The 115,343-nt window shown below is 68.6% G+C and carries 93 protein-coding genes and 3 pseudogenes; 31 read left to right on the top strand and 65 right to left on the bottom strand.

Annotated features, from left to right (window positions below; translation table 11 throughout):
• Positions 1-143 precede the first annotated feature (143 nt).
• A complete protein-coding gene (locus tag ACTWQO_RS22365) occupies positions 144-1,532 on the bottom strand; it encodes a M16 family metallopeptidase (protein ID WP_443239106.1) in 1,389 nt (462 codons plus the stop codon).
• Positions 1,529-2,914 carry a M16 family metallopeptidase gene (locus ACTWQO_RS22360; protein ID WP_443239134.1) on the bottom strand — a complete coding sequence of 462 codons (1,386 nt, stop codon included), beginning with the start codon at positions 2,912-2,914 and terminating at the stop codon, positions 1,529-1,531. The genes ACTWQO_RS22365 and ACTWQO_RS22360 overlap by 4 nt, the downstream gene beginning before the upstream one ends.
• Before the next feature lie 321 nt (positions 2,915-3,235).
• Here ACTWQO_RS22360 and ACTWQO_RS22355 point away from each other — a divergent pair, with 321 nt between their 5' ends.
• Positions 3,236-5,692: a DNA gyrase/topoisomerase IV subunit A gene (locus ACTWQO_RS22355; RefSeq protein WP_443239105.1), complete on the top strand. Its 2,457-nt coding sequence runs from the start codon at positions 3,236-3,238 to the stop codon at positions 5,690-5,692.
• Here the strand turns inward: ACTWQO_RS22355 and ACTWQO_RS22350 are convergent.
• Positions 5,689-6,753 carry a CobW family GTP-binding protein gene (locus tag ACTWQO_RS22350; RefSeq protein ID WP_443239104.1) on the bottom strand — a complete coding sequence of 355 codons (1,065 nt, stop codon included), beginning with the start codon at positions 6,751-6,753 and terminating at the stop codon, positions 5,689-5,691. The two genes, ACTWQO_RS22355 and ACTWQO_RS22350, sit on opposite strands and share 4 nt — an antisense overlap.
• 318 nt (positions 6,754-7,071) lie before the next feature.
• On the opposite strand from ACTWQO_RS22350, the gene ACTWQO_RS22345 reads away from it, so the two are divergent.
• Positions 7,072-7,635, top strand: coding sequence for a DUF6082 family protein (locus ACTWQO_RS22345; protein WP_443239103.1), 564 nt, complete (start codon positions 7,072-7,074; stop codon positions 7,633-7,635).
• Between the two features lie 68 nt (positions 7,636-7,703).
• Here ACTWQO_RS22345 and ACTWQO_RS22340 read toward each other — a convergent pair whose 3' ends face one another.
• A complete protein-coding gene (locus tag ACTWQO_RS22340; RefSeq protein WP_443239133.1) occupies positions 7,704-7,982 on the bottom strand; it encodes a hypothetical protein in 279 nt (92 codons plus the stop codon).
• A gap of 275 nt (positions 7,983-8,257) precedes the next feature.
• Positions 8,258-9,421 (bottom strand): citrate synthase/methylcitrate synthase, encoded by a 1,164-nt coding sequence (locus ACTWQO_RS22335; RefSeq protein ID WP_443239102.1) that lies wholly within the window; start codon positions 9,419-9,421, stop codon positions 8,258-8,260.
• Between the two features lie 110 nt (positions 9,422-9,531).
• Between ACTWQO_RS22335 and ACTWQO_RS22330 the strand changes: the two genes are divergently transcribed.
• From ACTWQO_RS22330 to ACTWQO_RS22315, 4 genes are all read left to right on the top strand, one after another.
• Positions 9,532-10,788: a citrate synthase family protein gene (locus tag ACTWQO_RS22330; RefSeq protein WP_443239101.1), complete on the top strand. Its 1,257-nt coding sequence runs from the start codon at positions 9,532-9,534 to the stop codon at positions 10,786-10,788.
• 53 nt (positions 10,789-10,841) lie between these two features.
• Positions 10,842-11,783 carry a sucrase ferredoxin gene (locus ACTWQO_RS22325; protein WP_443239100.1) on the top strand — a complete coding sequence of 314 codons (942 nt, stop codon included), beginning with the start codon at positions 10,842-10,844 and terminating at the stop codon, positions 11,781-11,783.
• A 127-nt stretch (positions 11,784-11,910) separates the two neighbouring features.
• Positions 11,911-13,587, top strand: coding sequence for a sensor histidine kinase (locus ACTWQO_RS22320; protein WP_443239099.1), 1,677 nt, complete (start codon positions 11,911-11,913; stop codon positions 13,585-13,587).
• Positions 13,584-14,264, top strand: coding sequence for a response regulator (locus tag ACTWQO_RS22315; RefSeq protein ID WP_443239098.1), 681 nt, complete (start codon positions 13,584-13,586; stop codon positions 14,262-14,264). The genes ACTWQO_RS22320 and ACTWQO_RS22315 overlap by 4 nt, the downstream gene beginning before the upstream one ends.
• A gap of 85 nt (positions 14,265-14,349) precedes the next feature.
• On the opposite strand, the gene ACTWQO_RS22310 is transcribed toward ACTWQO_RS22315, so the two are convergent.
• The 5 genes from ACTWQO_RS22310 to ACTWQO_RS22290 form a co-directional block, all read right to left on the bottom strand.
• On the bottom strand, positions 14,350-15,942 hold the full coding sequence (locus ACTWQO_RS22310; RefSeq protein WP_443239097.1) for a solute symporter family protein: 1,593 nt from the start codon (positions 15,940-15,942) through the stop codon (positions 14,350-14,352).
• Complete coding sequence (locus ACTWQO_RS22305) at positions 15,939-16,493, bottom strand: DUF485 domain-containing protein (RefSeq protein WP_443239096.1); 555 nt, start codon at positions 16,491-16,493, stop codon at positions 15,939-15,941. Before ACTWQO_RS22305 ends, ACTWQO_RS22310 begins: the two co-directional genes overlap by 4 nt.
• A 68-nt stretch (positions 16,494-16,561) precedes the next feature.
• The gene (locus tag ACTWQO_RS22300; RefSeq protein ID WP_443239095.1) at positions 16,562-17,125 is read right to left on the bottom strand and encodes a response regulator; all 564 of its coding nucleotides are present in this window, start codon (positions 17,123-17,125) and stop codon (positions 16,562-16,564) included.
• Entirely contained in the window at positions 17,118-17,642 is a 525-nt protein-coding gene (locus ACTWQO_RS22295; RefSeq protein ID WP_443239094.1) for a DUF1453 domain-containing protein, read from the bottom strand. The genes ACTWQO_RS22300 and ACTWQO_RS22295 overlap by 8 nt, the downstream gene beginning before the upstream one ends.
• A 476-nt stretch (positions 17,643-18,118) precedes the next feature.
• Entirely contained in the window at positions 18,119-20,242 is a 2,124-nt protein-coding gene (locus ACTWQO_RS22290) for a DNA gyrase/topoisomerase IV subunit B (RefSeq protein WP_443239093.1), read from the bottom strand.
• Between the two features lie 441 nt (positions 20,243-20,683).
• Between ACTWQO_RS22290 and ACTWQO_RS22285 the strand changes: the two genes are divergently transcribed.
• Positions 20,684-20,917: a DUF7455 domain-containing protein gene (locus ACTWQO_RS22285; RefSeq protein ID WP_443239092.1), complete on the top strand. Its 234-nt coding sequence runs from the start codon at positions 20,684-20,686 to the stop codon at positions 20,915-20,917.
• A 100-nt stretch (positions 20,918-21,017) separates the two neighbouring features.
• On the opposite strand, the gene ACTWQO_RS22280 is transcribed toward ACTWQO_RS22285, so the two are convergent.
• Together ACTWQO_RS22280 and ACTWQO_RS22275 are read right to left on the bottom strand one after the other, a co-directional pair.
• Positions 21,018-21,887: a S1 family serine peptidase gene (locus tag ACTWQO_RS22280; protein WP_443239091.1), complete on the bottom strand. Its 870-nt coding sequence runs from the start codon at positions 21,885-21,887 to the stop codon at positions 21,018-21,020.
• A gap of 286 nt (positions 21,888-22,173) precedes the next feature.
• Positions 22,174-22,506 carry a hypothetical protein gene (locus ACTWQO_RS22275; protein ID WP_443239090.1) on the bottom strand — a complete coding sequence of 111 codons (333 nt, stop codon included), beginning with the start codon at positions 22,504-22,506 and terminating at the stop codon, positions 22,174-22,176.
• 136 nt (positions 22,507-22,642) lie between these two features.
• Between ACTWQO_RS22275 and ACTWQO_RS22270 the strand changes: the two are divergent.
• Positions 22,643-23,164: pseudogene (locus ACTWQO_RS22270) on the top strand (citrate/2-methylcitrate synthase); the annotation flags it as partial.
• Between the two features lie 376 nt (positions 23,165-23,540).
• Positions 23,541-23,687, top strand: coding sequence for a hypothetical protein (locus ACTWQO_RS22265; protein ID WP_443239089.1), 147 nt, complete (start codon positions 23,541-23,543; stop codon positions 23,685-23,687).
• A 26-nt stretch (positions 23,688-23,713) separates the two neighbouring features.
• Here ACTWQO_RS22265 and ACTWQO_RS22260 read toward each other — a convergent pair whose 3' ends face one another.
• The 5 genes from ACTWQO_RS22260 to ACTWQO_RS22240 form a co-directional block, all read right to left on the bottom strand.
• Positions 23,714-23,866, bottom strand: a complete 153-nt coding sequence (locus ACTWQO_RS22260) for a hypothetical protein (RefSeq protein ID WP_443239088.1) — start codon at positions 23,864-23,866, stop codon at positions 23,714-23,716.
• Positions 23,867-23,996: 130 nt separating this feature from the next.
• Positions 23,997-24,254 (bottom strand): methyltransferase, encoded by a 258-nt coding sequence (locus ACTWQO_RS22255; RefSeq protein ID WP_443239087.1) that lies wholly within the window; start codon positions 24,252-24,254, stop codon positions 23,997-23,999.
• Positions 24,212-25,555, bottom strand: coding sequence for an N-6 DNA methylase (locus tag ACTWQO_RS22250; protein ID WP_443239086.1), 1,344 nt, complete (start codon positions 25,553-25,555; stop codon positions 24,212-24,214). Before ACTWQO_RS22250 ends, ACTWQO_RS22255 begins: the two co-directional genes overlap by 43 nt.
• The gene (locus ACTWQO_RS22245) at positions 25,552-27,063 is read right to left on the bottom strand and encodes a restriction endonuclease subunit S (protein WP_443239085.1); all 1,512 of its coding nucleotides are present in this window, start codon (positions 27,061-27,063) and stop codon (positions 25,552-25,554) included. Before ACTWQO_RS22245 ends, ACTWQO_RS22250 begins: the two co-directional genes overlap by 4 nt.
• Complete coding sequence (locus tag ACTWQO_RS22240; RefSeq protein ID WP_443239084.1) at positions 27,060-30,650, bottom strand: DEAD/DEAH box helicase family protein; 3,591 nt, start codon at positions 30,648-30,650, stop codon at positions 27,060-27,062. Before ACTWQO_RS22240 ends, ACTWQO_RS22245 begins: the two co-directional genes overlap by 4 nt.
• Before the next feature lie 893 nt (positions 30,651-31,543).
• Between ACTWQO_RS22240 and ACTWQO_RS22235 the strand changes: the two genes are divergently transcribed.
• From ACTWQO_RS22235 to ACTWQO_RS22225, 3 genes are all read left to right on the top strand, one after another.
• Positions 31,544-32,065, top strand: a complete 522-nt coding sequence (locus ACTWQO_RS22235) for a toll/interleukin-1 receptor domain-containing protein (protein WP_443239083.1) — start codon at positions 31,544-31,546, stop codon at positions 32,063-32,065.
• A 123-nt stretch (positions 32,066-32,188) separates the two neighbouring features.
• A complete protein-coding gene (locus ACTWQO_RS22230; RefSeq protein ID WP_443239082.1) occupies positions 32,189-33,154 on the top strand; it encodes a DUF4231 domain-containing protein in 966 nt (321 codons plus the stop codon).
• A gap of 61 nt (positions 33,155-33,215) precedes the next feature.
• Positions 33,216-33,731 carry a pyridoxamine 5'-phosphate oxidase family protein gene (locus tag ACTWQO_RS22225; RefSeq protein WP_443239081.1) on the top strand — a complete coding sequence of 172 codons (516 nt, stop codon included), beginning with the start codon at positions 33,216-33,218 and terminating at the stop codon, positions 33,729-33,731.
• Here ACTWQO_RS22225 and ACTWQO_RS22220 read toward each other — a convergent pair.
• Complete coding sequence (locus ACTWQO_RS22220; protein ID WP_443239080.1) at positions 33,724-33,933, bottom strand: hypothetical protein; 210 nt, start codon at positions 33,931-33,933, stop codon at positions 33,724-33,726. The two genes, ACTWQO_RS22225 and ACTWQO_RS22220, sit on opposite strands and share 8 nt — an antisense overlap.
• A gap of 108 nt (positions 33,934-34,041) precedes the next feature.
• Here ACTWQO_RS22220 and ACTWQO_RS22215 point away from each other — a divergent pair, with 108 nt between their 5' ends.
• The 5 genes from ACTWQO_RS22215 to ACTWQO_RS22195 all read left to right on the top strand — a co-directional run bounded on the left by ACTWQO_RS22215 (position 34,042) and on the right by ACTWQO_RS22195 (position 40,026).
• Complete coding sequence (locus ACTWQO_RS22215; protein ID WP_443239079.1) at positions 34,042-34,887, top strand: 2-amino-3,7-dideoxy-D-threo-hept-6-ulosonate synthase; 846 nt, start codon at positions 34,042-34,044, stop codon at positions 34,885-34,887.
• Positions 34,884-35,792 carry a DMT family transporter gene (locus tag ACTWQO_RS22210; protein ID WP_443239078.1) on the top strand — a complete coding sequence of 303 codons (909 nt, stop codon included), beginning with the start codon at positions 34,884-34,886 and terminating at the stop codon, positions 35,790-35,792. Before ACTWQO_RS22215 ends, ACTWQO_RS22210 begins: the two co-directional genes overlap by 4 nt.
• A 68-nt stretch (positions 35,793-35,860) precedes the next feature.
• Positions 35,861-36,610 carry an SDR family NAD(P)-dependent oxidoreductase gene (locus ACTWQO_RS22205; RefSeq protein WP_443239077.1) on the top strand — a complete coding sequence of 250 codons (750 nt, stop codon included), beginning with the start codon at positions 35,861-35,863 and terminating at the stop codon, positions 36,608-36,610.
• Between the two features lie 28 nt (positions 36,611-36,638).
• Positions 36,639-39,746: an SUMF1/EgtB/PvdO family nonheme iron enzyme gene (locus tag ACTWQO_RS22200; protein ID WP_443239076.1), complete on the top strand. Its 3,108-nt coding sequence runs from the start codon at positions 36,639-36,641 to the stop codon at positions 39,744-39,746.
• A gap of 22 nt (positions 39,747-39,768) precedes the next feature.
• Entirely contained in the window at positions 39,769-40,026 is a 258-nt protein-coding gene (locus tag ACTWQO_RS22195) for a hypothetical protein (RefSeq protein WP_443239075.1), read from the top strand.
• 91 nt (positions 40,027-40,117) lie between these two features.
• Here ACTWQO_RS22195 and ACTWQO_RS22190 read toward each other — a convergent pair whose 3' ends face one another.
• The 9 genes from ACTWQO_RS22190 to ACTWQO_RS22150 form a co-directional block, all read right to left on the bottom strand.
• A complete protein-coding gene (locus ACTWQO_RS22190) occupies positions 40,118-40,837 on the bottom strand; it encodes a hypothetical protein (RefSeq protein WP_443239074.1) in 720 nt (239 codons plus the stop codon).
• Positions 40,838-40,999: 162 nt separating this feature from the next.
• Positions 41,000-41,287: a DUF1932 domain-containing protein gene (locus ACTWQO_RS22185; protein ID WP_443239132.1), complete on the bottom strand. Its 288-nt coding sequence runs from the start codon at positions 41,285-41,287 to the stop codon at positions 41,000-41,002.
• 221 nt (positions 41,288-41,508) lie between these two features.
• The gene (locus tag ACTWQO_RS22180; protein ID WP_443239073.1) at positions 41,509-41,751 is read right to left on the bottom strand and encodes a hypothetical protein; all 243 of its coding nucleotides are present in this window, start codon (positions 41,749-41,751) and stop codon (positions 41,509-41,511) included.
• Between the two features lie 39 nt (positions 41,752-41,790).
• Positions 41,791-42,144 (bottom strand): hypothetical protein, encoded by a 354-nt coding sequence (locus tag ACTWQO_RS22175; protein ID WP_443239072.1) that lies wholly within the window; start codon positions 42,142-42,144, stop codon positions 41,791-41,793.
• Between the two features lie 557 nt (positions 42,145-42,701).
• Positions 42,702-42,881: a hypothetical protein gene (locus tag ACTWQO_RS22170; protein ID WP_443239071.1), complete on the bottom strand. Its 180-nt coding sequence runs from the start codon at positions 42,879-42,881 to the stop codon at positions 42,702-42,704.
• Positions 42,882-42,932: 51 nt separating this feature from the next.
• Complete coding sequence (locus ACTWQO_RS22165; RefSeq protein ID WP_443239070.1) at positions 42,933-43,466, bottom strand: hypothetical protein; 534 nt, start codon at positions 43,464-43,466, stop codon at positions 42,933-42,935.
• A gap of 159 nt (positions 43,467-43,625) precedes the next feature.
• The gene (locus ACTWQO_RS22160) at positions 43,626-44,492 is read right to left on the bottom strand and encodes a hypothetical protein (RefSeq protein ID WP_443239069.1); all 867 of its coding nucleotides are present in this window, start codon (positions 44,490-44,492) and stop codon (positions 43,626-43,628) included.
• Positions 44,493-44,500: 8 nt separating this feature from the next.
• Positions 44,501-45,256 (bottom strand): protein phosphatase 2C domain-containing protein, encoded by a 756-nt coding sequence (locus ACTWQO_RS22155; RefSeq protein ID WP_443239068.1) that lies wholly within the window; start codon positions 45,254-45,256, stop codon positions 44,501-44,503.
• A 186-nt stretch (positions 45,257-45,442) separates the two neighbouring features.
• Entirely contained in the window at positions 45,443-46,162 is a 720-nt protein-coding gene (locus tag ACTWQO_RS22150) for a vWA domain-containing protein (RefSeq protein WP_443239067.1), read from the bottom strand.
• 208 nt (positions 46,163-46,370) lie between these two features.
• Here ACTWQO_RS22150 and ACTWQO_RS22145 point away from each other — a divergent pair, with 208 nt between their 5' ends.
• The gene (locus tag ACTWQO_RS22145; RefSeq protein ID WP_443239066.1) at positions 46,371-49,577 is read left to right on the top strand and encodes an AAA family ATPase; all 3,207 of its coding nucleotides are present in this window, start codon (positions 46,371-46,373) and stop codon (positions 49,575-49,577) included.
• Between the two features lie 753 nt (positions 49,578-50,330).
• On the opposite strand, the gene ACTWQO_RS22140 is transcribed toward ACTWQO_RS22145, so the two are convergent.
• Entirely contained in the window at positions 50,331-50,969 is a 639-nt protein-coding gene (locus tag ACTWQO_RS22140) for a PASTA domain-containing protein (protein ID WP_443239065.1), read from the bottom strand.
• Between the two features lie 390 nt (positions 50,970-51,359).
• Here ACTWQO_RS22140 and ACTWQO_RS22135 point away from each other — a divergent pair.
• Positions 51,360-51,536 (top strand): annotated as a pseudogene (locus ACTWQO_RS22135) (hypothetical protein); the annotation flags it as partial.
• A gap of 711 nt (positions 51,537-52,247) precedes the next feature.
• Here the strand turns inward: ACTWQO_RS22135 and ACTWQO_RS22130 are convergent.
• The 13 genes and pseudogenes from ACTWQO_RS22130 to ACTWQO_RS22070 all read right to left on the bottom strand — a co-directional run bounded on the left by ACTWQO_RS22130 (position 52,248) and on the right by ACTWQO_RS22070 (position 70,332).
• Positions 52,248-52,940 carry a hypothetical protein gene (locus ACTWQO_RS22130; RefSeq protein ID WP_443239064.1) on the bottom strand — a complete coding sequence of 231 codons (693 nt, stop codon included), beginning with the start codon at positions 52,938-52,940 and terminating at the stop codon, positions 52,248-52,250.
• A 977-nt stretch (positions 52,941-53,917) separates the two neighbouring features.
• Positions 53,918-54,219 (bottom strand): annotated as a pseudogene (locus tag ACTWQO_RS22125) (hypothetical protein); the annotation flags it as partial.
• 836 nt (positions 54,220-55,055) lie between these two features.
• Positions 55,056-55,253 carry a hypothetical protein gene (locus ACTWQO_RS22120; RefSeq protein WP_443239063.1) on the bottom strand — a complete coding sequence of 66 codons (198 nt, stop codon included), beginning with the start codon at positions 55,251-55,253 and terminating at the stop codon, positions 55,056-55,058.
• Between the two features lie 114 nt (positions 55,254-55,367).
• Positions 55,368-56,744 (bottom strand): AAA family ATPase, encoded by a 1,377-nt coding sequence (locus ACTWQO_RS22115; RefSeq protein ID WP_443239062.1) that lies wholly within the window; start codon positions 56,742-56,744, stop codon positions 55,368-55,370.
• A gap of 824 nt (positions 56,745-57,568) precedes the next feature.
• On the bottom strand, positions 57,569-58,489 hold the full coding sequence (locus tag ACTWQO_RS22110; RefSeq protein WP_443239061.1) for a hypothetical protein: 921 nt from the start codon (positions 58,487-58,489) through the stop codon (positions 57,569-57,571).
• A complete protein-coding gene (locus tag ACTWQO_RS22105) occupies positions 58,479-58,814 on the bottom strand; it encodes a hypothetical protein (RefSeq protein ID WP_443239060.1) in 336 nt (111 codons plus the stop codon). Before ACTWQO_RS22105 ends, ACTWQO_RS22110 begins: the two co-directional genes overlap by 11 nt.
• Before the next feature lie 209 nt (positions 58,815-59,023).
• Entirely contained in the window at positions 59,024-59,917 is an 894-nt protein-coding gene (locus ACTWQO_RS22100; RefSeq protein WP_443239059.1) for a tyrosine-type recombinase/integrase, read from the bottom strand.
• Positions 59,918-60,033: 116 nt separating this feature from the next.
• Positions 60,034-61,569, bottom strand: a complete 1,536-nt coding sequence (locus ACTWQO_RS22095) for an RNA polymerase sigma factor (RefSeq protein WP_443239058.1) — start codon at positions 61,567-61,569, stop codon at positions 60,034-60,036.
• 426 nt (positions 61,570-61,995) lie between these two features.
• Complete coding sequence (locus ACTWQO_RS22090) at positions 61,996-62,883, bottom strand: FadR/GntR family transcriptional regulator (RefSeq protein WP_443239057.1); 888 nt, start codon at positions 62,881-62,883, stop codon at positions 61,996-61,998.
• 163 nt (positions 62,884-63,046) lie between these two features.
• The gene (locus tag ACTWQO_RS22085) at positions 63,047-65,215 is read right to left on the bottom strand and encodes an ATP-binding cassette domain-containing protein (protein WP_443239056.1); all 2,169 of its coding nucleotides are present in this window, start codon (positions 65,213-65,215) and stop codon (positions 63,047-63,049) included.
• A 112-nt stretch (positions 65,216-65,327) separates the two neighbouring features.
• Positions 65,328-66,086: an NUDIX hydrolase gene (locus ACTWQO_RS22080; protein ID WP_443239055.1), complete on the bottom strand. Its 759-nt coding sequence runs from the start codon at positions 66,084-66,086 to the stop codon at positions 65,328-65,330.
• A 131-nt stretch (positions 66,087-66,217) separates the two neighbouring features.
• The gene (locus ACTWQO_RS22075) at positions 66,218-68,392 is read right to left on the bottom strand and encodes a glycogen debranching N-terminal domain-containing protein (protein WP_443239054.1); all 2,175 of its coding nucleotides are present in this window, start codon (positions 68,390-68,392) and stop codon (positions 66,218-66,220) included.
• 269 nt (positions 68,393-68,661) lie between these two features.
• Positions 68,662-70,332 carry a DUF4192 domain-containing protein gene (locus tag ACTWQO_RS22070; protein WP_443239053.1) on the bottom strand — a complete coding sequence of 557 codons (1,671 nt, stop codon included), beginning with the start codon at positions 70,330-70,332 and terminating at the stop codon, positions 68,662-68,664.
• Between the two features lie 140 nt (positions 70,333-70,472).
• Here ACTWQO_RS22070 and ACTWQO_RS22065 point away from each other — a divergent pair, with 140 nt between their 5' ends.
• Together ACTWQO_RS22065 and ACTWQO_RS22060 are read left to right on the top strand one after the other, a co-directional pair.
• Entirely contained in the window at positions 70,473-72,638 is a 2,166-nt protein-coding gene (locus ACTWQO_RS22065; protein ID WP_443239052.1) for a RecQ family ATP-dependent DNA helicase, read from the top strand.
• A gap of 356 nt (positions 72,639-72,994) precedes the next feature.
• On the top strand, positions 72,995-73,624 hold the full coding sequence (locus ACTWQO_RS22060) for a hypothetical protein (RefSeq protein WP_443239051.1): 630 nt from the start codon (positions 72,995-72,997) through the stop codon (positions 73,622-73,624).
• Positions 73,625-74,071: 447 nt separating this feature from the next.
• Here the strand turns inward: ACTWQO_RS22060 and ACTWQO_RS22055 are convergent, their stop codons facing one another.
• From ACTWQO_RS22055 to ACTWQO_RS22045, 3 genes are all read right to left on the bottom strand, one after another.
• Complete coding sequence (locus tag ACTWQO_RS22055) at positions 74,072-74,707, bottom strand: hypothetical protein (RefSeq protein WP_443239050.1); 636 nt, start codon at positions 74,705-74,707, stop codon at positions 74,072-74,074.
• A gap of 68 nt (positions 74,708-74,775) precedes the next feature.
• Complete coding sequence (locus tag ACTWQO_RS22050) at positions 74,776-75,477, bottom strand: ribonuclease HII (protein WP_443239049.1); 702 nt, start codon at positions 75,475-75,477, stop codon at positions 74,776-74,778.
• Between the two features lie 82 nt (positions 75,478-75,559).
• Positions 75,560-76,183: a TetR/AcrR family transcriptional regulator gene (locus tag ACTWQO_RS22045; protein WP_443239048.1), complete on the bottom strand. Its 624-nt coding sequence runs from the start codon at positions 76,181-76,183 to the stop codon at positions 75,560-75,562.
• A 187-nt stretch (positions 76,184-76,370) separates the two neighbouring features.
• Between ACTWQO_RS22045 and ACTWQO_RS22040 the strand changes: the two genes are divergently transcribed.
• Positions 76,371-77,918: an MFS transporter gene (locus ACTWQO_RS22040; RefSeq protein WP_443239047.1), complete on the top strand. Its 1,548-nt coding sequence runs from the start codon at positions 76,371-76,373 to the stop codon at positions 77,916-77,918.
• A 263-nt stretch (positions 77,919-78,181) separates the two neighbouring features.
• On the opposite strand, the gene ACTWQO_RS22035 is transcribed toward ACTWQO_RS22040, so the two are convergent.
• From ACTWQO_RS22035 to ACTWQO_RS22025, 3 genes are all read right to left on the bottom strand, one after another.
• The gene (locus ACTWQO_RS22035) at positions 78,182-79,087 is read right to left on the bottom strand and encodes an ADP-ribosylglycohydrolase family protein (protein ID WP_443239046.1); all 906 of its coding nucleotides are present in this window, start codon (positions 79,085-79,087) and stop codon (positions 78,182-78,184) included.
• A 12-nt stretch (positions 79,088-79,099) separates the two neighbouring features.
• Positions 79,100-79,759 (bottom strand): histidine phosphatase family protein, encoded by a 660-nt coding sequence (locus ACTWQO_RS22030; protein WP_301984771.1) that lies wholly within the window; start codon positions 79,757-79,759, stop codon positions 79,100-79,102.
• A gap of 118 nt (positions 79,760-79,877) precedes the next feature.
• The gene (locus ACTWQO_RS22025; RefSeq protein ID WP_443239131.1) at positions 79,878-80,483 is read right to left on the bottom strand and encodes a YdbC family protein; all 606 of its coding nucleotides are present in this window, start codon (positions 80,481-80,483) and stop codon (positions 79,878-79,880) included.
• A 148-nt stretch (positions 80,484-80,631) separates the two neighbouring features.
• Between ACTWQO_RS22025 and ACTWQO_RS22020 the strand changes: the two genes are divergently transcribed.
• Positions 80,632-81,165, top strand: a complete 534-nt coding sequence (locus tag ACTWQO_RS22020; protein ID WP_443239045.1) for a TerD family protein — start codon at positions 80,632-80,634, stop codon at positions 81,163-81,165.
• Between the two features lie 67 nt (positions 81,166-81,232).
• Here the strand turns inward: ACTWQO_RS22020 and ACTWQO_RS22015 are convergent, their stop codons facing one another.
• Together ACTWQO_RS22015 and nrdR are read right to left on the bottom strand one after the other, a co-directional pair.
• A complete protein-coding gene (locus tag ACTWQO_RS22015) occupies positions 81,233-84,127 on the bottom strand; it encodes a vitamin B12-dependent ribonucleotide reductase (protein WP_443239044.1) in 2,895 nt (964 codons plus the stop codon).
• Positions 84,128-84,291: 164 nt separating this feature from the next.
• Positions 84,292-84,846, bottom strand: a complete 555-nt coding sequence (gene nrdR / locus ACTWQO_RS22010) for a transcriptional regulator NrdR (RefSeq protein ID WP_210576854.1) — start codon at positions 84,844-84,846, stop codon at positions 84,292-84,294.
• Between the two features lie 565 nt (positions 84,847-85,411).
• Between nrdR and lexA the strand changes: the two genes are divergently transcribed.
• Positions 85,412-86,191: a transcriptional repressor LexA gene (lexA, locus tag ACTWQO_RS22005; RefSeq protein WP_443239043.1), complete on the top strand. Its 780-nt coding sequence runs from the start codon at positions 85,412-85,414 to the stop codon at positions 86,189-86,191.
• A 112-nt stretch (positions 86,192-86,303) separates the two neighbouring features.
• On the opposite strand, the gene ACTWQO_RS22000 is transcribed toward lexA, so the two are convergent.
• The 4 genes from ACTWQO_RS22000 to ACTWQO_RS21985 all read right to left on the bottom strand — a co-directional run bounded on the left by ACTWQO_RS22000 (position 86,304) and on the right by ACTWQO_RS21985 (position 93,816).
• Positions 86,304-88,289 (bottom strand): ATP-dependent DNA helicase, encoded by a 1,986-nt coding sequence (locus ACTWQO_RS22000; protein ID WP_443239042.1) that lies wholly within the window; start codon positions 88,287-88,289, stop codon positions 86,304-86,306.
• 488 nt (positions 88,290-88,777) lie between these two features.
• Entirely contained in the window at positions 88,778-89,878 is a 1,101-nt protein-coding gene (locus tag ACTWQO_RS21995; protein ID WP_443239041.1) for a GNAT family N-acetyltransferase, read from the bottom strand.
• A 65-nt stretch (positions 89,879-89,943) separates the two neighbouring features.
• Positions 89,944-92,124, bottom strand: coding sequence for an IucA/IucC family protein (locus tag ACTWQO_RS21990; protein ID WP_443239040.1), 2,181 nt, complete (start codon positions 92,122-92,124; stop codon positions 89,944-89,946).
• A 174-nt stretch (positions 92,125-92,298) separates the two neighbouring features.
• Positions 92,299-93,816, bottom strand: a complete 1,518-nt coding sequence (locus ACTWQO_RS21985; RefSeq protein ID WP_443239039.1) for a diaminobutyrate--2-oxoglutarate transaminase family protein — start codon at positions 93,814-93,816, stop codon at positions 92,299-92,301.
• 353 nt (positions 93,817-94,169) lie between these two features.
• Between ACTWQO_RS21985 and ACTWQO_RS21980 the strand changes: the two genes are divergently transcribed.
• The gene (locus ACTWQO_RS21980) at positions 94,170-95,384 is read left to right on the top strand and encodes a trypsin-like serine peptidase (RefSeq protein WP_443239038.1); all 1,215 of its coding nucleotides are present in this window, start codon (positions 94,170-94,172) and stop codon (positions 95,382-95,384) included.
• A 143-nt stretch (positions 95,385-95,527) separates the two neighbouring features.
• Here the strand turns inward: ACTWQO_RS21980 and hflX are convergent, their stop codons facing one another.
• The 6 genes from hflX to miaA form a co-directional block, all read right to left on the bottom strand.
• Complete coding sequence (gene hflX, locus ACTWQO_RS21975; RefSeq protein ID WP_443239037.1) at positions 95,528-97,021, bottom strand: GTPase HflX; 1,494 nt, start codon at positions 97,019-97,021, stop codon at positions 95,528-95,530.
• Between the two features lie 162 nt (positions 97,022-97,183).
• Entirely contained in the window at positions 97,184-98,647 is a 1,464-nt protein-coding gene (locus tag ACTWQO_RS21970; protein ID WP_443239036.1) for a M1 family metallopeptidase, read from the bottom strand.
• A 120-nt stretch (positions 98,648-98,767) separates the two neighbouring features.
• On the bottom strand, positions 98,768-100,882 hold the full coding sequence (locus tag ACTWQO_RS21965) for a RelA/SpoT family protein (RefSeq protein ID WP_443239035.1): 2,115 nt from the start codon (positions 100,880-100,882) through the stop codon (positions 98,768-98,770).
• Between the two features lie 278 nt (positions 100,883-101,160).
• A complete protein-coding gene (dapF, locus tag ACTWQO_RS21960; RefSeq protein ID WP_443239034.1) occupies positions 101,161-102,030 on the bottom strand; it encodes a diaminopimelate epimerase in 870 nt (289 codons plus the stop codon).
• A 34-nt stretch (positions 102,031-102,064) separates the two neighbouring features.
• Complete coding sequence (locus ACTWQO_RS21955) at positions 102,065-102,562, bottom strand: hypothetical protein (protein ID WP_443239130.1); 498 nt, start codon at positions 102,560-102,562, stop codon at positions 102,065-102,067.
• 107 nt (positions 102,563-102,669) lie between these two features.
• Positions 102,670-103,608: a tRNA (adenosine(37)-N6)-dimethylallyltransferase MiaA gene (miaA, locus tag ACTWQO_RS21950; protein WP_443239033.1), complete on the bottom strand. Its 939-nt coding sequence runs from the start codon at positions 103,606-103,608 to the stop codon at positions 102,670-102,672.
• A 182-nt stretch (positions 103,609-103,790) separates the two neighbouring features.
• Between miaA and ACTWQO_RS21945 the strand changes: the two genes are divergently transcribed.
• Together ACTWQO_RS21945 and ACTWQO_RS21940 are read left to right on the top strand one after the other, a co-directional pair.
• A complete protein-coding gene (locus tag ACTWQO_RS21945; RefSeq protein WP_443239032.1) occupies positions 103,791-104,069 on the top strand; it encodes a hypothetical protein in 279 nt (92 codons plus the stop codon).
• A 25-nt stretch (positions 104,070-104,094) separates the two neighbouring features.
• Entirely contained in the window at positions 104,095-104,367 is a 273-nt protein-coding gene (locus tag ACTWQO_RS21940; protein WP_443239031.1) for an antitoxin, read from the top strand.
• Positions 104,368-104,465: 98 nt separating this feature from the next.
• Here the strand turns inward: ACTWQO_RS21940 and ACTWQO_RS21935 are convergent, their stop codons facing one another.
• Both ACTWQO_RS21935 and miaB read right to left on the bottom strand, forming a co-directional pair.
• Complete coding sequence (locus ACTWQO_RS21935; RefSeq protein WP_443239030.1) at positions 104,466-105,197, bottom strand: class III extradiol dioxygenase subunit B-like domain-containing protein; 732 nt, start codon at positions 105,195-105,197, stop codon at positions 104,466-104,468.
• 86 nt (positions 105,198-105,283) lie between these two features.
• Complete coding sequence (miaB, locus tag ACTWQO_RS21930) at positions 105,284-106,804, bottom strand: tRNA (N6-isopentenyl adenosine(37)-C2)-methylthiotransferase MiaB (RefSeq protein WP_443239029.1); 1,521 nt, start codon at positions 106,802-106,804, stop codon at positions 105,284-105,286.
• 119 nt (positions 106,805-106,923) lie between these two features.
• Between miaB and ACTWQO_RS21925 the strand changes: the two genes are divergently transcribed.
• Complete coding sequence (locus ACTWQO_RS21925; RefSeq protein ID WP_443239028.1) at positions 106,924-108,519, top strand: carboxylesterase/lipase family protein; 1,596 nt, start codon at positions 106,924-106,926, stop codon at positions 108,517-108,519.
• Here the strand turns inward: ACTWQO_RS21925 and ACTWQO_RS21920 are convergent.
• The 3 genes from ACTWQO_RS21920 to ACTWQO_RS21910 are packed head-to-tail and all read right to left on the bottom strand — an operon-like array spanning position 108,458 to position 112,101.
• Positions 108,458-110,329 (bottom strand): glycoside hydrolase family 5 protein, encoded by a 1,872-nt coding sequence (locus ACTWQO_RS21920; protein WP_443239027.1) that lies wholly within the window; start codon positions 110,327-110,329, stop codon positions 108,458-108,460. The genes ACTWQO_RS21925 and ACTWQO_RS21920 overlap by 62 nt on opposite strands.
• A gap of 48 nt (positions 110,330-110,377) precedes the next feature.
• Positions 110,378-111,061 (bottom strand): response regulator, encoded by a 684-nt coding sequence (locus ACTWQO_RS21915; RefSeq protein WP_443239026.1) that lies wholly within the window; start codon positions 111,059-111,061, stop codon positions 110,378-110,380.
• A complete protein-coding gene (locus tag ACTWQO_RS21910; RefSeq protein ID WP_443239025.1) occupies positions 111,061-112,101 on the bottom strand; it encodes a sensor histidine kinase in 1,041 nt (346 codons plus the stop codon). Before ACTWQO_RS21910 ends, ACTWQO_RS21915 begins: the two co-directional genes overlap by 1 nt.
• Before the next feature lie 109 nt (positions 112,102-112,210).
• Between ACTWQO_RS21910 and ACTWQO_RS21905 the strand changes: the two genes are divergently transcribed.
• Both ACTWQO_RS21905 and ACTWQO_RS21900 read left to right on the top strand, forming a co-directional pair.
• Complete coding sequence (locus ACTWQO_RS21905; RefSeq protein ID WP_443239024.1) at positions 112,211-112,696, top strand: cation:proton antiporter regulatory subunit; 486 nt, start codon at positions 112,211-112,213, stop codon at positions 112,694-112,696.
• Between the two features lie 3 nt (positions 112,697-112,699).
• Positions 112,700-113,953, top strand: coding sequence for a cation:proton antiporter (locus ACTWQO_RS21900; protein WP_443239023.1), 1,254 nt, complete (start codon positions 112,700-112,702; stop codon positions 113,951-113,953).
• A gap of 161 nt (positions 113,954-114,114) precedes the next feature.
• Here the strand turns inward: ACTWQO_RS21900 and ACTWQO_RS21895 are convergent, their stop codons facing one another.
• The gene (locus ACTWQO_RS21895; protein WP_443239022.1) at positions 114,115-114,519 is read right to left on the bottom strand and encodes a MazG nucleotide pyrophosphohydrolase domain-containing protein; all 405 of its coding nucleotides are present in this window, start codon (positions 114,517-114,519) and stop codon (positions 114,115-114,117) included.
• Positions 114,520-114,628: 109 nt separating this feature from the next.
• Between ACTWQO_RS21895 and ACTWQO_RS21890 the strand changes: the two genes are divergently transcribed.
• The coding region (locus ACTWQO_RS21890) for a TAXI family TRAP transporter solute-binding subunit (RefSeq protein WP_443239021.1) at positions 114,629-115,343 on the top strand (715 nt) is incomplete at its 3' end.

Raw genomic sequence — 115,343 nt, 5'->3', positions numbered from 1 at the left:
CAAACGGATCACGGCTTTTGTAGCGCATGCCACAGGCCAGACAGGCAACCTCTCCCGTAATTCGGACATAAGGGAGCCCCGGTGACGCTTCCGTCACCGGGGCTCCACGCGCGCGTAGGCCGAGTGTTCGCCTCTGGGCGGCTCTACTCGGCGGACACGACGGTGACTTGGCCGATGCCGAGGGCCTCCACCGGCTCCTTGATCTGCGCCGCGTCGCCCACGAGCACCGTCACCAGACGGTCCACCGGGAAGGCGCGTACGGCAGCCGCGGTGGCCTCGACGGTGCCGGTCGCGGCGAGTTCCCGGTACAGCGTGGCCTGGTAGTCGTCCGGCAGGTACTGCTCCACCTGGTCGGCCAGTGTGCTGGCGACGGCCGCGGCGGTCTCGTACTTCAGCGGCGCCACACCGACCAGGTTCTGTACGGCGACATCGCGCTCGGCGTCGGTGAGCCCGTCGGCGGCGAGCGTCCGCAGCACCGTCCACAGGTCCTGGAGGGCGGGGCCGGTGTTCGGGGTGTCGACGGAGCCGCTGATGGCGAGCATCCCGGCGCCCGAGCCGTCCGGGGCGGACCTGAGGACCTGCCCGAACGCCCGCACTCCGTAGGTGTAGCCCTTCTCCTCGCGCAGGACACGGTCCAGCCGGGAGGTGAGGGTGCCGCCGAGGCAGTAGGTGCCGAGCACCTGGGCGGGCCACACGCGGTCGTGGCGGTCGACACCGACACGGCCGATGAGCAGCTGCGTCTGGACGGCGCCGGGGCGGTCCACGATGACGACGCGACCGGTGTCGTCGGCGGTCACCGGCGGCACCGGGCGCGGCTGCGCGGGTGAGCCGGTCCAGGCGCCGATCGTCTCGCCGAGCAGCGCGTCCAGGTCGATGCCGGTGAGGTCGCCGACGACCACGGCGGTGGCCGTGGCGGGACGCACATGCTTCTCGTAGAAGGTGCGTACGGCCGCGGAGTCGATGTTCTCGACCGTGTCCTCGGTGCCCTGGCGCGGACGCGACATGCGTGAGCCGGCCGGGAAGAGCTCCTTGGACAGCTCCTTGGCGGCCCGGCGGGAGGGGTTGGCCAGCTCGTGCGGGATCTCGTCGAGGCGGTTGCGGACGAGCCGTTCGACCTCGCTGTCGGCGAAGGCGGGCGCCCTGAGGGCGTCGGCGAGCAGGCCGAGCGCCTTGGACAGCCGTGAGACCGGGACCTCCAGGCTGAGCCGGACGCCGGGGTGGTCGGCGTGCGAGTCGAGGGTGGCTCCGCAGCGCTCCAGCTCGGCGGCGAACTCCTCGGCGGAGTACTTGTCGGTGCCCTCGGAGAAGGCCCGCGCCATGATCGTGGCGACACCGTCGAGTCCGGCCGGTTCGGCCTCCAGCGGCGCGTCGAGGAGCACCTCCACGGCGACGACCTGCTGGCCGGGGCGGTGGCAGCGCAGGACCGTGACGCCGTTGTCGAGGGTCCCGCGCGTGGGGGCCGGGAACGCCCACGGCCTGGCCTCGCCGGCCCGGGGCTCGGGGTGGAATTCCATAGCGGCGAGCTCGGTCACTTGGCCGCCTCCTCGTTCTCGTCGGTGGCTTCCACGGTCGCCGCGGACTCCAGGTCTTCGGTGGGTTCCTCGACGGTCTCCGTGGGGACGGTCGGCTCGTAGACGAGCACCGCGCGGTTGTCGGGCCGCAGGCGGGCCTTGGCGACCTCCTGGACCTCCTCGGCGGTCACCTCGAGCACCCGCCCGACGGCGGTGAGGGCGAGCTGCGGGTCGCCGAACAGGACGGCGTACCGGCACAGTTCGTCGGCGCGGCCCGCGACCGTGCCGAGCCGGTCCAGCCACTCGCGCTCCAACTGGGCCTGGGCGCGCTCCATTTCCTCGGCCGTGGGGCCCTCCGCGGCGAACCGGGCGAGCTCCTCGTCGATGGCGGCCTCGATGACCGGCACCTCGACGTCACCGGACGTCTTCACGTCCAGCCACCCCAGGGAGGGCGCGCCGGCCAGCCGCAGCAGGCCGAATCCGGCGGCGACGGCCGTACGGTCGCGTCGTACGAGCCGGTTGTACAGGCGGGAGGACTCACCGCCGCCGAGGACGGTGAGCGCCAGGTCGGCCGCGTCGCACGCGCGCGTGCCGTCATGCGGCAGCCGGTAGGCGGCCATCAACGCGCGCGCGGGGACCTCTTCCTCGACGATCTCCCGCAGTTGCTCGCCGATGATCTCGGGCAGTTGGCCGTCGCGCGGGGCGGGCTTGCCGTCGTGCGCGGGGATGGAGCCGAAGTACTTCTCGATCCAGGCGAGCGTCTGCTCGGGGTCGATGTCGCCGACCACGGAGAGCACCGCGTTGTTGGGCGCGTAGTACGTCCGGAAGAACGCGCGGGCGTCCTCCAGGGTCGCCGCGTCCAGGTCGGCCATCGAGCCGATGGGGGTGTGGTGGTAGGGGTGGCCCTCCGGGTAGGCGAGAGCCGTCAGCTTCTCAAAAGCCGTGCCATAGGGGACGTTGTCGTAGCGCTGCCGGCGCTCGTTCTTCACGACGTCGCGCTGGTTCTCCATGGACTCGTCGTCGAGGGCGGCGAGCAGGGAGCCCATGCGGTCGGCCTCCAGCCAGAGGGCGAGCTCCAGCTGGTGGGTGGGCATGGTCTCGAAGTAGTTGGTGCGCTCGAAGCTGGTGGTGCCGTTCAGCGAGCCGCCGGCGCCCTGCACCTTCTCGAAGTGGCCGTTGCCCTTCACCTGGCCCGAGCCCTGGAACATCAGATGCTCGAAAAGGTGAGCCAGGCCGGTACGGCCCTTGACTTCGTGGCGCGAGCCGACGTCGTACCAGAGGCACACCGCCGCAACCGGGGTCAGGTGGTCCTCGGAGAGCACCACGCGCAGGCCGTTGGCCAGGCGGTGCTCGGTCGCTGTCAGGCCCCCGGTGCCTGCCTGGTCTGTGGCCGTGTGACCCATGGGCATGTACGTCCCTTCGATCGCGGAAACACTCGTCGTAACTGCGGAAATCCCGCCGGTCCTGCCACTGTATGCAAGCGTGCGAAGGGTCGGCGAAGTTCCCGCCCGACGTACGCCCAGAGCGAGATCGCGTAGCCTGCGGGCGTGCTGTCCCGCCTGAGGCGGGCGGCACCTGTGAACGCCGGGCGGGACGGCCGACGCCGGGTCCTGGTCCGCGTTGTCAGTGCCGCGGTCCACAATGGTCCGCGTCAGATTCATTCAACGCTTCAGCAAGAGCGCGCCCGTGGGCGAGCGACCAGTAGACAGAGGAGCCAGGCAGCGATGGCCCGCCGCAGCACGAAGACCCCGCCGCCCGACGACTCGTACGAGGAGCGGATCCTCGACATCGACGTCGTGGACGAAATGCAGGGCTCCTTCCTCGAGTACGCGTACTCGGTCATCTACTCCCGAGCCCTGCCGGACGCCCGCGACGGCCTCAAGCCGGTGCACCGCCGCATCGTCTACCAGATGAACGAGATGGGCGTGCGCCCCGACCGCGGCTATGTGAAGTGCGCCCGCGTCGTCGGCGAGGTCATGGGTAAGTTGCACCCGCACGGCGACGCGTCGATCTACGACGCCCTGGTGCGCATGGCCCAGCCCTTCTCGATGCGAGTCCCCCTGGTCGACGGGCACGGCAACTTCGGCTCGCTGGGCAATGACGACCCGCCCGCCGCCATGCGGTACACCGAGTGCCGGATGGCCGAGGCCACGGGTCTGATGACGGAGTCGATCGACGAGGACACCGTCGACTTCACCCCGAACTACGACGGCCAGGAGCAGGAGCCGGTGGCCCTGCCCGCCGCCTTCCCGAACCTCCTGGTCAACGGCGCCTCGGGCATCGCGGTCGGCATGGCCACGAACATGCCGCCGCACAATCTGCGCGAGGTGATCGCGGCCGCCCGCCATCTGATCCGGCACCCGGGCGCCGATCTCGACGCCCTGATGAAGCACGTCCCCGGCCCCGACCTGCCCACCGGCGGCCGGATCGTCGGCCTGTCCGGCATCCGGGACGCCTACGAGACGGGCCGCGGCACCTTCAAGATCCGCGCGACGGTCTCCGTGGAGACCGTGACCGCGCGTCGCAAGGGCATCGTCATCACCGAGCTGCCCTTCACGGTCGGCCCGGAAAAGGTGATCGCCAAGATCAAGGATCTGGTCGGCTCGAAGAAGCTGCAAGGCATCGCCGACGTCAAGGACCTCACCGACCGTGCGCACGGCCTGCGCCTGGTCATCGAGATCAAGAACGGCTTCGTGCCGGAAGCCGTCCTGGAGCAGCTCTACAAGCTGACGCCGATGGAGGAGTCCTTCGGCATCAACAACGTGGCGCTGGTCGACGGCCAGCCGCTCACGCTGGGCCTCAAGGAGCTGCTGGAGGTCTATCTCGACCACCGCTTCAACGTCGTGCGGCGCCGCAGCGAGTTCCGCCGGGGCAAGCGCCGCGACCGGCTGCACCTGGTCGAGGGCCTGCTCACCGCCCTGGTGGACATCGACGAGGTCATCCGCCTCATCCGCTCCAGCGACAACTCCGCGCAGGCCAAGCAGCGCCTGATGGAGCGCTTCTCGCTGAGCGAGATCCAGACGCAGTACATCCTGGACACGCCGCTGCGCCGCCTCACCAAGTACGACCGGATCGAGCTGGAGTCCGAGAAGGACCGCCTGAAGGCGGAGATCGAGGAGCTGACCCGGATCCTGGAGTCGGACGCGGAGCTGCGCAAGCTGGTCTCCGCCGAACTGGCCGCGGTGTCCAAGAAGTTCGGCACCGACCGGCGTACGGTCCTGATGGAGTCGGCGGGCGCCCAGGTCGCCGCCGTTCCGCTCCAGGTGGCGGACGACCCGTGCCGGGTGCTGCTGTCCTCGACGGGGCTGCTGGCCCGTACGGCCAATGGCGACCCGTTCGCGGAGGACGCCGACGCGCGCCGGACGAAGCACGACGTGATCGTCTCGGCGGTACCGGCCACGGCCCGCGGTGAGATCGGCGCGGTCACCTCGTCCGGCCGTCTGCTCCGGATCAACGTCGTCGACCTGCCACAGCTCCCGGACACGGCGGCGACGCCGAACCTCGCGGGCGGCGCCCCGCTGGCCGAGTTCGTGTCCCTGGAGGACGGCGAGACGGTGATCTGCCTGGCCACGCTCGACGAGTCGTCCCCGGGTCTGGCGCTCGGCACCGCGCAGGGCGTGGTCAAGCGTGTGGTCCCCGACTACCCGTCCAACAAGGAGGAGTTGGAGGTCATCACGCTCAAGGAGGGTGACCGGATCGTCGGCGCGGTCGAGCTGCGCACCGGCGAGGAGGACCTGGTCTTCATCACGGACGACGCCCAACTGCTGCGCTACCAGGCCTCGCAGGTCCGCCCGCAGGGCCGTGCCGCGGGCGGTATGGCGGGCATCAAGCTGACCGAGGGCGCCAAGGTCATCTCGTTCACGGCGGTCGACCCGGCGGTCGACGCGGTGGTCTTCACCGTCGCCGGCTCGCGCGGCACGCTGGACGACTCCGTGCAGACGACGGCCAAGCTGACTCCGTTCGACCAGTACCCGCGCAAGGGCCGCGCCACCGGCGGGGTGCGCTGCCAGCGCTTCCTCAAGGGCGAGGACTGTCTCTCCCTGGCCTGGGCGGGCCCGGTCCCGGCGCGGGCCGCGCAGAAGAACGGCACACCGGCCGACCTCCCGGAGATCGACCCGCGCCGCGACGGCTCGGGCGTGTCCCTGGGGAAGACGGTGTCGGTGGTGGCGGGGCCGGTCTAGAGACCGGGCTCCTCAAGGTCCCCTTCGGGATCCTGTACGTAGCGCAGGACGCCCCACATGCCGTGCTCGTCGGCGTGTGGGGCGTCGTCCTTGCACGCCTCCAGCTCCTTGCCGAGGGCCGGGGCATCGATGCCGGCACCGATGAGTACGAGCTGGGTCACGCGCGCGTCGCCGGAGCCCCAGGGCTCGGGACGGAACCGGAGGAACCGGCCGACGGCATGGACGCCGTACCGGTTGTTCGCGTCGTGGGGGCCGAAGTCGACGTACCCCTTGATCCGGTACAGCCCCTCCGGCCTGCTGTCGAGGAACTCCATCAACCGGCGTGGGTTCAGGGGCACTTCGGAGGTGAAGGACAAGCTGTCGTAGGCCGCGTGCAGATGACCGGCGTGGTCGTGGCCGTCTTCCCCGTGATCGTGGAGGTCGTCGAAGGTGAGCTGGCCGATGCGCTCGCCCGCGGGGCGGCAGTCGAAGAGGAACTCGGGGTCGATACGGCCGTAGGTGGCGGGGACGACGGCGGCGCGGTCGACGAGGGACCGGACGACGTCGAGGACCCTCTCGCCGTCGGGCGCCCGGTCGACCTTGTTGACGACGACGAGGTCGGCGAGGGCGAGATGCCGGTCGATCTCGGGGTGCTTCGCGCGCGTGCCGTCGAACTCGGCGGCGTCGACGACCTCGATCAGACCGCCGTAGACGATCCCCGGATGCTCACTGGCGAGCACCATCCGCACCAGCTCCTGCGGCTCGGCCAGGCCGCTGGCCTCGATGACGACGACGTCGATACCGGCCGAGGGCCGGGCGAGCCGGTCGAGGTAGAGATCGAGTTCACTGACGTCGACGGCGCAGCACAGGCAGCCGTTCCCGAGTGACACGGTGGAGTCGCCGAGCGCGCCCGCCACGGCCATCGCGTCGATCTCGATGGCGCCGAAATCATTGACGATGGCCCCGATACGGCTGCCGCCGCTGCGGTGGAGCAGATGGTTGAGCAGCGTCGTCTTGCCGGAGCCCAGGAACCCGGCGAGCACGACGACCGGGATCTGCGGCCGGCCCGGGCTCGGAACCAATGTGCGACCTCTCTCACGCCAACGCGCACCCCGGCTCGCGGCTCGGCGTGCGTACGAACTCTGAATGCCGCCCCAGGATACGAGCGGAAAGAATCCCCGCGAAGTGAACGATTGTTAGCAGCCCGCGCGGGGCAGACGTTGGGCATGGCGCCGGAGCGTGCGACCCTCGCATCCCTCTGTGCGCCTCCTCTCCGCCTCCCCGCCGATCAGAGCCGCTCGGCACCCTGGAGGCGGCAAGCGCCGCCCATCGCTCGCCGGTCCCCATCAGTCGACCCGCACCCGACGACCGGCGGACGGCCGCCTGATTCGGGGGTTGACATGGCCACACGGAAGTATGGGGTACGCGGACTCGGCTCGGTCGCCGCGGCCGGGCTCGGCGTCGTCGCGGGTGTCCTCGCCTGCAAGGCGGCCGAACGAGGCCGTCTCAACGCGCTGTGCGCACGCGTGGAGCGTCTGGAGGACGAAGCCAGGACCGCACAGAACGCCCGCGCCAACCTGGCCTGGCAACAGCGTCAGCACTGGGAGCTGCTGAGCAAGGCCATCGACGACCCCGAACTCGCCGAGGTGCTCGACCACTACGAGGGAAACCTCACCCCGAAGCAGCGGCGCCAGTACCTCTTCGCCAACGCCATGTACACCAACCTGCTCACCTCATACCGCATCGGCAACCTGAGCAAGGACGAGTTCTTCCAACACGTTCGGGGGATGCTCCAGAACCCGGTCATGAGGGAGTACTGGTACGCCAGCCAGCAGCAGCGCGCCAGCCTGGCCGACACCGAAGAGGCCGGTCTGGGCCTGATCGTCGACGAACTGCTCCACCAACTCGAAGAGGCCGACCCCGAGGAGTGGTGGGTCGTGGGAGACCCGCCCGGCGAGCAATGACGAAGGCGCCCACCTGGCACGAAGCGATCTCGTACCGGGCAGACGCCTTCGGCGATACCGACGACTGCTCAGGCGTCCGGGATATCGGCCTTCGCCTTGACGAGGGTCTCGCGGGTGATCACGACGATGCGCTCATAGTCGGCACGAGCCGCGTCGGCGGGCAACTGCGAGTCCAGCGAGTCGGTGACATCCGTGCCGATAATGGCAAAATTGCCGTCGGCCAATTCAAAGATGTCGGGGCACGTCGCGCCGTTCGTGCTGCCCCGGAGGCGCGGAGATACGCCGAGGCGGCGAATGATCTGACTCACTGTCAATTTCCTCTGTCTCAAGGCACAAGCGTCTGCCATCGCTGCTGCGCGGCGACGGCATTTTTGCAGGCCCGAGCAATCGACACGCCGGGCGGGATACGTCGAAGCCTTGACCAGCGGCACGTCCGAGCCGCGATCGGCTGACGGCACGCACCCGAGTTATCCAACCCCTCAGGCCTTCGCGCGGATACACCTCTTTACGAGTTCGTTATCACTCGCCGGGGTGAATGCAATCGCACACCGCCTGAACATCCCCAAGAGTGACAGACGAAGGCGAAGTCTGCACTTCCTCGCAAAGGAACATATTTCCAATGTCAGGCCGCCGGTACGGCAACCGGCGCTCCCGGACCCACATACCGCGCCACCGGACGGATGATCTTCGAGTCCTCCGCCTGTTCCAGGATGTTGGCGCTCCAGCCCACCGCCCGCGCCGCCGCGAACGTCGGGGTGAACATCTCGCGCGGCAAACCGCAGAGTTCCATGACCACGCCCGCGTAGAACTCGACGTTCGTGTGGAGTGCGCGGCCCGGCTTCAGCTCGGCGAGGATCGCCTCGACCCTCCGCTCGACCTCGACGGCGAAGTCGACGCGCGGGCCGCCGAAGCTCTGGGCGATCTCGCGGAGCATCCGGGAGCGGGGGTCCTCCGTGCGGTAGACGGGGTGCCCGAAGCCCATGATGCGGTCGCCGGCCAGGACGCGCTCGCGGATCCAGGAGTCGATGCGCTCGGGCCTGCCGATGGCGTCCAGGGTGTCGAGTGCCCGGCTGGGAGCCCCGCCGTGCAGCGGGCCGGACAGCGCGCCCACGGCTCCCACGAGGCACGCGGCCACATCCGCTCCGGTTGATGTGATGACGCGTGCCGTAAAGGTTGATGCATTGAAGCCATGATCAATGGTTGAGATCAAGTATTGCTCGATCGCCCGGGTCCGCTGCGGGTCCGGCTCCGAACCCGTCAGCATGTACAGGTAGTTCGCCGCGTACGAGAGGTCCTCGCGCGGCTCCACCGGCTCGAGCCCCTTCCCCAGCCGGTGCAGTGCGGTCAGCAGCGTCGGCACGGCGGCGGCCGCGACGAGGGTGTCCCGGCGGCGCCGGTCCGCGTCGATGTCGTACACCGGCCGGAAGCCCTTGGCCGCGCCCAGCAGTGACAGTGCCGTACGCATACCGGCGAGCGGGCCGGACCGGGCGCTCGCCGCCGCGACGACGGGCAGCGCCACGCGCACCTCGTCGGGCAGTCGGCGCAGGGCGGCGGTCTCGGCGGCGAACGCGGCAGCGCGCTCGGCGTCCGGCAGCCCGCCGAAAACCAGAAGGTGCCAGACATCCTCGAAACTGCGGGTCTGCGCGAGCTCGACGGCCGAGTACTGGCGGTAGTGGTAGAAGCCCTCGAGCCCTCGCACGTCGCCGATCTCGGTGTCGGTCACGACGACACCCGCGAGCCCTCGCGGTACGTCGACAAGAGTGGTTGCGGACCTGTTGACGGACATGATTTCCTCCCTGAACTTGATTTGACTGTCCACTCTTGACTCAATCTCTGTCAATATTGATTGAATCAACCTAGGATCAATGAATCTGCAAGACGGATACGGTGACCTCCATGCCCGATCAAGAACCCGCCCCCAGTCGCTCGGAACGGCGGCTGAGCACCAAGGAGGCCGCCGAGCTTCTGGGTGTGAAGGCCGAGACCGTGTACGCGTACGTGAGCCGCGGTCAGCTCAGCAGCCGCCGCGTGCCGGGCGGCCGGAGCAGCACCTTCGACGCGAAGGAGGTCGAGGCGCTGGCACGGCGCAACAGGCGGGCCGGCGGCGGGAGTCCGACCTCGGGCGGCGAGCTGTCCGTGCGCACCCGCATCACGCTCATCGACACGGACCGGTACTACTACCGGGGCGTCGACGCGGCCGAGCTGGCCGCACGCCACACCTACGAAGAGGTCGCCGAGTGGCTGTGGACGGGGCAGCTGCGCCCCGGCACCGCCTTCACCGCCCCCGAGGCATCCGTCGCCGTCGCCCGCCGCGCCGTCGCCGCGCTGCCCGAACACACCGACCCGACCGACCGGTTGCGGGTTGCCGCGATCGCCGCCGCGACGGCTGATCCGCTGCGCTTCGACCTGTCCGAGGAGGCCGTTCTCGGCACGGCCCGCATCCTCATCCCCACGCTCGTCGCCGCTCTGCCGCCGATGCGACCCGGCCACGGCGACGAGGGCCCGCTGGCCCACCGGCTGTGGGCACGGCTCAGCGATCGGGAGGCCGACGAGGCCTCGCTGCGCGTCCTGGACACCGCACTCGGACTGCTCGTCGACCACGACCTGGCCGCCTCCACACTCGCCGTGCGCGTCGCGGCATCGGCCCGCGCACACGCCTACGCGGCCGTCTCCGCGGGCCTCGGCGTCATCGAGGGCCCCTTGCACGGGGCCGCGAGCGGACTCGTCCACCGCATGCTGCTGGACGTCCTCGACCAGGGCGACGCCGGGCCCGTGATCGCGGACGAACTGCGCTCCGGGCGCCGTATCCCGGGACTCGGCCACCCGCTCTACGCCGGTGAGGACCCTCGCGCGCGTGCCCTGTTCGACCTTCTGGAAGAGATCCCCCGGGCCGCGCCCGCCCTCGCCGCGGCCCGTGACATCGTGGCCACCACCGCCCGGCACACACCGCTGCACGCCAACGTCGACCTGGCACTCGCCGTGCTCACCGCATCCAGCGGCATGCCTGCCACGGCCGGCGAGACGATCTTCGCCGTGGCCCGTACGGCTGGCTGGATCGCCCACGCCCTGGAGGAGTACGGCGAGCGCCCGCTGCGCATGCGCCCGAGCGGGCTCTACGAGGGCCCGAGGCCGCCCCAACCGCTGCCGGGCTAGGACTCGAGCAGGCCGGAAGTCGCTCTGGATCAAGTCAGGTTAGGCTCACCTCTGTGAGTACGTGTGCAAGCGTCTCTCGAGACCTCGACGAGCCCATTTCGGGAACCGCGGCGACCGCGACGACCTGGCTGCTGCTGGAGCAGCCAGGTCCCTGGGGTGTCAAGGCGCTCACTTCGAGCCATCTGGATCCCGCGCTGGGCCGCGCCCTGGAGGCTGCCGCCGAGGGCACGGGCGTACGCATCGCACTCATCCGGCGCCCCGGACGCCACGCCGACCTCGGCACCCCCACCGCGCGTCAGGTGTACGTGGCCCACACCGTGCCCGGCAACGCGTGGCTGCACGGGGCCACCGTCCGCGATCCGTGGCTCCTGCTCGACCTCGACTTCGCCGCGCTCGGCAGAGGCGACCACCGCAGTGTCGGCACGGCGCTCGGCGGGCGGCCCCACGCCGGTGATCCGCTCGCGCTCGTGTGCACCAACGGCAAGCGGGACCGCTGCTGCGCGCTCCTCGGCCGTCCCTTGGCGGCCGCACTCGCCGCCTCCGGGGTCGAAGGGGTCTGGGAAGTCACCCATCTGGGCGGTCACCGCTTCTCGCCGACGCTGCTCGTCCTGCCGTACGGCTACGCCTACGGCAGGGTCGAGGCGCACGCCGTCAAGGAGATCCTGCACGGCGTGCAGGAGGGACGGATCGTCGTGGAGGGGTGCCGGGGCAGCTCGGCCTGGGAACGGCCCGCTCAGGCGGCCGAGCTCGCGGTCCGCACGGCGGCCCACGAATTCACCGCGGACGCGCTGACGGTCGTACGGACGGACGGCTCGGCGCCGCGCTGGGAGGTGACCGTCGCGCACGCGGACGGGCGCCACTGGCGCGTGGTCGTCGCCCAGGGTGCGTCGCTGCCGCCCCGCCCGGAGAGCTGCGGAGCGTCCGTGCTCGGCTCACCCGCGCGGATGGATGTGGTGGCGGTGCGCGAGCTGACACCGGCGGCGCTCGCGAGCTGACCGCACGACCGACATCAGGGATACCGCAGCACAGCCTGTCCGCAGTCAGTACCCGTCCATGCGTTGATCAAGAGATCCACGCCACACCCCTACGGCTGCTCCAGCACGTCCGCGTAACGTCTTGGGTATGAGCCCCACTCCCCCCGCACGCCGTCTGCGGCTCGGTCTGCCGCGCCGGGTGTTCTCGCAGGTGCTGCTGATGCAAGTGGCGATCGCCGCGGGCGTCGCGGTGCTCGCGACCGGGCTGTTCCTCGCGCCGCTCAGCGACCAGCTGGACGACCAGGCGATGCGCCGAGCGCTCTCGATCGCCCAGACCGCGGCGGCCCAGCCGCAGCTCGCGGAGCAGGTCGAGAACACTCCGCCGACGGCCGGCGGGCCGGTTCAGCGGGAGGCGGAGAAGATCCGCAAGGCCACCAAGGCCGAGTACGTCGTGATCATGGACACACGCGGGGTGCGCTGGTCGCACACCGAGCCCGCGCAGATCGGCAAGCATGTCTCCACCGACCCCAGCGAGGCGCTCGCCGGTCAGGAGGTCATGGAGATCGACGAGGGCACGCTGGGCCGCTCCGCCCGCGGCAAGGTGCCGCTGCGGGACAGCGACGGGGAGATCGTCGGGGCGGTCTCGGTGGGCATCGCGTACGACAGTGTCCGGGCTCTGCTGATCCACGCGATCCCGGAGCTGCTGGCCTACGCGGGTGGAGCCCTGGCCGTCGGCGCGCTGGCCGCCTGGCTCATCTCCAGGCGGGTCCAGCGGCAGACCCGGGACCTGGCCTTCTCCGACATCTCGGGGCTGCTCGCGGAGCGTGAGGCCATGCTGCACGGCATCCGGGAGGGTGTCGTCGCCCTGGACCGCGCGGGCCGCGTCCGGCTCCTCAACGACGAGGCACAGCGCCTGCTCGGCATCGGCGACGAGGCGGTGGGCCGCTCCCCGGACGAGGCGCTCGGCGAGGGACGTACCGCCGATGTCCTGTCCGGGCGGGTGACGGGCACCGATCTGCTCACGGTGCGCGGCCAGCGTGTTCTGATCGCCAACCGGATGCCCACCGACGACGGCGGCGCCGTCGCCACTCTGCGCGACCGCACCGAGCTGGAGCAGTTGGGCCGGGAACTCGACTCGACGCGCGGCCTGATCGACGCCCTGCGCGCCCAGGACCACGAGCACGCCAACCGCATGCACACGCTCCTGGGCCTGCTCGAGCTGGAGATGTACGACGACGCCGTGGAGTTCGTGGGAGAGGTGGTCGGCGACCACCGGGCGACGGCGGAACAGGTCACGGAGAAGATCGAGGACCCCCTGCTCGCCGCGCTGCTGGTCGGCAAGGCGACCGTCGCCGCGGAGCGCGGAGTCGCTCTGAACGTCTCGGACCGGACGCGGCTGCCGGACCGGCTGGTCGATCCCCGCGGGTTGGTCACGGTCGTCGGCAACCTCGTCGACAACGCTCTCGACGCCGTCGCGGGCACGATGCACGCGCGCGTGGAGGTCGAACTGCGCGCCGAGGGACGGACCGTCGTCCTCAGGGTGCGCGACACGGGGCCCGGGATCCCGGCGGAGCAGCGGGAGTTGGTCTTCACCGAGGGGTGGTCCACCAAGCAGCCGCCTGCGCACGGCAAGCGCGGGATCGGGCTCTCCCTGGTGCGCAGGCTGGCCGAGCGGCAGGGGGGAAGCGCGGCTGTGGGCGAGGCGCACGGCGGGGGCGCGGAGTTCACCGTCGTCCTGCCCGAGGCAGTGACGGAGCCGGATCTGGAACCGGCCCTCACGGCCTCGTCGGCACCGGCGAGCGCCGCCAAGGAGGAGTCGCGATGATCGAGGTCCTGGTCGTGGACGACGACACCCGGGTCGCCCGGGTGAACGCCGCCTACGTCGAGAAGGTGCCGGGCTTCCATGTGGCCGGCGAGGCGCACAGCGCGGAGGAGGCGCTGCGCCAGGTGGAGTCGCTGCCTCGGCTGGACCTCGTCCTCATGGACCACTATCTGCCCGACGAGACGGGTCTTGCGGTCGTCCAGGAGATGCGCCGCCGTGGCCACCAGACCGACGTGATCATGGTGACGGCGGCGCGGGACATCACGACCGTACAGGCAGCGATGCGACAGGGCGCGCTGCAGTACCTGGTCAAGCCGTTCGCCTTCGCGGGGCTGCGGGCCAAGCTGGAGGCCTATGCGGAGCTGCGCCGCACCCTCGACGGCGGTGGCGAGGCGGAGCAGGCCGAGGTTGACCGTATCTTCGGCGCGCTCTCGGCACCGTCGGAGCCCGACCTGCCCAAAGGCCACTCCCCCACCACCGTGGAGCTGGTCCGTCAGTGCCTGATGAACGCCGACGGACCGCTGTCGGCCCAGGAGATCGCCGAGCGGACCGGGGTGAGCCGCCAGACCGCCCAGCGCTATCTGAAGCTCCTGGAACGCACCGGACGGGCCCGTCTCACCCTCAAGTACGGCGACGCGGGCCGCCCGGAACACCGTTACGTGTGGGCGACCCGCGCCTGAGGACACGGCCCGGGTGGGGGCGGGGGGAAGGGACCGTGCCCCCTCTTCATACGGATGCCGGGCGCTCTCTTCTCCGCCGCCCCGCCTACACCGCCCCCGCCCCGGTCAGCGACCGCACTTCGGTCTCCGCGTGTTTGGCGTCGTCGGGTTCCTCCGCCGAAGTGACCGTGCCGAGCCAGCCGGCGACGAAGCCCAGCGGAATGGACACCAGGCCGGGGTTCTGCAGCGGGAAGTACTGGAAGTCCACGCCGGGGAACAGCGATTCGGGGCTGCCCGACACCACCGGCGACAGCACCACGAGGACCACGGCTGGGATCAGCCCGCCGTATACGGCCCACACCGCGCCGCGTGTGGTGAAGCCGCGCCAGAACAGCGAGTAGAGCAGCACCGGCAGATTGGCCGAGGCGGCGACGGCGAAGGCCAGCCCCACCAGGAAGGCGACGTTGAGGTCACGGGCCAGCAGACCGAGGGCGATGGCGACCACGCCGATACCGACCGCGGCCGCGCGGGCGACGGCCACCTCGCTGCGCGGCTTGGCGTGCCGGCGTGGTAGGGACGCGTAGAGGTCATGGGCCACGGACGCCGAGGACGCGAGCGTGATGCCGGCGACCACCGCGAGGATCGTGGCGAAGGCGACAGCGGCCACGATCGCGAACAGAACCGTTCCGCCAGTGGAATCGGCGCCGCCTCCGAGATCGAGCGCGAGCAGGGGAACCGCCGTGTTTCCGGCCCCGTTCGATCCCCGTACGGCATCCGGGCCGACGATCGCTGCCGCGCCGAAGCCCAGCACGATGGTCATCAGGTAGAAACCGCCGATGAGCCCGATCGCCCAGACCACCGAGCGTCGTGCGGCCCGCGCGGTCGGCACGGTGTAGAAGCGGGACAGGATGTGCGGCAGCCCGGCCGTGCCCAGCACCAGGGCGAGTCCGAGGCTGATGAAGTCGAAGCGGGCGGTCCAGTCGCCGCCGTACTTCAACCCGGGCGCCAGGAACGATTCGCCATGACCGCTGCGCTCCGCCGCCGTCAGCAGCAGTTGGTCGAAGTCACCATGGAAGCGCACCAGCACGAGCACGGTCAGCGCCACCGTGCCGCTGAGCAGCAGAGCCGCCTTGACGATCTGAATCCATGTGGTGGCCCGCATCCCTCCCAGCGACACATAGATCACCATCAGCGCGCCGACACCGACGACCGTCCAGGCCCGTGCCGCCTCGCCCTTACCTCCCAGCAGCAGCGCGACCAGGCTGCCCGCACCGACCATCTGCGCCACCAGATACAGAACGGACACGGTGACCGAGGAAGTTCCCGCCGCGATCCGCACCGGCCTCTCACGCATCCGCGCCGCGACCACATCGGCGAGCGTGAACCTCCCGCAGTTGCGCACCAGTTCCGCGACCAGGAACAGCACCACGAGCCAGGCCACGAGGAAGCCCACCGCGTACAGCATCCCGTCGTAGCCGTACAGGGCGATGAGCCCGGAGATGCCGAGGAAGGAAGCCGCCGACATGTAGTCGCCCGCGATGGCAAAACCATTCTCCACCGGAGTGAACAGCCGCCCGCCCGCGTAGAACTCCTCCACCGAACCCTGCCGGTTGCGGCTGACCCAGGTCGTGATGCCCAGGGTGACGGCCACGAAGGCGCTGAACAGGAGCAGCGCCAGAGTCTGATGGTTGTCCGTCACGAAGCACCGCCTCGGACCCCACGCGTCAGTTCCTGGGTGTCCCACCGCAGTTCGAGCGCGGCCCGGTCCCTGCGCAACCGAGCATGCCGGGCATAGGCCCAGGTGAGCAGAAACGTGGTGAGGAACTGCCCCAGCCCCGCAAGCATCGCCACATTCACGGCACCCGCCACGGGTCGGCCCATCAGCCCTGGAGCAGTCGTGGCCGTCACGACGTATCCCACGTACCAGGCGAAGAATCCTGCAACCGCCGGCATCACGAACCGCCGGTAGCGACTGCGCACTTCCCGGAAGGCCGCGCTGCGTTGCACCTCGAGGTACACATCGGCCGCAGCCCTCTGCTCAGGCTCCTCACGCGCGGGCGCAACGACCGGATCCGGCCCTCCGGCATCGCCCGACTCACCCCAGCCCGAGGCGAGCGCGTCGTACCAGGGATCGTCGTACCGCACGCTTCCGGGCTTCTCTGCGGGAGGTGGGCCATAGGCGCCGTTCTGCCCGGCCGTACTCTCGGGTCCGCCCCTGCCTACCCCGGAGCGACCGTTGCTTGAGTGCATGCCCAAGGATGGACAGAACGGGAAGATCCCCGACTCTTCTCCCCGCGCTCTTCACCCCATCAGGTGACTCACCCCGCCGGCGGCCGCGCCAGCCCTTTCGCGAACGCGTAACGCACCGCCTGAGCTCGGTCCTTGATCCTCGCCTTGGTGAAGATGTTGTTGACGTGGGTCTTGATCGTGGCTGTGGAGACATGGAGCTTCTTGGCGATCTCAGGGTTGCTGAGCCCTTCGGCGATCAGCTCCAGCACCTCGGTCTCCCGCGGGGTGAGCCCGTCGGGCGGCACCGCCGGCGCCGCTGGGTGTTCCGGTTCCGACAGCCGCTCCAGCAACCGTCGTTGGATGCTGGGCGAGAGTCCCGCGTCCCCGGACAGCACGCTGTGCACCGCCCGGACGATTTCGTCACCTCCCGCGTCCTTGGTGAGATACCCGCGTGCTCCCGCTCTCAGCGCCGGGAAGAGAGACTCGTCGTCCGCGTAGGTGGTGAGCACCACGACCTGTGTCCCGGGATGCTCACTCCGGATCCGTCGGGTCGCCTCCACTCCGTCGCAGCGGGGCATGCGCAGGTCCATCAGGACCACGTCCGGGGCGAGTTCGGCGACGAGCTTCACCGCCTCGTCCTCTCCGTCACACATGTTCCTTCCACGCGGGCCAGGACACGGTGTCACCGTACGCCGGACTCTGCTCGGGGGTCGGGTGCAGGGATCGAGCGCGCCAGGTGAGGATCTCTCCACGGACGAGCAACGTGATCGCCAGAGCGAGGAGCAGGGCGGACGTGTCCTGCTTCACGCCCAACCCCGTGCCGAGGGCGAAGAGCGCGATGCGCAGGGCTATGCCGGCGACCCAGACGACCACGCTCGCTCTGGTGCCTTTGCTCCATACCGTGCCGTCCGGCTCCGCCCATATGCGGGTGGTCCACGCCCACGCGGCTCCCGTGGCGAGGCCGATGAGGAGTTCGGCGCCGAGCAAGAACACTGACTCGGTGCGGTGATGGGCGTCGATGATGGTGGGCTCGCGCAACGCGACGACGGTCAGGACCGCGGGGGTCAGCCACCAGCGCTTTCCCGTGCCGATCCGGCTTGCGCGGAACTGGCGCACGATCACCAGAGCGACCACGGCCGCGATCAACAACGCGTCGACGAGACCGGTCATCGGTGCCTCCGTGAGCGAAGAAGGGCGGTGCCGACAGCGAGCGCTGCCGACGCCTTCGACGCTACGGAAATTCGCTGGTCAGGAGATCGGAGCCAGGGTGGATCATGGGTGGATCCGGCACCGCTGCCGTCTCCGCCCACGGGTGGAGACGGCGGACTCCGTCTCCGGTCGCCGGTGCTGTGGGCGGGGCGACGCCTTGCTCGGCAGCGGGCCGACAGAACTGCGGGCAGGGCGAGGCCTTGCCCGACAGCCGGCCGACAGAACTGCTCGCAGAGCGCCTCTGCCCGACAGCGGGTCGGCGGCCGGGCATCCGCACGGCAGCGCGGCCGGTGACCGGCACGCACAACGCCCGTGCCGGCAGCCACGGCACCTGCCTCCACCCAACAGTGCCGCGACTCTCACCCGACGGCCCGCCACCGACACCGCTTTTCCGGCACCGGACCGCCACCGTTTCCATGCCCGGCCGAGCGCAGCAGCTACGCGTCGATGCGGGACCGGTCCAGCGTCGCCGCCGAGCTGGAGATGAACTCCTTGCGCGGTGCGACGTCGTTGCCCATCAGCAGATCGAAGACCTGCTCGGCGGACTCCAGATCGCCGAGGTTGATCCGGCGCAGTGTGCGGTGACGCGGGTCCATGGTCGTCTCGGCCAGCTGGTCGGCGTCCATCTCGCCGAGACCCTTGTACCGCTGGATGGAGTCCTTGTACCGGACGCCCTTGCTCTCGAACTCCATGAGCTTGTCGCGCAGTTCGCGGTCCGAGTACGTGTAGACGTACTTGTCCTGGCCCTTCTTGGGCTGGATGAGCTCGACACGGTGCAGCGGAGGGACGGCCGCGAAGACCCGGCCGGCCTCGACCATCGGCCTCATGTAGCGGTGGAACAGGGTCAGCAGCAGCGTCCGGATGTGGGAGCCGTCCACATCGGCGTCGGTCATCATGATGATCTTGCCGTAGCGAGCCGCGTCGATGTCGAAGGTCCGGCCCGACCCCGCTCCTATGACCTGGATGATCGCGCCGCACTCGGCGTTCTTGAGCATGTCGGTCACGGACGACTTCTGAACGTTGAGGATCTTGCCGCGAATCGGCAGCAGCGCCTGGAACTCGGAGTTCCGGGCGAGCTTGGCGGTGCCGAGCGCGGAGTCTCCCTCGACGATGAACAGCTCGCTGCGGTCGACGTCATCACTGCGGCAGTCGGCGAGCTTGGCGGGCAGCGACGAGGACTCAAGGGCCGTCTTCCGGCGCTGCGCGTCCTTGTGCTGGCGGGCGGCGATCCGGGTACGGGCGGCGGCGACGGCCTTCTCCAGGACCACCCGCGCCTGTGCAGCGTCGTCCCTCTTCGTGGAGGTGAGGAACGCCTTGAGCTCCTTGGTGATCACGGTGTTCACGATCCGACGGGCCGCCGAGGTGCCGAGGACTTCCTTGGTCTGCCCCTCGAACTGCGGCTCGGCCAGCCGCACGGTGACGACCGCGGTGAGGCCCTCCAGGGCGTCGTCCTTGACGATGTCGTCCTCGGCCACGCGCAGCAGCTTCTTGCCGCGCAGCACCTCGTTCAGCGTCTTGGTGACCGCCTGCTCGTAGCCCGCGACGTGGGTGCCGCCCTTGGGCGTGGCGATGATGTTGACGAACGATCTCAGGGTGGTGTCGTAACCGGTGCCCCAACGCATCGCAACGTCGACGCCGAGCTCGCGGGTGACCTCGGTGGGTGTCATCTGGCCGTGGTCGTCCAGGACCGGAACCGTCTCCTTGAAGGTGCCCTGCCCTGAGAAGCGGAGGACGTCGCAGACCGGCTTGTCGGTGGCGAGGTACTCGCAGAACTCGCTGATGCCCCCGTCGAAGCGGAAGGACTCCTCGCCCTTGCTGCCGTCTTCGCCGAGGCCGAACTCGTCACGCACGACGATGGTCAGGCCGGGCACCAGGAAAGCCGTCTGGCGTGCCCGCTGGTGCAGGTTCTCCAGGGAGAGCTTGGCGTCCTTGAGGAAGATCTGGCGGTCGGCCCAGTACCGCACGCGGGTGCCGGTGCGGGTCTTGGGGATCTTCTTGGCCTTGCGCAGGCCGCTCTTGGCCTCGAACTTGGCGTCGGGGCCGTCCGCGGCGAAGGCTCCCGGGGCACCGCGCCGGAAACTGATGGCGTGCGTGTGGCCACTGCGGTCCACCTCGACGTCGAGCCGGGCGGACAGGGCGTTCACCACGGAGGCGCCGACGCCGTGCAGACCGCCGGAGGCGGCGTACGAGCCACCGCCGAACTTGCCGCCGGCGTGCAGCTTGGTCATGACGACCTCGATACCGGAGAGGCCGGTCTTGGGCTCGACATCGACCGGGATGCCTCGGCCGTTGTCCCGGACCTCGACAGATCCGTCGTCATGGAGGATCACCTCGATGTGGTCGCAGTAGCCCCCGAGGGCCTCGTCCACGGAGTTGTCGATGATCTCCCACAGGCAGTGCATCAGGCCACGGCTGTCGGTCGACCCGATGTACATACCCGGGCGCTTCCGCACGGCCTCGAGCCCCTCGAGGACGAGCAGGTGCCGCGCGGTGTAGTTGGAACCGTCCCGGTCTGCTCCTGCCAGCAGCGCTGTGGACGGCACGGACGTCTCGGCGGTCACGCGGTTCGCTCCTCGCTGAATTTCAGGTGGGGCCCTTCTGGGTAAGGGCGCGGCTTCGGTTGCCGCTCAGAGGGTACCGAGGCCTGGTAGAGCCGATGTAACGCCACCCTCGTCATGAACTCACACTAGCCCAGGGTCGCATAGGTGTTCGATCCCTCGATGGAGTGAAGCACACATCACGTTCCCTTCCAGGCATGAACCATTTAGGCTCCGGGCACGTCCTCATGAACAACCGGCAACCCAGCCGGGAGGACCGACATTGACCGACAGCGCGAAACCGTAAGACACATAGACACGCAATACGGCACATTCGCCGCCAACCGGCAGCAGTCAGCCGCCCGCGAAGATTTTTTTCGAGGGAAAGCCACGAGCGGGAACGTTTTCGGGCTGGTTGGATGTTGACCCTGGTACGACAGCTCGTCGAGCTAGAGAAGAGGCGACGTGACTACTGTTCTGACCCCCGCGAGCCCGCTGACGGCCGCCGATCGCTGCGACCGCTGCGGCGCCCAGGCATACCTGCGCGTCGTCCTGCTGAGCGGCGGAGAACTGCTCTTCTGCGCCCACCACGGTCGCAAGTTCGAGCCGGAACTCAAGAAGATCGCCGCTGAGATACAGGACGAGACGGAGCGACTGACGGCCGCTCCGGCAGCATCCGCCTCCGAAGAAGAGCGCTGACACCTCGCGTCCACGACGAGCCAGCACCGGCACAGGCCGGCCCGCGGGCGGCACCCCCTGAGACGGGGGCGCCGCCCGCGCTCGTACCCGGAGACCCTCCTCAGACCCGGCCAGGCGCCCCTGTACGCCTCGCCCCTGGGCTGCCGCCCCAGCCCAGCGTGCGCATGACCTCGGACACCCGCGTATAGACGCCGGGGCTCTCAGCGCGCCCACAGCCGCTCCCCCAGGACACAAGCCCGATCAGCTTCCCCTGTGCCACGAGCGGCCCTCCACTGTCCCCCTGACAGGCGTCGTGGCCGCCTTTCTCCTCCCCGGCACACACCATGGTGTCGCCGCCAAAGGTGCCTTCGGCACTGCCCGGATACGCCTGCTCGCAGAGAGCATCACGAAGCACATGCACGCGTGCCCCCCGCAGGCTGCGCGCATAGTCGCCGGAGCCGGTGACATCACCCCAGCCGTAGACAGTGGCGGCCGTGCCCGGTTCGTACGCCTGATCGCCGGCGGCCGCCATCTGGACGACCGAGCTCTTCGGGAGGGGCTTCGCAAGGGTGACCACCGCGAAGTCGCCGGCGTTGCTGACGCTGTCGTAGTCAGGGTTCACCCAGGTGTCGCGTACGGCGATCTCCCGCCCCTGATCGGAGAGCAGGTCCGTACGGCCTGTGATGACCTTGAGGTCGCGCACCTGGTCCGGGGGCGCGCTCAGGACGTCCTCGCCCAGACAGTGAGCCGCGGTGAGCACCGTGGCGGGGCCCACCACCACGCCGTCGCAGAACTGCCCCGCGCGCGTACCCCCGAACCGGTCACGGCTGGACAGCGCCACGGTCCACGGGCTCTCGGATATCTCGACCGGGAAACCACCGACGACGACGTTGTCCGCGGGCACCGGGGTGGCGGACACGACCGTTACGGCGGTGGCGGCGACCGCAAGAACCAGCGGCCGGGTCAGCCCCCGGGAAAAAGGAAAACGCATACACGTTCCTCACTCTGGGGTGGTCATGGAAAACCCAGGGTGATTCACAACTCCGGCCCCCGCACCCGCTCAGCGCGAAGGCCCGGCTCCCCTGGAGGGGGCCGGGCCTTCGGCGTCGTACGAACGCGACCTAGTCGAGGTAGTCGCGCAGTATGGACGGGTGAGCGCTGTGCTTGACCTGCATAAACGCAGGTGGGCGACGAGCGTGGCACTCGAAATATCCTGGATTCTCAGCCGATGCCAGCTCTGCACGCGCAGTCCTGAGCGCTTCATCACGATCGCGGTATTACCTACGGCTGAGCCGGTAGATGCCGTAGGTAATACCGAGGATGACGTCCACAGCCGCCCAGAGGCCGATGATGAGGCCGACGCCGATCGCGGTTCCGACGTCCCCGGCGTCCTGACAGAGCTGGAGTGCGTCGCCAGTCAGGCCCTCACAGTCAGGATCGTCGTCGTTCGCGCTGTTCACGCCCGTGATGATCCAGATCAAGAACAGCGCCTGCACCGCGAGGAAGATCCAGAGGAAGATCCTTCGGGGCTTCTTCCTCTTGAGATCCGGGGCGGGGGGCGGGGCGCCCTCGGGGCGTGGCTCCCACTCTGGGGACGGAGTATCAGTCATCAGCCCGACCTCCCTTGATGAGGCGAGGCAATCTCCACTGCCGATACATGGTCAACGGTACGTCGTCCAGTGCCACGTCCCAAAGCTCCGGATTCCAAGCGGCCCCATGGGTGTGCCGTCGGGCGGGCAGCAGTACGGAGCGGATGTGGCCGCGTGCCTCGTGGGAGCCGTGGGCGCGCTGTCCGGCCCGCTGCACGGCGGTGCTCCCAGCCGGGCACTCGACACCCTCGACGCCATCGGCGCGCCCGAACGCATCGACCCCTGGATCCGCGAGCGCGTCCTGGCCGGCGACCGCATCATGGGCTTCGGCCACCCCGTCTACCGCACGGAGGACCCCCGCTCCCGGATGCTCCGCGAGATCGCCCAGCGCTTCGGCGGCCCGCGTGTCGACTTCGCCGTCGAGGTCGAGCGGCGGGTCGAGGCGATCCTCGCCGAGCTGAAGCCGGGCCGCGCACTCCACACGAACGTCGAGTTCTACGCGGGCGTGGTCATGGAACTCTGCGGTCTGCCGCGCGAGATGTTCACCCCGACGTTCGCGGCGGCACGGGCGGTGGGCTGGAGCGCCAACATCCTGGAACAGGCGGAGGACTCGAAGATCATCCGTCCGGTGGCGCGATATGTGGGTCCTGGGGCCCCGGTTGCCGTACCGGCGGCCTGACAACCGGCAGTCTGACGCTGGAAATATGTTCCTTTGCAAGGAAGTGCAGGCTTCGCCTTCGTCCGTCACTCTTGGGGATGTTCAGGCGGTGTGCGATTGCATTCACCTCGACACGTGATAACGAACTCGTAAAGAGGTGTATCTGCCCGAAGGCCTGAGGGGTTGGATAACTCGCTTGCGTGCCGTCAGCCGATCGCGGCTCGGACGCGCCGCTGGTCAAGGCATCGACGTATCCCGCCCGGCGTGTCGATTGCTCGGGCCTGCAAAAATACCGTCGCCGCGCAGCAGCGTTGGCAGACGCCTTCGAATTGGCGCCTGAGCCACCATTCCCCCTGCCTGAACCCCAAGACCACCCCGCCAGGAAGCAGGCACAGCCATGCCCAAGAGCGATGACGCCCCGTTCCTCGAACTCCGCATCGGCGGCTTCCGCTTGATACTCCAGCGTCCACCCGTGCGGTTCCTCACGATCGTCTCGGCCCTGGCATGCTCGGGGTTCACCGCATGGTGGACAGGGACACACTGAGGGCGCCCCGCGCCGTAATGGTGCTGTCAGTTGCCGTTTCCGCTGGTCCGCATCGCCTCGGCCATCTTCTTGGCCGCGTCCGCGCGGACCATGCCCAGGTGGACGGACGGCGTGCCGCTGTGGGTCAGCCGAGAGGGTGTGGGCAGCGTGCGCCCGATGGAAGGCCGAGGGGCTGCCAAGACACCCGGACCACTTCTCGTCGCCTCCTCACGGCCAGCGCGGTACGTGTCTATATCCATCGTCACGAGCGCCCGCCCCCAGAGTGGTCCAGCATCTCGGTGGCATCACGCCTACGGGCCCCGTAAGCGCTCAGTCCGCGACGTACGCTTCCTCCGCTGCCGCATCGTGTTCCTCGCTCCGGGCCTGTTGCAGCGTCTCCGCGATTGCGGCGAACTCCTCCAGGGCGGCCTGGAGGTCCTCGACGATCTCGGCGGCCAGCACCTCGGGCGCGGGCAGGTTGGCCGCGCCGTCTAGGCTCGGGTCGCGGAGCCAGGCGATGTCGAGGTTCGCCTTGTCGCGGGCGATCACTTCCGCGTACGTGTACGCCTTGAAGCGCTCCGTCTCCACGCGCTTGGAACGGTCCTCGCCAGGGCGGTAGCACTGCACGAAGTCTTCGAGGTGACCACGGGTGAGGTGAGGGGGTTCTGCTTGAGGGTGAAGTGCTGGGCAGTACGGAAGTCGTAAACCCACAGCTTCTCGGTCCACGGGTGGTTGGGGCGGGCCGGCTTACGTTCGAAGAACAGCACGTTGGCCTTGACCCCGCCCGCGTAGAAGATGCCGGTGGGCAGGCGCAGCAGCGTGTGGACGTCGTACTCGTTCAGGAGGCGCCGGCGGACGGTCTCGCCTGTGCCGCCCTCGAAGAGCACGTTGTCGGGGACGACGACCGCCGCCCGACCGTGGATTTCGAGCAGTGAGGCGATGTGCTGGACAAAGTTGAGCTGCTTATTGGTCGTGGTGACCCAGAAGTCGCGACGCTCATAGGCGATCGCCTCCCGGGCGGCGGAGCCGTCGTCGCCGTAGACGGTGATGGACGACTTCTTACCGAAGGGCGGGTTGGCCAGGACCAGGCTCGCCCGCTTGTCGGGCGGGGCGGCGAGGGCGTCCTTGGTGCGGACCAGAGCAGGTCCGGTGGGCTGACCGATGCCGTGCAGGAAGAGGTTCATCGCGGCGAGGCGGGCGGTGTTCCTGACCAGCTCGGTGCCCCAGATGCCGCCGCTGCTGAGGTGCTTGCGCTGCTCGGGGGTGAGCTGCTTGCCGTACTCGTGGAGGATGTACTCGGCGGCAGCCAGCAGGAAGCCACCGGTCCCACAAGCGGGGTCGGTGATCATGTCGTCCGGCGTCGGGCGGACGCAGTCGATGATGGCCTGGATCAGCGGACGCGGGGTGAAGTACTGGCCGGCGCCCGACTTGATGTCCTCCGCACCCCGGGACAGCAGCTCCTCGTAGGCGTCGCCCTTGATGTCGGTCTTCTGACCCGACCAGTTCTCCTTGTCGATCAGGTCCTTGACCAGGCGCTTGAGCTTGGCCGGGTCGTGGATACGGTTCCTGGCCCCATTGAAGATGAGGTGGAAGGTGGTGTCCTTGCGCTGGTTGCCGAGATCTTCCAGGAGTTCGGTGTACGCGGCTTCGAGCGCGGCGCCGTTGTTGTTCAGCAGCTCGGGCCAGCCACGGTTCTCCCAGACCGGGCCCTCGGGCATGATCTGCTCGCGGAACGTGGGCGGGCGGGACTGCGCCTCGTGGGCCATCTTGAGGAACACAAGCAGCGTCAACTGCTCGACGTAGTCGATGGTGGAGACGCCGTCGTCACGCAGGACGTGGCAGTAGCTCCAGAGCTTGTCTACGAGCCGGCGGGCCTCGGTCGTGGTCACGAGGGGATCTCCATGTCGAGGGTGGGCTGAGTGGCGGTGGCGAGGGCGAGGGCGTCGCTTGGAGGTGGCGGGGGCACGTCTAGTGCCGGCGCGGTGTCCGGGGTGTGCTTGCGCTGGGAGGGTGTCCGACGGGGGCTTCGGCGCCGGGACTTGGTCGCTCCGGCCACCTCGCGCTCGGCGCGGATGCGGGCGAGCAGAGTGTCGGCGGGCTCGTCAGCGGCGTCCTGTGGGACCAGATGGCCAACAACAGCCTCGGTAAGCAGTGAGCGGCGGAGAGCCTCTCCCTTCTGCGATGCATCGTCGACGGCATTGGCGAGACGTTGAACTGATTCGTCGATCTCATTCAGTGCAGCGGTCAGTGAACGCTGTTGTTGGAGCGGAGGCAACGGAATCGGCAGCGAGGCCAATTTCTTCAGGTTCAGGTTGTATTGTCCCGCGGTCGACGCAGCTTCCGCCTCAATGAGTCGCCGCCACGCACGAGTAGAGAGAACCTTGGCCACCCAAGTAGGGGAAGAAACATCCGTATTGATCCTGAAGCGGATCAAGTAGGACGCGAATGCATAGTCAGTGTCCTGCTTCGATACCGCTACTCGCCCGATCAGGTCTCTACTCCCGTTCGTGCGGACGACGAGCAAGTCGCCTGCTCTTACCTTGTAGCCCTGTAGGTCGAGGTTTGCGTCCAACGCATACTTAAGATCAGAAGCATCAATGGAGCCGCTTTGGATATTCGGAATGCGCAACACCGGAACACCAGCGCCACCGTAGCCGCACTTCGTTGACGTACCGTAACCAGATGAGTGCGAGATGTCGCCCAATCGCACCATCCGCCATTCCTCTGGGAGTACCTGTTCCGCCGCATCAGGGTCTGGTGAAGGCACCATTTCACGTTCGCGACTCGCTTTGTATGCCAGCAACTTCCTGCGCACGTCCTCCGCGTTGCCTTGTGCTGCATCGAGCCGAGACAGTTGCTCTTCGAGCGCCACAACGATGCGCCGCTGCTCCTCAAACGGCGGCAACAAGCACTCGATGTCCGCGAGCGTTCCCTGAGAAATGTTCCGCATCGAGTCCTTCGTGCCGGTGGCGCGCTCAGAGATCTGGCCTCGAATTGCTGGCGATGAGAGTAGATATGCCAGCCAGACTCGGTCGATCCCCTCAGCCGGAACAATGCGAAGACTCTTGTCACTGAGAAGCAGTTGCGGGCGGCATTTACGCACAAGCACGGAAGCTCCCACATAAGCCTCGGTGTTCGCCCGACTCAGCAAAATGTCACCAGGTCGGATCTCGTAGTCAGGGTTGAAGGGGAAGCCCGCGGGTACGGCCTTGTTCTCGGCCTCATCGAAGTTCCCCCAGGTCATAGCGCTGACCTTGATGACACCCCACTCATCAGCCGACGCTGGACGAGGTTCGCACTTGTAGGACTTACCTGCTTCGATCCGGTCGAGAATGTCGCCGAGCCGAACCCGGACCCACCCCTTCGGCAGCTCCGAAGGAATACCGCCCTCACTCACGCACCCAACTCCCGTCCCAGCTCATCCAAAATCTCAGCCCCCCGATCGGCCCCGAATTCCCTCAGGAACCCGTCCACGCCCCCGCGCTCGATGAAGGGTACGTCCTTCAAGTGCTCCGCCTCGATCGCCGCATCCGTCGCGATCACGTCCACCATCCGGTCCAGCCACCACACCTGATCCGCCGTGAACACCGCCCCCGCCTGCTCCTGCCGGGCCCGCCACGCCGCGTACCGTTCCTCCACGAGCGCCCGGTACGGCCGTACCTCCTCATCCAGCCCCAACTCGAAACGCAGCAAGCCGATCAGATCGACGACTCCAGCCGCCCCACGAGGATGCTGAGCCGCCTTACCCAGCTGCACGTACGCGTCGTACAGCCGTGCCGGCGTCCACTGGAAAGGAGGACGCTCGATCTTCCGCGCCAGATCTCGTAGGCGCCGGTAGACCTCCTTGGGGTCGCGCCGCTCGCTGAACGCGATGTTGAACGCGGCGATCTCGTCCCGGTGGTCCTTCAAGTACTGCTGCCAAGAAGACACACGCCGAATCGCCAGCTCATCAGCCGTGATGCCGCGCGCCTCCTTCATCTCATCCACGCTCACCTCGTCTATGACGATGTCGTGGGCACGGCGCATCGACATCAGCCGGTCGCGCAACTCGCGGTTCGAAGCGATAGGCTTCAGGGCCTCCAACATGTCCTGCCGGACCTGCTCCTGGCCGCCAATCCTTCGAGCCCGCTCCTGCTGGTCGGGGTCGACGGACCGGACCAGACCGCCGACGATCTCTTGGAGCGGCTGGCCGGCGAGTTCTTCGACCTCCTCGCGCTCCTCAGGAGTGAGCTGCCGATCAAGACGTGCCAGGCGGCCCGCCAGGGTGGCGAACTCGTCCTCCGTCAGCGCTAGACCGGCCGTCTTGGCCATCAGCCGCTCCAGCGGGATCTTCCGCTCGGAGACACGGTTGAGCGGGCGCGCGTCCACGCGGGGCGAGTCCGTGACGCCGACTGCGTCGACGATCACGAACCGCTCCTTGACCGCGGCGTCGGGCGTGACGGCCTGGAACTCCGCCGGGTCCACCGTCCGCGAACCCCGGCCCTTCATCTGCTCGAAGTAGGCCCAGCTCTTAACGTCCCGCAGGAAGAACACGCACTCCAGTGGCGGGATATCCGTCCCCGTGGCGATCATGTCCACGGTCACCGCGATGCGCAGCTCGGGGCTGTTGCGGAAAGCCTTGATCAGTTCGGCGGGCCGCTTCGCTGCATGCGTAATCTTCATGCAGAAGTCGTCGCTCTCGCCGAAGACCTGCCGCACCATCTGGACGATCTCGTCGGCGTGGTTGTCGTCCACGGCGAAGATCAGTGTCTTGGGTACGTGCGTACGCGACCGCTGGACCTCGCCCTCGCCCACTGGCGGAAAGATGTCCGTGAACAGGCGCTGGCGGAAGGTCTCGATGACGAGCCTCAGCTGGCCCTTGCTGATGACCTGGCGGCCCAGCTGGGACGCCTTCCACTCCAGGTCCTCCTCCAGCTCCTGGTACCGCTCCCGCCGGGTCTTCCGCTCCCGCATCGGCACGACCGTTTCGGCGGGGATCGTTCCGCCGTTCTCGCCCAGCTCTGTACGGATCCGGAAGACGTCGAAGTCGACGTTGACGCCGTCGGCGACGGCCTGCTCGTACGGGTACTCACTGACCAGGTTCTGGAAGAAGAACCCGAAGGTCTGCATGACCGGAGTGGCGGTCAGGCCGACGAGGTGGGCGTCGAAGTACTCCAGGACCGCGCGCCACTTGCCGTAGATGGAGCGGTGACACTCGTCGACGACGATGAGGTCGAAGGACTCCGGCGGCAGGGCCGGGTTGTAACCGATCTCCACCGGCTCGTCGACCAGGTCATAGCGGTCGAAGCTCTCGTCGTTGTCGTCGGCGCTCGGCACCGGACGGCCGGTGAGGGCGAGCCAGAGCCGCTGCACGGTGGACACCACCACGTGGGCGGAGCCGAGAACGGTGTCGCCTGCGAGGCGCTGCACGACGTATAGCTCGGTGAACTTGCGGCCGTCGTCCGGGGTGTCGAAATTCTCGAACTCGGTGGCGGCCTGGCTGCCTAGGTTGTTGCGGTCGACGAGGAACAGCACGCGCTTGGCGCCCGCGTTCTTGAGTAGCCGGTAGCTCTCACTGACCACCGTGTACGTCTTGCCGGCACCGGTCGCCATCTGGATCAGGGCGCGCGGGTCGTCCTTGGCTAGCGAGCGCTCCAAGCCGTCGATGGCCTTCACCTGGGCCGGGCGCAGGTCCTTCGGGTCGAGGAAGGTCTGCGGCAGTCGGCGCATCCGGGCGCGCAGGGTCGGCGCAGTGGGGTCGGCCTCGGCCTCGTCGATCCAGCGGGCGATCGTCTCCGGACGGTGCACCGCGAAGACGTCGCGGGTGCGCGGGGACGGGTCGAGCGCGTTGTGGAAGCGGACGGTGTTGCCGTCAGCGACGTACCTGAAGGGCAGGCTGGCACGCCAGGCGCTGAGCTGCTGGCTACGGGTGAGTCCGGTGGCGTAGCGGGAGGCCTGCTGCATGGCTGCCTCCAAGTCGGCGCCTTCCCGCTTGGCCTCTATGACCCCGACCAGGCGCTGATTGACGTAGAGGAGGTAGTCGGCGCGGCCGACCGCGGTGGAGACCTCCCGGACGGCGACGCCGCGGCGACCGGCGAAGAGGTTCTTGTCCTTGTCGTCCTGGACGGCCCAGCCCGCCCGGTCCAGGATCTTATCCAGTTCGTCGCGAACCTGTGCCTCGCTCATGGGAGGGCGGGCGGCTTTCTGCGCGTGTGCGATGAACTCGTCGCGCTGTGAAGCTCCGTCCAGCGGGCGGGCGGCGGACCGGAACTCCAGGGCTGGCGCGGTCAGCTCGGTGATCTTGTCGCTCAGCTCGGCGACGAGGTCGTGTAGCGCGGCCCGCTCGGCCTCGGCGCGGGCGAGCTCCGCCTCGGCCTGCGCGCGAGCGGCCTGCTCGCGCTCCAGCCGGTTCTGCTTGCCGTCGTACCTGAGCCGGGCCTCCTCCAACTTGCTACGGTAGGCACCGAGCTCGGTACGAAGCTGCTCAAGCTCGTGCCGGTCGGCGACCGTCGCCGGGGCAGGTGCGGCGGAAGGGGGTGCGGGCGCCAGGAAGACCCGGTGAGTGGTATCGGCCTGGTCAAGGGACCGGTGCAGCCAGTCGCCGAGGCGGAAGCACATCTCCACGGCTTGGAGCGCGGCTCGCACGTTCGCGTAATACTCGTGAACGGCCCGGTTGCCCGTCGCACGGATGCCTTCGAACCACGTACGCACCTGGGGCGCGAGAACGTCCGCCCGCGTAAGCGCGTTGATGCGGTCTACCTGCCTGTTGCCAGGGGCAGTGACGTTGACCAAGGTGAGCAGGTGTCGGGCCATGACCTCGCCGAAAAGGCGGGTCTTCATCATGGCCGCGTGCGGATCGGTGTGGACGTACGACTCCGCCGCACAGCCGAGCGTCACCAGTAAAGGCTCGTGCTGAAGCAAGTGGCCAAAGTTGGGCGAGCCCGCGGCCAACCGCGCGATCTGCTCGTCGTCCCCACCGGACGGGCCCACCACCGCCGTCACCATGCGTTTCCCCCAGAGTACTGGCCGTCATGTTGTATGCAAAGCCTTGCAGGATGACATGAACAGACAGCGCTGGCAAGGGATTTGGACGATGCAGCATGTTCGGCGAGTGCGGAATGTCCTGGAAGGAGACCCATAGGGGTATGCGTCGGCGCGGCGGAACAGCACGGCGAGCGCAGTCCGCTGGCCCGCGCGTGGTCAACCGCCGCCGTCGTGCTGCTTCGCGGTCGTGGCGCCTGGCTCTCGCCGCCCAGGACACGGCTGGGCCAGGAGGGCGTTCCGTGAGGATATGTTCGTAATGCTGTTGGCTCTGGATTAGAGCTGCTGGTGGCGGTCTGGGCGAGGGTGAACAGGCCGGACTCGGGCTCGGTGAGCACGCCGCGGGCGACGAGGCGTTTGAGTTTTGCGCGCAGGCTTTCGGTGTGGTTGGCGGTGGTGCCGAGGGCGCGGCAGATGTCCTTGGCGCGTAGCCCGCTGTCGGTTCCTGGCACCTCCGGCATCGATGCCGCCCGACACCGAGGTCCGTTGGCCGCAGGCGAGCAGACAGTCACGGTGTATGTGAGCGGCCTCGATCGTCTCTACCTCTCGGGGAATCGCAACCTGCTGGAATGTGCCGGCAACCCCGGGCTACGCGTAAACGAGATGGCTCCCGGGGCCGCGTGGACTACCGTGTAGTTATGAGTCGTTGTACAGCCCCACGCCGGGGGCATCGGACCGCCAGCGGACGTGCGGCGTGCCCCGCGTGCAGCGGCGGAGGCTACGGGTACTCATCGTCCCGGTCCTATTACCCGCCGCCGGCTTACACGTCGCGGAACGGTGGCAGGGGCGGCACTACCAGTGGGGGTAGTTCCAGTAGCGGCAGAACGCGAGCGCCTTGGTCACCGAGCACCTCCTCCGTGACTTACACGGCTGCCGAGGTGAAGGGGCTGACTCCTGTTCGCGACGCCGCCGTGTTGCGCGCGAGTCAACAGCCAGACCTTCGCGATGTCTTCCTCTGCCACGCATGGGATGACCGACGCGGTGCTGCCAAGGAGTTGTGCGGCCTGCTGGAAGCAGAGGGCGTGTCGGTCTGGTTCAGCGAGAAGGACATCGCATACGGCCTACCGTTCATGCGGGAAATCGACAGGGGCCTGGCGAGGTCGCGTACAGGTCTCGTCCTGGTCACCCCTGCGCTACTGACACGCATCGAGCGCGGTGGCGTCTCCGACAAAGAGCTCTCAGAGCTCCTTGCACGTAATCTGCTGCTCCCTGTCATGCACGAGACGACCTACGGCGAACTGCGGAACATTAGCCCCTTGCTTGCATCCCGAAACGGGTTCGACACGGCGGAGGATTCGATGGCAGTAATTGCCACCAAGATCGCCGAGCTGGTCGCCGTTGAGGACGACCCGACCGCACCGCTCACATCGGCGACCTAGCCGTCCGACGGCGTGACCGGGCGTCGCTCCACGTCGCCCGGCCATCAACGCAAACTACTCGGTCCCCCCGGTGCTCTTGCCCCCACCGGGGCGGTATTGGGGGCGTCGGCCACTATTCCAGCGTTGGCCGCGACGGTTGTTGAGAAGGCCTTGCGTCCCCTCCTCGTGATCGTCATGATCGTGAACATGTCTCGGGGGCCGAGCGAGTTAATCCTGACCGATGACGGTCTGCCGTCCATGTTCCGCTCGGCCGACACCGCTTCCTTGGCAGGTCAGGCGGATACGGTCCGGTGGTCCGCTCTCCAGCTGTTCATGCTGATCGTGGGAGCCGTCCTGGGCGGCGTTGACATCAAGCTCGGCAACGACCTTGACCTGGGCGCCCTCATCGCATCGATCGCACTGCTGGCCTCGCTCGTACCGGCCCTGTGGCTGACGGCGAACAACCCTCAGCGCACCTGGTACCGGGGGCGCGCGGCGGCCGAATCGCTGCGCACCCTGTCATGGAAGTACGCGGTGCGGGCGGAACCCTTCGCAGGCACCGACGCGGCGGCGAACGAGCGGCTGCTGCAGGACATGTCGAGCATCCTGCGCGACCTCCGTGACGTCGGCTGGCTCATCGACGCCGGCGGACAAGCCGAGATCACCGACGAGATGCGACTCCTGCGCAGTCAGCCCCTCCGGCTTCGGCAACAGGCCTACATACAAGGGCGCTTGGAGGCTGAGTACACCTGGTACACCTCCAAAGCGGCCAGGTTCGCGCGCATGGCCAGTCGATGGACGGCCGCGGCGTTCATTGCGACGTCGCTCGGCCTGGCGGGAGGGTTCCTGCGCGCTTTCGGCGTGCTCGACTATGACGGGCTGGGCAGCGCCTCCGCCATTGCGGCTGCCGTTACCGCGTGGGTGCAGCTCAAGCAATACCGTCCCCTGGCAGCCGCGTACTCGCTCACCGCGCACGAACTGCTCTTGGTGAAGGCTGGCTTGGAGACCCTGGCCGACGATGAGGTCCAGTGGTCACGACGGTGCAGCGAGGCCGAGGATGCTATTTCGCGGGAGCACACCATGTGGCTCGCCCGCCGGGAGGCAGCCTGAACTCCGGCCACAATGCTCGCCCGTATTTCAGTCACTTTCCTCAACCAGGAAGAGTACATCCATGCCCTACCGGCTCGACTCCCAAGACGGGACCCACTCCGAAGAAGCACTGCGTGCAAGCCTGGAGGAACTGCTCTCCGACAACACACTCTTCTCCCTCGCGACCACGGGACCCGACGGCGCGCACATCAACACCGCATTCTTCGCCCACGACGGAGAACTAGACTTGTACTTCGTCAGCGAGCGGTCCACACAGCACAGCCAGAACACGGCCGCCGACCCGCGCGCGGCAGCCACTGTGTCGCGCCAGCCGCCCGAGTACGGCGAGCACCTTCAAGGCGTCCAGCTCTCCGGCGCCGTGCAGGAAGCGCGTGAGGCGGAGACGGGCGCGAAGGCTGCTCTGGCTTGCTATCAGGGGCGGTTCCCGACGTTCGCGCAGGACCCAGCCATGCAGCAGCGCTTCCTCACCGGCGAAGGTCCCTTGGCGCTGTACCGATTCCGTGTCGAGTCGCTGACGCTGCTGGACGAGCCCCGGTTCGGGCGCCGTGTTTACGTCACGGCGGCCGTCGTCAGGTAGTTGGAGGGGCGGTCGGCTCGGTGTTGTCCGCGATGTCGATTTCCGGTACGTCGACGTTCGCGAAGACGGCCAGGCTGTCCGCGGGGTCCAAGTCGGCCGCCAGACGATGCAGTTCCTCAAGAGGGTCGACGCTGTCGGGCAGCATGCCGTCCTGGAGTTGCTGCACCCAGTCCGTACGCCGTGGTCCGCGTACCGCGTCCATGCGATCGTCCTCTCGGTCGGTCGGTCGGTCCGCCGCCCGCCACGGTACCGGCCCTCACACTCACACCCCAGCCACCTACTGACCATGACGGACCCGAAAGAGGAACCCATGGCTTCCAACGGTAAGACAGTCAGGCTCGCCCGGATCATTCCCGGCGTTCGCACGGTGATGGTGCCCTTCGATGACGACCTCATCAACGGGCCCTACGCCGGTCTCACCGATCCTGTGACACGTGTACGAGAGGTGGCCTTAGGCGGGGCCGATGCCGTACTCGGCTTTCCACGCCTGCTGACGCAGTACACGGAGAGAGGCGTGCGCCTCCCTTTCGTCGCCAACCTCACCGCGAGTACCGTCCTCGGAGTCCACACCCGCAAGGTCGCGGTGAGCTCCGTGGAACGCGCCATACGCCATGGGTGCGACGGCGTCGCGGTGCACGTGAACGTGTCGGACCGTCAGGAGCCGGACATGCTCGCGACTTTGGGTGCGGTCGCCGAGGACTGCGAACGGTGGGGGATGCCACTCCTGGCCATCATGTACCCACGGCGTGCCCATAACGGGACGGACGACAACTACCTCGAACTCAAAGAGCACGATCGCGATCGATACGCGGATCTCGTGCGCCACTGCGTCCGCATCGCGGTGGAGGTCGGGGCGGACGTGGTGAAGACGCAGTACACCGGCGATCCGGAATCCTTCGCCTCGGTCACCACAGCATCCATGGGGGTACCCGTGATCGTCGCTGGTGGACCTCGTACGTCGATCCGTGAGGCTCTGAGCAACGCGCACGGCGCGATCGAGGCGGGTGCCACCGGCGTCTGCTTCGGGAGGCAGACCTACAACCGCACCGACATAACCGGCTTCGTACGCATGCTTCGCTCGGTGGTTCACGATGACCTCTCACCGGATGAGGTGCTGGCCGGCCAGCCGAGCGTCGCCGCCGCGAGCGGGCAGTGAGTGTCACACGCACGTCGTCCCTGCGTCGTTACGTCCCGGCGCTGGGTACCGCGGCCGTTGCTGTGCTGTGGGGCACCAGCGGCGTCTTGGTCCGCGAAAGCGCGCTGCCTGCTGCCGCGATCGCGTTCGGACGGGCCGCGGTGGGCGCGGCGGCACTGTGGCTGTGGGAAGCGGCCACGCCGAGGGGCCGGGGCCGGCCGAGCATCCGCAGCTACGGGAAACCCGAGGTGCGCTCGCTGCTGTGGTCCGGGGCGCTCCTGGCCGTGCACTGGCTGACGTTCGTGATGGCCTTGCAGCGCGCGCCGGTCGGCACGGTGCTGCTCGGTATCTATCTCGCGCCGCTCGCCATCGCGGGGCTGGCTCGCCGCACTCTTCAGGAACACGTCACTCGTGGCCAGGCGGCATCGCTGGCTCTGGCTCTGGTCGGCAGCGTCTTCGTCCTCCAGCCCGGACAGACCGGCGGTCGTGACGGTCTGGCGTTGATAGCTGTATCCGCCCTTGCCTATGCGGGATCCACACTCGCCAGCAAGAAGGCGCTTGCGACCATCCCGCCTGTGCGGGTCGCTGCGGGGCAGCTGGCTATCGCCGCTGTCCTCCTGGCGCCCTGGCTCGCCGTCCATCCGGAGCCGCCGAGAGTCGTCGACCTTCTGGTCATCACCAGTCTGGGCCTCGTCTACAGCGCGCTGGCGCTCCTGGCCTACCTTGCCTTCCTGAAGCGCCTGCCGGTGACGACGGCCGGGATCCTGCTGTACCTCGAACCGGTCTCGGCACTGGTCTCCGGCTGGATCTTCCTGGGCGAGCATCCCGTGCCTCTCACCTGGCTCGGAGCGACTCTCGTACTCGTCGCAGGCATCGTGGTAAGCAAGGACTCCGTGAGCAACACCGAACAGAAGCAGGTTAGTTGAGAGCAGTGATCCGATACGGTGAGCTCAGCCGCGCGAGATCATCGATTCACGATCACGAAGGACAGATCATGTCGCTCTCCGGTCAGGTTGCCGTCGTCACCGGTTCCTCACGTGGAATCGGGCACTCCGTAGCGCTCGCCTTCGCAGAGCGCGGCGCGAAAGTCGTGGTCAACTCGCACAGCGACGTCGCAGGCGGAGAGGCCCTCGTCCAGACGATCAAAGAGAGCGGCGGCAGCGCGCTCTACGTGCAGGGCGACGTCGCCGACACCACCGACGTCGAGCGGCTCTTCACGACCACCGAGGAGGCGTTCGGCCCAATCGACGTGTTGGTGAACAACGCGGGCCTCACCGAAGGCATGCCCATCCTGGACTCCACCAAGGACCACTGGCTGCGCATGCTTAACATCAACCTCCTCTCCACCGTGCTGTGCTCGGTTCGGGCGGCCAGGACCATGAAGGAGCGAGGCAGCGGCACCATCATCAACACCTCCTCCATCCGCGGCTTCGACGCAACAGGCCGGGAAGGTGTGATGGCCTATTCCGCCGCCAAGGCCGCCGTCAACAACTTCACCCGCACTCTGGCCAAGGAACTCGCCCCGAACGTACGCGTGAACGCTGTCGCCCCGGGCTTCGTCGCGACCTCGTACATGGACCGGACCGATGACGCGCTCAAGGAGTCCTGGTTGGACATCATCCCCCTGCGCCAGTTCATCGCACCCGACGACATCGCGGGCGCCTACGTCTTCCTCGCCGAGTCCCCGTACATGACCGGCACCCTCCTGACCGCCGACGCGGGGTTCACCCTCGGGCGCGGCTGAAGAGAGCAGAAAGTCGGGGGGGGAAGGTGTGACAGTGGTCCGGGAGAAGATCTTCATCTCCTACCAGCGGGACTCCGCCGCGGTCGCGCAGCGCATCCACGACGCCCTGGAAGCCGCGGGCTTTGACGCCTGGGTGGACACCGAACGCATCCGGCACACCGATCGATGGGCCACCTCCATCGACCAGGCGCTACGCGAGGCCGACCGGCTCATCGTGCTCCTTACCCCGAAGGCTGCGGAGTCCTACGAGGTCTTCAACGAGTGGTTCTTCTTCTACGACCACCGCAAGCCCATCCACGTCGTGCGCATCGACGGCTGCGAGCTGCACTACCAACTGGTTCCGTTTCAGCGCCTGGAATGGACCGCCGAGGCCGACGAGGGGGAATGGGGGACACGCATGAGTGCCCTCGTCACCGCGCTGCACGGCTCATTCTCATGGCCCGACGGGGCCTCGCCGGACGACGCCGTGGTCACCACCCCTTTCGCCCCGGCCCGCACGCTGCTGGGCGCCTTCGCCGCGCTCGAAGAAGCCATCCGTAACCCAGATCGCTCCGTCGCCCTCACCGACCAGCAACTCCACGACATCCGCGACCACCCCTCGCGCAGCGTGCGCGAGTACCTGCTGTCCTGCTACGCCCGGTGGTGCAGCCCGCGCTACCAGCTGGACCGCCGCTTCGTGCGCCTCGCACTCGTCTACGACGAAGGCACCGACGCCGTCGACCGCTGGGTCACCGCGCCGAGTAGCCGTCGCACCGACGATCTCCAGGCCGTTCTCGCCGGCAGCGACTCCTTCGCATACGTACTGCTGGGAGCCCCAGGCTCCGGCAAGACGACACTGCTGCGCCGCCTGGAACTCGATGTGGCCGCAGAGGGAGTGCCCCGCCCCGCCGATGCGGTCATCCCGTTCAGCGTCTCGCTGGCCGAGTACGGTCTCAACACTGGCGAACCGCCGGCCCCACGCCGCTGGCTGGAGGACCGCTGGAGGGCGCGCAACCCGCACCTGCCCGAGCTGACGCACTTCCTGGAGTCGGGTCGCCTCCTGCTGCTCCTGGACGGCCTCAACGAACTCGCCCACTTCGATGCCTCCGACTTGCGCCGCCGCATAGACGCATGGAAGGCATTCCTCTACGAATGCGTTCGCGACATCCCCGGAAACCGGGCCGTGTTCACCTGTCGTACGCTCGACTACGGCGCCATGCTCAGCAGCAAGGACGTCGGCGTTCCACACATCCGCCTCGAACCCATGACCCGCGACCAGGTCCTGGAGTACATCGCCCTCCATCTGCCCGAACAGGCCGACCTTGTCCACGACGCCCTGAACCGCGACCCGCGAGCCCTGTCGTTCTACCGCACTCCGTACATGCTGCGCCTGCTGGTCAACCAGGTCCGCGCCGTGGGCACGGTCCCCGTCGGACGCGTCGACGCGTTCGCCGGCATGGTCCGCGAACTACTCCGACGCGAGATCCTCTCCGGCAACCCGCGGACCGCCGACCCGGAACTCCTCACCGATCGCGAACAACGCCGCCTGCGGGATGGTGTCCGAGACCCGCTGTGGCTCCCGGACCGAGGCCACCTCGTGCCTGCCCTGACCCGCCTCGCGTATCAGATGCAAGAGGCCAAGCGCGGCGAGGACAAAGGCAGCGTCGTCGTCGACTACGACACGGCCGTTGACCTCCTCAATGGGCTAGCACGCCTCGCGGAGGCATCCCTGCGCGTCGGCTGCGACACCGGCATCCTCGACGAGGACGAAGAAGCCATCCGCTTCTTCCACCAGCTCCTCCAGGAGTTCTTCGCCGCACGCCAACTCGCGGCAGCCCCTGACTTCGCCCGCCTCGCCGTCCCCGACACGGCCATGGCTGTGGCCCCGCCCCTGACCGAGGTTCTGGCCCAGCTAGCCCCCGGCGAGCCGCTACCGCCCCTGCCGACCACCGGCTGGGAGGAGACGGCCGTCATGGCGGCTGCCCTCGCCGAGGACCCCGACGCATACGTCCGCAACGTCCTCGCGGTCAATCCGGCCCTGGCAGGCCGCTGCCTGGCAGCCCCCGACGTACGCGTCGCCCCAGCCGTACGCCCCGAGGTGACGCACACACTCGTCACCCGCAGCACCGACCCGGCGACGGACCTGCGGGCGCGCATCCACTACGGCCGCATCCTCGGTGTCCTGGGCGATCCTCGCCTGACGCGCATCGAGAGCGCTCACGGTGCCGCACTCATCCCGGACTTTGCGAGCATCCCGGCCGGCAACCACCATATCGGAGCCTCAGGTACCCCCTACAACCTCGAACGACCCGTCCACGAAGTCCAACTACCGGCCTTCGAACTGGCCCGCCACCCCGTCACCAACGCCGAGTACGCCCACTTCATAGCCGCCGGCGGCTATGAAGACGACCGATGGTGGCACTCCGCCCAGGCCCGCAGATGGCGCTCCGGCGAGGGCATCCAGGACCTCATCTCCGACGAGTGGCGCAAGAAGCGCGACAACCTGCGCCGCCGCCCCTCACTCCCCGTCGACATGCTCCGCACCGGCGTGGCCACCCTGCAGCAGGCCGTCAGCATGGTGAAGCTGACGACCATGACCGACGAGGCCCTCCAGAAGGCACTGACCGATATCTACGGCACGGAGGCGCCACGCACACCGGCGTACTGGTACGACAGCCTCCTCGCCCACCCCAGCGCACCGGTCGTCGGCATCTCCGTCTACGAGGCGGAGGCCTATTGCGCCTGGCTCAGCGCCGTGGCCAGAGAGACGATCTGTCTGCCCACCGAATACGAATGGGAGGCCGCCGCGTCAGCCGGAGGGCGAGTTTTCCCGTACGGGGACGACTTCGAGGCGCTCGCGTCGAACACCTTCGAGCTGCACGCGCGCGGCACGCTCCCTGTCGGCATTTTCCCCGAGGGACGGAGCCCCGCAGGCATCGACGACCTGTCCGGCAACGTCTTCGAGTGGACGGCGAGCGCCCCGGAACCGTATCCCTACGATCGGGACGCCCGCCCGTCGGATGCGCCCAGCGATACCCGCGTCTGCCGCGGGGGTTCGTGGCGCCATCGGCACAACAGGGCTCGGGCGGCGTACCGGGGGCGGGGGCAATGCTTCGTACGCAATGACGATCTTGGCTTCCGGCTCGCGAGGCGGTAAAAGCCGAGGAGCACAAGATGCTTTGAAGCGATCTAGGAACCGGCGCGCAGCTCTGCTCGGCACCGCCCGGCGCTCACCACAGCGGGGCGACACCGACACGGCGGGCTGGCTGGCCGCGTGGGACGCCGCCCAGGCCGATCTTGCGGCTCATCCGCAGGCTCAGTGGGAGCTGCGCGTGGACACGGATGCGACGGCACCGCGCGAAGCCGCGGAGAGGATCGACGACACCGTCCGCGCCACGGCGCCTAGCTCCGGACTGCCAGCACCTAAACAGTCATGAACCATCTGGCGCAGTCTGGATGGTCGGCTCCGATGGACGTCGCCTGGACGATCAAGGCGAGACCGCACGCTCCGGTCCAGTCGAGGTTCCTTTAGGCCTGGCCCCAGATCGTGGCGCCAAGCTGCACCGGCGCCCAGGCGGCCGTCAGAGTGAAATCGAGCCGGCTCACACACAGCCACAGCGAGCACGTTCCCTCCGCGTCAGTGACGGCAATCAGCTCTCCCGGACGCCCGAACCGGGGCAGTTTCGGGTTCGGCCCGGCTTCGCCGGGGACGAACTCGACTTCGTTCGGGACGAGTCGGACCTGTGCATGCATAGGGGATTCGAACTCGCCGCCACACCCCTCCTCGGACGACGCCCGGATCCCGGGGCCCCTCCGTCCGCTTCCTCCGCCCGTGCAGACGACGCCCGTGGGCCCCGTGAAGTCCCCGCCCGCAGCATCCCTGCTCTCTCCAAGTACACCCGGGTTGGTCGTCGACTTCCCCCATACGCCCGGGGCTCTTGCGGCCTCACCCTTGACGCCGGCGGCATCACCCTCTTCCCTTGTGCCCCACGACTTTCCCCACACACCGAAGGAGACGTCCTCCGTAAGGGCTGCGTTCGATACACGGCTCTCGCCCTTGACACCCGGGCCGAACTCGCTGATCCCGTAGACACCAATCTCCCGCGTGCTTGGCCGCGCGGTTCCCAGGACTCCGGGAACGCCTTCCCCCCAGACACCGGGGCCGCCTGGCGCATGTGCGTTGGTCCCGTCGACAGCGGCATCGTCGGAATCTTTCACGAAGCCAACCACTTGGTTGTCCATCGCCATGCCCTTCTGGAAACGCCGACAACGACGCGTCTAGTAGGTCAGTGTGGGTAAGGGACGGCAATCGGGCAGCGGCCGGACGGGGGGCGGGCCGCATGCCATGGAGGACGCTAAGGGTTGGCCACATGAGCTACGTTCGGCTCAACCCGCAGGGCGTCCAGTGCCTCAACAACGTTCATTCGCTCGTCCCGGTTGTCGTCCCACCGGGTGAGCGCCGCGGCAGCGGCGTGCATCAGGGAGCCCGGCGTCGGCGAGCAAGGCCGCCGCGTCCTCAAGCTCTGGGCCCCAACGCCAGGCGCGGGCCGCGGTCTTGGGGATGTAGTCGGTCTCTGCACGCGCGACGGCGAGACGGCCTTCGCTTCGACGTAGACCGCGCCTGTGCCGGCATATCCGGCCACACCTCGAGCAGTTCGCGGATCTCCGGCTCGACCGCGTCCACGATCGACCCTTCAAAGCCCACTCGTACTTCGGCGGCCGGTCGCTGGCCACCACCCGTCGCACCGAGGTGCGCGAGATCCCCAACTTCCGTGCGATCGCCCGGATCGGCATCTGCTCGGCCCCATGCAACCGGCGGATCTCCGCCCAGTCCTGCACGCTGATCACCCATCCTCCCGGCCTAACTCAACGAGTCAGACTGCCCCAGGAAGGCCACAATTGACCCGGGGGAAGTGGTCTCACATGGAGCCGTTGCCGACAACCCCTGACTCTTTCAGTGCTTCATGCACCACGACCGATATTTCCTTGCTGGTGGCAGGATCCTGCTGTGCCCAGTCCACAAGTGCCTGTTCGACCTTTGGATGACGCTTGGTCAATATACGGACGATTATTTGAACTGTTCCAACGTCTCGCTCCTGATCCGCCAAGATCAATATTTTGCCGAGCTCTTCACTCGAGAGAGAGTCGTAGTCGTCGCCCATAAGGAATCACTTCCGATCACCTTATTCTCTAACCTGTCATTAACCGAGGTAGCGCCTCTCTAGTTTCTTCATGTTCACAAGGCCATCAGCGTCGAATAGGCTGCACCCGGCTGCATACGCGATGTAGAAGGCGAGTTGATCGCGAACTTCGCCCGATTGGCATTCCAGCCCAAAACCATAACCCATGGCGTCAATAAATATTGACGCATCGTGTTCATGGTGTACGGCGCCGATGTGTGACAGGGGAACGCGGTCATATTTCGCACCAGGTACGATCAATTCCCTCGCCGTCAACGTGCAGTTCTCGCCCTGGCACTGTGCGATGTGCGCCCCCGGCGGTGCAGACCTATAGGCCACCAATGGGACGATGGCGAGCGGCTCGCCGTCAGACATGTCCTGCTCCAACACTCAGAAATCGAGAAGGGTTGCGATTACACTGGGCGCATATCGAGATCGCAACTGGGGCTGGAATTCCTTAGAGTAGGAAAACGGCTTCCCCGAACGCAGCGCGGGAGGTTGTGCTTGCACGCTTCTCGTATGCTTCCGCCTTCTCAGCCCAGCCCGCGTCCCCAGTGCCAGCGAGGAAGCGCGCGTACGAGGCCGCCGCTTCTGCAGCTTTGGTCGCGTCTACGTATGGAGGGGGGTTCCCCTTCCCATCGCAAACGATTCGCGTAGCTTCTTCGGCTGCTGCCGCGGCGGCGGCCGCCTCCTCGGCTATGTGGGCCCACGGACCACCGCCCGGATCCTCGCCAGCGCGTACACGAGAATTGACGGCATCCGTAGCCGCAGCAGCTTCCGCTGCGGCTACAGCAGCCCGCCGGGCTGCTTCAGCGATTGGGCCACCGGGAGGTCTCTCGAGCGCGGCTGCCGCGCGTGCTCGTTGTGCAGCACTTCGAGCACGGGCGGTTATGGCGCTCACATTTTCAGGATGGATCATGCCGATCACCTAGTCACTTCTCCCACGTGTCCAGTTTATCGATCAGCTCTTCGACCAAGGCCTGGTCCTTCTCGTCCGTGATGTCGCTCCTTATTTGCGCAAGAGAAAAGGTCATCGCGGATACGACATAACTGACCAGCGGGGGCTTCTCGGAAATTTTACCGAGGACGGCGTCGATGCTGCTATTCTTCATTGCGATTCCTCTTCTCAAAGGTGTTGGGCAGTGGGAAATGCGGCAACGGCCTCAGGTCCCGATGCCGATCCTCTGCCACCAGTGGGCTTTCCTCCTAGCGACAGGTTCAGTGGCTCTATAGCTAGCAGCAAACCCACGGGTTCCACCGCTTGCTTCCGCCTCCATGAAGTCCTTGAATACTTTCTGGGCCTCCGATATGTAGGATGACGGTGCATCGATAGTGACCCGCTCCATCAACCTACTCATCGGAGCCACCAGGGGCGCATACTGGTTGCAGGGAAATCCAATGACCTCAAGAGCCACTGCCGCCATACCCCGCCCCAAGTGGTATGCACACAGGCGTTCCGAGGGAAGCATCTGGCAAAGAAGGCGCTGGACGTTGAAGGAGTTGCCGCGGGTACGATCGCCGGTACCCTTCCAGTCATTCAAGCCATACTGATTCCAGGTCGATTCAACAGCATCGTCAAACAGCCGGTAATCAACTAGCTGGATTTTCGGATGATTCGGGCAACGCGCTTCATTGTCCCGGTCCACTATGAGGTCTAGGGATATGAAGTCGGGCTCTCCCCATTCGGGATAAGACATTTCCCTTCTCCCTGTGCGGCTCAGCTCACCGATTACCTAACTCAAGTCTGCGCCCGGCACAGGCTCATGTCGAGTTGATGATTTCTTGATGGTTTCAACCATTGGCGGCGGTGGGGCGCTGCTATCGCGCTGCTGCAACTGAGGAGGGGTTCGTAGGCCCTATCGTGAGGGCAACGTCCCTAGCACATCCTTCCAAATGCTGGCGCGCAGGCGATTGGGACGAGAGCCCAGCCCGTGTGCGAGTGCACCCTTAAAGGTTGGGTGGTCGAACGGCGGCTGCAAGATCGACGAGAGGTGTGTGCGGCCGCCGCCGATAAAGACTTCCGTCTGAGCGAGCGCTCGGGCCATGACCAAGGCGAGGCCGTAGCGATCGCTGTCGAGATCGGGGCCGCTCTGCGGCCGGTCAGGGTCCCTCCACTGGGGAGCGGATCGCCGGACGCTCATCACGGGGGTATCGCCGAGCTGGCAGCCGTCGCAGTCGAGGAGATACACGCCGCCCCGACGCCAGGCGGGCTTGCTCCAGACCACGTTCCGGCCGTTTATGTCCCCGTGCACGATCTCGTGCTGCTCGAACAAGAGAAGCAGCTCGATCAGATCTTGCATGAGCTTGATCCGGTACTGCAGGCAGATGGGAGCGACACCAGCGTGTACGGCCCGTTCGGCGTGGACCAGGTGCTGCAGCTCACGTAGGGCACGCTTCCCGTCGGTGCTGCGCAGGAAGTAGGCGTGGGCTGGTGCAAGGGGGAGGAGGACGCCAACGGTCCGGTGCCCGTCGAGCACCTGGTTGCGCGGCCAGGCGGCGCGCGCATCCAGGAGTCGGCGGTCGCGGACCTTCAGGGACGCCGGCCAGTCGATCAGCCGCTGCATCGCCGCGGGGATGATGCGGACGTCGTCGTGATACCTCTTGAACACCAAGCGCGTGCCCAGGAGGCGATAGACCGTGCCTTCTCCGCCCTCGCCTTCGTTCAGCGGCTCGAGCGCAGGCAGTGAGGCGAGATCCACCGCAGTACCGCGAGCGAACTTCATCAGACCACCTACCCGTCCTCGTCGTGGCGCCAGAAGGCGACTGCTGTGCGGTCGTCGGCTGTTGCACGGCGCCGGAAGGACAGCTGGCTGACGAATTGCAACGGCTCTGGCGGTGTCTTCCACGCCTGTGCGAGCTCCCGGCCCACCGCGCCGGCGCCACGTCCCAAGGGCACGTCGACGCCGTCGCTGAGCAGGACGATCACATCCCCCGCGTGCCATTCCCCGTGGGCGACCTGCGGGACGGCAGGGCTGGACGGCAGCGGCTGGACGTTGTTGACTGGTCCGGCGTGATCATCCTGGTCTTGGAAGATCGTGGGCCATTGGTCGTCGCGCAGCAGCCGGACTGTACTGTCGCCCACCCGGGCGGTCACGAAAGGCCACGCCTCGTCCGGGCCGCGCTGTTCCGCCACCAGGACAACCACGGTTGTCGAGACGCGGTCCGGACCCACGGTGAGCTCACCCGCGAGCTCGGTGAGCTCCCGGTTCAGTTCCCCAACGATTGCCTCGAAGCCCAGCGCTTCGACGTTCCCATCGGCCTTGAGGATGGTTCGAACGTGGTGACACGCCCGGTGGACGGCGAGCCCAGCCCCGTGGTGTGAGAAGTCCGCTGAACCAAGCCCATCGGCGACTGCGGCGATGATGACGTTGCCGACCTGACTGATGCAGTACTCGTCCTGCCGGGCTTTGCCTTCATGCAGGTGCGAGGTGCCTGCCAGCGACGCGGCTCGTACCACCACGCTCTCGCCGAGGAGGCCGAAGTCCACGGCGAGCGCATGCGTCCCACATGCTGTCGCAGTGATCTTCGGGAGTGCCTCATGCCGCGGCGGTTCGCCGAATACCGGCGCCTCCCCTGGGTTGCGGAGCTCGCTGACGTGGGCGCCGGCTGCGGGGCCCGCTGGGGCCCGGCAGCCGCCACGGAGTCGCCTCTTCTTCCTTTCCCGGCCCATGTGTCAGACCTCGTCGAGGGGGTCGCAGGTGTCGAAGCCCGGCACGTGCTCGGGGAAGGGCGGTTGGGGTGCTCCACCGGTCGCCGCCGTCCCAGTGCTCTTGATCACGCTCTTCATAATCTCCGGGATGAGCTTCTTCAGGGAGTCAGCCACGTCGTCCATTCCGCTGCTGGGGAAATAGGCTTTGCCGCGGCCGCGGGCGATCTTCCGGCACATCTCTCGGTCGGCAGTGCCGAGCCCGAAGACTGCGATGTTCGGCCGCCATCTGTTCTCCGGGGCGACGAGCCGCTGGTAGGCCGCCCACCGGAAAGTTTCGTCGTCGTTCGGCTGGCCGTCCGTGATCAGGAACACGCTAGGCCTGTAGACCCGGTGACCCGCGCCTTTTAGCGCCAGCACCGAGGACGGGATGTCCGAGGCGAGCAAGTCGAAGACGGCGCCGTACGCGGTACTTGCCACCGCGGTCAGCGTCGGCATGGCTTTTATGTCCACGACGTCCGTCAGGGGCACATCCAGCTTCGCCGTGTCGCTGAAGGACAGCATGGCCAGCCGGGCGACGTCGCCGGCTTCCGGGTTGTTGATCAGTCCGATCCTGAATGTCTCAAGCATCTCGTTCAATGCGCGGATCGGCTCGCCCTCCATGCTGAGCGAGACGTCACCAGCGACGTAGATCGGGAGAACTGGCGGCCGGTCATCCCTCTCGGCCTGGGCGTGAATCGTGGTCATGGGGTGCCTCCCTTTAGTCGGACCCGGGGTCTGGGCTCGGAGGAGCCGGGTCATCCGGGATCTTTTCGCTGCTTGACAGACTTGCGGCAGCTAAGGGGACACGCCAGGCCTACCTGGATGAATCTGGATGAAACTGGACGCATCGAATCAACTGCTTTGACGGGGAGATACTGGGAGCCTGGAGAGGAGTACGAGCAGGAGGCGGACCATGGGCGGTCAGGCATCCTCACCAGAGCCGAATCCCCTGGCTCTGTTGGTCCAACGTCTGAACGGGCTCCGAGCTCGGGCTGGGTCGCCCTCCTACGCCGAATTGGCGACAAGATCACAGCAGTTCCCGGCTGACCAGAGGTTCTCGAAGACTCTCGTTGGCTCCTGCCTCACAGGCGACACGAGACCGTCAATCGACTTCGTCCTGGGATTCGTGAGGGCATGCCGCGATATTGCTCACGAGCGTAAGCACCCAATCGCTGAGGGTGACGGTGACTTCAACAAGTGGCGCCGTGACTGGCTCAGAACGCAGCCAGGGCAGCGAGATCCCGCAGAGTGGTTCGCGCTGGTTCGCGATCAACTCGAGCGTCGGGGTTATCAGGCCGCACAAGAAGTGATCAATGACTGGTATGCCGCCGCAACCCTGGATGACGCATCGGCCGCATGGGTCCGGCAATTCCTCCGCCTGACGGCGGAGGGACGACTCCGGCCGCGACAACGCCATCGCCTTGCACGGCCGGCGCCGCCAGAGGGCCCTTTTCCCTGCCGTGAGAAGCCTCTCGCTGAGATGCGTGGCTTCCTGGATCATGCCATCGGTGGGCGAGGCGCTCTTGCCCTCGTGTCCGGCCCCGCCGGGATGGGGAAGTCACGCCTGCTGCTGGAGCTGCTCGCCAGCGTGCCTACGGGTATTCGCGTGGAGTGGATCAGGCTGGAGCACGGGGAAGCTGGCTACCGAGGTTGGCGCCGACTGCTTCGGCCACTGTGGGAGGAGATACGTCATAGCCGCCTAGCGCCGCCGGCCTTGTTGCCGTGGGCCCAGACCCTGGACGAACTCCTACTTGAGAGGCGTAATGCGGCATCTCTTCGGCAGGAGAGCCAACCTCCTGAGCATGTGGCCGATGCTGTATCTGCGCTGATCGTTGACATTGCTGCCCATCAGCAACCACTCGTCCTCGTCGTGGACGATGCCCACCGTGGCGGTTCCGAGTCGGACGACCTCCTACTGGCCCTTGCCGACCGCCTGTCTTCAGCCCCAGCTGGGATCCTTGCGTCCGTGCGGGATGACGCCCTCGAGGATGGGCGACCGCTGAGGACACCTTTGGCAGCAACCGGAGGGCACGTCGGCTCAGGAGGGACGATCTCTGTCGTCAAACTGCCTCCCCTGGACGCCGTCGGCATCGACATCGTGCTCGCACGCAGAATCGGAGCCCGTCTGCCCCGAGAGGCACTCGACCGAATACTCATGCTGACTGAGGGCCGACCGCAGTTGGTGGAAAACGTTCAGCTTCCTCCACGGCTTCCAGGAGGCCGCATCTCACCGGACTTCGGCAGACTCGATGAAACAGGGTTGGCTATCTTGCAGGCTTCCCTGCATCAGCGATCAGCCGAGGTTCTGCGAGTGCTGAAAGCGGCAGCTGTGCTGACAGTGGGCGGCGAAGTCGCTCCGCATCGGGTCGCTGAGGTAGCCCAGCTTGATATTCAGCAGGTCGTGCAGATCCTCGACAACGAAGCAGCAGCAACAACCGTCCTGCAAAAGGTGGCACACGATGCACGATTTCGGCATGACAACTGGATCGAGGCCGTCCTCGCCCTGTGTACCCCGCAAGAACGACGTGTGCTGCACGCGCGCGCCTTGTCTGTCTTGCGGACCGAAATAGGAAGTGACCCCCGCCAACTCGCTGAACATGCCGTCGCGGCAGGAGTCCCTCTTGTCGACGCTAGTGACCTCGTGAAACTCGCCTGCCAGGCCGCTCGGCTGGCCGCCACCGACTATGCGCTTGCCAAGGCACACAGGCTGTACAGCGTGGGATTGACATACGCAGGCGGCAGTGAGCGTGTCCAGTTGCTCATATCACACGCCGACATCCTTCGATACGAGGGCGAGTGGACGCAGGCGGAAGTCGCGCTCCAACAGGCTCTCTCAGCTGCTCGGTCCTTGAAGGACCCGCAACTTGAGGCCGCGGCACTGCTACCCATGCGCCGGCTGCGCTGGACCTTCAGCTTGGATCACAGTCAGGAGATAGAGCAAATCGGCCGAGTCATCGAGGCACTTCCGCCCGGCACGGACCTTCGGCCGCAAATGGAGGCAGCGCAATCTGCACAACTGCTGTTCGCACAGCAACAGAGTAAGGACGAGCGTTGGGCGCTCGCCCGGGCCGCCCTCGACAAACTGCCTGCCGTGGCAGACGACCTGGCGCGTTCGGAGATCCTCATCGGCGTACATGAGGGACTGCAGGATTACATCGACGTTAAAGACCTCCTCCCTCATGCAGAGCAGGCATTCAATCATGCGCTTCGCGCTCAATCGCTGCACCACCAGGCAGAAAGCATACTTCAGCAGACTATCGATCTGTTCCGACTGGGCAGGGCAGAACAAGCAGAACAAAAAATGAGGCAGTACAACGGCCTAGCGCAGCGAACGGCCTCACCAGTTATCTGCTTCCAACAAGCTGGCCTATCTGCGATGCACGCCCTAGCTCGTGGCAAGTTCACAGAGGCCGAGACCTTTACCCGCAGAGCAGATGAGCTCAGCGCCGGATGGGGAGGATGGTTCGCGTCCGAAGTCGTGATGGCACAGACCGGATGGCGCCTGATCGAGGAGGGGCAGATCGAAGGACTGGCCGAACTCATCGACGCGACCCTACGCGACATCACGCCTGGCAACGCCATCCTATGGAGACTAGCGCAGGGCATCATCCGGGCCGAGCAACAGATGCCCGAACCTGCAGCAGAGATCGTAAATGAAGTGATCGAGGAAACCGACACGTTTAATCGCCTGCAGCGTGGGCCAGCACGCATCGGCATCCTGGCTCTAGGAGCCCTCCTCATCAGCCACCCTGCGATGGAGAATTCTTGGCCGCCGAAGGCCCTGTGCCGCTGGGGGGACCAACTTTCAAGTCTGCTGGAAGCCCATTCTGATCAAGCGGTAGTGATTGGATGGCCCGCGCTCTTCTTCGGCGACAAACGCCGCTTCATTGGTCTGGCTCGTCTACGAGCAGGTGACCCACAAACGGCGGAAGCCCTCCTCATGCAGGCGGCCGAGACTAACCGTCGCTATGCGGCGCTGCATTTGCGGACTCTATACGACCTTGCCCGGACTCGTACTTGCCTTCCGGGAAGAACCGTCGAAGCGCGGAAGCAGTTGTGGGAGATCACTAAGCAGGCCGAGCAACTGGGGATGCGAAGCCTGTGGGGCACGTCCCGCTGAACCCCGCGTCGCCTTAACCCCTTATTCTCGGGCAGATCCGGCATGGACATCCCTTCGGTCGCACGGGACAAACAGGCGGGGCGTGTGCCTCAGCCTACGGCCGCGAGGAATGTCCCAGGGTTGGTCGACGTAACCGCCAATGCGGAGGAGAAGACGCTAACTTGGGAGTGGCTTTGTTCACGAGTTGCGTTTCTGGCTCAAGTTTTAGGCTCTGTCGCTGATTTGGGGTGCGCGGCGACCGCGGATGGGTGGGCATCACCTGGGTGTGATGGATGCGGTACGCGTCCCGGGTGTCGGGGTGCAGGTCAAGCAGGTATCAATCGAGGACACAAGGTCCGTCTGTTGTGTGGTCGTTGGCGGTTTCGGCTGCCTGTCCGGAGTGCGGGCAGAGATCCGCGCGGGCGCGCAAGGCGTCGTGCTTTCCGGTGATCCGAATGAGGGCGACGTTTTCGGCAACGTACGCCCGTGTCCGATGCCAGGCGGAGCGGGGGATCTTCGTTTCGCGGAGGCGGGGGAACCTGCTGGTGCAGACAGGGCTCATCGGAGAGGAACATCATCGCTGATGGCTCGGTGCGCCTGCCGCCGAAGACGAGAAAGACCCCTCCGCGGCGAGCAGGAGATCCTCACCCCAGTCCTGCTCGACCTGTTCGGAACCGATCAGTACAACATGACTGGCCCCTCATTCTGACTGCGACGGTCGGCGCGGGCAGAGGCGGCCTTGACGCCGATGCTGGACCCGTCAGCGGGCGGGTGTCAGCAGGACTCTTCGAACTTCACCGCGTTGAGCGTCACAGGCTGGCCTTGGAGCTTGGTGCCGGGGGCGGGGTCCTGGGAGCAGACCTTCCAGTTGGACTCGATGACGATGATGCGGTCCTGGCCGGAGGCGTCGTTGACGGTGATGCTGGTGCTGGGGTCGAGGGCCTCGCGGGCGACCTTGACGGACTTGCCCTTGAAGTCGGGCATCGTCGCTCCGGCAGTCTCGGTCTCGGTGCCCTGGTCGGTGGCGGGGCAGGTCTCTTCGAGTTTGACGCTGGCGAAGTCGACCTTGGTGTTAGTGGGGTGCTGACCGGGATCTGGGGTCTGGAAGCAGACTTTCCAGTTGCGGTCGTCGAACTGCTCTCGGCCGCGATCGAGGGCATCGTGTGAGGTCAGGTTGTAGAAGCCTGCGTCTTGGGCCTGGTCCTGCGCGGACTGCAGCCCTTTGCCGATCATGTCCGGCAGAGATGCGGACTCAGGCGTTGGCCCGGGCTTGTCGGCGGGGGCGCTGGTCGTGGTGTCCGGGGTTCCCGTCGGCTCGTCGTCAGTGGTGGTGCCGTTGCCGCCACAGGCACTGAGGCTGGCCAGCGCGGCGAGGCAGGCCGCGGCGAGTGTGATGCGTACGCGAGTGTGCATGATCCCCCCAGGGTTCGTTGCGTTGGCGAGGGGCTGGCCTGCGTGATCTGCGGGATTCATGAGGCGCATATGTCGTCTATGCGACAAAATGTTCAGGTTTCACAATAGCCCGCTGCCTGGTCGCTGCGTGCCCACTGGGTACTCATCGGCCGGATCCTCTTCGCGGCACAGCGATTCGTGGTGCGATGAGTGGCAGCAGGGCGAAGACCGCGGGCGGGTTGTTGATCACGTTGGCCAGCGCCGCGGCCACCACCGCACACCCACCAGGGCCTGGCCCTGCTGGTCCTCTGCGGGCCGCTGGATCTTCTGGCTGGTGCAGCCCGGGTCGGCACCGCCGCCTCCGGCCGACCGCGGATCGTGTGGATCCGCACCGCGCTCGTCCTCAGCGTCATGGCGTTCGGCGTGCCGCTGGATACCATGATCGTCCGCTCGGTGCTGGTCACCTTGCTGACCCTGGACGAGGGGCGATGGATGTGGTGGTGGCCCAGCAAACTGTTCAGGCATCACGTCGACTCCCGGCAGCCGGCAGGCAGGTCCGACCTCGAACCCGCTCTTGCGGTCAAGTGACACCCTTCCGGCATCGACCGGAAGGCCCGGTTGTGGTGGTGGCGCCGTCTGGGAAGGTCAGCTGGGCTCCTCGCGTGCCGGGCGAGCCGGCGGCCACGACGTCGTGGAGGGCCACGCTGGCCAGCCGGGAGAGCAGACGGCCCAGGGGGGCGCGGGCGGCATACGCGCAGCGGGATCCTTTCTCGTACGTCGGGCGCGACATCGACAGCGAAGCGGGCGATACCGGCCAGGGTGACAGCGCTGCCGAGCATCGCCAGCACTGCCGTTTTGTCAGACCGACTCAACGCGGCCTTGACCGAGCGGAGTCCCGCTCCGTGCCGACGCATCAAGGCTCGGTACGACAACCCTGCCCGGGCATCACGGCGGATCGCCACGCACAAGTCGACGGGCCGACGGCATCCGCCAGCTGCTCGCCGGGGTGTGCTGTCAGCTGGCCGAGGGGATCGAGGGGCGACCGTGAGTCGCAGGCCGAGCGGCGGGCTTGCGTGGGAGGGTTCCTGATGCTTCCCTTCGCGATGGCCTGGCAGCGTGACGTTTTCAGGTTCTCGCGGACGCTAGATCACAGCAGGCAGGCATCCGTTACTGCGCGCTACTTGGTGCCTTCGCCTCGCGGATCCCGCGGTTTCTGGTCGCTCAGCTGCGGTCCCGAGGGTGACGGTTGGTGAGCCGCGGGGGCGCCGCCGTCCGGATTGCTGCTGGGTGGCCTGTCTGTCAGGGCCGGGACACGTGCAGGGTCCAGGTCCCGTCTGCGGTGATGTTGAGGTAGTAGGGCCCGTCGCTGATCATCTGGGTGACGGTGGATCCGCGGAATGTGCCGATCTCATTGAAGGCGAGGTCCTGCAGGTCCCCGTCTGTGTCGAGCACGGTGACGGCGAAGTTTTCCTGACCGTGGTGCTCGCCGCGCAGGGTGGCGGCGTGGTCGGCGGTGAAGGGACCTTCGACCTGGTCGCCCTTGCCCTGGTACATATGCGGGAGGCTGTCCGCGCTCTCGTGGCGTGGCTGGGTGATGGTGACCGTCCAGGCCGCATCCGCCTGCATGCTCAGGCGGTAGCGGCCCGCGCTCAGCCCTTGTGCCCGGGAGCCGTCGTACGCGCCGATGGTGTTGACCAGGAGGTCTTTGAGCTGACCGGAGGAATCGAGCAGTTCGACGATGAAGTTGGCCTCACAGCCGGAACAGGTCGAGTGAAAGACGGCCAAGCCGTCGGTCACGGTGAAGGTCTCGGTCGCCTGTTGACCCTTGCCGCTCAGGCGGATAGGCGCGGGCTCGCTCGGAGTCGGTGCAGCCGCCGACAGGGTCGGGCGGAACGCCGCCGGGGCATCGGGGGTGGCGGGCATGCGGGTGAGCTTGGTCGCGTCGCCGACTGATACGACGATGATCACGACGATGGTGAGGACGGCGACCAAGGCGCTCAGGCAGCCCACAAGGCAGCCGCGGCCCCGACTCTTGCGGGGCGGGGAGCCGTAGCCCGGCGGGTGCAACCAGCCCCTGCCCGGCAGCCTGCCCTCATCGGGTGGAGCATTGTGCGCACCCCGCGGCGTGCCTGTCCATCCCGAAGGCTGGTCCGGGGGAGGCGGTGGTTGGGTCCCGGTCATGGGGAACCTCTGCGATGTCCGGTGACAAACCCAACGCTAGTACGGCACTGCGCACGGTGCGAGTCGAGCCTGGCTACGGGGATGACGGTCGAACGAGGCGGATCCGGGCGAGGGGCAGGCCTGGGCCGCGGCCTGCGCCTCCCCGCGGCCCCGGCCCAGGGGGATGTCCTCCCGGCCGCCGGGGACAGTCGGCCCTGATGTCCCTGTAGTACGGCGCGGTGGCCATGTCGGACATGCCCTTGGCCTGCCGTGCAGGATCGCATGATGCCCGTCCGGGTCGACGAACGCCTGCACTGAGAGGGACTCCGCGGGGAACTCACGGATCGGCGCGAAAACCCCTTCGTGCACTACGAGTTGATGGATGGTCCAGGGCGGCGAACGTCAGGTTCAGCAGGCTCAGACATGGCAGGCGGCGTACGACGCCCTCTCTGACAGTCGCGGGGGAACGCGGGGCTCGTTCGGACAGCAGACGGGCAGCGATAGCCAGGAACATCAGCTCGTCCACGCTCGGGATCACGTACGTGAGCCCGAACCGGGAGCCGTCCCCGAGCGCGTAACGGGCGACCGTGGTCGACGACGGCCCGAGACGCCCCGAAGCCGACAGCCTGAAGGCTCCCCGTGAACCCTCGCCACGAATCCGGCTGCACGGAATCGACCGCTCGTGGGCCATCGACACCCACGGCCTCGCCTGGCTTCCAAATCTCGCGTGTACGACCAGGGAGTTCGCGTGGCATACGGTTCCCTGTGTCCGCAGCAGTGCGATGGCGATGCCCGTGGTGCCGGCGAGGCAGGCGGCGTGGGCAAGGTAGTTGATTCCACGGGGTCGGATCCTCCGGATACGCCTCGGCGGCCTGCTGACAGGCCAGCACCGCGGTGTCGAGGCGCTCCATGTCGACCGGCGCGCGCCCCGGCCCGCAGAGATCGCCAGGCCGAAGGCCCGGGCCGTCTCCGTGGCCGCCCGCAGCACGTGCGCGTCGTCGCTGTGCGGCTCGGCGGCCAGCCAGGACTCCACCGTCGTATTGCCCGCGCACGCCTGCGCGAGCAGCCGGATCCGGTGGCCGCGCATCGGCCAGTCGGCCCCGGACCCCTTGCGCTTCACCTTGAGGTGTGACTTGAAGCACGAATGCAGAGTCTTCTTGGTAGTGGTACCTGCCATCGCCATCGCAGCACCCACCCCCACATCACTACCGATGTGGCCATACCATGGCTACGCCCGAACTGACCATGTCTCCAACGCTGACCATGTGTCATTCTCTGTCGTTCACGTCATTGGATGAATGATTCGTTGAATTGCCTTCAAAGTTAATTGAATTACTGTCCGAATTCGAGACTTTCGATTTCGAATTAATTCTCCTTTCGTCGATGTCGCACTTCAGTGCTTGCCGCACGTAGTCGCCAAAGATGGATGAGTTCGATTTCACTGAGCATATTTATCGCCTCCGATGGCCGTGCGATCCGTTCCATGCGTTCGTCGTGCGATGCGACGCCGCAACCGCAGTCGCCGCCCGTGTCGCCTACCCTCCCCTCGCGGCTGCGGATGCGAGCTGCTTCGTCGTTGGCAGGCGTCCGCTGTCCGTCCGACCTCCACCGACCGGCCGCGCGGATGCCTGGCCGCCCCCGGCCGTCGGGTCTCCGGTGAGGTCCCCTGATGCGGCGCTGCCGGCGCTTAGGTGGGGATCTGTTTCGGTAGAAGGTCGTTGAACTGAGTCTGATGCATGTGGGTGTGGGGCTCGGCCCGACCTGGCCGCCAGCGTCCTGAGGAATCCGTGAATCCGGCGAAGTTCCTCGCCCCTCTGAGGGAGGTAGGGGGGTAGGTGCCGCCCGGGCGTTACGCGCACCCACCTGCGACCCCGCCCTCGCTTTCTCTCTCCCGGGTCAAAAACCTAGGCGAGCCCTTCCTCCCGTCTTCGATTCCTAGGAGTGGGCCTAGTGGGGCTCACTCGGGCAGATGGCGCAATTGGCCTCGACCGCCTGCTGGCTCTGATGGTGGAGGACGCCTTCCATGAGTTCCTCAAGCGGTGCCGTCTCATGCAGCAGGCGGAGCTCCGCGGCGATGACCGGGTTCATGGCGGCGTCATGGATCTTGGAGCGATGGGGCGCCTGGCGGAGCTCTTCGATGGCCATTTGGATCATTCCTTTCCGTTAACCAAGAGCGGGCACGATTGCCCCCCGCCGGAAACCGGGAGCGGGGGGCTCGCGCGGGCGTCATAGGAAGCCGCAACACTCCCTCGGCCCGGTCTAGGGGGCGTCCAGTTCTTCCTGCTGGTAGGTCTCGGCCTCGGCCTGCTTCGGCACGAACGCCAGGGCCGGATAGTAAGTGTCGGCAGCACCGACGCCACCGTGGATCACCTTGAGCTGGCCTGACTTCACCAGCTTCTCCAGTGCTCTGGTCGCCTTCTGCTTCTCGGCCGGCGTCGGCTTGTCGGTGTCGAACATGGCCCGCGCCGCGTCCAGGCGGGTGATGGCCGTGTGCTGGGCCAGGGCCACCAGGTCGGCTTTCTCGCCGAGGGTAGAGACGCCGGTCTCGTGGTCGTGGTAGAGGTCGAGCGGTCCGATCTCGTTGATCGGCTGCTTCAGGTGCCGGAACTTCACGACGGGATCGCCTGCCTCGCCATCCAGGATGACGACAGAGCCGGCGCCGGCCGTAAGCCACGTCGAGCCGTAGACGTCCTCGATCTTGTTCGGGGTGGCGCCATTCGCCCCGCGCTTCACCTGATGATGCAGCTCCACCACGGTGATGCCGTTGACCAGGCAAAGCTGACGGGCCCGGTTATAGGCGGAGCCGACGCCGTCCTCGGACAGGTTGAGGGCGACGTCTTTCAGGGAGTCGATGATGACGGTGTCCGCCCCGGCCTCCAGGCACATGTTCAGGAGCGCGTCGGTGTGCTGGGCGAAGTCGAACGGGGGCGGACCCTTCCACACCTTCAGCCGGCGGTCGAGAACAGCGGCGTCGTCCTTCGTGAACACGCGAGCCATCGCCCGTGCCGCCTGCTCGGGACGGTCACAGGCCAGGTAGAGGACACTCTTCTTGCTCGGCTGGACGGTGAAGCCCATGGCCTTGTCTGTGATGCCCAGGCGGGCGCGGAGGAACTGGACGCCGACGGTTGTCTTGCCCACGCCGCCCTTGCCGACGAGCATCAAGGCCTCGCCCTGGGCCAGGAGGACGTCGTCGCCGTCGCCCCACACCGCAACGGGAGTCTCTGGCCTGTTCAGGATGAAGTCGGCACCGGACACCACAGACTGCTCCGCAACCCCGAAGGCGGCGCGCAGGGCGTCCTCACGGCGCTGCTTGGCCAGCTCCTTGGCCTCGTCCTTCAGCGCATACTCGTCGGCGTAGCTTTCCAGCTCCCTCTGGCGGTCGATGTCGCCCTTGTCCCGCTGCACCTGGACGACCTGCATGAAGGAAACATAGTCGGCGTCGTTGGAGAAGAACTTCTGAGCCTTCTCCTGCCGCTCCTCGGTGTTACGGATGGCTGCGCAGTAGTCGACCAGAGCGAAGTAGACACCGACGGAATGGCCGCCGTACTCGTCATTCTTCGTCGCCTCCGACGGCGGGGCATAAGCGCTCTCGGCGCAGCCTTTGGAAGGGCACGGCAGATACTGCCGGTGCTGCATACAGATGGGACGGATATCACCTTCGGGGGCGGCGGGCTGACTGAAGCACGTTGTCATGGCGGTTTCCTTTGCGCACGTCGGCCAGAGACTCCGTTGCGGTGGAGCGTCGGCCGGATAAGTCCGGCCATGGCGTGCGGGTATTCGCCATGAACTTGTTAGGCCGGCCAGAGCTGCCGGGTTCGGCCCGTAACCATCATTTATAGCCGTCGCCTTTGCTTAGGTAAAGCGCCTCGGGATATTTTTTCAAGATTCTTTAGATGTCGGATGTATACCACCCCCTTCGGGAGGGGGTGGATACGTACACCTAGACGTATCCTTGGGCATACACCCCATTACATTTACCCGCACATCCCCCGACCTGGGCGTTCCTTGATCGCCGTACTCCCCCGTACACCTATCCGTACACTTTCACTATTCGTGAGCGTATGCCCCCATATAGCAACGCTCTGTAATTATAGATAATTTAACGGAGCCCAGGACGGGAATTCACTTCACCGGCGTCTGGTCGGGCCGAATGAATCGCTTCCTGCGTAAACGATCGTTCCTGGCCTGGGTGAGATCTAAGGGGGATCCTGCACCACAGGACACATGACCGGGGCACGGCCCTTTCAGTCCCAGCCTTGTACGGGCCGCCGTTGAACCGAGGGTTGGCTTGGCCACCGTCGCCCTGAGCACGCCATAACGTCCACGCCGGGCAGGAAGGTTTCGCGCCCCCGCGTATGGAGTTGTCGACGCCCGGCTGCGGATTCCCCGTCCGGGCGTCACTCCTGTTGTCCTGCATGGTCCGTCGCTGGAATTTCCTTCTGCGGCAGCGCGAGTTGGGGTCAGCTGTCGTCACACTGGGGGAACTCGCCTGCTCGCAGGGCATGGGCAAGGTCCGCCGCGGCCTCCGTGAACTCCTCCGCGTGCCAATGGAGTGCGGAACCCCTCGCCTTGAGGAGGGTGAGCTCACCGCTCAAATCCGAGACGAACGAATCCTCGGCATCGGCGAGGTCGGGGACATTCCGAGCTGCCGCCAATAGCTCCTCGTAAGCCTTGACGGCGGCGCGGCAAGCCTCGGCGGCATCGGAAACTGTGACCCTGGGGAAGAGGCCGTACTTGGTCTCCTCGCCGGGTAGGTTCTCGCCGGACTGGAGCTGGGTGGCAAGATCGGCGGCGAACCCTCCCGCCTTCTGGTCGGCAAGACGCGCGGCGCGCTCGGCCTCTTCCTTCTTGCGGAGGGTCTCCTTGCGCTTCCTGCTGGCCTCGGCAGTCTTGGCCTGCTTCGCGTTCCGGGACTCCTGCCGGTACGTCTTGCCGTCGAGCCCGATTACGGCAGTCGGCTTCGTCGGGGTTCCGTGACCCTCTGCCGTCCCGCAGATCGGCAACACGTCGGCGCTGTGGTTGGGGGCGTCGCGGACCTCGACCTTGCCCCTCCCTGGTGGCCCAACCGTGTCACCTGAGAGATCACGACGCACGGTCTCGCGGCTCACGCCCGTCGCCGACTCGATGGCGCGATGGCTCATGCCGGCGGCCCGCATCAAGGTGACGATGCCCGCCCGCTCCTCGCGGGGCAGCCGGAGTCGCTGGGCGGAGTCGAACTCCTCAGCGCAGTAGTCGTCCCACGAGTCGTAGCCGAGGGCAACCCAAGCCCGCGTCTCCCACGCCTCCATGATCAGATCCCACGCGGCGGTGAGCGTGGTCTTGATCTCGTCAGTGAGCTGCCGGGCACGGTCGCGGTAGGCGGCCTCGATCTCAGGCAGCATCGCGGTCACCGCCCTGCGACAGCTGCGCACTACCCTCGTCGGTGATGCCAGAGATGGGCACCTCGGAGCGCCCAGCGCTACGCGCGGCGCGGGCGCGGGAGGAAGCAAGCGCAAGCCGCTTAAACCAGGCCTTGCGGGCGTGCTCGGCGCGGCGAGCGCGTTCCTCCGGCGCGAGGGTGCCGTCGGGGTCGACCTGCCTCTCGAAGCGTTGGAGGAAGGCAGTCCTGGCCGGCGCGGTCTGGGCAGAACGGTCCGGGCAGTTCGCCCACAGGGTGTGCGCCGCGATTGCGGCGCGAAGACGACGTTGTTCAGAGGTGAGGGCCATGCAGGGCACCATCCGCACTTCGATCAGGGCCCTCTGACAGGAGAGACCCAGTCTTCACGCGATTGGGATGGTGCGCGGCCCCGGAAGGCCCCCGCGTTTCGCGTCTAATGCTCCAAAGAGTGACATATCGGAGCACTGCGCTTCAAGCGGGTCACGAGCCCAATGTGCTGGACGAGCACGCGGAAGAGTCGGGCGGCGTTGCCCAGCCCTCACAGGTCCCCGAGGTTGAGCCGTCGCGCCTCCTCGGCGGCACGCTGCTCCGATGACGCCTTGGTGTACCTGTCGAGCATGTCCCTGCGGCTCCATCCCGCCATCGCCATGAGCCCCCCCTCGGAGCCCCCCGCTGCCAGCCAGCGGGTCGCCGCGGTGTGGCGGAGCTGGTGCGGGTGGAAACCTATGATCCCTGCCTGCTCGGCGCGGTAGGTCAGAGCGCTGTACAGCCCCTGGTACGAGAAGTTCTTTCCGCGGTCGCCGAGCCAAAGCGCCGGCGAGGCGGCGAGGCGGTGGGTACGGCGGACCCGTATGTACCGGTCGATGGCCTGTCCCGTCTGGGAACCGAACGCCACCATGCGTCCCGTGCCGCCCTTGCCGCGGCGGATGACCGCGAGGCCTGCCGAAACGTCGACGTCCCCGACGACCAGGCCCACAACCTCTCCTGCGCGGGCGGCGGTCTCGGCCATGAGGCGGATGATCGCCGCATCGCGGCGGTCGCGCAGGTCCCGGCCAGCACACTTTTTGAGCATGGCCCGGAGCTGGTCGTCGCTGAGGGCGTCGACAACCTTCACATCCAGCTTCGGCGGCTTCAGGTTCTGCAACTGGTCGGTGTCGATCTCGCCCTCATCGGTCAGCCAGGCGGAGAACCGGCGCAGCGCAAGCTGCCGGGATCGGGCGGTGGCCGGCTCGGCGCCACCCTCGATGAGTGCCGCCACGAAGGCGTTGACGGTGGGGCGGTCCAGAACGGGTGGGGTGCCGGTCGCTGCGGCCCATCTCAGGAAGGAACGGACGCCGTCCGCGTACGTCTTCAAGGTCTGGGCGGACTTTCGCTCGGCGGCCAGATGGATCACCCAGGAGTCCAGAAGCTCACGTATGCCCGTTTCATTCATGCCGCAAGCATATGCCAGGGCGGTGAATTGATATCTGGGCTAGGAGCGCTGTGGTTGGAACAGAAAACGCCCCCGACCCGCAAAGTGCAGGTCAGGGGCGTTCGGTGGGACTTGGCTCAGTCGAGGTAGTCGCGCAGCACCTGCGAACGGGACGGGTGGCGCAGCTTCGACATGGTCTTGGACTCGATCTGGCGGATGCGCTCACGCGTGACGCCGTACACCTTGCCGATCTCGTCGAGGGTCTTCGGCTGACCGTCGGTGAGACCGAACCGCATGGAGACGACGCCCGCCTCGCGCTCGGACAGGGTGTCGAGGACGGAGTGCAGCTGCTCCTGGAGGAGCGTGAAGCTGACCGCGTCGGCCGGGACGACGGCCTCGGAGTCCTCGATGAGGTCACCGAACTCGCTGTCGCCGTCCTCACCCAGGGGGGTGTGGAGGGAAATCGGCTCGCGGCCGTACTTCTGGACCTCGATGACCTTCTCCGGGGTCATGTCGAGTTCCTTGGCCAGCTCCTCCGGGGTGGGCTCGCGGCCCAGGTCCTGGAGCATCTGGCGCTGCACGCGCGCGAGCTTGTTGATGACCTCGACCATGTGCACCGGGATACGGATGGTGCGGGCCTGGTCGGCCATCGCGCGGGTGATCGCCTGGCGGATCCACCAGGTGGCGTACGTGGAGAACTTGTAGCCCTTGGTGTAGTCGAACTTCTCGACCGCGCGGATCAGACCGAGGTTGCCCTCCTGGATGAGGTCCAGGAAGAGCATGCCGCGGCCGGTGTAGCGCTTGGCCAGGGAGACCACCAGGCGGAGGTTGGCCTCCAGGAGGTGGTTCTTGGCGCGCCGGCCGTCCTCGGCGATGATCTCCAGCTCGCGCTTCAGCTTGGGGGCGAGCTTGTCGGCGTTGGCCAGCTTGTCCTCGGCGAACAGACCGGCCTCGATGCGCTTGGCGAGCTCGACCTCCTGCTCGGCGTTGAGCAGCGGGACCTTGCCGATCTGCTTGAGGTAGTCCTTGACGGGGTCGGCCGTGGCACCGGCCGCGGCGACCTGCTGCGCGGGCGCGTCGTCCTCGTCCTCGTCGGACAGCACGAACCCGGCACTCTCGCCGCCCTCGGGCTCCTCGCCCGGCTTGGCTTCCTCGAGGACTTCCTCTTCGCCCAGCTCGGCGTCGTCCTTCTTGGCGCCGGCCGTGGTCTTCTTGGCCGCCGTCTTCTTGGCGACGGTCTTCTTCGCGGCCGCCTTCTTGGCGGTCGTCTTCTTGGCAGCGGCCTTCGTCGCCGACGCCTCGTCCTCGACGGGCGGGTCGACGACGGGTGCCGTCGGGGTGGCGGTGGCGGTGGCCTTCTTGGCGGTCACCGTCTTCGCCGCGACCGTCTTGGTGGCGGTGCGCTTGGCCGGACTCTTCGCTGCGACGCTCTTACGGGTGCGCTTGGGCTCCGCGGCACTGACCATCAGCGTCACACCCTCTTCCTCGAGGATCTGGTTGAGGCTGCGCAGTACGTTCTTCCACTGAGTGGCCGGAATCTGGTCAGCTTCGAAGGCCCGACGCACGTCATCGCCGGCGATCTGCCCCTCAGCCTTTCCCCGCTCAATGAGCGCCATGACAGAGACGGACTCGGCGATCTCCGGCGGGAGCGTACGGGATGTGCTGGCCGACACGAACAACCTCTCGGAACGTTGGAAAACGGCTTCCGGCCCCGTCCACGGCGGACAGGAGCCGACCGCCGACTTGGGGATGAGCCGACGGTGCGGGCGGGGGCCGGGAAGATGCACAGCGCCTTGAACGGCGTCCGTATTCCCTCCGCGGCTGTCACCTCTTAGGTCATCGCACTGTTCCCACGAGCGTTACGCCCAATCTGCGTGGCCCGAGTCACACCCCGTAAGCGCTCAAAAACGGTCAGACGCGGACAGAGGGGGTCACTCGTGCCTGTGACGGACCCATACCGCGTGCCTTTCCGCTCGATCGCGCCGTCGGACCCCGCAGGAACCCGAGGGGTCCTGCGGGGTCCGACAGGGGGCGGTCCGCCGACCGGCATGGCCACAGGAGGGGGAGGCAACCCCGGTCCGCGCCGCCCGTGGTGCGCGTCAGTGCTCGCGCGGCGCGGGCACCACGCGCTCCACCTCAGGGTGGACGGTGAGCAACTGGCGCATCGCGGCCTCGGCGGCCGGGCCGTCGCCGGTGGCGAGCGCGTCGACGATCCTGCCGTGATGCGCCAGCGACGTCTCGTTCGGCCTGTCACAACCCGTGACGGGGCCGCCGGAAACCTGGAGGGCGGCCGACACGATCCCGGAGAGGTGCTCCAGCATGCGGTTGCCCGCGACCTGGATGAGCAGGGAGTGGAACTCGGCGTCCGCGCGGGAGAAGGTGAGCGCGTCCCCTTGCCCCATGGCGTGGCCCATGATCTCGACCATGTCCGCGAGCCGCTGCTGGACGTCCTCGCGCCCGTGCCCGGCGGCGAGGCGCGCGGCCAGCGGCTCGATCGTCCAGCGCAGTTCGCTCAGCTCGCGTCGCTGGTCGTCGCGCTGCGGCCCGAAGGCGCGCCATTCGATGATGTCCGGGTCGAGGAGGTTCCAGTCACTGACGGGACGCACGCGCGTGCCGACGTTCGGGCGGGCGCTGACCAGGCCCTTGGCCTCCAGGACGCGGAGCGACTCACGGACGACGGTGCGGGAGACCTCGAAGCGCTGGCCGATCTCCTCGGGCACCAGCGGACGGTCGGCGCCCAGATCGCCCGAGACGATCATCTGGCCGAGCTGCTGGACGAGTTGGCCGTGCAGCCCGCGTCCGCGGCTGCCGGCGGCGCGCCGGCCCACCCGGCCCAGCTCCGGATCGGCGCCGTCCCAGGCGGAGGCCCCGACACGGTCGGCGGGGGGCGCCTCGGCGTAGGGATAGCGGTCGAGTTCGCCCGGGCCGGCGAGACCGGAGTCTGCGGAGCGGGCGGCGGTCATCATGGTGTGCGCAAGGGTACTCACGGAACCTTTGTCGGCGCCGTCTCCAACTCCCTTGAGGTCTTTGGTGAAAAGCACACGAAAGGGTGATCGCTCACCCCGTCGCAATTGACGCCTTATCGGAAAGAAATGGGCTTTCCCCGGGGGAGTTGTGCGCAGGGCCGGATCGGAAAGGCTCGGATGGTCGTCATCGGACCCTGCTACGCAGGGTCGTGAGCAGATATGCGCAGAGCAGGACGGACAGTGACAACGCCAATGCGCCGCCCACGGGTTGACCCACCACCCGGGCCGCTGCGGCCAGATATCGCTCTCCGCCGAAGGGCCACTGCATAAGGAGCACCTCGCGCAGTCGCATGGGAAACCCGGCCGCCGTTCGCACAGCCGGTCCCTCCAGGACCTTGTGTACGAGAGGTACGACGAGAATCGGTACGGAGACCACGGCGGCGAGCCCGGCCGTGGTGGACCGGAAGATACCGGCGGACAGCACTCCGGCCCAGGCGCAGCCGACCACGAGACCGAGCCAACTCGCGCTCAGCGACAGCCAGTCGGCGGGAACTTGTGTGAGCTCCCGTCCGTATACGAGATAGAGCGCTTCGGCGTTGCAGCCGACCGTGAGGAAGGCCAGCAGCAGCGCGGTGGCCGCGTTGACTAGGAGTTTGGCGGCGAGCAGCCCCAGTCGGCGGGGCACGGTGCCGCGGTCCGCCGCCAGGGCGGGGTGGCGGAACTCGTCGCCGAAGGAGAGCGCGCCGAGCAGTCCCGCGCCGAGCGCCGCGGGCGGCAGCGGCAGTTCCTGCGGCCACGCGGCCAGCAGACGCGGCTGGGGAGTGTGGCCGATGCGGGCCAGGACTACGGCGGTGAGGACGGACACAGCGAGTACGACGGCCCCGGTGATGAACCCCGTGCTGATTCCGGCGGCGCGGCGCAGCTCGTAGCGGAGCGGGCGGAGGGGACTGGGCGAGGGGCGCACGGAGATGGGGGGCGGCAGCGCGGGCGGGGTGTCGAGGGTGCGGGCTTCGCCGGAACTGTGGGAGCGCGCTCGCGCGCGGCTGGCCGCGACGCGCGTGTCGTCGGAGCCCTGCGCTCCCGTGGTCGTTTCGGTGGAGATCTGCGGCTCGTCGGCCGAGGGGGGTGACGCGTCGACAGGCTCGGAGGGGGCCTGTGGTGCGTCGACACCTGCCCGGGGTGCGTCGTCTGCGTTCCGCGACGCGTCGAGAGGCGCCCGGGGCGCGCCCACGGCGCTCTTCGACGCATCGAGCGGAGGCCGGTGTGCGTCCGCGGAGTTCTGCGAGGCGTCGAGTGGCGCTCCCGGTGCGTCCCCGGTGTCAAGCGGCGCCGGCGATGCATCCCCGGCGTCCAGCGACGGTTCAGGCGGCGCCGAAGAGTTCTCGGTCTGCCGCGGCACGTCCGGTGCGCGATCGGCCGCGACCGGGTGCGGTTGGCGGGAGGTTTGCGGTTCCTGCGCGGGTACGGCAGCCGCACCGGCCCCCATGTCCCCGATCTCATCGGCCAGTTGATGTACGAGGATGCCGTGGCGGAACGCGGTCTCGCCGACGTCGGCGCAGGTACTGCCGTACACGGAGAGCCGGTTGCCTCCCTCGCGCACGACCTCGACAGAGCGCTGCCCAGTGCGGGCCTCCTTGGTGAGCAGCGCTGCGAGGCGCACGGCGTGCGGGCTGCGGACGGCGACCCGGGGGCGGAGCCGGGTGCGGGCGAACTCGGCGGCCTCCTGGTCTGCGACGAGCCTGCCTTGCTCCAGCGTGACGACGCGGTCGGCGGTGCGCGCGGCTTCCTTGGGGTCGGCGGTGGTGTGCAGGACCGTGCCCCCCTGGGAGGCATACGCGCGCAGCATGGCGTGCAGCCAACGGATCTCGCGGGCGGTGAGGCCGTCGGCGGGTTCGTCGAGCACGAGCGTGTGCGGGTCGGAGAGCAGGGCACAGGCGAGGCCGAGGCGGCGGTCCATGCCGCGTGAGAGGGTGCCGAGACGCTCGTCACGCAGGCTGACCAGGCCGACCACCTCAAGGACCTCGTCGGCGCGGCGGACGGGAAGGCCCGCGGCGGCACACAGCATGCGAAGGTGCCCTCGTACGGTCCGGGCGGGGTGTCCGGGTACGTCGCCGAGGAGTACGCCGACTTCACGCGAGGGATGGGCGATACGGTGCAGGGGGCGGCCTCTGAAGTAGGTGATTCCGCGGCCCTGTTGAAGTTCGAGCATCAGTCTGAGCGCCGTCGTCTTACCTGCCCCCGGCGCGCCGAGCAGCGCGGTGACGTGGCCCGCGCGCGCCTCGAAGGTGACGTCGTCGACGGCGGGGGGAAGCTCCTTGCGGGGGTTGCTGGTCAATCCGAAGACCTCGATCACCCGAAGCAAGATAGCGCGCTATGTCCGGTTTTTCGGGCATGCCACAGCCTGCTGACCGGCGGTGGTCGGCCGGATCGGACTTCCGTTCGCCCTTCGCTTCCCGTGCCCGGCGTCACACCTCGGGGCGCAGCATCGGAGGGTTGAGCAGCGTGGCGCCGCCGGCCCGGAAGAGCTGGGCCGGGCGACCGCCCTGGCGTGTGGTGGTGCCGCCCGTGGGGACGAGGAACCCGGGTGTGCCCGTCACCTTGCGGTGGAAGTTGCGCGGGTCGAGCGCGACGCCCCACACCGCCTCGTAGACACGGCGCAGCTCGCCGACGGTGAACTCGGTGGGGCAGAACGCCGTGGCCAGGGAGGAGTACTCGATCTTGGACCGGGCGCGCTCCACACCGTCCGACAGGATCTGCGCGTGGTCGAAGGCGAGCGGCGCCTCGGGTTCGCCGTCGCGGCCGTAGCCGCTCTGCTGCAGCAGTTCCTCGACCGGCGCCCACCGCGCATTGCTGGCGTCGCCACCCGCTCGTGGGGCCGGCAGGTCGGGGGCGAGCGCCAGGTGCGCGACGCTGACCACCCGCATCCGGGGATCCCGCTTGGGGTCGCCGTACGTCGCGAGCTGCTCGAGGTGGGCGCCGTTGTCCTGGACGGGGACGGCCGGATCATGGGCGCGCAGCCCGGTCTCCTCGGCCAGCTCACGGGCCGCCGCCTGCGCCAGGTCCTCGTCGGCCCGTACAAAGCCTCCAGGGAGCGCCCAGCGCCCCTGGAACGGCGGTTCGCCCCTGCGTACCGCCAGCGCGCACAGGGCATGGCGGCGCACGGTCAGCACGACCAGGTCCACGGTGACGGCGAAGGGCGGAAAGGCTGACGGGTCGTAGGGCATGCGGCGATCATAGTCGTCTGCCTGACGATAAACACTCCCTTCGTCGGCCGCATCGATCGCTGATCCACTTTGGCTCGGTATGGGCTTCACCTTGCTCTCCCGGCAGTCGTGCGGTGCCGCTGCATACGAGGTCACCTTCCCAATTGCAGCTGGTCGGCCGCCTCCTCGACCATGGCGAGGCCGAGTCTGCTGACCCGTACGGAGAAGGGGGCGTCCGCCACACGCAGTCCGGTCAGGACGACCTCTCCCAGGGGAGCGGTGCCTATGGGGCGCAGGGTGACCGTCCCGGCGGGTGCGTCGGGACGGATGCCGGCGAGGGTGGTCAGCAGCAGCACGCCGGCAGCCGCGGCCGTGGCAGCTGGGCGGCAGGCTGCGGGGTGCGGGAGGGGGGCGCTCCCGTCCGTGCGCTGCTCCCCCGCGTACATCTCGGGCAGCCGGTGGCCGAAGGTCTCGGCCGCGGACAGCACGCCCCGCAACAGGGCTCCCGCTTCCTTCTCGTACCCGGCCGCGGCCAGCCCCGCCACCGCGACGGCCGTCTCCTGGACGCGCACGGCCCCGCTGCGGTGGCCGAACGAGTTGTACCCCGGGTCCTTCGCGCCCAGCCCGCGCAGACCCCAGCCCGAGTCCAAGGCCGGGCCCCCGAGCAGCCGGGCGAGCTGTTCGGTCTGCACCTTGTCGAGCAGACCGGCTGCCTGCCGGCCCCCGCCGCTCAGGCCGGTGTCGAGGAGGTGGACGGCGGACGCGCCCAGGTGCGGCACGAGCCGGCCGTCCGGGCTACGCGCGGCCGCCGGCCGGCCGCCGCCCAGGTCGTCGACCCAGAAGTCCGACCGGAACGCCGTCCGCAAGGCCTCGGCCCACTGCCGCAGCCCCGCCCCACCCGGTCTGCCGGAGTCGTCGAGCAGATCGGCGCCGAGCAGTGCGGCGCGGTGGGCATACGCCTGCGTCTCGCAGCGGAACGGCCCGCCAGCGTGCGGGCCGCGCAGATACGTGCCGTCGCCCACCGTGGTGCGCAGCCAGGTCAGACAGCGCTCGGCAGCCGGGAGCAGTTCCTGTGTCTCATGTTCGGACAGGCCCCAGCGGCGGGCTTCGGCCAGGAGCACGGGGAAGAGGAGCGTGGCTTCCGTGCCCGTGCAGGCCGGCGGCAGATGGGGGCCCGCGTCCCGTCGCGGGCCCGGGATCATGCCGAATCGGGTGCCCGGGCCGTCGAGCTGCGTGCGGGCGAGGGTGCGCAGTGTGCCCGCGGCCAGCCGGGTGCCGAGGGGGAGCGTCATCCTGGCGGCGGCCAGTGCGTCCGCCGGGGCGAGGCCACAGCGCCACGGCACGCCGGCGGCCAGGTGCGTGTCCACCGGGTGGGCGGGGTCGCGCAGCAGCAGGGACTGGAGGTCCTCGATGCTCGTGCGCAGGAGTGCCTGCACTCCGGGGTTGTCTCCGGCCGCCCGGGCGGGTGACAGGGGGCTCGTCGTCGAACGGCCCACGGCCCGGAGGGGTCCCGCTCCGTCGGGTCGTACGCGCAGCTCCACGCTCGTGCTGCCGCCCGGGGGCAGTTCGAGTTCCCAGCGCAGCAGCCCCGCGGAGGCCAGTGCATCGTGCGGCGGTGGGTCGGCCGTGACCGAGGACTTCCCGGTGGCACAGGACCAGCGCAGGCCACAGGCGTGGACGCTGGCCGGCAGTTCGTGCCCCGCGCTACCGCTCGCGATCGTGGCCAGATCGGCCAGATCCGTGCCGAGGGCCACCTCGACGGGCAGGCGCAGTGGGCGGAGTGCCGCACTGTGCAAGGTGATCCGTTCCGTACTGTCCGCGCCGCGGAGGCGCTCCACGACAACCTCCGGGTCCGGACCGGCGTGCGCGGACGTGCGCAGGGTGCCCACGAACCGGGCGGTGTCGGCCGCGGTCATCCTGGCCTGCACCGCGAGTGGCTCGCGGCCGGCCACCCGAACCTGGCAGCGGGAGAGCACACGCCGGCCAGCGCGGTAGAACCCCTCCAGCCCGCGACCGGTCAGCTGCCCCTGTTCCGTGGAGATGGCGAATCCGGGGAGCGCGACGCAGACCAGAGCGGTGTGGGCGGGCGGCAGGTCCAGGGGCCGACCCGAGATCGGCAGCGGAGCGGCGCGAGACGGGATCGTGGCCGGACCGCGTGTCTGAGCCTGGGGCTGGGACGGTGCCCAGCCCTGCGAACCGCTCGGGAACGCGGACCTGCGGGCGCCGGCACTGTCCGCGCACGACAGTGGACCAGTACCCGGAGCGGACCCGCCGTGCGTACGGCGCTCGTCGTCGACAACGGTCGTGGGCGGAGTCAGCTGATGCATGGGCGGCTCCTTCTGCGCTCTGGGCGCCTCGGGCGTGTTGGCGCCGTGCTGGATGCGTCCGGAGTGACATGGGTGGTGCGGCGGCCATGCCCGTCCAGGCGTTCCGCCACTCAGGTGAACGGCATAGGGCTGTTCGGGGTAACGCCCCCGGCAGGGCGACTGGAGCGAGTGATGGCGGACTGGGCCGCCCAGGGCAACCTGCCCCGGTTGTCGAACCGTCCTCACTCGGCTGCTGCCGTCCGTCCGAGTGCAGCCGCCCGTGCTTCCGCTCACGTGTCTCCCTCTTGGCTGTCGCTCTTGGCGTGCAGGTCTCCCGAATTGCCGGTGCCATGGGCCGCTCCCTTGGCTGAGACACGTGTGCGCATGCCGCCCACACGAGCAGTCGCCGGGCGCGTAACCCCCGCAGCCGTCGTGCTCGGCCGGGAGGGCTTCGGCCTCGGCTCTCGCGCCTTGGGCTTCGCGGAGCGAGGTGAGTCGTCGCTTGCACTCGCGGGCCGTGCACGGCGTCGGCGGCGTGAGGCTGACGCCGATGTGGGAGCGGCGCACGGGTCCGGCCCGGCGGCCTTGCTCAGCGTCGGCTCCTGCGTGACCTCCACGCTGCCGGCTCGCATCGGCTCACGACCCTCGCGTTCCGCACGCAGGCAGCGGCGGATCGACTCCGGGTCCAGCCCCTCGTTGCAGGCCTGGTGCAACAGACGGGCGAAGAGGTAGCCGGGGTCCGCGCCGAGCGCCATCGCTAGGGCTTCCCTGGCCTCCAGGTCGTCTCCCGTCGACCAGGCGACCCACCCGGCAAGCGTGAGCGGCGCCGCGGCGTGTTCGCTGTACGGGCCGACGCAGCGGCGGGCCAGGGCTCGCCAGAGGCGCAGCGCCGGACCGGCCTCGTCGCCCTCCATCCACTCGGCCGCTCGATCACGCGTCGTACGGTCCTGCAGGCCGAGAATCAGCGTCGCGGCTTCGTCGTGTCCGAGCAGTCCGTCGTCGCGCAGGTCGGCCCTGACCGTGCCGGACACGGACGGGGCTTCGGCCATACGACTCATGACCCGCCGGGCAAGATCGAGCGTCTCCCGGGCCACACCCGCCCGGCTCTCGTCGTCGAGGATCCGGGGGACGAGGCTCATTCCGGCGGCGTCCAGAGCAACCTCCTGCTCCAGAGCGGCCGCGGCTTCCCAGGGCAGGAGCCTGGCCCGCAGTTCACGCAGGGAGCCGCGCACTTGGAGGCCCGCATACGTGGCGGCGGCGGCCAGCACGGAGGTCCCTGGCAGGCCCATGGGCGTGCCCTCAGGCGGGCAGCATTGCCTGTTCACGCAGCAGTACGACCAGAAACGGCCGTCCGAGATGCACAGTGCCTCGATCACCGGCACGTCCAGCAGACCGCACTCGACGCGTAGCCGTTGGGCCAGCGCCTGCAGTCGCTCCATGACCTGGCGGCCGGATTCCCCGTTCGCCGGTTCCTGGCAGACGTAGGCGACCAACTGTTCCGGGCGGGCACCGCGGCGCTCGCTGCCCGTCACCAGCCCGTGGGCCAACTGCCGGGCCGCGGACGGCCAGTCGTCCGGGTTCGCGGGAATGCCGAGTCGAGCCCGGCCGCCGAAGCGTCCGCGGCCACCCCTGTCGTGGAGGGCGACCAGGACGACGCTGTCCTCTGGGCGGTAGCCGAGCAGATACGGCAGGGCGTCGGCCAGTTCGGCCGGGGTGCGGAGGGTGACCTGGTGCTCGCCGGGATGGCCGTCGTACACGTCGGGCCGGTTGTGCGCGTTAGGGGCGCTGTACGCCTCGGGTGCGTCGCACCCATCAGGGCCGTGGGGGACACAGGCATCGTCGGGGCCAAAGGCCTCATGGCCTCCGCCGGGCTCGTCCCTCGCGCCGTGCGCATCGAGCCCCTCGCGCCCGGCCATGTCCTCGTTTTCAGGAGATCCAGTCGTTTCGCTGTGGTTCGTCATGCGCCGACGATCTCCCGGATTACGGGCCTCCGCTTCGGCCTGTGGATAAGTCCGACCAGGGACACGTCAATCCGATCGGAGAGACCCTCATCGTCCACAGCCGGCCGGCATTGTCAGCGCCGTCCTGTTGTATGGGAGGCATGGAGCACACGAGCAACGCGGATCTCCGGGCGGCCGCCGACGCGGTCCTCGCCCGCCTCGTCGGGGACGCCACAGGCGCGGCCAGGCTGCGCGAGGACCAGTGGCGGGCGATCGAGGCGCTGGTGGCGGACAGACGCCGCGCCCTCGTCGTCCAGCGCACGGGGTGGGGCAAGTCGGCGGTGTACTTCGTCGCTACCTCGTTGCTCCGCGCCCGGGGCAGTGGCCCCACCGTGATCGTCTCCCCACTGCTCGCGCTGATGCGCAACCAGGTCGAGGCCGCGGCCCGTGCGGGGATCCACGCGCGGAGCATCAACTCCTCCAATACCGAGGAGTGGGACATGGTCCAGAGCGAGATCGCCGCGGGCGAGGTCGATGTCCTGCTGGTCAGCCCGGAGAGGCTCAACAATCCGGACTTCCGCGACCAGGTGCTGCCCAAACTCGCCGCCGCGACCGGACTCCTCGTGGTCGACGAGGCGCATTGCATCTCCGACTGGGGTCACGACTTCCGCCCGGACTACCGACGGCTTCGCACGATGCTGATGGACCTCCCGCCCGGTGTGCCGGTACTCGCGACCACGGCCACCGCCAACGCGCGTGTGACCGCCGATGTCGCCGAGCAGCTCGGCACCGGCGGCACGTCGGACGCCCTCGTGCTGCGCGGGCCGCTGGACCGGGAGAGCTTGAGCCTGAGCGTGCTCCGGCTGCCGGACGCCGCGCACCGGATGGCCTGGCTCGCCGACCACCTCGACGAGCTGCCGGGCTCCGGCATCATCTACACGCTCACTGTGGCCGCCGCCGAGGAGGTCACCGCCTTCCTGCGACAGCGCGGACACACCGTAGCCCCGTACACGGGCAGGACGGAGAACGCCGATCGGCAGCAGGCCGAGGAGGACCTGATCGCCAACCGGGTCAAGGCACTGGTCGCCACCTCCGCGCTCGGCATGGGCTTCGACAAGCCCGACCTGGGATTCGTGGTGCACCTTGGCTCGCCATCGTCGCCCATCGCCTACTACCAGCAGGTGGGCCGAGCGGGACGCGGCGTCGAGCACGCCGAAGTACTCCTCCTCCCGGGCAAGGAGGACGAGGCGATCTGGGAGTACTTCGCCTCGCTCGCCTTCCCGTCGGAGGACCTCGTGCGGCGCACGCTCGACGTCCTCGCGCGCGCGGAGCGGCCCCTTTCGCTGCCCGCTCTGGAGCCGTTGGTGGAGCTGCGCCGGTCCCGCCTGGAGACCATGCTCAAGGTCCTCGACGTGGATGGGACGGTCAAGCGGGTCAAGGGCGGCTGGATCGCGACCGGGCAGCCGTGGACGTACGAGGCGGAGCGGTACGACTGGGTGGCCCGGCAGCGCAAGGCCGAACAGCAGGCGATGCGGGAGTACGCGTCGGCGACGGGCTGCCGTATGGAATTCCTGCAACGCCAGCTGGACGACGAGGGAGCCAAGCCCTGCGGACGTTGTGACAACTGCGCGGGCGCGCGTTTCACCGCCGACATGTCCCCGGCCGCTCTGGACGCCGCGCGCGACGACCTCGGGCGGGCGGGCGTCGAGGTGGAACCGCGCAGGATGTGGCCGACCGGGCTGCCGGCGATCGGCGTCGATCTCAAGGGCCGCATTCCCGCCGGTGAGCAGGCCGCGCCCGGAAGGGCTCTCGGACGGCTGTCGGACATCGGCTGGGGCAACCGGCTCCGGCCGATGCTGGCCCCGCATGCCTCGGACTTCCCGGTACCGGACGACGTGGCAAAGGCTGTCGTCGGCGTACTGGCGGACTGGGCCAAGGGGCCCGGAGGCTGGGCCCCGGGGGCGACGGACGCCCAGGCGCGTCCCGTCGGTGTCGTCACCATCGCCTCGCGCTCCCGGCCGCAACTGATCAACTCCCTCGGCGCACACATCTCGGAGGTGGGCCGACTGCCACTGCTGGGCTCCGTCGAGTACACGGGCGACGGGTATCAGGTCTCCCGGAGCAACAGCGCCCAGCGGCTCAAGGCACTCGACGGCGTGCTGACCGTGCCGCCGGCCCTCGCCTCCGCTCTGTCCGGCGTCGGAGGCCCCGTCCTCCTGGTGGACGACTTCACCGAGACCGGTTGGACGCTCGCGGTCGCAGCCCGCCTGCTCCGGCGTGCCGGCGCCCAGGGAGTGCTACCGCTGGTCCTGGCAGTCCAGGGTTGATCACATCCATCGCGAAGGGCGGCTCCATGCACGCGTGCGCTGGCGGGAACGGTGGCCCCGAGAGCCGCACCGCCAGGCAGGCCGATTGCCTGACCCCCTCTCCTCAAACGGCGTCCGCCCTTGAGGCACGGTCGCACCATGCGTCGCAGATGACACACCTGGTGGGGATATAAACCACGCACCATCAGATATCGGTCGGTGGCCCCAATTGCTCGTTGCCGCATCCACATTCGACAGGAAGAATTGAGGTCCGCTCCCCGCACGGCTCGCCGTGATCCGGCAGGGCTCCGCTGCGGTGTGCGCTCCCCCGAATCCGACCCCGCCCGTAGTGTGGGCGCGTAGCCGAAGGGAGGACCGTGACCTTCGGATTCGCTCCGTCCCCCGCGGCATCCACGTCGTCCGACCTGTCCGCCGCGTCTGCCAACCCTCTGGCCCGCATGCTCGAACCCGCGGAGTGGGCCGCGGCCGGAATCCCCCTCCTGCGCGACCCACGGGAAGTTGTCAGCGGACTGCATTCCCGGCACCACCCCCGGCCGGCAACCGCCATCGTGGCCGTCCTCGACCCGGACGAACGGCTCTGCGCCAGTGCCTCCTTCGTCCGCAGCCCGGCCCCGGCCGACGGCTGGATGTTCCGCAACGTCCTGCTCGCCCAACTGCGCCGGGTCATCCCCCACGACCTGCGGCGCCGCACGCCGGTGCGCACCGCAGTGCTGCTGTACTGCCGTGAGGGCGACGCGCGTTGGACGGAGGAAGACGGCGCGTGGATGTGGGGGCTGCGTGACGCCTGCACTCTGCACGGGCTGCGCTGTGGGGCGTACATCACGCTGACCCGTGGCGGCTGGCAGGTCCTCGGCGAGGGCCGCGGCGGACGCCGACCCAGCGCAGATTCCACCCCGGAAGCCTTCGCCACGTCCGAGGCGCCACCGCCGAAGCGGCAGACCGGCGGAGCAGCGTCGGAGGTCCTGCGCCGCGCGGCGGCTCGCTGAGTGCGCGGTTCCCTGAGGAAACGCTGACGGAGCCTGACGGAACGTTTCGGCCGAGCCGACCATCGGTACGCTCCAGCCTCGACCCCACCGAATACCCCCGGGCCCGACCGCACGCCGCGCCAAGACGCCCCCACTCAGGGCGTGCACCTACACCCCAGAGCCGTGCAGGACAATCCCGCGGAGCCTGTACGACAGCCAGGATCACGGCCGCCCTCGATCGCCTCCCCGCCCGGAGTCAATGCCCCACGGAACACAAGCCGCACCGTCGCCTGCCCTGCCTCGCCGGTCCCAGGCCACGACACGAAAGCGGATCGCCCGTCTTGAAACCTGCGGCACGCGAGCCCCACAAGCCCCACTCACGTATGCACGCCAAACCCTCCACCGTGCAAACACCGCCGCGGCGACGTCACCACCGCCCCGCCGTCCCCCGGACGTTGCGGAACGGGCTCAGACGCCCGCGCCCAGCACCGAGTTGATCTGCTGCGGGTCGCCGCAGACGATCAACAGTGCGCCGGCCCGGGTGAGGGCCAGAGGGAGAGCGGCGGCGGCAGCGGCGTCGGGGCCGCCGTTGACAGCGACGACGACCACCGGACGCGAGGCAGCACGGCTCGCGACGGCGGCGTCCGCATAGAAGACGTCGTCACCGGAGTCGTGCTGCGCCCAATAGGCGGCTTCACCGAAGGACAGCTCGTGAGCGGCCCATGGATGCTGTTCGCCGGTGGTGATCACCAGCACGTCACTGGGGGCGCGACCCGAGTCCAGCAGCAGATCCACGGCCTCCTCGGCGGCGTCGAGGGCGCCTTCCACCGAGGCCGGGATCAGCTGGATCTGCGGAGTCGCCGGGGCCGCATCAGAGGCGGCATGGTCGGCCGGGCCCGACGGTCCGGGCTTGGCCACGTCTCGCGGCGTACGTTGCACCGGTGGCGTGGGCCTGAGGGGCCCGGGACGACCGGGGCGCGACGGAGCCGCGGGGCGGGGGCCGGGTACAGGACGGGGGGTCGGCGCGGTACGGCCACTGGCCGGAGTGGCGCGGGGACCCTGGGCACTCTCGTGAATCTGAGGCTCCTCGGGAATGAGAGGCATGAGCTGATATTTATCAAACGTTGGTACGGCTCGCGTCGGCGGGTGGCACATCAGTGCGAGCGGAATCGTCAGAAGTCGAAGCCGAGCTGCCCCTCGATCTCCGGAACGCTTCCGTCCACCCAGTTGCGGACCTTCTTGAGGTGCCGCCACTGGGGCAGCGCATCAAGATACGCCCACGACAACCGGTGGTACGGGGTGGGTCCCCGCTCCTCCAGCGCGGCCTTGTGCACGGGCGAGGGGTACCCGGCATTGTCCGCAAAACCGAAGTCTGCATGGTCGATGCCCAGTTCGGCCATCATTTTGTCGCGCTGAACCTTCGCGATCACCGAGGCCGCCGCAACCGCCACACAGGACTGGTCCCCCTTGATCACCGTGCGGACCTTCCAGGGCGCGCCAAGATAGTCGTGCTTCCCGTCGAGAATCACCGCTTCGGGACGGACCGGCAGGCTCTCCAGCGCACGCACCGCCGCCAGGCGCAGCGCGGCCGTCATGCCCAGTTCGTCGATCTCCTCCGGAGAGGCGTGCCCCAGGGCATACGAGGTCACCCACTTGAGGAGCACCTCGGCGAGTTCGGTACGGCGCTTGATGGTGAGCAGCTTGGAGTCGGTGAGGCCTTCGGGGGGCCGACGCAGTCCGGTGATCGCGGCGCAGACGGTGACGGGGCCGGCCCACGCGCCGCGCCCCACCTCGTCGACACCGGCAATGACCTTGGCTCCGGTCGTGGCGCGAAGGGAGCGCTCGACGGTGTGAGTAGGTGGTTCGTACGGCATGGCGCCCTTAGCCTACGCCGCCCGGATCCTCTGGCGACACCCCGGTTCACCTGGGGGACTTCACCATCCGCGAACCTCGCAGTCAGACCCCGTACGGCCGCAGCAGCGGGACCATCAGCTGGTCGACCATCTCCTCGATCTCATGATCATTCCATTCGCTTGCGCACATCTTCGATCGGTACATCATCATCGCCGGGATGGCATCGACGACGTATCCGTTGGCCGCGTCGGCTCGCACCTCGCCTCGCTCGATTCCACGGTCGATGACCTCTCGGAGCAACTGGATGGTCGGTTCCACGACACCCTTGATGATCACCCCATGGAAGCGCTCCGCCTGGATGTTGTCGCATTCGTGAATTACCGAACGCAAGGCGAAACCGGGCCTTGAGTACATCGCGTCGCGCGCTTGGCGACACAGCTGCAGCAGATCGTCGCGCACGCTCCCGAGGTTGGGCGCCGCCTCGAAGCTCGGCAGCCCGGCCCTCAGCGCATCCGCGACGAGATCCTCCTTGGACGGCCAGCGACGGTAGACCGCGGCCTTGCCGGTCTGGGCGCCCGCGGCGACGCCCTCCATCGTGAGGCCGTTCCAGCCGACCGTGCTGAGCTGATCCAACGCGGCGTCGAGGATTGCTCGTTCGAGCACGGCGCCGCGCCGGCGGAGGGAAGCCGTCTGTGCGGGGGCGGCCGTCCAGCGCGAAGTAACCATCTGATCGTCTCCAACGAACAGCGGAAGCGGTGATTCCGGAGAAGGGGGACATGCCGCGTGGCGTCAAAGGGGGAAACGCCTCGCGACACAAAGCTAAGTGAACGCTTGCGTTCACTGTCGGGGACTCACTACGGTTGTCGCGACAGTGAACGCGAGCGTTCACTAAGGCACTTGTGGGGGACCCATAGTGACAACCTCTCAGTTGATCAAGGATCAGAAGCCAGGTGCGGCACGCCGGGAAGGACATCCCGGTATCGCGCTCACCGTCATCGCGGCCTGCCAACTCATGGTGGTACTCGACGCGACGATTGTGAACATCGCTCTCCCGCACATTCAAGACGCACTCAGGTTCAGCACCACCGACCTCACGTGGGTGGTCAGCTCCTACACGCTCACCTTCGGCGGCCTGCTGCTGCTCGGCGGCCGGGCCGGAGACATCCTCGGCCGCCGCCGAGTGTTCATGACCGGCATCCTGCTGTTCACCTTCGCCTCGCTGCTCGGCGGACTCGCCCAGGAGCCCTGGCAGTTGCTGGCCGCGCGCGCCCTTCAGGGCGTGGGGGGCGCGATCGCGTCGCCGACCTCGCTGGCTCTCATCACCACCACGTTCCCCGAAGGCCCGGAACGGAACCGGGCGTTCGGAGTCTTCGCCGCCGTCTCCGCGGGCGGCGGCGCCGTCGGCCTGCTCGCCGGCGGCATGCTCACCGAGTGGCTCGACTGGCGGTGGGTGCTCTTCGTCAACGTACCGATCGGCGTTTTGATCGCTGTCCTCACGCCGTTGTACATCAGCGAGTCCGAACGGCACCCTGGGCGCTTCGACATCGCCGGCGCGCTCGCGTCGACGCTCGGCATGGCAGCGCTCGTCTACGGGTTCATCAGTGCGGCCGACGAGGGCTGGCAGGACAGCATGACGCTCGGCTCCTTCGGCGCCGCGGTCGTCCTGCTGCTTGCCTTCGCCTTCGTCGAGACCCGGGCAGCGGACCCGATCACCCCGCTGCGCATGTTCACCGACCGCAATCGGTCGGGCACGTACGTGATCATGCTGAGCCTGGCAGCGGCGATGTTCGGCATGTTCTTCTACATCGTGCTGTTCGTGCAGAACGTGCTGGGGTACAGCCCGATCGCGGCCGGTGTGGCCTTCCTGCCGGTGACAGTGGTGATCGCGATCGGCGCGGGACTGTCGCAACGGTTCCTGCCGGTGCTCGGCCCCAAGCCGTTCATGGTCGTCGGCTCGGCGCTCGCGGTGATCGGCCTGGTCTGGCAGACCTTGATCAGCTCCGACAGCTCGTACGTCGGCGGGGTGCTCGGGCCGATGCTGGTGTTCGGCTTCGGCATGGGCCTGAACTTCGTCACCCTGACGGTCACCGCGGTGTCCGGTGTCGCCCAGCATGAGGCCGGTGCGGCCTCCGGACTGCTCAACGCCACGCAGCAGGTGGGCGGTTCGCTGGGCCTGTCCATCCTGACGACGGTGTTCGGCTCGGCCAGCAAGGACGAGGCGGAGAAGCAACTGCCGAAGTTCATGGCCGACGGTTCGGCCGAGCAGAAGGCCGAGTTCGCCAAGACGCAGCAGTTGCCCGCGCCCTGGGGGCACGACGTGCTCACCCACGGCATTTCGATGGGCTTCGTCGCGGCAGCGTCGATGGCCGTACTGGCGCTGATCACTGCGTGGTTGGTGATCCGGGTCCGCAAGAGCGACCTGGAAGCCCTCGCAGGTACGTCGGGCCCTATAGCCGGCTGACCCGGTTCTGCCCGCACCGGGCACGATGTCAGGGGGCGCGATGTCGCGCCCCCTGACGGCACGTGGACGCCAGGGCATCACGGCCGCCGCGGCAAGCAGCCTGAACAGCATCGCCAAGAACTCCATGACCACCCCCGCACTCCTCGCGTGCCATCTGCATGCTCCGACTCATGCGTCGCACAGCAACTGCCACGACAACGAGCAGACGGTTACGCAGAGTTCCCGTCATACACAGAGAGTTTCCACCGAAGTTTTTCGAGGCGCTACGCCGACGCGGGCATCCACTCCGGTAGCGATTCCGTCCGCTCCACCCAGGCGCCGGGCGGTGTCCCCGCCTTCCCGGCGGCGATCACCCCGCCCACGATGGCGCAGGTCGTGTCCACGTCCCCGCCGACCTGGGCGGTGGTCCAGAACGCCTCTTCGTAGTCACCGAGGGCACGCGCGGCGGACCAGAGCGCGAACGGCACGGTGTCGTGCGCCGTTGTACGCCGCCCACAACCCAGCACCGCCGCCACCGTGGCCGCGTCGGCGTAGTCCAGCATGTCCCGGGCGCGCCGCAAGCCGGCTCCGACAGCGCTCTTGGGAACGAGCGCGATGACGCCGTCCAGGAGTACCTCGGCACTGGGCGGGCCGCCGGGGGCCGCGGCCATGGAGGCGGCAGCGGCGACGGCCATGGCGCCGACCACGGCCTCACGGTGCTGGTGCGTGGGGTACGCCGAGATCTCGGCCTGGTGGGTCGCCTGTTCCGGGTCGTCCGCGTACCAGGCGCCCAGAGGGGCGATCCGCATCGCGGCGCCGTTCCCCCAGGACCCCTGTCCGTTGAAGAGCGCAGCCGCGAGCTCACGCCAGTCGCCACCCTCACGGACCAGCCGCAGCAGACGGTTGACCGCCGGACCATATCCGCGGTCGAAGTCGTGGTGCTCGGCGAAGGAGCGGGCCAGGGCGTCCTGGTCGATGCGGTGGTGGGCGGCGAGGACGGCCACGACGGAGCACGCCATCTCCGTGTCGTCCGTCCACTGCCAGGGAGCTTCTGGCAGCTCGCGGCGCTTCAGCAGCGGGTAGTTCACCGGCACGAAGAACTGCGAGCCCAGGGCATCGCCGACCGCGAGTCCGCGCAGGCTGGCCAGGGCGCGGTCCAGGCGTCCGTCGGGAGAGGAGTCAGCGGTCATTGCTCTGCCACTCTATCCGGTGATCCCGTACGGTTCCGGATCTCGCCAGCGCTCGAACGGCCGGTCGAGCGAGTACTTGCCGTCCTCCCCGAGAACGAGCATCCGCATCTCCGCGTTCCCCGGATTCGACAGCGACTCGAATTCCGCGACCGTCCAGTGGAACCAGCGCATACAGAACAGCCGCATCGCCAGACCGTGAGTGACCAGCAGCACGTTCGGCGGATGGTCGGGGGCCTCGAAGCTGCGGTACAGGCTCTCCAGGAAGCCGCCGACCCGGTCGTACACATCCGCTCCGGACTCACCCTGGGCGAAGCGGTAGAAGAAGTGGCCGTACGCGTCCCGGTAGGCCTTCTGGAGTTGGACGTCGTCCCGGTCCTGCCAGTTGCCCCAGTCCTGTTCGCGCAGCCGGGGTTCCTCGCGCACGCGGACGAGCTCGGGGTCGAGGTGGAAGGCGCGGAACGTCTCGTGCGTACGGCGGTACGGAGAGACGTACACGCTGATGCGCTCGCGGCCGAACACCTCGCGCAGCCGTTTTCCCGTCTCCTCAGCCTGCCGCCAGCCCCGCTCGGTCAGCGCCAGGGCATGGTCGGGCTCGCGTTCGTACACGGTGTCATCAACATTGCCGGTTGACTCACCATGCCGGACAAGGACGATGCGCCGTGGTCGTGCCATGCCAAAACCCTAGATCGAGTGACGGCCCATCGAGCACTCGTACGGGCTCCATACAGCGTAGGTCACACATTTCTTGCGCCGTGGGCCACATTGGGCACACGAAGAGTGCGTCCAGATCTCAAACTATCCAGGCCGATTCCAACCCCACGATGTCACCTCTGAGGGCCGCGATGTCCGCCTCGGTCTGAGCACGCAGGGCGAGCCGCTCCACGCGCTCAGTGCGGTACTTGCCGTGTTCGGCGGCCGACTGCCACATCGACAGCACCAGGAACTCGTTCCCGGGCGCCTCACCGAACAGCCCGCGGATCATGCCGGGCGAGCCGGCCATCGCGGGGTTCCACACCTTCTCCTGCATCAGCATGAAGTGCTCGGCGCGGTCCTCGTGGACGCGGCAGTGGGCGACCCGGACCAGATCGGCGTCGGTGAAACGCGGCTCGAAGCCCGTTTTCACGTCGAAGCGATAGTCGAACAGCCTGACCTGGGCATCCTTGAACGTACCCGACTGGGCCGCCGCGAGCCGGTCGTGGGAACGGGCCATGAAGGAGTCGTAGAAGGCACGGCTCTCCCAGAAGGCGAAGATGTGCGCGACGGAGGGCCGCCCCCGACTCCAGCCTCCGCCCTGCCCTCGAAACCCCGGCTCCCCCAGAAGCCCCGCCCACTTTCGCTGCCCCCGCTCGAAGCCGCGGCGGTCCACCACGGTGCAGCGAATCCACTTGACCAGCACCGCGCCATCGTAAGGCCACGGAGCGTGGCCTCGGTCACGCTCGTGCGGAGCGCATCCGCGCACCTGCCCACGCGCGCGTGGCACGATGGACAACCAACCCTGACTGTCCGGCAGTTGGGGCAGGTCCACACGGGGAAGGTGACGTCTGGTGAACGGGCTCAGCAAGGGGATTCGGAAGGCCGAGGTCGCACTGAAGTGGGACCCGAGTCCTGCGGGGCAGCCGCCCACGGATCTGGACATCGTGGCCGCGACCTACTTGGCGAGCGATCCGTACGGCGATCCCGCTTATGCGGTGTACTTCGGCAGCCGCTCTCCCGACGGCACCATCACGCTCAACCGGGACAGCAAGGACGGCAAGGGCTTCGGCTGGGACGAGGTCATGACCCTGGAGCTCGACCGGCTCGACAGCCGGTACGCGCGCGTGGTCGTCGGCGTGATCATCCAACAGCGCCCCGCACACCGGACCTTCGTCAGCGTGCTCAAGCCGAACCTGCGTATCAGCGAGGGCTACGACGTCCTGGCCCAGGACGACTTCGGCGGGGTGCTCGCGGCGACAGCAGCAGCGGTCGGGGAGTTCGTGCGCGAAGGATCCGGCACATGGGACTTCCACGCGGGAATCCACGGCTTCGAGGACGACCCGGCCACGTTCACCCAGGTCATGGGGAAGACACGCTGGTCCTGAACAGCCCGGAGGGGCGCCGACCATGTGTCGGCGCCCCTCTGTTTCAGGGCCTGGCTGTCAACTGGGGTCAGCTGCAGCCGCTGGTCGAGCCGCAACCCTCGCAGATGTAGCAGGAGCCGGCCCGCTGCATCTTCGTACCGCAGGAGAAGCACAGCGGGGCGTCGGCCTGGATGCCCAGCTGCATCTCCACCAGCTCCGCGCTGGTGTGGGCCTGCTGCGGGGCGGGCTTGGCCGCCTCGATGACGGCCTTCGGTGTCGCTACGGCCTTCAGCTCCTGGGCGCGAGGCGCCGACTGGGCCAGACCCTCGACGTCGACCTCGTCGTCGGACGGCTCGTACGAACCGGTCTCCAGGTGACGCTGACGCTCCTCGGCGGAGTGGATGCCGAGCGCGGAGCGGGTCTCGAAGGGCAGGAAGTCCAGCGCCAGGCGGCGGAAGATGTAGTCGACGATCGACTGGGCCATCCGCACGTCCGGGTCGTCCGTCATACCCGCCGGCTCGAAGCGCATGTTCGTGAACTTCGAGACGTACGTCTCCAGCGGCACGCCGTACTGCAGACCCACCGAGACGGCGATCGAGAAGGCGTCCATCATGCCCGCGAGGGTCGAGCCCTGCTTGGACATCTTCAGGAAGACCTCGCCGAGACCGTCGTCCGGGTAGGAGTTGGCGGTCATGTAGCCCTCGGCGCCGCCGACGGTGAAGGAGGTCGTGATGCCGGGACGGCCCTTCGGGAGACGCTTGCGGACCGGGCGGTACTCGACCACCTTCTCGACCGCCTCGCGGATGGTCGCCTCGGTCTTCTCGGTGACCTCGACCTTCTCCTTCTCCTTCTTCTGCACGGAGAGGGGCTGGCCGACCTTGCAGTTGTCGCGGTAGACGGCGAGCGCCTTGACACCCATCTTCCACGCCTCGAAGTAGACCTCTTCGACGTCCTCGACGGTCGCCGTCTCCGGCAGGTTGACCGTCTTGGAGAGCGCGCCGGAGATCCACGGCTGGATCGCGGCCATCATGCGGACGTGGCCCATCGCGGAGATGGAGCGCTCGCCCATGGCGCAGTCGAACACCTCGTAGTGCTCGTGCTTGAGGCCCGGGGCGTCGATCACATTGCCGTGGTCGGCGATGTGGGCGACGATCGCCTCGATCTGCTCCTCCTGGTAGCCCAGGCGGCGCAGAGCCTGCGGAACGGTGCCGTTGACGATCTGCATCGAGCCGCCGCCGACCAGCTTCTTGAACTTGACCAGGGCGAGGTCCGGCTCAAGGCCGGTGGTGTCGCAGGACATCGCCAGACCGATGGTGCCGGTCGGTGCGATGACGGACGCCTGAGAGTTACGGAAACCGTTCTTCTCGCCAAGACGCAGCACGTCCTGCCAGGCCTCCGTGGCGGCGGCCCAGACCGGCGTGTCCAGGTCGTCCACGCGGACGGCCTTCTCGTTGGCGTCGGAGTGCTGCTTCATGACCCGCAGGTGCGGCTGCGCGTTGCGGGCGTAGCCGTCGTACGGCCCCACTACCGCGGCCAGTTCGGCGGAGCGCCTGTACGACGTACCGGTCATCAGGGAGGTGATGGCGCCGGCGAGGGAGCGGCCGCCGTCCGAGTCGTATGCGTGGCCGGTCGCCATCAGAAGGGCGCCGAGGTTGGCGTAGCCGATGCCGAGCTGGCGGAACGCGCGCGTGTTCTCGCCGATCTTCTGGGTCGGGAAGTCCGCGAAGCAGATGGAGATGTCCATCGCGGTGATGACGAGTTCGACGACCTTGGCGAAGCGCTCGGCTTCGAAGGACTGGTTGCCCTTGCCGTCGTCCTTCAGGAACTTCATCAGGTTCAGCGAGGCGAGGTTGCAGGACGTGTTGTCCAGGTGCATGTACTCGCTGCAGGGGTTCGAGCCGTTGATACGGCCGGACTCCGGGCAGGTGTGCCAGTGGTTGATGGTGTCGTCGTACTGGATGCCGGGGTCGGCGCAGGCCCAGGCGGCCTCGGCCATCTTGCGGAAGAGGACCTTGGCGTCGACCTCCTCGATGACCTCGCCGGTCATCCGGGCACGCAGGCCGAACTTGTCGCCGTTCTCCACGGCCTTCATGAACGCGTCGTTCACCCGGACCGAGTTGTTGGCGTTCTGGTACTGGACGGACGTGATGTCCTCGCCGCCCAGGTCCATGTCGAAGCCCGCGTCACGCAGGGCGCGGATCTTCTCCTCCTCCTTCACCTTGGTCTCGATGAAGTCCTCGATGTCGGGGTGGTCGACGTCGAGGATGACCATCTTGGCGGCGCGGCGGGTGGCGCCGCCCGACTTGATCGTTCCTGCGGAGGCGTCGGCGCCGCGCATGAAGGAGACCGGGCCGGAGGCGTTGCCACCGGAGGACAGGAGTTCCTTGGAGGAGCGGATACGGGACAGGTTCAGGCCGGCACCGGAGCCGCCCTTGAAGATCATGCCCTCTTCCTTGTACCAGTCGAGGATCGACTCCATGGAGTCGTCGACGGCCAGGATGAAGCAGGCCGAGACCTGCTGCGGCTGGGCCGTGCCCACGTTGAACCACACGGGGCTGTTGAAGCTGAAGATCTGGTGCAGGAGGGCGTACGCCAGCTCGTGCTCGAAGATCTCGGCGTCGGCGGGCGAGGCGAAGTACTTGTGGTCCTCACCGGCCTTCCGGTACGTCTTCACGATGCGGTCGATCAGCTGCTTGAGGCCGGTCTCGCGCTGCGGGGTGCCGACGGCACCGCGGAAGTACTTGCTGGTGACGATGTTGACCGCGTTCACCGACCAGAAGTCGGGGAACTCGACGCCACGCTGCTCGAAATTGACCGAGCCGTCGCGCCAGTTGGTCATGACGACGTCACGGCGCTCCCAGGCCACCTCGTCGTACGGGTGTACGCCGGGGGTCGTGTGGATGCGCTCGATACGCAGGCCCTTGCTCGCCTTGGTGCCCTTGGTTCGGGAACCTCGTGCCGGACCGCTCGCCGTCTCTGTCATGCCGCCTCCCTGTACGGGCTAAAACGCCCTGAAGTGCCACGATGTTCCCGTGGCACGGTGTTCTGTCTGGTGTTGCGGGCACCTCTCGCCGCCGCCCGCAACAGGTCTTCGCTCGCCGCCGACCGGCCGGCCCGGAGCCCTGGGGTCCGGGTCCGGTCCGCCTGTCAGTCGGCGGCGTTGGCGGGCACGGGGACCTGGGTGGTCCCCCCGGGCCCGCGATCGTCTTCCTGGCTCCCCGCGCGCGCGTCTTCGTCGTCGTCGGCGCCGGGACGTCGCATCTCTTCCCTGAGTTCCGCGATGGCGGCCTCGAAGTCCTCCAGCGAGTCGAACGCCCGGTAGACGGAGGCGAATCGCAGATAGGCGACGAGGTCGAGCTCCTGCAACGGGCCGAGTATGGCCAGCCCCACGTCATGGGTGGTCAGCTCGGCGCTTCCGGTGGCCCGCACCGCCTCCTCGACCCGCTGGCCGAGCTGGGCTAGCGCGTCCTCGGTGACAGGTCGTCCCTGGCATGCCTTGCGCACGCCGTTGATGACCTTGGTACGGCTGAAAGGCTCGGTGACTCCGGACCGCTTGACCACCATGAGCGAACACGTCTCCACGGTCGTGAAACGACGGGAGCAGTCCGGACACTGGCGGCGCCTGCGGATCGACGTGCCGTCGTCGGTCGTACGACTGTCGACGACACGGCTGTCGGGGTGCCTGCAGAAGGGGCAGTGCATGATCTTCCAACCCTCCTCACAGCAGACTCAATAGCCTCGAAAGACCACTTGGGCCCCTCGAAGCAGCCCCAAGCATAGGCGATGACCGAGGGCCCGAAGACCCGGGGGACCACAACTTCTGGGCTGCTGCTGCAATCCAACCACTAGATGTGGGGATTGGCCCATACATGCACGCCGTCCGCGCGTGTCGCACCCGCCGGGGCACATGCCGTACGGCAACACCGCCACGTCGGCACGCGTGCGTGCACAGCCGTACCGCCGAGGCACATGCGGGGATACCGTGGGCACCGCAGGGAGAGGTCGTGCGACTCCCGCACAGATGAGGGTCGGTTCCGTGTTGACCGGATGCCGGATGGCAGACTGGGGCAACGACCCAAGAGGTCGCTCCTCGGTGGCGAAGAGTACAACAATGGGCGCTTTTGTCCGCCAGGTGTCGCGTTAGCTATACACCCAGACACATGATCGCGGCGGGTGATTCGCGATTTTTCACTCGAACGTGTGTTTGGCGCAACCTTTCGAAAGCAACTACCGTTGTCCAGCAGGGAGACCATCGAGAGGGGCCGACGTGACCACCACCGCAGACAGTGCCACCATCACTGCCCAGGACCGCTCCCAGGGCCGACTCGAGCCGGTGCATGCGATGAACGAAGCCACCAATCCCGAGGGGCACAAGCGCTCCCTGCCGGGCCGACCTCCAGGGATCCGGGCGGACAGCTCGGGCCTCACAGACCGGCAGCGCCGCGTCATCGAGGTCATCAGGGACTCCGTGCAGCGGCGCGGCTACCCGCCGTCGATGCGCGAGATCGGGCAGGCCGTCGGCCTTTCCAGCACCTCCTCCGTCGCACACCAGCTGATGGCACTGGAGCGCAAGGGGTTCCTGCGCCGCGACCCACACCGTCCGCGCGCGTACGAAGTACGAGGCTCGGACCAGGCGGCCTCCGCGCAGCCCACGGACACCGCTGGCAAGCCGGCCGCGTCGTATGTGCCGCTGGTCGGCCGCATCGCCGCCGGTGGCCCGATCCTCGCCGAGGAGTCGGTCGAGGACGTCTTCCCCCTCCCCCGCCAATTGGTGGGTGACGGTGAGCTGTTCGTGCTGAAGGTCGTCGGCGACTCGATGATCGAGGCCGCGATCTGCGACGGCGACTGGGTCACGGTCCGCCGCCAGCCCGTCGCCGAGAACGGCGACATCGTGGCCGCCATGCTCGAGGGCGAGGCCACCGTCAAGCGCTTCAAGCGCGAGGACGGCCATGTCTGGCTCCTCCCGCACAACTCGGCGTACGAGCCGATCCCGGGCGACGACGCCACCATCCTCGGCAAGGTGGTGGCTGTGCTGCGGCGCGTGTGACGGCTGCGGCGGGCGGGCCGACCAGCCCGCCCCCTGACCGGGCCCCGGGACCCCTGCGCCGGTTCCGGGGCCCTGTGCTGTCCGGCTCCACCCCGACGGGCGGAGCCGGTTCTCATCCGGCCTCTTGCACAGCCGCCTGTTGCGCTGCCGCATCGATCGCGGCCAGCGACTTCCGGACCTGGTTGCCGTCCGTGGTGTACCAGAAGTCGGGCAGTGACGCCTTCAGATAGCCGCCGTACCGCGCGGTGGCCAGTCGCTGATCCAGTACGGCCACCACGCCGCGGTCTCCCGACGCCCGTACGAGGCGGCCGGCGCCCTGGGCCATGAGCAGGGCCGCGTGTGTGGCGGCGACTGCCATGAAGCCGTTGCCGCCGTTGTCCTCCACCGCCTTCTGGCGGGCGCTCATCAGCGGATCGTCAGGGCGCGGGAAGGGGATCTTGTCCATGACGACCAGCTGACAGCTCGGGCCGGGGACGTCGACCCCCTGCCACAACGACAGCGTGCCGAAGAGGCACGTCTTGGGGTCGGCTCCGAAGTTCTTGATCAGCTCACCGAGCGTCTCCTCGCCCTGGAGGAGGATCGGGAACTCGGGGATACGGGAGCGCAGTTCCTCGGCGGCCAGTTGGGCGGCCCGCATCGAGGAGAAGAGTCCCAGCGTACGGCCACCGGCCGCCTGGATCAGTTCGGTCAGCTCGTCCAGCATGTCCGCCCGGTCACCGTCGCGCGCGGGGCGGGACAGGTGCTTGGCGACGTACAGGATGCCTTGCTTGCGGTAGTCGAAGGGGGAGCCGACGTCGAGGCCCGTCCATTGAGGGAGATCGTCGCCCTCCGTGCCCTCGGGTGCCAGTCCCAGGGAGGCACCGACGCCGTTGAAGTCGCCGCCCAGCTTCAGGGTCGCGGAGGTCAGGACGACCGAGCGGTCGGTGAAGAGCTTCTCCCTGAGGAGGCCCGACACGGACATCGGGGCGACGCGCAGTGAGGCGCCGAAGCGGTCATGGCGCTCGTACCACACGACGTCCCACTCAGAGCCGTTGGTGATCCGCTCCGCCACGTCGTGCACGGCTTCCACGGAGGCCAGGGCCTGTTTGCGGACCGCGTCCTCATCCTGGACGGACTTGTCGCGGGTCCCTCCGATCGCGGAGATGACGGTGCGGGCAGCGTCGCGTAGTGCCATGAGCGCGTAGCCGAGATCCTCGGGGATCTCTTCGAGACGACCAGGCAGGGCCAGTTCCATCAGCCGCTCGAAGCCCTCAGCGGCGGTCTGGAGCTGGTCGGCGGCCTTCTCGTTGACGAGCTTCGCTGCGCGCCGCACCGCGCGGTTGACCTGGCCGGGGGTGAGCTCACCGGTGGCCACGCCGGTGACGCGGGAGACCAGTTCATGCGCCTCGTCCACGATCAGCACCTCGTGCTGGGGAAGGACCGGGGCGCCCTCGATGGCGTCGATCGCGAGCAGTGCGTGGTTGGTGACGACGACTTCGGCGAGCTTGGCGCGCTCGCGGGCCATCTCGGCGAAGCATTCGGCACCGTAGGCGCATTTCGTGGCACCCAGGCATTCCCTCGACGAGACCGAAATCTGCGCCCAGGCGCGGTCGGACACGCCGGGGGTGAGGTCGTCGCGGTCACCGGTCTCCGTGTCCTGGGACCAGTCGCGCAGCCTGAGCAGATCCTGGCCCAGCTTGCTGGTGGGTGCGGCTGCCTCGAACTGGTCGAAGAGGCCCTCTTCCTCGTCCTGCGGAACGCCTTCGTGGAGACGGTGCAGACACAGGTAGTTGGATCTGCCCTTGAGCATCGCGAACTCCGGACGGCGGCGCAGCAGCGGGTGCAACGCATCGACCGTGCGCGGCAGATCCCGCTCCACGAGCTGGCGCTGCAGTGCGAGCGTGGCGGTCGCCACGACCACGCGCTCCCCGTGCGCGAGCGCGGGCACGAGATAGCCGAGCGACTTTCCGGTGCCGGTGCCGGCCTGGACCAGCAGATGGGAGCCGTCGTCGATTGCCTTCGCGACGGATTCGGCCATGGTCACCTGACCGGGGCGCTCCGTACCGCCGACGGCAGTGACGGCAGCATGCAGGAGTTCGGGGAGTGAGGGCTTCGTCATAGCGCGACCACCCTACGGCCCACCACTGACAAACGAGCGGTCAAGGCGGGGCGAGGGTCTGGATCAAGACCGTGGGCTGCTCGGTTGGAGATCGGATCGGTTCGGTTGCCGGTCGGGGCTGACCTGATCGGGGCGGAGAGGGGTCACAGATGGCTCGGATCGGTTCGGATGTGGGCAGGGGCGGGTTTGGTCGCGTGGGCAGCTGCGGGCGCGATTCTTCGGAAAGTCGGGGTGCTGCCGGGTCGGGTATGCAGGAACGATGCCGGTCCGTGGTGAAGCACCGACCGGTCGAGCCGAGGTAGCGCGTCGATGGCCGAAGACCGGCCCCGGTTCGCGGCATCGACCAGCCTTGGGCAGGCGCGGACCGGTCTTGAGCAGGGAGCCCATCGGCGTCAGGCAGACCGGCCGCCGACCGAATCGGTCCGACGGGAGCGGGAACCGGATCGGCTCGGGCGGTGTACCAAAAGTGACAGCGTGATGGCGCTGCGCTACAGCAGATGGCGAAGGGAACGGTCTCGGACCATCAGGGCGGCCCGCTTGGCAGGCAGCTCGATCTCGGCGGAGAACCGGAAGCCTGCGCTCAGGAATGCGGCTACGGAGGGGGTGTTGCGAAGATCGGGTTCCGCGACGACGCGTGCGCAGGCGGGCCGCTTGTCGAGCGCGAGGTCGGCGACGGCTCTGAGCAGGGTGCCGCCGAGTCCCCGCCCGCGATCGGCGACTCGACCAATGAGGAGGTGGATTCCAGTGTCGTGAGGTCGAGCGGGATAGTGGCGGGCCAGCGGGTCGAGGTCCGCTCGGTAGACCTCCCAGTAGCTCATCGGCGTGCCCTCCAGCACGCCGAGGCAGGGGATGCTGCGTCCGTCTCCGGCGAACTGGGCACGCACATGGTCCTCGGTAGTGTTCTGGGCGCCCTCCAGCCCCCAGAATGCTGCCACGGCAGGGTCGTTCATCCAGCGGCTGACGAGCGGCAGATCCTGCTCCGGGTCCACCGGGACGAGCCGGAACACGCCTGCTGGTGTGACGGTCGGCCCCCAGTCGGCGACGTGGTCGAGCAGGTCGTCGTCGGCCTGTACGGAAGAGACGGAATGAGGCGCGTCCCCACCGCGGCTCCGCTTCCCATCCGTGCCGGCCCGCCACCCCGCCGCGGCACGCTCAAGCGCATCCGCTTGCCTGCTGGGGTGGGCCAGCCCGTGAGCGGCGGCAGGCCGGTCGGCGTCGGCCCGATCCTGCGCGTCCGTCTGCCGGTCACAGTCGCCGTGCTGCCCGTCGTCCGCCTGCCTCCCGGCGTCGGCCTGCTCCCGTGCGCCGGACTGCGCCCCGGTGTCAGCCTGCTCGCGCACATCGGTCTGCTCCTCCGGGAGGGCCCGTTCCTCCGCAGCCGCACGTTCCTGCGCGAAAAGGGCGATGAACTCCTCGGGCAGGCGCAGGTCGAGGGTGTCCTCGCAGTCCGCCTCCGAGCAGGCGTCCGTCCCGGTCCTGCTCTCGTCAGCATCAGGGCTCGGACGGGTGGCGCTCTCGTCGGCGGTGGCGGGACCAACGTCAGTGACGGCTGCGGTACCGGCGTCGGCGCTCGCGTCGGTGGGAGGCATTGTGACGCTCCTCTCAGGAGAAGGGGCGGGGCATGTTCCTCGGAAGTGAAGGGAGTTGGTGATGGTCAGAAATGGAGGGGGTTGGCGATGGTGACGTAGACGGACTGGGTGTCGATCGGGCCGATCAGCTCGTCGAGACCGTGCAGCCGGGTCAGCAGGTTGGCCTTGCAGCGCAGCACGGGTGAATCGAGCAGTTGGGCGGGCAAGGAGCTGCGCAAGCGGGCTGGGCCGACAGCGACCTCGCCGAGGAAGCGGCGGAAGGCGGCGAGCAACAGCTGCTCGTCGACGAGGCGCTGGGAGCCGAACGCACCGATGAGGCCGAGCACGTTGTTGATCGCCAGGTAGTAGGCGAAGCGCTCGTCGGCGACGTCGTCGGAGACGAAGGTGTCGCTGTGCCGGCCGACGCCGGGCAGCCGGGCCTCGAGTTCCGCGCGCCGGGACTCACGGAAGTAGTAGCCCTGGTTGTCGCGGTAGCGGCCGCCGGTCGGCCAGCCGTCGGCGTCCAGCAGAAGCAGCGTGTTCTGTTGGTGTGCCTCCAGTGCGATGCCTGCCTCCGCGTCCAGCCACAGGACGGGTCGGACGACCTGCTCGAGGTAGCGGAGGAACCACTCGGCGGCAACCGCGCCGAGAGGTCGGCCGGTCCGGTCGGCGAGACGCGTGACCACTTCTGCCAGACGGGACTCGACGCATGGCCACCGCGATGGTGCTCCGCCGGACTCGGAGCTGCCTGCGACCGTGTCCGAGGGAGGGTACGGCCGGAGGGAGACAAGTGCTGCGACGCAGGAGACGTCGTCCGAAGGGCTGAACGGGTTGTGCCGGATCATCACGTCGAGGCCGGGCACGGGGTTGCCGTCCAGCGTGTTGACGGCGAGCCAGGCAGGGTCGCGGACGATGTCGAAGCCCGGGTGGACCGCCTGCCACTGCTTGGCCAGGCCGCTGCGTAGCAGCCGGTGGACCTCGACGCCGCGGTGGAGCTCCTTGCGGAGGTTCTCCCGGCGGGAGTTGGTGATGCGCAGGCCCAGAGACAGCTTGAGCATCGCGGGGGCGTCGGAACGGTAGACGGTTCGCACGGAGGAGGTGGGATGCCACGGGGTGCCGTGATCTCCGAGGTCGCGGAGCAGGCCTGCGTCGAGCAGAGCGGCGGTCTCGGGGCGTCCGTGGACTTCGCGCAGTTGCCAGGGGTGCAGTGGGAGGGCGGCATGGCCGTCGGGCAGGGGCAGATCCGCCTCGGCCAGTCGTGCGGTGAGCTGCAGGGCCGGGACAGGGCGGCCTCGTTCGGTCCAGGCGGAGTCGCTGGCCAGGACGGAGGGGGCGACAGCCAGCCAGTGCAAGGAGAAGGAGCCGCGCAACTCGGGTGAGTACCACCGCGCTTCGCGCTCGGAGAGACCTTCGCGGCTCTTGGGGGTCGGGTGCAGTGGGTGGCCGAGGAGGAGCGCTTGTTCAGCCGCGAGGAAGAGGTCGGGCACGTCGGAAGGGTGTTGCCGACGGTCATTGATGAAGGAGGTGGTCAGGCGGACGGAGTCGGCGACACGGGAGACGAGGTCGGTGCGGCTGGCTGCGTCGGTCGTGGTGCGATCGGTTGGGTCGGGGGTGGTGCGATCGGCTGCCTCGGGGGCGGTGCGATCGCCAGTGCCAGGGATGGTGCGCCCGTCTGCATCGGAAGCGGCTCTCTGGAAAGGGCCGGGGCTCGACTCGGCAGCCCTGGCTGGCAGATCGGTCGTTCCCGCCACCGCCACCGCCACCGCCACCGGAGATGTCTCCCTGGTGAGCAGGGCCGCGACCGTGACCGCGTCGGCCGGTGGAGATGCCTCCGGGGCGTCGGCAAAGCGGGGAAGGCCGAAGCGGTGGCAGCCCGTCGGGGACCAGTAGTGGACGGGGACGAGCAGGGCCGTGCCGCTGGCCGGCAGGGGGATGCGGAGGGTGCCGTTGTCGGGAGAGGGGAGGTTGGTCTCGCGTACCCAGCAGCGCAGCAGGTTCTCCACGGCCGCGGACTGAGCCGCCGTATGCGGGTCGGGATGTTCCAGGAGGTCAGCGGTGCCCTCGTGCGGTCTTCCGGCGGCAAAGGCTGCGTCTTGTTCGGGATGGCGTTCCCCATCGGGAGCCCCGCCCTGTTCCGGGACCCGTTCCGGGCGCTCGGCCGATGACTGGGAGGTCGGCTGGGCCGTGGCCGTCAGGGGAGATCCAGGTTCGGCGGGGCCTGACAGATCCGTGAGGGCGTGGGCGCCGGGTGTGGGAATGGTGTTCAACGCTGTTCCTCGTGAGGCGGTTCTGGCTCGTTGCGCGACGAGCCCTGGAGGTGAGATGGCATGGGTGAAAGACCCGGGGGGCGAATCGGTGCCCGTGCAACGGCGGACGCACGGATATTCAGGCGAGCCCGCCCCGGGGCGCCGGACTACCCCGTTCGCTCGACGGGGTCGCCCTCACGTCGGCGCGACTGGTCCTCCTCGTCGGGACGGATGACGATCGCGGGCCACCGCGGCCACCGCATCGGCCAGTCGGTCCAGCACCGCGGTCGCCTGCTCGTCGCTGATCGTCAGCGGTGGCAGGAGCCGTACGACGCTCGAGTGCCGGCCACCGAGCTCGACGATCAGGCCGCGGCGCAGGCACTCCCGCTGTACGGCGGCCGCGAGTTCGGGAGCAGCCGGGCGAGGATCGCGAAGGGGTGCCTGCGCGTCCGCAGGGTCAACTGCCCTGACGGCGCGGTCATGCGAGGAATCCGTGTGCGCCTCACCGTCAGTACTCGGTTCCGCCTCCGCGCCCGCCTCCGGGTCCACCACCTCGACGCCGATCATCAGCCCTCGCCCCCGCACATCACCGACGCAGAAGAACTCATCAGCAAGGGAGCGAAGTTGGGAAAGCATCCGGGTGCCGAGGTCGGCCGCCCGTTCGGCGAGGCGGTTCTCGCGGACGTGGGCCAGCGTCGCCGTCCCCGCTGCCATGGCGAGTTGGTTGCCGCGGAAGGTGCCTGCGTGGGCGCCGGGTTCCCAGACGTCGAGGTCGTCGCGGTAGACCACAAGTGCCAGAGGCAGGCTGCCGCCGATGGCCTTGGAGAGGACCATCACGTCGGGGGTGACTCCACTGTGCTCGACCGCCCAGAAGGCACCGGTGCGCCCGACGCCCGTCTGGACCTCGTCGGCGATCAGCGGGATGGACCGGGCGGCGGTGATCTCCCGCATACGGCGCATCCAGGTGTCGGGCGCGGGGATGACCCCGCCCTCGCCCTGCACGGGTTCGAGGATCATCCCGGCGGGGCGCGGGACGCCGGACTTGGGGTCGTCGAGGACGGACTCGGTCCAGCGGGCGGCGAGTTCGGCACCGTGTGCGCCGCCGATGCCGAAGGGACAGCGGTAGTCCTGCGGGTAGGGCAGCCGTGTGACCCGAACGTCGAAGGCGTGCCCGGACGCTTCGAGGGCGCCGGCGGTCATCCCGTGGTAGGCACCGGTGAAGGCGAGCATCCCGGTGCGCCCGGTGGCGGACCGTACGAGCTTGAAGGCGGCCTCCACCGCGTCCGTGCCGGCCGGTCCGCAGAACTGCACGCGCGCGTGGTCGGCGAGGCCGGGCGGCAGGGTGTGGAACAGCTCCGTGATGAACGCGTCCTTGACAGGCGTCGCCAGGTCGAGGACGTGCAGCGGTGCGCCGGAGTCGAGCACCTTGCGGATGGCCTCCAGGACGACCGGGTGGTTGTGCCCCAGGGCAAGGGTTCCGGCGCCGGAGAGACAGTCGAGGTAACGGCGTCCGTCCGCACCCTCGATGGTCATCCCGCGTGCCCGCACGGGCACGATCGGCAGGGCACGCGCATAGGTGCGTGCCGCCGACTCGCGTGCCGACTGGCGCCGCAGGATCCCCTCGTGCACGGAGCGCGTCCCCGCGGCATGACGCGCCGCAGACACCCCCGCCGGCTCTGCAGTCCCCCCGGGCGCAGACTCGGTCACGGTCACGACTCCCTGTCCTCCCGCTGTCCAGGGGCGCCCGGCTCCCGGCATCAACCGCCCGACACCCGACACCCGGCATTCTTCGCACACTTGGCCATGCGCACTCAGCACTGGGGACCGCACACGCGGACAGCAGGCCGCCCCCCACCGCTACCAACCGCGCACTGCTGACCGGGTTACGGGTTGCCTCAAGATCCTTCCCGTGACGGAACTGTTGCTGTTCCGTCGGAAGTCCCCCACAGCGAGCGCATAGTGTGAGTTGCCGTTCCTGGACGCCGTGGCGTCAGCCGGCATCAAGTGGGCTTCGCGCGAGAGCACGCCGCAGCGCCGAATTCGTTTACCTCAGGGGGAGTCAGATCATGCGATCGACAAGGCCTTCGTTCACCGCTCGCCGAGAAGGGAGCGCGCGCCGCAGAACCTCCCCCGTACTGGCCGCCGTTGCGCTCGCCTCCGCACTCGTGCTCACCGCGACCGCCTGCGGCTCGGGCGACGCCGACGCGGGCGGCCAGGCCTCGGCCTCCGCCGAGGGCGACGGCAAGATCACGATCCCGGACGACATCAAGGACCGGCTCAAAGAGCACGGGATCGACATAGACAACTGGAAGAACGGCGCCTGGAAGAACTGGAACAAGGACGACTGGCTCCGTGAGGCCGAGGATTTCGTCAACCCCATCATCGAGGACCTGTGGAACCCGGACCGGATGCGGGACGCCGAAGAGCCGGACCAGGGTGTCGACGACAGCGACCTCGCCGGTGACCAGGGCGTGACCGACCCGACGCCCGAGCCGGTGGACGCCAAGGCCGTACCGCCTACGTACCACGACAATGCCGCCACGGCAGGAAAGGTGTTCTTCGACTCCCCCGAGGGCACGATGGTCTGCTCGGCGACTGTCGTGGAGGATCCGGCCAACCCCGGCAAGTCCAACATGGTGTGGACGGCGGGCCATTGTGTGCACGCGGGCAAGAGCGGCGGCTGGTACCGCAACATCGCGTTCGTGCCGTCGTACAACGACTCGGGCAAGTCGGCCGCGGAGTTGGAGAACGCCACCAAGGAGGAGGTCGCTCCCTACGGTGTCTGGTGGGGCGACTGGGCGCAGACTTCAGATCAGTGGATCGAGCAGGGTGGTGCGACGGGCGGGGACGGCGCGTCGTACGACTTCGCCGTCATCCATGTGACGCCCGAGAGCGGCGACGGCAAGTCGCTGGAGGAGACGGTCGGTTCGGCGCTGCCGGTGGACTTCGAGGCTCCGGCCGTGCAGCAGGTGGAGAGCATCACGGCGACCGGGTACCCGGCGGGGGCGCCGTTCGACGGCCAGACTCTGTACCAGTGCCAGGACAAGCCCGGCCGGCTGTCGATCAACGCCTCCGACCCGACCATGTACCGCATCGGCTGCACCATGACCGGCGGTTCGTCCGGCGGCGGCTGGGTCACCACGAGTGCGGACGGCGAGGAGACCCTGGTGTCCAACACCTCGATCGGCCCGGTGACCGCGGGCTGGCTGGCAGGTCCGCGACTGGGTGAGCAGGCCAAGGGCGTGTACGACTCGGTGAGCGAGAAGTTCGCCGGCCAGTGATGTGAGACGGCGGTGGCGTGCCACCAGGAATCTTTCACCTATGAGCAAGGCGTACGGCGGTCAATGACCCGGCAGCGCGCCCGCGCACGCGGGAAGGCCCGCCCCCGCAAGAAGCAAGGGCGGGCCTTCCGTTTCGTACGGTGTCAGGCGAGCGGCGCCGGAACGTACGGCGCGAGATCCGCCGCGAGTTCCTCGTGCACCCGCAGCTTGAGCAGGGTGCCCTCCGGCGTGTGCTCCTCGGAGATCACCTCGCCCTCGGTGTGGGCGCGGGCGACCAGCCTGCCGTGCGTGTACGGCACAAGCGCCTCGATCTCGACCGACGGCCGCGGCAGCTCGTTGTCGATGAGCGCCAGCAGCTCGGCGATGCCCCGGCCGGTGCGGGCCGAGACGGCGATGGAGCGCTTCTCGATCCGCAGCAGCCGCTGGAGCGTCAGCGGGTCTGCCGCGTCGGCCTTGTTGATCACGACGATCTCGGGTACGTCCGTGGCGCCGACGTCCCTGACGACCTCGCGTACGGCGGCCAGCTGCTCCTCCGGGTTCGGGTGCGAACCGTCGACCACGTGCAGGATCAGGTCGGACTGGCCGACCTCTTCCATGGTGGAGCGGAACGCCTCGACCAGGTGGTGCGGCAGATGCCGGACGAAGCCGACGGTGTCCGCCAGCGTGTACTGCCGGCCGCTCGGCGTCTCGGCCCGGCGCACGGTCGGGTCCAGGGTCGCGAACAGGGCGTTCTCGACCAGGACACCGGCGCCGGTGAGGCGGTTGAGCAGCGAGGACTTGCCGGCGTTGGTGTAGCCCGCGATGGCGACCGAGGGCACCTTGTTGCGTCGGCGCACCTGGCGCTGGATCTCGCGGCCGGTCTTCATCTCCGCGATCTCCCGGCGCATCTTCGCCATCTTCTCGCGGATCCGGCGCCGGTCCGTCTCGATCTTGGTCTCACCGGGACCACGGGTGGCGAGGCCGCCGCCCTTGCCGCCGCCCATCTGCCGGGACAGCGACTGACCCCAGCCGCGCAGCCTCGGCAGCATGTACTGCATCTGCGCGAGCGCGACCTGCGCCTTGCCCTCTCGGGACTTGGCGTGCTGGGCGAAGATGTCGAGGATCAGGGCCGTACGGTCGATGACCTTGACCTTGACGACGTCTTCGAGGGCGATGAGCTGGCCCGGGCTGAGCTCACCGTCGCAGATGACGGTGTCCGCGCCGGACTCAACGACGATGTCGCGGAGCTCGAGAGCCTTGCCGGAGCCGATGAAGGTGGCCGCGTCGGGCTTGTCGCGGCGCTGGATCACACCGTCGAGCACGAGCGCGCCCGCGGTCTCCGCGAGAGCGGCGAGCTCTGCCAGGGAGTTCTCCGCGTCCTGCGCGGTCCCCGTGGTCCAGACGCCGACGAGCACGACCCGCTCCAGACGGAGCTGTCGGTACTCGACCTCGGTGACGTCCTCGAGCTCTGTGGAGAGGCCGGCGACGCGGCGCAGAGCCGCACGCTCGGAGCGGTCGAACTGGTCGCCGTCCCACTCTCCGTCGATCTCGTGGCTCCAGGCGACGTCCTCTTCCATCAGGGCATCGGCCCGAAGACCTTCGGGGTAGGCGTGCGCGAGGCGCTCAGTGTCCTGGGAAGGGGAAGAAGAGGAGGTCATTGGGTCCTTACGTCGTTGGAGATGCCATTTCGGCGGTCATTGAACACAACGTACGAGCAGCCCGGGAGATTCCCGCGCCCCGTACCCCGCCGACCTGACGATGGTCGCACGGTACGGGGCGTCTCGTCACTGTGTTATTCGTCGGGCGCGACGGCTCAGGCGCTAGGCGCCGGGCGCTTCCGACTTCCAGTCCGGGTGACCTGGCATCGGCGGGGTCTTCGTGCCGTACAGCCAGTCCTGGAAGAACTCGCCGAGGTCGCGTCCGGACACATCGGAGGCGAGCTGCACGAACTCGGCCGTGGTCGCCGAGCCGTCCCGGTGCCGCTGCACCCAGGTCCGCTCCAAGCGCTCGAAGGCCGGGCGGCCGATGTTCTCGCGCAGCGCGTACAGGACGAGCGCGGCGCCGTCGTAGACGTTCGGGCGGAAGATGCCGATCTTCTGGCCGGGCTCGGGCACCTTGGGTGCGGCCGGTGGTCCGCCGGCGGCACGCCAGCCATCGGAGGAGCGGTACGCGGCCTTCATCCTGGTCTGAAGCTTCTTGTTCGCCTTCTCCTCCGCGTACAGGGCCTCGTACCAGGTGGCATGCCCCTCGTTGAGCCACAGATCGGACCAGGTGCGGGGGCCGATGCTGTTGCCGAACCACTGGTGGGCCAGCTCATGGACCATGATCGAGTCGACGAACCACTCGGGGAAGCCGGACTCGGTGAACAGGTCTCTCTCGAAGAGAGAGAGGGTCTGCGTCTCGAGTTCGAACCCGGTGTCCGCCTCCGCGATGAGCAGGCCGTAGGTCTCGAAGGGGTACGGCCCGACCTTGCCCTCCATCCATTTCATCTGAGCAGGGGTCTTCTTCAGCCACGGCTCGAACAGCTTGCGGTCCTTGGTGGGGACGACGTCCCGGATCGGCATGCCGTGCGGCCCGGTGCGGTGCAGCACCGTGGAGCGGCCGATGGAGACCTGCGCGAGTTCGGTGGCCATGGGGTGCCGGGTCCGGTACGTCCATGTCGTCTTCCCGCGCGCGCGGTCGACGCCGGCCGGCATCCCGTTGGCGACGGCGGTGTGGCCGTCGGGTGCGGTGACCCGGAAGGTGAACATCGCCTTGTCCGAGGGGTGGTCGTTGCACGGGAAGACCAGGTGGGCGACGTCGGCCTGATTGGCCATGACGAGCCCGTCGGCGGTCCGCACCCACCCTCCGTCCCGGCCCCCGGCCGCCGGGCGGGGATCGCTGGTGTGCCGCACGGTGATCCGCATCCAGCTGCTGGCGGGCAGCGCTTTCGCCGGGGTGACCACCAGGTCCTCCTCGGCACTGGCGAAGGTCGCCTTCTCCCCGTTGACCTCGACCGACTTGACCTGGCTGTGCGCGAAGTCGAGGTTGACGCGGTCCAGTGCGGTGGTCGTCCAGGCGCTGATCGTCGTGACCGCCTGAAGGGGCTTGCTGTTGGTGCCGGGATAGGTGAACGAGAGGTCGTACGACGCCACGTCGTATCCGGGGTTGCCGAGGTGCGGGAAGAGGCGGTCGCCGACGCCGAGGGGGGTCGGCGGGGCACTTGCCGCGATGAGGCAGACGGACACGGCGGAGGCGAGCAGAGCCGCCTTCAGCCGTCGGGGGGTGCGGGGGGTGAGCAGCATGGACCACGGCTACCAGGGCTCACCCGGAGCACGGCGACGACGCGCGTCCGGCCCACTCGAATGGGGTGCTGAAGGAAGTCGTACGATGCCGCACGCGCGCGTGGGCCGGCGCCCCGCGCCTTACGCTCCCGGTGTCTGGGCCCGTCCCACGTCGTACACCCCTGGCACGTTCCGCATGGCCCGCATGAGGGCGGGGAGGTGGGCGGCGTCAGGGAGTTGGAGGGTGTACGTGTGACGGACGCGTTGCTGGCTCGGGGGTTCGACGGTCGCCGACACGATTTCGGCGCCCTCCAGGGCGATGGCTTCCGTGAGGTCGGCCAGGAGATGGGGGCGGCCGAACGATTCGGCGACCAGGGTGACCCGGCACTCGGTGGTGTCGCCCCAGCGCACGCCGACCTCCGCGCGCCCAGTGCTCTTCATACGCACCACCGCGGCGCACTCGACGCGGTGCACGGTCACCGCTCCCCCGCGGACCGAGAATCCGGTGACCTCGTCGGGCGGTACGGGCGTACAGCAGCCGGCGAGCCGTACGGTCGCGCCGGGCTGGTCGACCACCGCGTTCGCGGCGCCGGGCCGGGTGGCGGGGACGTCGGCGGCGGGCCGCGGGGCCGCGGACGGTGCCTCGCGACCGCGCTCGGCCTCCGGTTCGGCCTGCGAAGGGTGGGTCGCGAGCCACCGTTGGATGGCGATCCTGGCCGCCGGTGTGTGCGCGTGCTCCAGCCACTCTCTGGAGGGCTCGGAGGCCGGGTCCTGCCCCATGAGGAGCTGGACGGTGTCGCCGTCCCGCAGGACCGTGCTCAGCGTCGCCAGGCGGCCGTTGACGCGGGCGCCCATGCAGGCGTGCGCGTCCTCGCCGTACTGCGCGTACGCGGCGTCCACGCAGGTCGCGCCGTCGGGCAGACCCAGCGTGCCGCCGTCGGGCCGGAAGACGGTGATCTCGCGGTCCTGGGCGAGGTCCTCGCGCAGGGTGGACCAGAAGGTGTCGGGGTCGGAAGCGCCCTCCTGCCAGTCGAGCAGGCGGGAGAGCCAGCCGGGCCGGGTGGGGTCGACGCGCTCGCCGTCGGCCGGGTCCTCGGGGGCGGGGGCGTAGGGGTTGCCGAGCGCGACGACGCCCGCCTCGGCGACCTTGTGCATCTGATGCGTGCGGATGAGGACTTCGGCGACCTGGCCGTCCCCCCGGGCGACGGCGGTGTGCAGCGACTGGTAGAGGTTGAACTTGGGGACGGCGATGAAGTCCTTGAACTCCGAGACGACGGGCGTCATACAGGTGTGCAGCTCGCCCAGGACGCCGTAGCAGTCCGCGTCCTCGCCCACCAGCACCAGCAGCCGGCCGAAGTCGCAGCCCCTGAGGCGCCCCCGCTTGCGGGCCACGCGGTGTACGGAGACGAAGTGCCGGGGCCGGATGAGGACTTCGGCCTGGATGCCGGCGTCGCGCAGGACGGTGCGCACCTCTTCGGCGATCTCGGCGAGCGGGTCGTCGGGGAGCGCCGCGTTGCCGGCGATCAACTCGCGTGTGTGGTCGTACTCCTCGGGGTGCAGGATCGCGAAGACGAGGTCTTCCAGTTCGGTCTTCAGTGCCTGGACGCCGAGGCGTTCGGCGAGCGGGATGAGGACGTCCCGGGTCACCTTGGCGATGCGTGCCTGTTTCTCGGGGCGCATCACGCCGAGGGTGCGCATGTTGTGCAGCCGGTCGGCGAGTTTGATCGACATCACGCGGACGTCGCTGCCGGTGGCGACGAGCATCTTGCGGAAGGTCTCGGGCTCGGCGGCGGCGCCGTAGTCGACCTTCTCCAACTTCGTGACGCCGTCGACGAGATAGCGGACCTCGGCGCCGAACTGCTCACCGACCTGATCGAGGGTCACCTCGGTGTCCTCGACGGTGTCGTGGAGCAGAGAGGCCGTCAAGGTCGTGGTCTCCGCGCCGAGTTCGGCGAGGATGAGGGTCACGGCGAGCGGGTGTGTGATGTACGGCTCACCGCTCTTGCGCATCTGCCCGCGGTGCGAGGACTCGGCCAGCACATAGGCGCGGCGCAGGGGTTCGATGTCGGCGTCGGGGTAGTGCGCGCGATGGGCCTCTACGACATGGCCGATGGCGTCGGGCAGCCGGTCACGAGCGGTGGGGCCGAGCAGCGCGGCACGGCCCAGACGGCGCAGGTCGATCCTGGGGAGCGACCTCCTGCGGGGCCCGGTGGGGACTACGGGACCTGCGGCAGGGTTCGTTGCCTCCGCACTCATGGGCACCTCCGGCTGCGTGGACCGGCGGACGGGGTTGCCCCATGGCGGACGGCGACTCAGGGGATGGCTTCGTTCCCCCGTCCGGGCCGGTGCTTGATGCTACCGAGCCCATCACGCGTGACTGACCGCCTCTCGCCGAGCGTGAAACGGATCACCCATTCGAGCGATGGTCTGGACGTTGCGATTTCGCGCCATGTGACCTGCGGCGGACGGCAGTTCCGGACCTCGCGAGGCCCTGAAACCAAGGCTTCCGGCATCTGGGGCTGCGCTACGGACGGTCACCGAACCGCGTTTTCCAGCCATTCCGCGTCGATCTCTCCTTCGGCCACGATCACCGCGGGACCGGTCATCTCGATCTCGCCGTCGGGCCGCTCAGTGATCACCAGGGTTCCGCCGGGGACATCGACGGTGTACGTCGCCGGGGCGCCGGTGACCGCGGGGTCGGCGCCGTCTCTGCGGGCGGCGGCCACGGCGACGGCGCACGCGCCCGTGCCGCACGAGCGAGTCTCGCCGGCGCCGCGCTCATGCACGCGCAGCGCGACGTGGGCGGGGCCGCGGTCGACCACGAACTCGACGTTCACCCCGTCCGGGTAGGCGGACGCCGGGCTGAAGGGCGGCGGGGCGAACAGGTTGCCCGCGTGCGCGAGATCCTCCACGAAGGCGACCGCGTGGGGGTTGCCCATGTTCACGTTCCGCGCGGGCCAGCTGCGCTCGCCGACACTCACGGTGACGTCCCCTTCGGGCAGCCGCGCCCTGCCCATGCCGACCGTGACGGCACCGTCCTTCGCGATGTGCACGCTCTTCACGCCCCCGCGCGTGGCGACGGCGAGGTCGCCTTCGGTGACATGACCGGCGCGCTGGAGATAGCGCGCGAACACCCGCACCCCGTTGCCGCACATCTCGGCGATCGAGCCGTCGCCGTTGCGGTAGTCCATGAACCACTCCGCCTCGGCCGCCATGTCCTTGGCCTCGGGGTGCGCGGCGGACCGTACGACATGCAGCAGCCCGTCGCCGCCGATGCCCGCGCGGCGGTCGCACAGGGCGGCGACGTCGGCCGGGGACAGGTCGATGGCGTTCTCGGGGTCCGGGACGATCACGAAGTCGTTCTCCGTGCCGTGCCCCTTGAGGAAGGCGATCCGCGTGCTCATTCCTCGATCGTAAGGGGTGGGTACGACACCGGGCTCAGCGCAGCCGGGCCACTCGCCAGACGGCCAGCACCACAACGGCCGCGACCACCACGACGTACGCGATCACGACCCGCCAGTCCGGGCGGCGGCCCGAGCCGCGCTGGGGCAGGCCGGGCCAGGTGTAGCCGACGCGACGGGCGGCCATCATGCCCCAGCCGGCCGCGCAGGAGCAGATCAGCAGCCCCAGCATGGCGATCACGGCGCCGCTGTCGCCGAAGTCGAAGGCCAGGGGGAAGGCGAACATCAGGGAGCCGACCGCGGCCAGGGCGACGATGGGGGCGAGCTGCCAGATGCGCAGTCGGCGCTGCGGCCGCAGCTCGACCTCGACCTCCGGGCCGCCGGCGAACATCTCGTCGGGCTCCGGGCCGTCGTCGGTCACACCGTCCTCGTCGGGCCCGTCCGGGCTCAGACGGTCGCCGTCCGGTGCCTGCTCACCGCTGTCGGCGGTGAGAGGTTCGGTGTCTTGTGCGGTGTCGCGAGGGCCGGCCTCCATCGCCACGCGCCCTCCCAACTCGGACTCACTTGGTCGATCGAAGCTCGATGATGGCACGGCGCCGGAGACCGGGATGTCGGCCGGAGCGTCCCGATGCCAGGACGTGATCAGGCTGTAACCGGTCGTTCGAGCAAGGCCAGCGCGAGGTGCGGAAGTTCCGTGAGATCCGCCGCCGCCCCACTCAGCCAGTGCACCCGGGGATCGCGTCTGAACCATGAATCCTGACGGCGCGCGAAGCGCTTGGTGGCACGGACGGTCTCGGCGCGCGCCTCCTCCTCCGTGCACTCCCCCGCGAGCGAGGCGAGCACCTGCTGGTAGCCGAGCGCGCGCGAGGCCGTACGCCCCTCCCGCAACCCTTGCGCCTCAAGCGCGCGCACCTCGTCGACGAGCCCTGCCTCCCACATCCGGTCGACCCGGCGGGCGATGCGGTCGTCGAGTTCGGGACGTGTCACGTCCACGCCGATCTGGACGGTGTCGTAGATCGAGTCATGGCCGGGAAGGTTGGCGGTGAAGGGCCTGCCGGTGATCTCGATCACCTCGAGGGCCCGGACGATACGGCGGCCGTTGCTGGGCAGGATCGCGTACGCGGCCTCGGGGTCGGCGGCGGCCAGCCGGGCGTGCAGCGCACCGGAGCCACGGAGCGTGAGCTCCTCCTCCAGGCGGGCCCTGACGTCGGGGTCCGTGCCGGGGAACTCCAGGTTGTCGACGGCGCCGCGGACGTACAGGCCGGAGCCGCCGACCAGGATCGGCCAGCGTCCTGCGGCGAGCAGGGCGTCGATCCGTTCTCGCGCGAGTCTCTGGTACTCGGCGACCGACGCCGTGATGGTCACGTCCCAGATGTCCAGGAGGTGGTGCGGGACGCCGGAGCGTTCCTCGGGCGTCAGCTTGGCGGTGCCGATGTCCATCCCTCGGTAGAGCTGCATGGAGTCGGCGTTGACGACCTCGCCGCCGAGACGCTGGGCCAGAAAGACGCCCAGATCGGACTTTCCGGCCGCGGTGGGTCCGACGACGGCGATGACGCGGGGGGCGGGGGGTGCACTGCTCACCGACCCAGTCTCGCAAACCTCCGGCCGCCGTCTCGAACGAGTTACGTGACGGCACGGGCCCGGGGTCGTTCCCTGTTGCGAGGTTTTCGCCGCCGATTTAGAGAGGCGGTTACCCGGGCGGCACAAACGGGCGCACCGGGCTACGCGGGAATTCGCCCGCACGAGTAACGTATGGAGTGGATATGGGCGTTTTTGCACGACTTCTCCGAAGGTCGAAGACTGCGGAGGAGACGTCAACCGCCGAGGCACAGGCCGACACACCGACGGCCGAACCCACGGCGGACGTGACGGAGGCCACGGAGGCGGCGGAGCCGAAGGCGCCGTCCGAGGCCACGGAGGAGGCGGCGGAGACCGTCGAGGCCACCGCCGCGGAGGGTGTCGAGGTCCCCAAGCACGACATCCCCAAGCAGTCCTCGGAGGAGGCTGCCGACCGGGAGGCCGGCGAGGGCGCCCGCACGTAACTGCTCCCGCGAGGGAAGGTGGACCATGGGTCTCCTGGACAAGATGAAGGCCAAACTCGCCCCGGCCAAGGACAAGGTCTCGGGCCTCGCGCAGCAGCACGGGGACAAGATCACGCACGGCCTCGACAAGGCCGCAGAGACCGTCGACAAGAAGACCAAGGGCAAGTACAGCGACAAGATCCAGTCGGGCACGGGCAAGGCCAAGGGAGCCATGGACCGACTCGCGCACAAGGACGACACCGGCACGGGCGACGCACCCACGACGCCGCCGGACTCGCCGCCGCCGCCAACTTCCTGAACGGCACACCGACGGACGGCCGCGGAGCGGATGAGCTCCCGGCCGTCCGCCGTTTCACCCGCGCGGAGCCGATGCCGCCCTGCCGTGCCGATACGGCTCTACGACCAGGTCGCGACCACGTACCCCACGCCGTACGGCGCGTCCTCGTACAGCAGCGCACCCTCCAGCTGCGCCTCCTCGGCCGCGCCCGCGAGAACCTGCCAGGGGGCCCGCCCCGATGCCTTCAGCTCATGCGCCAGCCCCACGTCGAGCGCCTTCAGCGCCGCCACGTCCGCCGTCCCGAGCGCACGCGCGACCTCCGCGTCGAAGGGCGCCGCCCGCTCGTCGAGATAGCCGGGGGCCTTCAGCGTGCGGCACGCGCTGGCGTCGCCCATCACCAGCAGCGCCACCCGCTCGGCACGAGCGGCGATCGCCCTTCCCACTTCAATACACCGCTCGGCCACCAGCGGTTCCCCCACACCGAGTCCCTCGATCGGGGCGCCCGACCATCCGATGCGCTCCAGCAGCCATGCGGCCACGGCGAGCGAAGCCGGAAGCCAACGCTCCGACTCCGCCGGTGCCGTGTCGTCGTCACCCTTGGCGCTGCCCAGGCGTACGTCGAGATCCACGCCGAATCCGTGGAAGGAGCCGCGTGTGCCCTCCGGGTGCGTTTCGCGCCCGCTCAGCTCCGCTGGCCCGAGCACGATGAGCAGGTCGGGCCGGGCGGCGGCGAGGACGCCGAGCGCGTTCGTGCACGCGGCGCGCGCGGTGTCCATCTCGGGCGCGGCGCCCGCGGCGACCTCGGGCACGAGGAGCGGTGGACAGGGGCAGACGGCGGCGGCGACAAGCATGGTCGGCAGATTAACCCCGTACAACTGTGACCGAGCTGCGCGCCCCGCTCAGGACCGCGCCCCTCGCTAGGGACCGCCGCCCCAGGTCAGTCGCAGCCGCAGCCGCTGCCCGTGGCCACCGGCAGCGGCTCCGGGACGCCGATCTTCGGCAGGCCGAGCATCACGCCGGCCGGCTCGGCTGCCTCGGCGGCGTTGCGCTTCTCCCAGGCATCGCCCGCGCGCGTGGGACGCACGTCGAGGACGGCGCCCTCGGCGAGGAGATGGTGCGGGGCGGCGTACGTGATCTCGACGGTGACGACGTCGCCGGGGCGGACGTCCTGGTCGGGCTTGGTGAAGTGGACCAGGCGGTTGTCGGGGGCGCGGCCGGAGAGGCGGTGGGTGGCGCCGTCCTTGCGGCCCTCGCCCTCGGCGACCATCAGCTCCAGGGTGCGGCCGACCTGCTTCTTGTTCTCCGCCCAGGAGATCTCCTCCTGAAGGGCGACGAGACGCTCGTAGCGCGCCTGGACGACCTCCTTGGGGATCTGGTTCTCCATGGTCGCCGCAGGAGTGCCGGGCCGCTTGGAGTACTGGAACGTAAACGCTTGCGCGAAACGGGCCTCGCGGACGACGTGCAGCGTCTGCTCGAAGTCCTCCTCCGTCTCGCCGGGGAAGCCCACGATGATGTCGGTGGTGATCGCGGCGTGCGGGATGGCGGCGCGGACCTTCTCGATGATCCCCAGGTAGCGCTCCTGGCGGTAGGAGCGGCGCATCGCCTTCAGGACCGTGTCCGAGCCGGACTGGAGCGGCATGTGCAGCTGCGGCATGACGTTCGGCGTCTCGGCCATGGCGGCGATGACGTCGTCGGTGAAGTCACGCGGGTGCGGGGAGGTGAAGCGGACGCGCTCCAGGCCCTCGATCTTTCCGCAGGCCCGCAGCAGCTTGCTGAAGGCCTCGCGGTCGCCGATGTCGGAGCCGTACGCGTTGACGTTCTGACCGAGCAGCGTGATCTCACTGACGCCCTCGGCGACCAGGGCCTCGATCTCGGCGAGGATGTCGCCGGTCCGGCGGTCCTTCTCCTTGCCGCGCAGGGCCGGGACGATGCAGAAGGTGCAGGTGTTGTTGCAGCCGACGGAGATCGAAACCCAGGCCGCGTACGCGCTCTCGCGCCGCGTCGGCAGCGTCGACGGGAACGCCTCCAGCGACTCGGCGATCTCGACCTGCGCCTCTTCCTGCACGCGCGCGCGTTCCAGCAGCACCGGAAGCTTGCCGATGTTGTGCGTGCCGAAGACGACGTCCACCCAGGGCGCCTTCTTCACGATCGTGTCGCGGTCCTTCTGCGCCAGGCAGCCACCGACGGCGATCTGCATGCCGGGCCGCGAGGCCTTCCTCGGGGCGAGGCGGCCGAGGTTGCCGTACAGCCTGTTGTCGGCGTTCTCACGGACGGCGCAGGTGTTGAAGACGACGACGTCCGCGTCGCCGTCGGAGCCCTCGGGGGCGCGCACATAACCGGCCTCTTCGAGCAGCCCGGACAATCGCTCGGAGTCGTGGACGTTCATCTGGCACCCATAGGTGCGCACTTCGTAGGTCTTCACGTCCACTGCCTGGCTCCGGTCGCTGCTGCTGGTCATTCCTCAAGGGTAGGCGGTCCCGGCAGAACCCTTGGCCCCAGTGCTGAGGGCAGGGAGCCGCAGCCCTGGGCCGCCATAAATGAATGGCACACAGCGCGGCACGACGGGATGATCCGGGCATGGCCTTCGCCTCGCCCGAGCCTCAGCCCCAGCCCCAGCCCGTACCCGAGCCTCAGCCCGTGCTGGTACGCACGACCGCCGGGACGCTGCGCGGCACCCAGGAGGGCGATGTGGCGGTGTTCCGCGGCATTCCCTTCGCGGAACCGCCGGTCGGCGCCCTCCGATTCGCCGCACCTCAGCCCGTGCGCGGATGGGACGGAGTGCGGCCCGCTCTGGACTTCGGGCCGCCGCCCCCGCAGGGCATGGACGCGACGGCGGCGGACTCGAAGGGCGACGAGTGGCTGACGGTCAACGTCTGGACGCCCGAGCCGGACCCGGGTGCGGCGCGTGCGGTGATGGTGTGGATCCATGGCGGCGCCTATACGTTCGGCATGTCCGGCCTTCCCGAGTACGACGGTGCTCGTCTCGCCGAGGACGTCGTCGTGGTGACCTTCAACTACCGGGTCGGTGTGGAGGGTTTCACGCAGATCGAGGGGGCTCCGGCCAACCGGGGTCTGCTCGACCAGGTCGCGGCCCTGGAGTGGGTCCGCGACAACATCCGCAGCTTCGGCGGCGACCCCGACCGCGTCACCGTCTTCGGCCAGTCGGCGGGCGCCGGTTCCGTCGCCGCGCTGCTGGCGATGGAGCGAGCCTCCGGGCTCTTCCGGCGGGCGGTCGCGCAGAGCGTGCAAGGCACGTTCTTCTCGCCGGAACTCGCCGCCGACATCGCCGCCGGATGCGCGTCCGAGCTGGGCCTGCGTCCCACGGCGGCCGAGCTGTCCACGGTGGACCCGCAACTGCTGGCCGCCGCCGGAGACGCGGTCACCGCCCGGATGCCCGCGTCGGTCGAGCGATGGGGCCGGGCCGCGTACCGGTCGATCATGTACGCGCCCGTCGTCGACGGCGACGTCCTTCCCGTGACGCCCTGGCGGGCCCTGGCCGACGGCGCGGGCCGGGGCATCGACCTCCTCGTCGGGCACGCGCGCGACGAGCAGCGTTTGCTCAGCCTGCTGGACGGAACGCTCGGTCAGGTCACGGAGGAGCAGGCCGAGGGGGCGCTGCGCATCCTCGCCCCGGGGCCGGACGGCACGCGCCGCTACCGGGACGGCTTCCCCGACGCGGGCCCCGATGCCTTGCACGAACTGGTCCTTTCGGACTGGCTGTTCCGCATGCCGAGCCTCCGCCTCGCCCACGAGCAGCACGGAGCCGGCGGCCGGGCGTACGTCTACGAGCTGACCTGGCCCGCCCCGGGCATGGGCGGCGTTCTCGGCGCCTGCCACGGCCTGGACGTACCGCTCGTCTTCGGGAACCTGGACCGCGGCCAGCCGGCCGTGCTGCTCGGCGACGGCCCGTCCCCCGAGGCGGAGGCGCTGTCCGCACGCATGCGCGCGGCGTGGACGCGGTTCGCCGTCGAAGGCGACCCGGGCTGGCCCGCGTACGACACAGAACAGCGCCTGGTGCAACTGTACGACGCCCGGCCGACCGTAACCCGCTACCCGGAAGAAACCTCACGCCTCCTCTGGCAGCACCACGCCTTCGACCCGCTGCCGCTGCTCAGCTCACCTTCCGGCAGTACAGCGCGTCCGGCGTCCGAGCCGACCCCACCCGGCCGGTGAACGCGATCCCGGCCGCGTACTCGTCGTCCGCGCACTGCCCTTTGTAGTGGCCCTGGGCGAAATCGCCGCCCTTGGGGGCCGAGCCCCGGTTGTCGCCACGGTCGAACCAGACCGTACGACCGCTTGTGCTCCGGACCGAACCGGCCGCGCACAGGGCGGAGGACATGGCCGCCCCGCGCACGCTGTACCCGATCAGGAAGTCGCCGTCGGCGCACTGGAGTTTGGTGTAGCCGGAGGCCCAGTCGTTGCCCGGCGTCACATGCCTTTCATTGACGACCACCTCATGACCGGCCGTGCCCCACGAGGAACCGATGTCCGAGCACAGGCCCCGGTTGCCGGTGTGCGCGATACCGAGCAGGCGCTGTCCGTCGGGGCAGACCGCCTTGCGGGCACCGGAGTCGAAGTCGGGCAGCGACCGCATCCGCCGGGACTGCACGAAGTCGCCGTGGTCGGGGCTGAGCATCGACCACTCCGCGACCGGTGCGACGTGGCCCGTACGCCCTGGGGCCTGGACGAGCCGGGTCCAGGCCGCCGCGCGCCAGTCGTCACCGTCGTACACGCCCATCCGGTGGCCCGCCGCGTCCCAGTGCAGCAGCGCCCAGCCGTTGCCCTTGCGGTCCTCGTGCCAGCCGACGAGCGGCCAGTAGGCGAAGTCGGCGTCGGTACGGATGAGTTGGTCGACGAAGTTCTCGAACCAGGCGCGCTGCTTGGCGCCCGTCTCGTCACGGCCGCCGACGCCGAACTCGCTGATCCAGAGCGGTGCGGTGAAGTGCTGGTCCTCTTCTGCGGTGACGAAGAAGGCCTGGCGGTTCAGCACGTCGATCAGCTCGGTGGGGCTGAAGTCCCGGTAGCGCGGGTCGCTGGTCTCGCCCGTCCCGGTCGCCCCGCTGTGGTTCGGGCCCGTGTAGTCGTAGAAGTGGGCGGAGTACACGAGCTTTCCGGAGTCGACGAGGGTGTGCGAGAGACGGCGTACGGGCTCCAGGGTGGGGCGTTCGTGCGCGAAGCCGTCGACGGGGATGCCGGTCCAGTTGATGCCCTCGACGATGATCAGCAGGTCGGGGTTGGCCTCCGTCAGGATGCGGTCGCCGACGCGCTGGGAGGCGGCGAACCAGTCGTGATCGTTGCCGAGGCCCCAGTTGGGGTCGTCCCAGATGGTGCGGCGGACCTCGTTGTAGAGGTCGGCGCCGACGACACGATCGTTGTCCCGGTAGCGGCGGGCCACGAACAGCCAGTCGTTCTCCCAGGTTCCGGCGGACTGGCTGGTGTTCCAGCGTTCGTTTCCGTCGACTCCGCAGCACCAACGGGTGGTGTTGGTGTGGTTGTTGAGGATCACGGCGAGTCCGGCGCCGGTGAGTTCGCGCACTACGACGTCGTACACCTGGAGCGGTGTCTTTCCGCGCAGGGACGGATTGGCCGCGACGGCGTCGTCCGTGACGGGAACGGTGTCGTGGATCATCTCGTTGGAGAAGGGGAGACGGATGCTGTTGATCCCGATCTCCCGGAAACCGGCGATGATCTCGGCCATGGGGGCGCGGTCCAGGCCGAGCGGGATCCGTCCGGAGTTCTCGCCCGCATGGTGGTTGGCGTCGTCCGCCGTGCTGCCCGAGCCGTTCCAGGTGCCGCTGGCTCCGTGCCAGTTGCCGGAGCGCAGCTTGAAGCGGTCGCCGTTCGCGTCGACGATCCAGCGGCCGCGAGTGCTGAGCGGGCCCGTCCAGTCCTCCTCGGCCGCCTGCGCGGGGACGGACGTCAGAGGCACCAGGAGGAGTACGGCGACCAGTGCCGCCCTGAGGAAGCGCATCCGTGTTGTCATGACAGCGTCATAGTGGCGGGTCGCCCGGACTTAGTCCATACCTGGGCCTCATGGCTCGATGAGCCCCGCCCGTATCGCATACCGAGTCAGCTCCAGGCGGTCTCGCATGCCCAGCTTCTGCAGCAGATTGGCCCGGTGCCGTTCGACCGTCTTCGCGCTGATGAAGAGGAGCTCGCCGATCTCCTTGGAAGTGTGTCCCTCGGCGACCAGCTTCAGGATCTCCTCCTCGCGTTCGGTGACGGCCCGGGCGGGCAGGTCGTCGCCCCGGTGCAAACGGTCCAGATAGGAGCGGACGAGGGCCCGTTCCGCGCCCGGGTAGACGAACGGCTCGTCGCGCATCGCCGCCCGGCACGCCTCGACCAGGTCCCGGTCGGCGACGGACTTCAGGACATAGCCGCTGGCCCCCGCCTTGAGGGCCTCGAAGAAGTACTGCTCGCTGTCGTACATCGTGAGGATGAGGATCCGCAGCCCCGGTATGCGGCGCGAGAGTTCGCGGGCCGCTTGCAGGCCGGTCATCCGGGGCATGGCGATGTCCAGGACGGCGAGATCCACCTCGGTGTCACGGGCCCGCGCGACCGCCTCGGCGCCATCGCCGGCCTCCGCCACGACCGTCAGATCGTCCTCGCCGTCGAGGATCAGCCGCACACCACGGCGTACGAGCGTGTGGTCGTCGGCGAGCAGGACGCGGATGCGGTCGTCCGATGCCGGGATGCCGTGTTCCGATGCGGGCATCAGCGGCCTCCGGCCGGTATGCACAGGCATACGTCCGTCCCCCGGCCCTCGGACCCCGGCCGCACGGCGAGGTCCGCGCCGATCAGCAGCGCCCGCTCCCGCATGCCCCCGATCCCGGCGCCCTCCGCCGCCGTACCGACGCCCTTGCCGTTGTCGCCCACGACGAGCTCGACGCCGTCCGCGATCCGCCGGAACCGGATCTCGGCGCGATCGGCTCCGGCGTGCCGGGCGGTGTTGGTGAGAGCCTCCTGGGCGACCCGGTAGACGACGAGTTCCGCCTCCTCGGGCAGCGCGGGCAGCTCGCCGGGAATGTGGTGGCGCACCGAGAGACCGTGCGCGGTGAACTCCGTCGCCAGCGAGCGCAGGGCGCTGGGCAGGCCCAACTCCTCCAGGACACCCGGGCGCAGCCGGCGGGCTATGCGGCGGATCTCGTCGAGGCCTGCGCGCGTGGCCTCCTGGGCCTGGCCGACCTCCGCGCGCAGGTCCTCGGGGGCGCGGTCGGCGACGCGCTTGAGCTGGAGGAGGACGGCGGTCAGGGTCTGGCCGACCTCGTCATGGAGTTCCCGGGCGATGCGATGGCGTTCACGTTCCTGCGCGGACAGCGCACGGGCGGCACCGGCGGCGCGCTCGGCCTCCAGACGGTCGAGCATCGTGTTGTACGTCGTGATGAGCTCGGCCGTCTCCGCCGGACCCGCGACCACCGCACGGGCGCCCGGTCGCAGCAGGTCGGCGGCGGCCATGGCCCGGCCCAGCCGCTGGAGCGGGGCCAACCCGAGGCGCAGGACGACGGCATTGGCGGCCAGCAGCACGGCCAGTCCGGCGGCGACGACGAGCGCCTCGGCGGGCTGGACGGGGGTCGAGACGGTGACCGGGCCCAGCAGCAGGGCGGCGGCCACGATCAGGCCCGCGGCGTTGAGCGAGAAGATCCGCCAGAACAGCGACACGTTCCCGGCTCCGCTCCGTCCGATCCGTCGGCACTTCTGCGCCCGTACCAGACTCGCCGCCCGCCCGCGGCCACGTATATCCGTCACAACACCCATGTCGCCACCGTATGCGGGAGTGACAGCATGGCGGCGTCGGCCTGAAGCCGATCAAGCCGGCCGGCACCGGGACGAAAGACAGAACCGGGACGAGAGAAAGAGAAGAAACGTGTCCGCTCCACGCCTGAGGGCCACGCCGCTGCCGGGCATCGGTGTCCAGTACGACCTGATGACGCGCGAGAACCGCCATCTGTCGGTGGTGGCACACCGCGACGGCGCCCGCACGGTGAGCGTGTACCGGGCCGACGACCCCGACTCCTGCGCCCAGTCGCTCCGGCTGACCGGCGCCGAGGCGGGCTCGCTGATCGATGCGCTCAAGCCGTCCCACCACAGTGCGAGCCTGCTGTACACCACTGACCTGGGGCTGGTCGCCGAGCGGGTCGAGGTGGCCGCCACCTCACGCTGGAACGGGCGGGTGCTGGGCGACACCCGGATGCGGACCGAGACGGGGGCGTCCGTCGTGGCGGTGCTGCGGCGGGCCGAGGCGATCCCGTCCCCGGCACCGGACTTCCGGCTCGTGGGCGGTGACACGCTGATCGTCGTCGGCACCCGCGAGGGCGTCGACGCGGCCGCGGCGATACTCGGGCGGGAGTGAACGGTGCATTCCGCGGTCCTGCTCATCGAGTTCGGTTCCATCATCCTCGGCCTCGGCCTGCTCGGCCGGTTCGCCGCCCGCTTCCGGCTCTCGCCCATCCCGCTGTATCTGCTCGCCGGGCTCGCGTTCGGCGAGGGTGGGCTGCTGCCGCTGGGCGCGAGCGAGGAGTTCATCGCCACCGGTGCCGAGATCGGCGTCATCCTGCTGCTGTTGATGCTCGGCCTGGAGTACACGGCCGGCGATCTGGTCACCAACCTCAAGTCCCACTACCCGGCCGGGCTGGTCGACGGTGCCCTGAACGCCCTGCCGGGTGCCCTGGCCGCGCTGCTGCTGGGCTGGGGGCCGGTGGCCGCCGTCGTGCTGGCCGGTGTCACCTGGATCTCGTCGTCCGGCGTGATCGCGAAGGTGCTCGGCGACCTGGGCCGGGTCGGCAACCGCGAGACCCCGGTGATCCTGAGCGTGTTGGTCCTGGAGGACCTGGCGATGGCGGTGTACCTGCCGATCGTCACCGCGCTGGTCGCCGGGGCCGGGCTGCTGGCGGGCAGCGTGACGCTGGCGATCGCCCTGGGCGCGGCCGGGCTGGTGCTGTTCGTGGCGGTGCGCTACGGGCGGGTGATCTCCCGGTTCGTGTCGAGCGACGACCCGGAGAAGCTGCTGCTGGTGGTGCTCGGGCTGACGATCCTGGTCGCGGGCGTGGCGCAGCAGCTCCAGGTCTCCGCGGCCGTGGGCGCGTTCCTGGTCGGCATCGCGCTGTCCGGCGAGGTCGCCGAAGGCGCGCACACTCTGCTGAGCCCGTTGCGTGACCTGTTCGCCGCCGTGTTCTTCGTCTTCTTCGGGCTGCATACGGACCCCGCCAGCATCCCGCCCGTCCTGCTCCCCGCCCTCGCGCTGGCCCTCGTCACCGCCGCGACGAAGATCGCCACCGGCTACTGGGCCGCCCGGCGCGCCGGCATCTCCGTGAAGGGCCGCTGGCGCACGGGCGGCGCCCTGGTGGCCCGCGGCGAGTTCTCGATCGTCATCGCCGGGCTGGCGGTCAGTGCGGGCATCGAGCCGTCCCTGGGCCCGCTGGCGACGGCGTACGTCCTGATCCTGGTCGTCCTCGGGCCGCTGACCGCGCGCTACACCGAGCCGGTGGCTATGTGGTGGGGCGGCCGTGGGGGCAAGCGTCGCGACTCGCGGGAGAGTCAGCCAACGGCGACGGAATCGCCGGGGGCGACCGCTTCGGCGGATGCCGTGGATTCGGCGAAAGGTCACTGAGGCGTCGGGCCGGGGGTTCATAAGGGCCATGGCCGTGAGGCGTCAGCGGGCGGATGAGGGTCTGGGTGTTCACGGGGACCGAGGCGGGGGTGGCAGGTGGTTGCGCCGGAGCGGCACGCCGTAGGGCAGCACCGAGGTGCGCAGCAGTCCGCGCCCGGCCGTCAGGCGGTGCCGGGCGCCCACCCCTGACGGCGCAGCACCCCCGACACGTCCGGTGCCTCGTAGTGCTCGCCCTTGAGGACCTTGCCGTCCGCTCTGCGGGCGACATGGCCTTCGGGGCTCAGCTTGCTCATATTGGAGCGGTGTATCTCGGCGATCACCGCGTCGAGGTCGATCCCATGGACGAGCGCCGTGCCGTACGCCACGTAGACCACGTCCGCCAGTTCGTGCGCGAGCCGGTCGAGCGGGCCGGTGACCGAGACCTCGGCGACCTCCGCGGCCTCCTCGGCGAGCAACTCGCCCCGATGGGCGGCCAGTTCGGGAGACACCTCGGTCGGGGTACTGCGGACGTCCAGCCCGACGGCGCGATGGAAGGCACGGACCAGGTCGGCGGGCGATGAGCTCATGCGGGGAACTCTAGCGACGCCCACTGACAGTCCCTCGGGGCGGCGCCGTCGCCCCACGTGTGACCCCGGCGCTGGTCAGCACCGCATCCGTGCTGGCAGGATCGCCCGCATGTCCCAGGTCTTCCCCCGTATCGGCAGGCGCCGGGCCTTGCAGGGCGCGGCTGCCGGGTTTGTCGTGTTCGGGCTGCTGCTGTGGTGGCTGCTGCCGCTCGGGGAGGATCCGCCCGGTGGGACGATCACGTTCAGCACCGGGACGCCGGCGGGCGTCTACCAGAGGTACGGCAAGCTGCTGCGCAAGGAACTGGGCAAGGACATGCCGAACCTGAACGTGCGGCTCACTACCAGCGACGGCTCTCAGGAGAACGTTGCGCGCGTGGCGACCGGAAAGGCGGACTTCACAATCGCGGCGGCCGACGCCGTGGAGACGTACGACCTGGCCGGCAGGCCCGGCGCCGACCGGCTCCGCGGTGTCGCGCGGCTGTACGACGACTACGTGCAGCTCATCGCTCGGCCGGGCTCTGGCATCGACTCGGTGGCGGACCTGCGGGGCAAGCGGGTGGCCATAGGGCCGACTCACTCAGGCGTACGGCTGATCTCCAACCGCGTGCTCGAGGCGGCCGGCATCGACCCGGAGAAAGGCATCACGCCGCTGTCCGACGGCATCGACACCGGGCCCGCCCGGCTCAAGAAGGGCGAGATCGACGCGTTCTTCTGGTCGGGTGGGCTGCCGACGGAGGGCCTGCTGACTCTTGCCGAGAGCCTGGCCTACCGGTTCGTGCCGATCGACGCCGAACTCGTCGCCAAGGTGCACGCCAAGGGCGGCG

This window comes from Streptomyces sp. 4N124, assembly GCF_052245395.1.
In the GTDB taxonomy this organism is placed as follows: Bacteria; Actinomycetota; Actinomycetes; order Streptomycetales; family Streptomycetaceae; genus Streptomyces.
The sequence above is the reverse complement of the archived record's forward strand: the minus strand, read 5'-3'. Positions and strand labels throughout refer to the sequence as shown.

What these genes read in the sequence shown, in the direction of transcription:
- hflX (WP_443239037.1), bottom strand. Translation starts at nt 97,021, where the DNA reads ATGACCTCCTCTTCTTCCCCTTCCCAGGACACTGAGCGCCTCGCGCAC.
- ACTWQO_RS21915 (WP_443239026.1), bottom strand. Translation starts at nt 111,061, where the DNA reads ATGCCCGCATCGGAACACGGCATCCCGGCATCGGACGACCGCATCCGC.
- ACTWQO_RS22055 (WP_443239050.1), bottom strand. Translation starts at nt 74,707, where the DNA reads ATGCCTCTCATTCCCGAGGAGCCTCAGATTCACGAGAGTGCCCAGGGT.
- ACTWQO_RS22275 (WP_443239090.1), bottom strand. Translation starts at nt 22,506, where the DNA reads ATGACTGATACTCCGTCCCCAGAGTGGGAGCCACGCCCCGAGGGCGCC.
- ACTWQO_RS22265 (WP_443239089.1), top strand. Translation starts at nt 23,541, where the DNA reads ATGCCCAAGAGCGATGACGCCCCGTTCCTCGAACTCCGCATCGGCGGC.
- ACTWQO_RS22030 (WP_301984771.1), bottom strand. Translation starts at nt 79,759, where the DNA reads ATGGCACGACCACGGCGCATCGTCCTTGTCCGGCATGGTGAGTCAACC.
- ACTWQO_RS22115 (WP_443239062.1), bottom strand. Translation starts at nt 56,744, where the DNA reads ATGCAGCACCGGCAGTATCTGCCGTGCCCTTCCAAAGGCTGCGCCGAG.
- ACTWQO_RS22315 (WP_443239098.1), top strand. Translation starts at nt 13,584, where the DNA reads ATGATCGAGGTCCTGGTCGTGGACGACGACACCCGGGTCGCCCGGGTG.
- ACTWQO_RS22140 (WP_443239065.1), bottom strand. Translation starts at nt 50,969, where the DNA reads ATGCACACTCGCGTACGCATCACACTCGCCGCGGCCTGCCTCGCCGCG.
- ACTWQO_RS22205 (WP_443239077.1), top strand. Translation starts at nt 35,861, where the DNA reads ATGTCGCTCTCCGGTCAGGTTGCCGTCGTCACCGGTTCCTCACGTGGA.
- ACTWQO_RS22305 (WP_443239096.1), bottom strand. Translation starts at nt 16,493, where the DNA reads ATGCACTCAAGCAACGGTCGCTCCGGGGTAGGCAGGGGCGGACCCGAG.
- ACTWQO_RS22345 (WP_443239103.1), top strand. Translation starts at nt 7,072, where the DNA reads ATGGCCACACGGAAGTATGGGGTACGCGGACTCGGCTCGGTCGCCGCG.
- ACTWQO_RS22280 (WP_443239091.1), bottom strand. Translation starts at nt 21,887, where the DNA reads ATGCGTTTTCCTTTTTCCCGGGGGCTGACCCGGCCGCTGGTTCTTGCG.
- ACTWQO_RS22240 (WP_443239084.1), bottom strand. Translation starts at nt 30,650, where the DNA reads ATGGTGACGGCGGTGGTGGGCCCGTCCGGTGGGGACGACGAGCAGATC.
- miaB (WP_443239029.1), bottom strand. Translation starts at nt 106,804, where the DNA reads ATGACCAGCAGCAGCGACCGGAGCCAGGCAGTGGACGTGAAGACCTAC.
- ACTWQO_RS22000 (WP_443239042.1), bottom strand. Translation starts at nt 88,289, where the DNA reads ATGACGAAGCCCTCACTCCCCGAACTCCTGCATGCTGCCGTCACTGCC.
- ACTWQO_RS21995 (WP_443239041.1), bottom strand. Translation starts at nt 89,878, where the DNA reads ATGCCTCCCACCGACGCGAGCGCCGACGCCGGTACCGCAGCCGTCACT.
- ACTWQO_RS22180 (WP_443239073.1), bottom strand. Translation starts at nt 41,751, where the DNA reads ATGGGCGACGACTACGACTCTCTCTCGAGTGAAGAGCTCGGCAAAATA.
- ACTWQO_RS21910 (WP_443239025.1), bottom strand. Translation starts at nt 112,101, where the DNA reads ATGGGTGTTGTGACGGATATACGTGGCCGCGGGCGGGCGGCGAGTCTG.
- ACTWQO_RS22045 (WP_443239048.1), bottom strand. Translation starts at nt 76,183, where the DNA reads ATGGTTACTTCGCGCTGGACGGCCGCCCCCGCACAGACGGCTTCCCTC.
- ACTWQO_RS22100 (WP_443239059.1), bottom strand. Translation starts at nt 59,917, where the DNA reads ATGAATGAAACGGGCATACGTGAGCTTCTGGACTCCTGGGTGATCCAT.
- nrdR (WP_210576854.1), bottom strand. Translation starts at nt 84,846, where the DNA reads ATGCACTGCCCCTTCTGCAGGCACCCCGACAGCCGTGTCGTCGACAGT.
- ACTWQO_RS21965 (WP_443239035.1), bottom strand. Translation starts at nt 100,882, where the DNA reads ATGAGTGCGGAGGCAACGAACCCTGCCGCAGGTCCCGTAGTCCCCACC.
- ACTWQO_RS22075 (WP_443239054.1), bottom strand. Translation starts at nt 68,392, where the DNA reads ATGCATCAGCTGACTCCGCCCACGACCGTTGTCGACGACGAGCGCCGT.
- ACTWQO_RS22145 (WP_443239066.1), top strand. Translation starts at nt 46,371, where the DNA reads ATGGGCGGTCAGGCATCCTCACCAGAGCCGAATCCCCTGGCTCTGTTG.
- ACTWQO_RS22150 (WP_443239067.1), bottom strand. Translation starts at nt 46,162, where the DNA reads ATGACCACGATTCACGCCCAGGCCGAGAGGGATGACCGGCCGCCAGTT.
- ACTWQO_RS22035 (WP_443239046.1), bottom strand. Translation starts at nt 79,087, where the DNA reads ATGACCGCTGACTCCTCTCCCGACGGACGCCTGGACCGCGCCCTGGCC.
- ACTWQO_RS22170 (WP_443239071.1), bottom strand. Translation starts at nt 42,881, where the DNA reads ATGAAGAATAGCAGCATCGACGCCGTCCTCGGTAAAATTTCCGAGAAG.
- ACTWQO_RS22105 (WP_443239060.1), bottom strand. Translation starts at nt 58,814, where the DNA reads ATGGCCCTCACCTCTGAACAACGTCGTCTTCGCGCCGCAATCGCGGCG.
- ACTWQO_RS22300 (WP_443239095.1), bottom strand. Translation starts at nt 17,125, where the DNA reads ATGTGTGACGGAGAGGACGAGGCGGTGAAGCTCGTCGCCGAACTCGCC.
- ACTWQO_RS22175 (WP_443239072.1), bottom strand. Translation starts at nt 42,144, where the DNA reads ATGTCTGACGGCGAGCCGCTCGCCATCGTCCCATTGGTGGCCTATAGG.
- ACTWQO_RS22330 (WP_443239101.1), top strand. Translation starts at nt 9,532, where the DNA reads ATGCCCGATCAAGAACCCGCCCCCAGTCGCTCGGAACGGCGGCTGAGC.
- ACTWQO_RS22065 (WP_443239052.1), top strand. Translation starts at nt 70,473, where the DNA reads ATGGAGCACACGAGCAACGCGGATCTCCGGGCGGCCGCCGACGCGGTC.
- ACTWQO_RS21980 (WP_443239038.1), top strand. Translation starts at nt 94,170, where the DNA reads ATGCGATCGACAAGGCCTTCGTTCACCGCTCGCCGAGAAGGGAGCGCG.
- dapF (WP_443239034.1), bottom strand. Translation starts at nt 102,030, where the DNA reads ATGAGCACGCGGATCGCCTTCCTCAAGGGGCACGGCACGGAGAACGAC.
- ACTWQO_RS22335 (WP_443239102.1), bottom strand. Translation starts at nt 9,421, where the DNA reads ATGTCCGTCAACAGGTCCGCAACCACTCTTGTCGACGTACCGCGAGGG.
- ACTWQO_RS21945 (WP_443239032.1), top strand. Translation starts at nt 103,791, where the DNA reads ATGGGCGTTTTTGCACGACTTCTCCGAAGGTCGAAGACTGCGGAGGAG.
- ACTWQO_RS22320 (WP_443239099.1), top strand. Translation starts at nt 11,911, where the DNA reads ATGAGCCCCACTCCCCCCGCACGCCGTCTGCGGCTCGGTCTGCCGCGC.
- ACTWQO_RS21940 (WP_443239031.1), top strand. Translation starts at nt 104,095, where the DNA reads ATGGGTCTCCTGGACAAGATGAAGGCCAAACTCGCCCCGGCCAAGGAC.
- ACTWQO_RS21935 (WP_443239030.1), bottom strand. Translation starts at nt 105,197, where the DNA reads ATGCTTGTCGCCGCCGCCGTCTGCCCCTGTCCACCGCTCCTCGTGCCC.
- ACTWQO_RS22295 (WP_443239094.1), bottom strand. Translation starts at nt 17,642, where the DNA reads ATGACCGGTCTCGTCGACGCGTTGTTGATCGCGGCCGTGGTCGCTCTG.
- ACTWQO_RS21955 (WP_443239130.1), bottom strand. Translation starts at nt 102,562, where the DNA reads ATGGAGGCCGGCCCTCGCGACACCGCACAAGACACCGAACCTCTCACC.
- ACTWQO_RS22225 (WP_443239081.1), top strand. Translation starts at nt 33,216, where the DNA reads ATGCCCTACCGGCTCGACTCCCAAGACGGGACCCACTCCGAAGAAGCA.
- ACTWQO_RS22165 (WP_443239070.1), bottom strand. Translation starts at nt 43,466, where the DNA reads ATGTCTTATCCCGAATGGGGAGAGCCCGACTTCATATCCCTAGACCTC.
- ACTWQO_RS22080 (WP_443239055.1), bottom strand. Translation starts at nt 66,086, where the DNA reads ATGCCCTACGACCCGTCAGCCTTTCCGCCCTTCGCCGTCACCGTGGAC.
- ACTWQO_RS22340 (WP_443239133.1), bottom strand. Translation starts at nt 7,982, where the DNA reads ATGGCAGACGCTTGTGCCTTGAGACAGAGGAAATTGACAGTGAGTCAG.
- ACTWQO_RS22050 (WP_443239049.1), bottom strand. Translation starts at nt 75,477, where the DNA reads ATGCCGTACGAACCACCTACTCACACCGTCGAGCGCTCCCTTCGCGCC.
- ACTWQO_RS22360 (WP_443239134.1), bottom strand. Translation starts at nt 2,914, where the DNA reads ATGGGTCACACGGCCACAGACCAGGCAGGCACCGGGGGCCTGACAGCG.
- ACTWQO_RS21970 (WP_443239036.1), bottom strand. Translation starts at nt 98,647, where the DNA reads ATGCTGCTCACCCCCCGCACCCCCCGACGGCTGAAGGCGGCTCTGCTC.
- ACTWQO_RS21920 (WP_443239027.1), bottom strand. Translation starts at nt 110,329, where the DNA reads ATGACAACACGGATGCGCTTCCTCAGGGCGGCACTGGTCGCCGTACTC.
- ACTWQO_RS22190 (WP_443239074.1), bottom strand. Translation starts at nt 40,837, where the DNA reads ATGGCGATGGACAACCAAGTGGTTGGCTTCGTGAAAGATTCCGACGAT.
- ACTWQO_RS22355 (WP_443239105.1), top strand. Translation starts at nt 3,236, where the DNA reads ATGGCCCGCCGCAGCACGAAGACCCCGCCGCCCGACGACTCGTACGAG.
- ACTWQO_RS21925 (WP_443239028.1), top strand. Translation starts at nt 106,924, where the DNA reads ATGGCCTTCGCCTCGCCCGAGCCTCAGCCCCAGCCCCAGCCCGTACCC.
- ACTWQO_RS22215 (WP_443239079.1), top strand. Translation starts at nt 34,042, where the DNA reads ATGGCTTCCAACGGTAAGACAGTCAGGCTCGCCCGGATCATTCCCGGC.
- ACTWQO_RS22015 (WP_443239044.1), bottom strand. Translation starts at nt 84,127, where the DNA reads ATGACAGAGACGGCGAGCGGTCCGGCACGAGGTTCCCGAACCAAGGGC.
- ACTWQO_RS22220 (WP_443239080.1), bottom strand. Translation starts at nt 33,933, where the DNA reads ATGGACGCGGTACGCGGACCACGGCGTACGGACTGGGTGCAGCAACTC.
- ACTWQO_RS22110 (WP_443239061.1), bottom strand. Translation starts at nt 58,489, where the DNA reads ATGCTGCCTGAGATCGAGGCCGCCTACCGCGACCGTGCCCGGCAGCTC.
- ACTWQO_RS21895 (WP_443239022.1), bottom strand. Translation starts at nt 114,519, where the DNA reads ATGAGCTCATCGCCCGCCGACCTGGTCCGTGCCTTCCATCGCGCCGTC.
- ACTWQO_RS22160 (WP_443239069.1), bottom strand. Translation starts at nt 44,492, where the DNA reads ATGAAGTTCGCTCGCGGTACTGCGGTGGATCTCGCCTCACTGCCTGCG.
- ACTWQO_RS22070 (WP_443239053.1), bottom strand. Translation starts at nt 70,332, where the DNA reads ATGACGAACCACAGCGAAACGACTGGATCTCCTGAAAACGAGGACATG.
- ACTWQO_RS22120 (WP_443239063.1), bottom strand. Translation starts at nt 55,253, where the DNA reads ATGGCCATCGAAGAGCTCCGCCAGGCGCCCCATCGCTCCAAGATCCAT.